The following is a 91,708-nucleotide window of genomic DNA, read 5'->3' as shown; positions in this document are numbered from 1 at the left end:
GCCCACGCCGCCAGCGGACGCAGCGGCGCCTTCGTTCCCGTCAACTGCGCCGCCCTGCCCGAAAGCCTCGTCGAGGCCGAACTGTTCGGCTATGCCGAGGGCTCCTTTACCGGCGCACGGCGCGGCGGCGCCGTTGGCCTCGTCAAGGAGGCCGACGGCGGAACCCTGTTCCTCGACGAAATCGGCGATATGCCCGTCACCCTGCAGGCGGTGCTGCTCCGCCTGCTCGACGACTGGACCGTGCGTCCGATCGGCGGCGCCCGCGCCAAGGTCGACGTCTTTCTCGTCTCCGCCACCAACGCCACCCTCGACAAGGCCATCCTCGAGGGCCGCTTCCGCTCTGACCTGCTCTACCGCCTCAACACCCTCGAGGTCACGCTGCCACGGCTGCAGGATCGCACCGACTTCGACGCCATCGTCCACCATTTGCTCGGCGCCATCGATCCGGACTGCGAAATCACCTCGGCAACCATCGCCAGCCTCGCCACGCGCCCCTGGCCCGGCAACATCCGCGAACTGCGCAACATGCTGGCGCGCTTCACCCTTGCCGCCACCGATGGCTTCATCGACGAGGCTGCGGTCGGCGCCATGATTGGCCCGCCCCCGCACAAGGCCTCCGGTTCACTGCAGGACATCCAGCGCGCCCGCGTCCTCGCCGTCCACTCCGAGACCGCCGGCAACATCAGTGAAACCGCACGACGCCTCGGCATCTCACGAAATACCGTCTATCGGATTCTAGAGCAGTGTCCTGCACGGTTGGAATGAAGGCGCGCACGGACCTAGCCTGTATGCCCGCTCATAAAGATCGGGTTGCATTTTGAGTCCTGCAGCACCCTCCACAGTCGACGGGTTCTTATTCTGCCGCGCGGCTCGCAGCGATGTCACCCTGTTCCTCGGCCTTTGAATGAACCTGGGGTAGCCGATCACCATGCGCCCGACGCGTGGGCTTGCTCAAATAAATGTAGATGACCGGGGTCGTGTATAGCGTCAGGAACTGCGACAGGAGCAGGCCGCCGACGATGGCGATGCCGAGCGGGCGGCGCAATTCCGAGCCCGCGCCCGATCCAAGTGCCAACGGCAAACTGCCGAGCAAGGCCGCCATCGTCGTCATCATGATGGGACGAAACCGCATCAGGCACGCGTCGTAAATGGATTGCTCCGCCGTCAGGTGCCGCTGCCGCTCCCCGACCAGGGCAAAGTCGATCATCATGATTGCGTTCTTTTTCACGATCCCGACCAGGAGAATAACGCCGATCAGCGCAATCAAGGAGAAATCATAGCCGAGAGCGATCAACGCCAGAAAAGCTCCGACCCCTGCCGAGGGCAACGTCGAAAGGATCGTGATCGGATGGATGAAACTTTCGTAGAGCACCCCGAGCACGATGTAGACCGCGACGATCGCCGCTGCGATCAGGTAGGGTTGGGTGGCCAGCGAGGTCTCGAAAACCTTGGCCGATCCCTGGTAGAGCGCCGTAAGGGCGGCAGGCTTCGCGATGGTCTGTTCCGCGTTCAGGATCGCGGTGATGGCCTCGCCCAGCGAGTGTCCCGGTGCGAGGTTGAACGACAACGTCACCGAAGGAAACATATCCTGATGGTTGATCGTAAGCGGAGAGACCGAAATGTCGGATTTCGTCAGCACCGATAACGGCACCATCTGCGCCGTCGCCGACGGCACGTAAAGTTTCTCCAGGGAGGATGCGTCCTCCTGGGCGCTGGGCGTAGCTTCGAGGATCACGCGGTGCTGGTCGAGCTGACCGAAAATGGTCGCCACCTGCCGCTGTCCGAAGGCGTCGTAAAGCGTATCGTCGATCGCCTGCGGTGAAATTCCCAACCGGCCGATGGCGTTCCGATCGATCTTCAGCATCATGCGCGGCGCGGTCGCCTGCAGGTCGCCGGTCACGTCCTGCAGCTCTGGCAGCGAGGAGAGTTTCGCCAGCATGATCGGGGCCCATTTGAACAGCTCGGCGACATCGGGATCCTGCAGCGTGTATTGATATTGGGTCTTGCTGACGCGCGCGCCGATCTGCACGTCCTGGCGAGCTTGGGCGAAGAACGCGATCGCCGGTACCTTGGCGGTGGTTTTGCGCAGCCGGTTGACGACGTCGGTGGCGCTCGCCTTGCGCTGGCTGAGCGGCTTGAGATCGATCATCAGGCGGGCGCTATTCACGGTTGGATTGGCGCCGACCCAGTAGTAGACCGTCTGCACGTCCGGATCGGCCATCACCACCTTGGCCAGCTCATGCACGCGTTTCACCATGGCGACGTAGGAAATGTCCTGGGCGGCTTCGGCGGTTCCCTGGATGGTGCCGTTATCCTGCTGCGGAAAGAAGCCTTTTGGAATGGCGATGTAGAGTAATGCAGTGGCGGCAAGCGTAGCCGCCATCACGGCCATTGTGGTCAGCCGGTGCCGCAGCGTCCAGCTCAGGCTGGCCGCATAGGCGTCCAGCGATCTGGTGAAAGCAGTATTGAGCCAGGTCTCGATCCTTCCGGCAGCCTTCGGGTAACCGTAATTGTCGTCCGGCCGCAGTAGCCAGCCGCACATCATCGGCGTCAGCGTCAGGGCCACAATTCCGGAGATGAAGATGGCGACGCTGACGGTGACGGCGAATTCGCGGAACAATCGCCCGATCAGCCCGCCCATCAACAGCAACGGCAGAAAAACCGCGATCAACGAAAAAGTCATGGACAGGATGGTAAAGCCGATCTCCTGTGCTCCGATCAGCGCGGCCTGCAACGGGCTCTTACCGGCTTCGATATGTCGAATGATGTTCTCCACCATCACTACGGCGTCGTCGATGATGAAGCCGACCGCGATGGTGAGCGCCATCAGCGATACGTTGTCGATGGTATAGCCGAGCAGGTACATCACTGCGCAGGTCGCCAGCAGGGAGACCGGGATGGTAACGCTCGGAATCAGGGTCGCGCGCGCGTTGCGCAAGAACACAAACATCACCAGCACCACCAGGCCGATGCTGATGGCCATGGTAAATTGCACGTCGTTGACCGAAGCTCGGATCGTCTGGGTGCGGTCACCCAGAATTTGCACCACGATCGAAGGCGGCAGGGTGCGCTGCAGGACCGGCAGCGCATCTTTTACCAATTGGACGGTTTGGTTGACGTTGTAGCCGGGCTGCTTGTGCACATCGATGACGATGGCCCGCTTGCCATTCAGCCATGCGGCCTGACGAACGTCTTCGACGCCGTTAACGGCCCTGCCGAGGTCGCTGATCCGGACCGGCGCTCCGTTGCGATAGGCGACGATCACCGAACTGAAAGCCGAGGCGTCGAAAATCTGGTCGGTCGTATCCAGCGTCAACGACTGCCTTTGGCCGTCCAACGTGCCCTTCGGAGCATTGACGGTTGCGGTGCCGATGGCCGCACGGACGTCTTCCAGGCTCAAACCCATGGCCGCGGCTACGCTCGTGTCGATCTGCACGCGCACAGCGGGCTTTTGTTCACCGTGAAAATCGACCAGCCCGACGCCGGTGATGCGCGAAATCCGGGGAGCGAGGTAGTTTTCGACATAGTCGTCGACCTTTGCGATCGGCAGGTCGGGCGACATGATTGCAATCGACATCAGCAGCGCGTCGGCTGGGTTTACTTTTTCATAGGTCGGCGGATTGGGCAGATTCTTCGGCAATTGTCCGCCGGCAGCGTTGATCGCCGACTGCACATCCTGCGTAGCGCCATCGAGGCTGCGGCCGAGGTCGAATTCCACCTGGATCGACGTCTGACCGAGCGAGCTCGCGGAGCTCATCGAGGTTACCCCCGAAATCAGCGACAATTGCCGCTCCAGCGGCGCTGCCACCGATGTGGCCATGGTCTCCGCGTTCGCCCCGGGCAGCCTTGCCGATATCTGGACGGTCGGGATATCGACTTGCGGCACGCCCGCGATTGGCAGCAGGAAGTAGGCAACCAATCCAAGCATGGTCAGGCCGATGACCAGCAGCGTCGTCGCAGTCGGCCGAACGATAAAAGGGGCTGAAACGTTCATGGCGAATTTGCAGGACCAGTCCCGGCGGAGGATGCCGCTTGTGCGGTGACTTCGACTTTGCTTCCGGCCTGAATTCGATATTGACCGTCGGTCACGATGTGCTCGCCTGCTTGCAACCCATCGTCAATGATGGCGATGGTCCTGTTGAGTGCGCCGACCTTAAGCGGCCGCTTCCGCACGGTGCGGTCGTCGCCGACGACGAAAGCGTAAGGTCCATCGGGACCCTGCTGTACCGCGGTCACCGGTACCGCGATCACATTGCGGCGGATCGCAAGCTGGATGCGAAGGTTGACGAACTGTCCAGGCCATAGAGGATCATCGGCGTTGTCGAATTTCGCCTTATAATTGATCGTGCCCGTGGCCGGATTGATCTGATTGTCAATGACGGCGAGCGCGCCGGTAGCAAGAGCCCGTCCGTCGCGATCGAGCGCTGTTACGATGACATTACCATCCTTCAACCCCGCGCGGAGTTGCGGCAGCGTGTCGGCGGGCAGCGCGAAGCTCACGAAGATGGGGTGGATTTGGTTGACGGTGACGATGCCCGTCGTATCGGTTGCCCGCACGATGTTGCCTGCATCGAGCAGGCGCCGTCCGACGCGGCCTTCTATCGGCGAACGGATGCTTGTGTAATTCAACTGCACCCGTGCAGTGTCAATCAGCGCCTGGTCGACCTTAGTGCTTGCTTCGATCTGCGCAACCAAGGCTCGGGTCGTGTCGAGCTGCTGTGTGCTGGCTGCGCCGGTTTTCGCGAGATTGGTGTACCTGGCCAAATCGAGTCGGGCGTTGTCGAGCTGCGCTTGGTCTTTGAGCTTATTGGCTTCGGCCTGTCCCAGCGTCGCTTCGAAAGGAGCACGGTCAATCTCGACCAATACATCCCCGGCGCGGACATCCCCTCCCTCTTCGAATCTGACTTTGACAATCTGGCCGTCGACCCTCGATGTCACAAGGACGCTGTTGAACGCCTGAACCGTCCCCAGACCGCTGAGGTAAATCGGAACATCCGCGCGCCTCGCCTTGTCAGTCACGACAGGAATCGCCTGCGTGTTACCCTGCGCGACCGATTGCGAGATTGACGGACCCGACCAGCGGGTGTCGATCGAAACGGTGGCGACTCCGGCGGCGAGCAGGGCTATGATTAGGATTAAACGGCGCACTTCTGCTCTCGACTACCGATCGCGACGGGTTTTCCAATGGCCGAAGGCGTCAGTCCTCACGAGACCGACCGTTTCGGGGAAGGTAATGTGTCTTCAACGAGATGGAACAGCGCGTTGCGATTGTCTAGCACGCCTCCGTGTGGGTCCTTCCGTATCAGGTAAAGGCTGCATTCATCGTGCTCGAAAGTGCGCAGTCGTCAAATCCTGGGTGATCAGACTTAGGGCTGACTTAGCTTGGGGACCGGAACCTTATCTGGCTGCTATGCGCCGCCAACAGGCGCGCTAGCCGAATTGGGCCCCCACGCCGGCCGTCGACGTCGGTCAAAGCCCGTAACCGAAGGGCTGCTGTGGAAGTGAAGCAGCCTGCAACTGCCTATGCGTGAGATCCACCTGATAGGCGGCGAGTTGGCGGTCATAGTCGAGATGATGCCAACGAAGCATATACCGTGCCGTAACGAATCCGAATCGTGTCATCACCACGTGCGAGAGGGAGCCACTCGTCCGGTCGATGGCGGCACTTTCGATCGATCCGATTCGATCGCCATCCGGGCCCACCACAGCGGTGCCCTCCAGTTGAACGGACGAAAACTCGGATGCTTCGATGGAATTGTTCATGATCGAGTCCACTTCCGGTCATTTGAGGCGCTTCGTGTTTCGCCGGCCCCTCGCCCAGCTCACACAGCTTCGCACAATTGCCTTAGGACCGAGTTAGCCTTTCGTGAAGCTTTGCCGAAGAAACGGCGGTACGAAAAGGCGTCGACGTGCGGTCCCGTGAACGGAAGAGCGCGCGGGACAAAACCAGGAATAGAGGGCGGGGAGCACCAGCAACGTGAGCAAGGTCGCGCTGATCAGACCGCCAATGACGACGGTGGCGAGCGGGCGCTGCACTTCGGCGCCGGAGTTGGTCGAAAGTGCCATTGGTAGGAAGCCGAGGCTGGCCACGGTCGCCGTCATCAGCACCGGGCGCAGCCGCGTCATGGCCGCCTGCCAGGCCGCCGCAGCGGCGGCGAGTCCCTCCTTGCGCCGCTCCTCCATGTAACTGACCATCACGACGCCGTTTAAAATCGCGATTCCGAACAAGGCGATGAAGCCGATCGCGGCCGAGATGCTGAACGGCATGCCGCGCAGCGCGAGCGCGAAGATTCCGCCCACGGCCGCAAACGGCACGTTGAAGAAAATCAGCGTCGCGAGCCGCGCGCTGCCGAACATCAGATAGAGCAGTAGGAAGATGACGGCGAGCGCCACGGGCACGACGGTCGACAACCGCGCCATGCCCTGCTGCAGATCTTGGAAACTGCCACCCCACGAGATCGTATAGCCCGGCGGCAGGCGGACTTGGGCCGCGACCGCCTGTTGCGCGTCGGTCACGAAGCTGGCGAGCGGTCGCGCGCGTACATTGGCCTGCACCTTGATGATGCGCCTGCCTTCCTCGCGCTCGATCTGCGCGGGGCCGGGCTCCCAGCGGATATCGGCCAGATCGCCGAGGGCAGCAGAGACCCCGGCGCCGTTGTTCACGCGCAGCGCCCGGATATGGTCGATGCTGTCGCGGTCCTGCGGAGCGAGCCGGACGCGGATATTGTACCGCTCGTCGCCGTCCTTCATGGTGCCGACGGTGCGTCCGCCCAGCGCTTCGACGAGGTCGAGCACCTGGGTCGCATTGAACCCGCGTCGCGCGATCTCGCCGCGATCCACGATGACGCGGAGATACGGCTGACCAACCGTCTGTTTTGCCTGCACGTCGGCCGCGCCGGGAACGGCCGAGACCACACGCGCCACCTGGTCGGCGAGGTCGCGGAGTGTTGCCGTGTCGGTCCCGTGGATGACGATGGCGAGGTCGGCCATCACACCCTGCAAGAGATCGTCCATGCGCATCTCGATCGGTTGCGCCCAGCTTTGCGTAATGCCGGGCACACTCTGATCCAGTGCCTCCTTGTACGCTTCGATCAGCCCGGCCTCGGTCTGCGCGGTGCGCCATTCCGATTTTGGCCTGAGAATGATGAAGGTGTCGCTTTGCTCGACCCCCATCGGGTCTGTCGGGATCTCCGAACTGCCGCCGAGCGTGGTCACGCTCTGCACCTCGGGGAATATCTTCAGCGTCTTCTCCACCATGGTCTGAGTGGCGACCGCGGATTCGAGCGAGATGCCGGGCAGCTTGGTGGTCGTGACGGTGAGAGCGCCCTCCTCCAAACGCGGCAGGAACTCTGCGCCGAGACGGGAGCCGGTCAAGAGCGCACCGCCCAGCATCACGGTCGCCACCAGAATGGTGATTCCGGGATGGCGCATCGTTTTCGCCAGCACTGGCGCGTAACTGCTCCGAGCCACGCCAATGATGCGGCTGTCCCGCTCGGCGACCGGCCTGCGCAAGAAGAAGGAAGCGAGCACCGGCATCAGCGTGAGCGTCAGCGCCAGCGACGCGGCCAGCGCGAACATCACGGTGAGCGCCATCGGGCGAAACATCTTGCCCTCGACATCCTGCAGGCTGAGGATCGGCAAATAGATCAGAGTGATGATCGCGACCGCAAAGGCGACCGGGCGCGCCACGTCGTGCGCGGCCTCGCGCACCACCTGCTCGGCCGGGAGAGATGGCGCCTCCGCACGACGGCGCACGATGTTTTCGATCATCACCACCGCGCCGTCGACCAGGAGGCCGAAATCGATGGCGCCAAGGCTCATCAGGTTGCCCGACAGCCCAGTGAAGTACATCGCAGTGACGGCGGCCAGCATCGAGAGCGGGATGGCCAGTGCCACAATGAGGGCGGCGCGAAAATTGCCCAGCAACAACAACAGGACCGTGATGACCAGGAGAGCGCCTTCGGCCAGGTTGTGGGCCACCGTCTGCAGGACGCGGTCGATCAGATCGGCGCGATTGTAGTAGGGCACGATGCTGACACCAGGCGGCAAAGTCTTGTTGATCTGTTCAACGGCGGCGCCTAGCCGCTGCGCGACCACGCGCGTGTTCTCGCCCAGCGTCATCAGAGCGACGCCCACCACGGCCTGGCCGTCGCCTTGGCTCGTCACCGCACCGAGCCTCGGCATCGGCGCCTCTACCACCTCGGCGACGTTCTTGACGTACAGCGGCGAACCGCCGGCCGCGGTACGCAGGACGATATTGCCGATGTCGCCGATGGATTCCAGCAGTCCTTCGCCGCGGATGACCGCCTGCTCGCCGTTGTGCGCGATTGTCGCACCGCCGGTAGCGCGGTTGTTCTGCGCCACCGCGTTGTAGACCTCCTCGACGGACATCCCAAAGCGCGTCAACGCGCTCTGCGAGACTCGGACCTCGTAGGTCCTGAGCTCGCCGCCGTTGACGTTGACCTCGGTGATGCCCGGGACCAGCTTGAGCTGTGGTGAGACCTGCCAATCCAGGATCGAGCGCAACTGCATGAGCGAGTGGTTCTTGCCCACGACCTTGAACTGGTAGATCTCGGAGAGCCCGTCGGAGAGTGGCCCGAGCCGCGGTGTCCCGGCTTCTGGCGGCAGCGCAGTCTGGCTCAGCCGCTGCGCAACCAGCGTGCGGTCGGTCAGGATGTCGCCGCCGTCGGCGAATTTCACATAGATGACGGACAGCCCATAGCGCGAGATCGACCGGTAGCTCGTCATGCCCGGGAGGCCCTGCAAGGCCAACTCGATTGGCAAGGTGATCGAACGCTCCACGTCAGGCGGGGCCAAACCCGGTGCCTGGGTCGTCACCAGCACCTGCAGCGGTGAGATGTCCGGGTCGGCATCAAACGGCAGGCGTTGCATGCTCAAGAGGCCAGCAGCGACAAGCCCGGCGATGAGGATGAGGACGAGCATACGGTTGCCGAGGGCGGCATCGACGATCCTGTTGATCACGGTGATGTCTCCCTAGCCCTGGTCCGGAATGGTGGACTGCATCAGAGCCGCCTTGAGCCAATAGCTGCCCTCGCCGACGACTGCGGTGCCAGCCGCAAGCCCGCTCGTGATCTGGGTCTTTCCGTTTGCGACCGGGCCGGTGCGAACCGCACGCCAGGCGAACTGGCGATCACCTGTCGGAATGAACACGACGCTCTGCCCGTTGACTTCCTGCAGGCTTTCGCTCGGCACCAAGACAGCGTTGCCGCCCTGTGGTGAGAGGATGGTGACGGAGGCGAACATATTGACGCGCATCGCGCCGTCCGGGTTGGGGATCTCGCAGCGCACCTTGGCCATCCCCGTCGTCGTCTCGATCTGGTCGGGGATGTAGGTGACACGGCCGGTAAAAACGCGACCTGGAAAGGCACGCACTCTCACCTCGACCGCATCGCCCACCTTGACTGCGCCGAGATCCCTCTCTGCTACGTCGGCCTGGACCCAGACGGTCGAGAGATCCGACACGGTCAATATCGACGCCGCCGGATCGACGATCTCTCCTTTCGCCACAGAGACCGAATCAACCACGCCGGCGAATGGCGCGACGATGGCGCCCCGCGAGCCGAGCGTCGGCTGATCGCTGGAGGGGCTTGCGCCTGTGGCGGCGGGCCGCATCGGTAGCAGCCGTGCCTCTTCCTCCCGGTACCGCTGCAACTCGGCTTGCTTGGTGCGGAGATCGGCTTCCATGGTGGCGACGGTGGCGCGCCGAGCCTCGACCTCGGCCTGCGTCACGAGGTCGTTGCGAATAAGACTTGCCGCGCGGTCGTAAGCAGCACTTGCTGCTCTGAGTTGCGCTTGTGCCTGACTGAGCGCCGCCTCGGCGCTCAGAACCCTGCTATGGGCGGCACTGAGGTCGAAATTGTCGAGGACCGCCAACCGCTGACCTGCTACGACCCGATCGCCGGCGGTTACATCGAGCGCTTCGATCCGGCCGCGCGCCACGGGCCTGATGCGGGCAACATGGAGCTGATCGTAGCCGACGCTACCCGTCGCCGACAAGGCCTGAACCAGCGGACCGGACTTCGCCTCCTCGATCTGCAATTGCAGGTTCGCAAGCTTCGGCTCGGAGAGAGTAATTGTGGCTGGCAGCCCCGGATCAGCGGCAGCTGCCGCCGGGACGCTCACGGGCGCCGCGATCGAGGCGGACGGCAACGAGCGGCCCGCCGCAAATCCCGCGGCCAAGGCGATAGCGACCATCGCGGCGCTGAGGAGCAGTCGATGCTTCGTCACCGCCAATGTCCGACGAAGAGGCAACGGGCCATGACCGGCCTCCGACCCATTGATCGCGAAAGCGTGAGCTGTACTTGATGGGCTTGTATGAATCATTTTCCCGCTCCGACGAAAACCGTTGGTCGGCACCGTTAGCGGGCTTTTCTGACGCGGGCCTGAAGACTATCTCCGTGACGTTCAGGTTGGCTTCAGCTTTCTCCTTCAACACCTTTCGTGAGGATTGTGAGTGGACCCATGCGAGTCTTGCTGATTGAGGACGAGCCGCATCTCGGATCGGCCGTGCAGGAGCATATTCGGGCATCGGGACATGCCGTCGACTGGTTCGAACGGCTGGAGCCGGCGGAGCACGCGGTACGCACGGTCTCCTATGACGCGCTGCTGCTTGATCTGCACCTGCCCGATGGGCGCGGCCTGGATTTCTTGCGCAAACTTCGCCGCCGTGGCGACGCGCTGCCAGTCGTGATCCTTACCGCGCGCGACCTTGTCAGTGACCGGATCGAAGGGTTGAAAGCGGGCGCTGACGATTACATCGTCAAGCCTTTCGACCTCGACGAAGTGAATGCACGCCTGGAGGCCGTCAGCCGCCGATATTTCGGAAAGGCGGTGCCGATCCTTCAGATCGGCCCGGTTGAATTGGAGTGGGAACCCAAAGTCGCGCGACTGGATGGGCGGTCCGTCGAACTCAGCGCGCGGGAATGGGCCGTGGTCGAGGTGTTGGGACGACGGCGACGGTCAATCGTATCGAAAGAGCAGATCGAGGATGCGCTCTATGCCTTTGGCGAGGAGATCGAGAGCAACACCATCGAGGTCTATGTCAGCCGCGTCCGCCGCAAGCTCGGGCGAGATTTCATCCGAACCGTACGCGGTCTCGGCTACCGCCTGGGAGAGTGAAATATGGCGCAAGGAAGCCTTGTTTCGCGCCTGATCTGGCTGTTGGCGTCCTCGATGGCAGCCCTGTGGGTCCTCGGCAGCATTGCCGCAGGCACGCTCACGGTGTTCGAGATCAACGAAAGACTTGACGATGCGATCGAGGAGGTCGCGCAGCGGCTCTTGCCGGCCACCTACGAGGCCGTGCGGCAGCCAGAGGCCATGCAGCGAATGGCGAAGCAATTGGTTGCCACGATGGATCCACGGGCCTTGGCCTATCAGATCGTCGGACCGACCGGCGAAATCGCGATGCGCTCGGAGAATGCGCCTGAGATACCGTTTCCGGTGCCGCGTCAGGCCGGCTTCCACGACACGCCACAGTATCGCGTCTATGCGCAGCCCGCCGCCGCCAATGGCTACTTCATCGAGGTTGCAGAACCCAGGGCACACCGTGCCGAGTCGCTGTGGCGGGCAACTGCGTTGACCGTCGGGCCACTACTGCTGTTCCTGCCGTTGTTGTGGTTCCTGATCCGCTGGGCGGTCTTTCGGAGTATGCGATCGTTGGATCAGCTGCGGGGTGAGATCAGCCGGCGCGACGGCTCAAATCTGTCGCAAATCTCCGACATGGGGCTACCGACAGAGCTCGCGCCGATTCAAGCTGCGGTCAACCGGCTCCTTGAACGGCTAGAGCGCGCCTTGGCGGCTGAACGCCAGTTCGCGGCGAACAGCGCCCACGAGTTGCGGACGCCGATTGCCGCCGTGCTGGCGCAGATGCAGTTGCTGTCGGCCCAACTCGCCGGAACGCCGCACGCCGAACGCTCGGCCCGCATCGTCGTCCAGATCAAAGGGCTCAGCAGCCTTGCCGAGAAGTTGCTGCAACTGTCGCGCAGCGGCGCGGGCGTTGGGATGCAGCGGGAGCGCGTCGACGTCATGACGGTCGTGCAGATCCTGGTCGACGAGTTTCGCCGGCACGAAGACGTCGGAGACAGGCTGGTGGTCATCGCGGAAGGTCCGGACGAGTTCATCATACAGGGTGAATTGGACATCATCGGCATCACGCTTCGCAATCTCATCGAGAATGCGGTGCGCTACGGTGCCCCCGATGAGCCGATCGAGCTCATCGTTGGCCGCGACCGGCAGATACGCCTGCTGAATGGCGGTGCCATGATTCCATCGGAGATCCTCGATACTCTGAAGAAGCCCTTCGTTCGTGGATGCTCGGTCGGCGCCGGAGGCGGTCTTGGGCTCGCTATTGTCGACAGCGTCATGAAGCAGATCGGCGGCAGCCTAACGCTTTTTTCCCCCGTCATGGGGCGCGTCGGTGGCTTCGAAGCTCGCCTCATTTTCCCTGACCCAACGTGAAGTCTCTCCGATGGTCGGGCTGTCCCAAGGTAGCCAGCATGAGCTGCCGATTGGATTTGAGCATCCGCGTCTGGCCGGTATGGAGCGCGTGCGATTTTGCCCAGTTGAGACCGAGGCCAAGGCGAGGTTGCCGTGTTTGGCAACCCATTCCTCCGCCCCGGATCGCCGGTCATATACAAGGCGGGATTGCCGATCGAGGCGCGCCCGACCTACCGACAACGTCTGGAGCCAAACGGGTATCAAGCGAGTGGAGATCGAACAATGGCCAGTTCCGCCGAATCGACCTTTCCAACCCTCCCACGTCTGCTCGTCAATATTTCCCCGCCTGAGATCGCCAAGCGCCGTTCCGCGGCCTGGTCGGGCTTTCGCGGGGAGACGGTCCAGATCATGCAGCACACGCCGTTTGAATATGGATTCCGGGCTCCTTGGCACCTGCTCATTGCGGCAGAAGTCGCCGAGCGTTACGACGGGGAGTCCTTTGTTGAAGGCCTGCCGCGGTCGACCTTGCGCGATTTCACGCACAAGCTGACTTTCGTTCCCGCCGGGCACGACTTCCGCGGATGGCAGAGACCGCGTGCATTGACGCACACAACCTACTTCTACATTGATCCGCACGGACCTCTCGCCGATTCCGCGCTGCGGTTTGAGGAGATCGAATTCAAGCCGCGCCTGTTCTTTTACGATCGGGATCTCTGGCAAACCGCTCTCAAGCTCAAGTCGGTGATCGAGAACGCGGACACGGTGCATCGGCAATATGCCGAAGCGCTCGGCATCGTGCTGACGCATGAGCTCGTTCGCATCAACGGTGACACGGGACTTCACGAGCCGGCCAGTCGTGGCGGCCTTGCTGCCTGGCAACAGAAGCGGGTGGCCGCCTATGTCGAGGAGCATGTCGCCGACGATATTCCGCTCGCGACGCTGGCCGAGCTCGCGCAGCTCAGTCCATATCATTTCTCCCGCTCGTTCAAACGGTCTTTCGGCCTGCCGCCACACCGATATCACGCGACCCGGCGAATCGAACGGGCCAAGCAGCTATTGGCGATTCGCGAACGGTCGGTCACGGCGATTGCGCTTGAGGTCGGCTTCAGCGATACCAGCACATTCACCAGCGCGTTTCACAGGTTGACCGGCGAAACTCCGAGCTATTACCGTCGCCGTCTCGATTAAAGCGGTCGGGGTTGCGGACGCCGCGCGATAGCGCACACCGACTAGGCCGCCCTTTGTGGCGCGCGACGCGGCTCGCGAGCGACATCGTCGAAGGACGTAACGCTCTGCCTGCTGCCGATCGGCAGCAGGCGCGATTTCCTCTGATCTTCGAAACACGCGTCTCGAAACGAGTCTCATTCGGCTGGCGTCCGGGCGGCGCTGGCCGACGGCATCCGTTCGTGGACGAGCCGGGCGAGACCCGTGTGTAGAATTGCAGCGACGATGGCGCCGACGATCGGGGCCGTCAGGTACAGCCAGGCGTCGTTGAAATTGCCGGTCGCGACCATCGGGCCAAGCGCCCGCGCCGGGTTGAAGGCGGCGCCCGTGAGCGCACCACCCATGATGATGTTGAGGGTCAGGGTCATCCCGATCGCCAACGGCGCGAGGATGCCGGCGCGGCCCGCCACCGCGGTGCTGAGCACGACAGTGACCAGGAAAAAGGCGAGGATAGCTTCGATCATGAAGCCGGCCCAAGCCGTGATCGTGAGGGTCGTGGCACCCAAAGCGACATTGTGCGCGAGCGCGGGCGTGCCGAGGCCGGTCTCCGCGCCGCCTAATACGGCCCGCAACAAGAGCGCGCCGATGATACCGCCAATGAGCTGACTGACGATATAACCAGCCGCCTCGCCGACACGCATGGCGCCGGCGGCAAGCACACCCACAGTCACGGAGGGGTTGAAATGGCCGCCCGACACGGAGCCGTAGGCAAAGGCGAAGGCCATGACAGTCAATCCATGAGCAAAGGCAATCGCGGCGAGACCAGGCAGGCCCACACCATCGCCGACCACGGCCCCGGCGCCGGCGCCGATGAATACTAACGCGAAGGTGCCGATGAACTCCGCCAGAAGTTTTGGTGCAATCCGGTTGGACATTGTTGACTCCAGAGTGAGGTTGACCGCCCGGCGAGATCAGGTTTGCGCGGGAACGATCCGTTGCTTTGGGGATGGCCGACGGCACCGTGAGCGCCGCCGGTAGGCGAAGCGAGCGACCCTACTCCGCTGCGATGGTCTGCGGCTTGAAATCGATGCCCATCGCCTTCGCGACGCCGGCGCCGTATTGGGGATCGGCCCTGTAGCAGTGAGCGATCTGCCGCTTGACGATCTCGACCGGAACGCCTTGCATCGCCGCCTTGTAATTTTGAAAGAGTTGCTCCTTCTGGGCGGTCGTCATGAGCCGGAACAGGTCGCCGGGCTGACGATAGTCGTCGTTGCCGTCGCGGTGATTATAGCGGTCGGCATCGCCGAAAATTTTCAGCGGCGGCTCGCGGAAACGCTCGTCCTGCACCGGGCCGTTGAACGAATTTGGCTCGTAATAGGCATCGGGATTCGGATTGCCTGCGAGCCGCATGGTGCCGTCGACATTGTAGGTGTGGACGGGACAGCGTGGCCTGTTGACGGGAAGCTGATCCGCATTGACGCCGACGCGATAGCGGTGTGCGTCGGCATAAGAGAAAATGCGCGCCTGCAGCATCTTGTCTGGCGAGTGGCCGATGCCGGGCACGATATTGGCGGGCGAAAGCGCGGCCTGCTCGACCTCGGCGAAATAATTCTGCGGGTTGCGGTTGAGCTCGAGGATGCCGACTTCGATCAGCGGGTAATCCTTGTGCGGCCAGACTTTGGTAAGGTCGAACGGGTTGTACCAGTGCTTGTCGACATCGTTCTCCGGCATGATCTGGATGGAGAATCTCCACTTCGGGAAATCGCCCATTTCGATCGATTCGAACAGGTCGCGCTGATGGGTCTCCCGATCGTAGGCGACCTTCTCGGCAGCTTCGGCGTTCGTCCAGTTCTTGATGCCCTGCATGGTCTTGAAGTGGAACTTGACCCAGTGGCGTTCGTTCTTGGCATTTATGAACGAGTAGGTATGCGAGCCGAAGCCGTCGATATTGCGATAACTCTGCGGCAAGCCGCGATCCGACATGAGGATGGTCACTTGGTGCAGGCTCTCCGGCGATAGGGACCAGAAATCCCACATCGCGGTGGGCGAGCGCATGTTGGTCCTCGGGTGCCGCTTCTGCGTGTGGATGAAGTCCGGGAACTTCAGCGCGTCGCGCACGAAGAATATCGGCGTATTGTTGCCGACCATGTCCCAATTGCCTTCCTCGGTATAGAAGCGCAGCGCGAAGCCGCGCACGTCACGCTCTGCGTCCGCGGCACCGCGCTCGCCCGCCACCGTCGAGAAGCGCAGGAAGGCTTCGGTTCTCGCGCCCTTCTGCAACACCTTGGCCTTGGTGTATCTCGAGATGTCGTGAGTGATGGTCAGCGCGCCATAGGCAGCCGAGCCCTTGGCGTGCTGGCCGCGTTCGGGAATACGCTCGCGGTTTTGGTGGGCAAGCTTCTCGAACAGGACGAAGTCCTGCATCAGCAACGGGCCGCGTGGCCCCGCCGTTATGCTATTCTGATTGTCGGAAACTGGCATGCCGCTGTCGGTGGTGAGTGTAGGGCGTTTGGCCACGGATTGCTCCTGTATCGCGAGACATTGATATTCCCTGCAGCGCCGCTGTTTGCGGCAACTACTTCTGCATTCGCAACGCCGGTTGCTAACGGAGTTGCGTTTGCGAGAAGCCGGGTGTGATGGAAATGTATGGGTCCGCTTGGCAACGACTTAGGGTCTATTGCTGTAACTGTAGCGGTCTTGCGCCAATCTTCGGAAGCCGGAGGGGGCATCAAAGCCGAAAGGGTGAATCCCAGTCGATCACGTCACAGTGCGCTCGCCAGAGCGCATCTGTTGCTTCAGATTTGATAGCGTAGCACGGCGGTCTATCGCACTTTCGGAAAACCTAATGTGGCGCGGGTCGCGCGCAGAGTTGACGACGAGACTCGCTAAGGTCAGGGGCGATTTTGCAAGACGAGTGTCACCTGCAAGGGACTTCGTGGTTCGGAGCAATGTCTCTGAAAGAATGGCAAAGAGCCCGCCGCCGTTGGGTAGGCCACACTGGCGCCGTTCGATGGTTTTGCATCCAGCCGAATAACGTAACCGTGACGCTGGCTGCCCCCCGAAGACTGGGCGCACACGATCCGTTCAGCTGAACGTCAGGTATTCCTGCCATTTCTGCGGCATCCAAACGTGTCGTAAGAAGAACCCTATGCCTACACGCGCAAGACAATGCCGCTTCACGGCATCGAAGGCTACCTCCTGGACGCCATCCCACTACTCGGCAAATCATCCACGTTGTCAGCCGCGGCAATGGCTCCCAGTTGCATCAAGACTCGGAACGGCGACGTCCTTGCTTGCTGCCGCCGTCGCGTTGGGATGGTCGTTCGGAGCAACTGCCGCACCAGTCGCTCCTCGTGATCCTCCCTGGAGCGCCGAGCGGATAGATCGTCTCCCCCTCGAGGTTCGCAGAGTTGTTGTCGCCAGGTGTGGAAGAGATGCGGAGGCCGGCCACTACTTCGCGACGTACGAGCACGACTCGAATGTCATCCATCTCGACTATTCCTTGCTTTATTGTCCCACCGCACCGAACCGTGAAATGACCCACGCTCTCCGCCAGACGTTCGTCAAACGTCATGGGGGATATACGCCGTCGGAAGTGGAGTTCGATCTCGCCGTCGACGCCAGCCATCTCTCACCGATTTCGCGCTGGAGCGCGAGACACTCCGGCGCTCACGACGGCAGACCGGCCTTTGCCGATCGCCGACACAATTGAAGGAGAATACGCGATGTCAGTGGCAGACAACGCCGACGATTGAGCTTTAACTTGTTCTATCGCGGCTGTGATCCGCAGGAAAGAACCCGCCGCCCAGGGGAGCGGCGGGTCTGCTTCTTGCGTGCCTAGCTTGCGCCTTCCTGCCCTCGGACTCCGTTCGTCGGCTTACATTTGGACGAAGCCTTTACGCGGCGCGCGCTGCGCGGAGAGTACCTAATGTGCCGTTCCAAAGCTCGATCCGGGCCTGGATGCTGTTGCAGGCAGCGCGTAGAGCGCGTTCGTTCTTTTGCGGAGAGTCCGCGACCAGCTTGTCAAGCAGTTCCCTCCCCATTGGGCCATGACTGTCGCCATCGAGCTCGATATGCCGCTCGATGTAGTAGATGAAATGACGCAAGCGAGCCTTGTCGTGCTTCATGCCCGGGAGCGTTTTCTGCAACCTGCCGAACATCTCGGGGATGATGTCCTCGCGGCCATAGAAAAATGCCGCGACGACCTCTTCCGTTGACCCCGACTGGGCCAGTGTCATCGTATGCGCGACAAAGGATCGGACATGAGGTGGCACGCCAGTCCGCACCAACCCGCCTTCGACCGACGTACCGACTCGCACTAGTGAGCGGAATGCTTCGAATTGGCGGGTGCTGGCACCGACGTCCGCCATTGCGCGGAGATAGAGATCGAGGTGACTGACATAGGATCCGTCCGGATCGACATCTGTCTCCTCGCCAATCACGATGTCATTGATCAAGCGCGCAGCCCGTGCATTGTCCGCAGGGAACCACGGCACTCTCGTGCAAGTCAGGTCTTGCTGCAGCCGTTTCAGCAGCGACATGAAATCCCAGACGGCGAAAACATGATCTTCCATGAATCGCCTCAGATCCTCGATGGAAGCGACCTCCGCGTAGATGGGGTGGTCCAGCAACCCTGCGCGAAGGGTGGCTAGGTGGTCACGAACCTGTTTCGACATGCTTGACCTCTTTTGGCATGTTTGACCTAGGCTCTCGGTTGAGGGGTGAGCCCGGCTTAGACGCCCTATTTCCTTTTTTGTGGTCCGAGAAACAAGTGCTTCACGAGTCAGTCGTGCGTGACAGAGATTTCACTATCAGTGGAGCGTGATGCGCATTCGCGATGAGCGAGTTAGCGAGTATTGCCCTTTCGCAGTGGAGAAGACCAGAACCGCTTAGCCGCATCACCGCTTCTCGGGTTCGAAATTGTTATAATCGCCGCTTCTGCTGGGCGACTCCTAATCAAGTTGCATCCGTAACGATGAACTTGCTTGTAAGCGCTGCGCGTGACCGCGCACAACTCCTTCCTGACTTTAAGTTTAACAACGCGTGGGTCGCGCAGAGTTGAGCGACGGGACTCGCTTAGGTCAGTGGCGATCTTGCAAAACGAGTGTCACCTGCAAGGTGTGTCGTGGTTGGGAGCGATATCTCTGACGGAGAATGATGATGATACGCAGTAAGGTGATAGCGCTATTGGCGGTCGCGTCCGTTGGCCTGGCTATGCCGACCATGGCGTTGGCGCGTGGCGGTGGTGGCGGCGGCGGTGGTGGCGGCCACGGAGGTGGCGGCATGGGCGGTGGCCACGGTGGCTTTGGCGGTGGCGGTTTCCACGGTGGTGGCTTTGCCGGCGCCTTCCGCGGTAATGGTTTCCGTGGCGGCGGATTCCATGACCGTGATGGTCGTGGTTTCCGCGATCGCGACTTCGGCCACCGCTCTCGATTCGGCTTCTTCCCTTACGGTTACTATGACGACTACGCTTACGATGACCCGTATGGCTCTTATCCGTATGCCTACAACGATGGGTACTACGACAACGGCAGTTGCTATGTGGTTCAGCGACGCCTCCACACCTCACACGGTTGGCGCCTGCGCCCCGTCCAGGTGTGCGGTTGACGTGTCGCACCTCAATGTTGGTTGCGTCTAACTCTGTCGACTAAGAAACTCGGTATTGATGACAGTGCGATCGTCTGCGGGCTTCAGCGCTCTCACGCTGAAGCCCGCGGTCCTGTACAGATCAATTGTGAATCGGCGCCGAACTTTGACCGAAATGGAGCAGGAGGTTGCGGCGCCGATAGGCATCTGGACCCCAAGCCGATTTGCCGTTGGTTCATAGCTTGAAGATCTTGAGCACAACGGAACCGTCATTCGCAAAGCGAACGTGAGACCGATTCTGAAAGCATTCGCCGGCCTACTTTCCGTGATGGACTCGATGAAGGCCTAGCGACGTTCGCCAGTCGGAGGTCGCAATCGACCACCAAAGCTGGCGCGTGATCGGCATGTCCGGCACCGGCAGCAAGAACGTCGCTCCCGATAAGTCGTTCGTGCCTCAGCATCGCTTCATGAGCAGGGCCGATCTGCAGGCCGGCAAGAAGTACCCGACCAGCCCGAGCGACGAGAGGTGCCACGAGTTCCGCTCAACATTGCATTCGCGACGTCTGAGCTGGCGCCCGCGCTGGGCGTGGCGAGCGCATGCAACGAAGCATCAAGGTCATGCGTTGCCGGGTCAGTTCCGGCACAGATCAACCACAGGATCGCACAGGTGGACGCGGGCAGCAGCGGGCGACCATGAGCCCCCTGCACGATTTCCTTATCGTAAACCGCCACGACCGAGGAGCGCATCAGCTAGGTCGGCATCCTCACGCCCGAAAGAAGCGGCCTCAGCCTCACGAAGATCGCCATCGCCCCAAGAGAGCCCCTTTCCTCCACGCAGCGGCACTCCAGGCAGATCCTGACCTTGCTCGACCCATAATGAGGATTATTTTTGCGCGACGCAGGGGCCTCGAGGCGACATTGCATTCCAACTATTCGTCAAAGTCCCATACCGAAAGGATCTTCGGGACGTGAGGAAGCCTGCTTCCGAGTGAGGTTCACCCGGTAAGCCGCGAGTTGATGGTCGTAGTCGAGGCGATTCCAAGGAAGCAGAAAACGGCCTATAACAAATCTGAACTTCGCGACGCTCATGACCACATGGGAGAGCGCACCACTCATCTGATCGACGGCGGCGCTCTGGATCGATCCGATCTGATCGCCGTCCGGGCCTACGACAGCGGTCCCTTCTAACTGAACAGACGAAGAGCTGGATGATTGGATGGAATTGTTCATGACTGTCTCCACTTCCGATAGGTTAAGGCGCTTCGTATGATCGCCGGCCCTCGCCCAGTTCGGACAGCTTCGTATAGTTGGCTTAGGATCGAGTTAGCCTCTCGTGAAATTTATCTGAATAAACGGCGGCGCGAAGAAGGCATTACCGTGCGGCGTCCGCGATCGAAGGATTCGAATATCCGGTCCATGTCGTGCGGCGCGATGCCGGGGCCAGTATTCGCGATTCCCAAACAGTGCGTCGCGCGGCCATGGCGGTATCTCAGCTCCGGACCGACAGGCCCGCGCACAATGAACGTCGACATTTATGGTTCGTCGCAATGAGCTGCCGCGCGACTTTTGAACGTGCCGAGGTTGCGCCGCTTGCCGGTCTTAGGATTCACTTTGCGCGAGTAGAGCCGGTACTCGCCGGATGCAAGTTTGCGGATCATGAGTGTGCCTCCTGCTTACATGACTTCAACCGCGCTATGTTCGGGCAAGTTCCTTTTCGAGATGCCGACAAGGCTCGCTGACAGTCCGATCCCCTCCCCACGCTCACTGCGCACTTCAGCGACGAAGCCCCCAGAGCACAAGGCCGGTGCTCGCGAGCATCAGCACGCCAACTGATACGAAGCCAGATGTCACGAGCAGTTCTTGCCATGCCGGCGCGGCGTGGTTCGCGGCTGTGATGGGCGACATTGCAGCTGTGCCCAGGACGGCAGCAAGCGTCGTCGTTGCCCAATTGCCGTAGGTTCCTGCCAGCAGGCTTATGAACGCCGCACGTTCCAGCCCGGTCGATAGCCGAACGTGCTCCCAACAACCTCCGAGCGCCAAAAGGAAGATGCCGTTCATGAGGCCCTCGAGGTGAGCCGCAAGTCCCATCCTAATGTTCGAGAAATGTTGTTCGGCAAGACCGGTGAGCAATCCCAGCAGAAACAGAAGCATTCCATGCCATAGCAGGCGGCGTCCAATTGCTTGCACTTTTTGCCCTCCCTCTTTCGGTTCTGGCGTCTCCACCGTCGCGAACTATATGACGGAGTATCGTCCCATCGCGCGCGCCAGTGAAGAAGCCCTTGCTCATCCTTCTATTCCTGCTCTTAGCGCCTATCGTAGCATCGGCGGCGCGTTATCTTTGGCTGGGCGACGGCCGAGGGAACTGGCAGACCGCGGACCGGTCCAGCGCAGGCCTTTTGCCGCCGGCAAGCACTCATCCAGAAGCAATGATCCGGGTCTTTGCTGCGCGAACGGTGCGATGGCGCAGCATTTTCGCCGTCCACACATGGATCGTTGTGAAAGAGAAGGATGCGCCGACCTACACTCGCTACGACTGCACAGCGTGGGGTGATCCCATCCGAAGCAACGGCTTCGCTCCGGACGGCCGCTGGTTTGGCGCCCCGCCCGAGGCAATCGTCGCAGTAGACGGCGAACGGGCCGGGGTACTCATTCCAAGGATCCGCAAGGTCATCGAGAACTACCAATTTCGTGCATACGGCGACTATAGCCCGTGGCCAGGTCCCAACTCGAACACCTTCGTGCGACGCGTCGCCGTTCAACACCCCTCCATTCAACAGACAATTTGCCTCCGGATGTCAGCAGCATCACATGGCGAGGGTCACCGACCAAGGGGGCGGCGCCCCCCCCCGCCGCGAAGGCGTCGATAGGCGAAACGAGGACGACTTCGCGACTGCATCCAGCATCGGCACCGGGCCGGCGGGTGCAAGGACCTTCTTGCGTTAGTATTACTTGGGTCGCTTAACGATGCCGGGCCGCTTCGTGGATCGGCTTCGTGAGACCATTTCCTCGACACCTCGCAGCGTCCGAGCGAATTCGGACCGAATATGTCGAACGTGCGCCGCATCTTTTGGCTCTGAGAGAAAAGCAATCTTCACGAGGAAGCGGTTCAATCGCGATGTGACGAGAAGATTGTCCGAGTGCTGCGAGCGCAAGTTCGTGATCTGTCGTCGCATCTCAACGAGGTCGAGCCGGTCATCGTCGGGCATATTCGCCAAATGAAGCTTGTGTTGGATAAACGAAGCCGCCGCGCCGAATATCTTGGCGCGACGGCTGCGCCATGGTGAACCCGAACGGGGGCAATGTCCGGTGCAAGAGAGGCTAACGCTCTGTAGCTCCGGTGCAACCGAAGACGCGGGTTAAGCTTGATGTCGCCGCGGAAAGTTAAATCTGGAACAAGGGCTGTTGTCGCGCGGCAGCATGCTAGCGCATTTCTAACTGGACCCCACGGCTGATCGTGCTGCCTAGGAAGCCTGCCGAAGATCGTATCGGCGCTTCAACCGATCGCTTGTGACCTTGGCGGCATATTGAATGCGGTCGAGATCGCCTCCGTCGTTCGCTATGACACACAATTTCCAGTTCATGCCCTGTGGTTGATGGGCCTCGTACTCGACTTCTACTGAGATGACATGTTCGGAGCCAGGGAAACTACGAATGTCCTGAAGCGCAATGCGTTCGAGGTCTGCCTTCGAAATTAAAGCTTTTGCCACCTTCATCTCCTGAGTTGGCAAAGGGCCGCCGAACGGCACACCCTAGCCAACCGAACCTGCGTGGCTAAGTTCCTATGGGGGCTGCAATGCCTCAGTCCTTAGGCCGCGTCGCGGAGCGCGCTTACTGTTGACGATCGCCGATGTCGAACGCGCCCAGGCGGTAATCTTCTCCCACCGATTGCTCAGTCGTCGGCCGCGCGATCAAGGTGAACGTCGCGTCGGGGTAGCGCGTCCAAACCTCAATGTCTTCTGGAGTGACGTTGAGATATCCGAAATAGCACTTATATCGACCTGGCCCCGTTGCCCGGCCGACTTGTCCCAGTTGATCTTGTTAACGCGCATCGCTAGCTCCACTCGTTCTCAGCAGCGAACCGGGCAGAGGTTTAAGTTCTTCGAGGCCGGCTTCGATCACCTCCAGTTCATCTTGGATCGCTCTTACAGCGTTTTCGGGGTTGATGCCTGATACGGCTTGCAGCTCAGAGAGCACCTTGCGCCGATGCGCCAGCAAATCCATCAGAGCACCTCGATCTCGCACCCCCACGAAGCCTGTCGCGGCTTCTTCCAAGTGTGTGTGAGGCATCTCTCACAAGATTGCGTCGAGTCTGGCGTAAGATGGGCGTGGAGGTCGTCTTCCGCAAACCACCGTGGAGATCGAAATGGCCAAGAATCCAACGGGCTCAGGTAATGACCGGCTCCCGCATCCGTTCAGCGACTTGCTCGCCGCCGCTGCCGTACCACCGCAAGCCGAGTTCCTCGTGCACAGTGTGAAGGTCGTGTGCGGCAGGCAGACCCAGACGAACTGCTGCTGTACCGCAGGCGCCCGGCCGGGCGTGTACGCGACCGAGGTCAACATTCAAAATATCACCGGTCAACCGGCGCAGGTCGCGAAATTCTTCGTACCTTTGATCAACGCGGGCGCCGTTATTGGGCGCGAGCCCAAATTCGCCGATCCAGCCAAAATCTCTCAGCGCACTGGCGAGCTCATCACGCTTCCACCGCTGGCGGCGACGATGGACGATTGCTGCCACATCGCGGAGTTGCTGCTCGGCGGCCCCCCAAGCGGAGAGTCGGCGCTTACGATCGGCTATCTCACGATCGGGAGCTTCTTCGAATTAGCCGTCTCTGCGGTCTACACAGCGACCCCCCTGAGCGGGGACGGCATTAGCATTGACGTCGAGTACATTCTGCCGCGCCGCCTGGGACGTGGCCCGGGTCAGGGCTGAAAGCCGCCTGACAGAACAAAGTCATTGCGACCCGGAAGGTGTTCGCCCTTGCGCGCACACGGGCGGCCTTCCTTGCCGCGCGGAAAGCCGCCTGCGGCGCAAGCGGGTCCAGAGCCTTGACGGGCTCGGTCGCTGACGCATTTGGCGTCTCCCTAGCAAGCATTCAGCTTCGTTTGAAGAACATCCGAGCTGCTGCGCGAGCAAGAACCAAGAACGGAGATTCGCAAATCAAATGTTATGGAAGAAGTGGGCCGTTGGACGATTTTGGCGCATGCGAAACGTCCGCTACGCGCACGCAAGCACTGCGAGGTCCGCACTAACCTCAGAATCAGACATGGGACCCTCTCTCCGCAAGTCCGAGAAGGTCCAAGATCGAAGTGTAGACTTGCTACCGACGACGACGCGAGGGCTCTGCGTGCCATCCTCTAACGCACGCCACCTCTACGCGCTAGCGCAGCAGATGAGCGAGATCTGCTCCGGGTCATTTGGAGGCAACGGTCTCCTTGAATAGCTCAACCTTGCCGCACGTGTTGTCTGTCACCGCAAACACCTCGTACAAATCGATCTGCGGCTTCATGCCGTAGCGCCGAATGATGCCCTCGAGCCATGGTCCGGTGTAGAACGCCTTGGCGTCATCGACGCGCTCCCACTGATACACGCCGCCTGCCCAGCCGCTTTCGGACCAGACGAAGTGCTTGCTGATCAGCCCCTTCACCTCGCGGAAGTTGGGTGCGATCTTGTGAAAGTGCTCGCGACACGCGGCGTAGTCGATCTGCGGCGGCAGTTTGTATCGTACAACGGCGATAATCATGTGACCTCCTTGTAAGGATGCCCGGCACAACATTGATGGCAATCCCGCGATCAAGCAAACGAAGCGGGAAGCGACCTGGTCAAAGGCGCAAAACTAACCAGTAGCTTCTGTTCTGCTGCGACAAGTCGACTATTCCAGAGCATGCTGGACTCAGCGTTAGAAGTCAGCCTTATCCTGCATGGTCTTTGGATAGGCCTCGCTCAATTCGCGCAACGTAGGCTCCGTGCTGGTGCGTGTGCACGACCGAAATATCGATCATCCACTCGCGCCGATCGCGATCGGCATGCGACAGACGGTGCCGTGAGTAGGTCAATACGATTGACAAGAGCCTCAATTGCCGCGGCTATCTCCCTCCAATTTTTTGCGCTAATGTAAACCTCTTCACACCTGTGTAGCAGACGGGCTCGGATGATGCCCGAAGAGAGGCAAGCTAAGGGCCCGCAAAGCGCCACCCGGTTCTATTCCACTCACACGCGAGTTTGGGAGCGACACATGGAAACGCGCGAAATTGGCAACAGCTTAACGAAAGGTCCGTCCGAAGCGAAGCGGGGCAACTTCTCGCGCCGCTCGGTGCTGACATTGGTTTGTACCCTCGGCGCCGCCGCGCCATTTGGATTCGGAGCGGCTCGCGCGCTGACGGCATCCGGGACTGGATCGCTGTCTTATATTCCTGGCGAGCCTTTTATTTGCCGCACGGCAGCGAACAGTGAAGAGCTGCAGGGCCCACCCCGCCAACTAAAGATCGCCTGGAACGCGAACGCAGCGTGCACGGTCGCTGCGGCAGTCGCAAAGGAACGGGGTATCTTCGCCAAGCACAACCTCGATGTCGATTTCGTCAATTTCGGCGGTACGACCGACCAGTTGTTGGAGGCAATTGCGACGGGCAAAGCGGATGCTGGTTTGGGATTAGCCCTGCGCTGGCTCAAACCGCTGGAGCAAGGTTTCGACGTGCGGATCACCGCCGGTGTGCATGGCGGGTGCATCCGGCTCCTCGGCTCCAAGGCTGCGAATATCGACAGCCTGGAGTCCCTGCGCGGCAAGGCTATCGCGATTAGCGATCAAGCGAGCCCAGCGAAGAACTTCTTTTCGATCTACCTCGCCAAAAAGGGCATCGATCCGGCCCAAGAGGTAGAGTGGCGCCAGTACCCGGCCAATCTGCTCGCGCTTGCCGTCGATAAGGGCGAAGTGCAGGCGCTAGCCGAGATAGATCCACTGCCCTATCTCTGGCTTAAGGAAGGCAAACTTAACGAGATCGCGACGAACTTAACGGGTGAATTCGCCGATCGAACCTGCTGCGTTCTCGCAATACGTGGCAGCCTCACCCGAAGCGAAATGCCGGTGGCAGCCGCTCTGACGCGATCGATACTGGAAGCGGCAGATCGAGTTGCCAGCGATCCCGCCGATGCCGCAGCAATCTATTCGGGCTACGGCGGGAGAGGGTCCCTAGAGGATCTCGCCACTATGTATCGCAGCCATACTCATCACAGACATCCCGTCGGGGCGGAGCTCAAGAAGCAACTTCTACTCTACACCGATGAACTCAGGGCAGTGAACGTCATCAAGCGAAGCACCGACCCGGCCAAGTTCGCCGACCGGATTTATCTTGACGTTCTAAGCTGAGCCGATTGGGAATATCCGCAGTGAGCTCGGTCATCGATGAAGTGCCGAGGCCATCAGAGAAATCGGGTTTCGGCTTTTTTGAAAGTTCGACCACTCGGTCGTTGATCCGCGGACTGTCTGTTGCCGCGGCATGGTCGATGGTTGCCGCGCTCGCTGCGTTCTGGCCGGACAGGCCCGAGACCGATTGGGCTTACACGGGCGGCTTCGCCATTGCCTGCGGCGCATTGGCCCTTGCCCTTGCCTTGGCTGCCTTTGCCGGCGTTCGTTTTGTTGCTTTTCAGCGACTCCACCGGCTTTCTCCGTGGCTGTTCGCGCTCGCGCTGTTTCTGGCTTCTTGGGAGGCTGTCACAGCAAAGCTTGGATTGCTTCCGTTGCCGTTTTTCCCGCCGCCGCAGGCCATTGTCGAAGTTGCAATCGACGATTGGAGACGGCTGGCTGAAGGCATTTTCGCCTCAGCCCGTCTGCTCGCGACCGGCTATTTTCTCGGCGCGGCGGCGGGGTTCGTAACCGGCGTGGCGATCGGCTGGTCGCGGCGCGCCGGTTATTGGATCCACCCAGTTTTGCGGTTCATCGGGCCGTTGCCCGCAACAGCTTGGCTGCCGCTCGCATTTTTCATTTTCCCGTCGAGTTTCAGCGCCAGCATTTTCCTGATTGCGCTCGCAACCGGGTTTCCGGTCACCGTGCTCACCTGGTCGGGCGTGGCCAGCGTGAAGAGCGCCTATTACGATATTGCGCGGACATTGGGAGCAACCCAGCGCTTCCTCGTGCTCAAGGTTGCCATTCCGGCGGCAATGCCACATGTCTTTGTTGGCCTGTTCATGGGTCTCGGCAACTCGTTTGCGGTTCTTGTCGTAGCCGAAATGCTGGGTGTGAAGGCGGGGCTCGGCTGGTATCTGCAATGGGCGCAGGGTTGGGCGGCCTATGCCAATATGTACGCCGCGCTGCTGCTCATGGCGTTCTTGTGCTCCGGTCTGATCACGCTGCTCTTCCGCTTGCGGGACCGCCTGCTATCCTGGCAGAAAGGTCTGGTGCGATGGTAGCGCCGATCGCAAGCGATCACGCGGTCCGTGGATCTACGCTAACGCTCCGCGAAGTGAGCCATCGCTTCGATCTCGAAGGGCAGCCCCTGCCGGTATTGGACCGCATCAGCTTGCAGGTCGGCCGCGGCGAATTTGTTGCTCTCCTGGGACCGAGTGGGTGCGGAAAATCGACCTTACTGCGGCTGGTCGCGGGGCTCGACACTCCAACAGCCGGCGCCCTACTAACGGAGGGAAGGGAGATCGAAGCACCCGATCCGTCGCGCGTCGTCGTTTTTCAAGATCCCACGCTTTATCCATGGCGGACGGTATGGAGCAACGTTGCGCTCGGTCTGGAAGCTCGCGGGTTGCTGCCCACCCATCGCGGACGCGTCGAAGACGCGTTGCGCCTGGTAGGGCTCACGGGCTTCGCCAATGCCTACCCGCACCAGCTTTCCGGCGGCATGGCGCAACGGGCGGCTCTGGCGCGTGCGCTTGTCAACGACCCGAAGCTGCTCATTCTCGACGAACCTTTGGGCCAGCTCGACTCGCTGACTCGCATCGCGATGCAGGCTGAACTTGTATCACTTTGGCAGCGCTCGAACTTTACGGCGCTGCTCGTCACGCACGATGTCGAGGAGGCGCTCTTGCTCGCCGGCCGCGTCATCGTGCTGAGCGACCGACCTGCACGGATCAAGGCCGAAGTCCTCAACAGCCAGCCCTATCCTCGCCACCGGGGCGATCCGCATTTCGTTGAGCTTCGTCGCGAGGTGTTCGCACATCTCGGCCTCGATGAGGCATGGTAGCCGTCAAAAGGAGCTCGCCGTGACGGATCTTCATATACGCATCATAGAGCTGCCGCACGGCGTGCTCGCCGCGATCGCAATGCGATTGCTTTAGCTGCTTGGTAGCCACCTATTTGGGGAGCGCACGGAGACTTCAATGGCCTCGGAATTCAACGTCCACAACGCCGCGGGCTATGAGCAGCTCATGGGCCGCTGGAGCCGAAGACTCGCGCGGCAATTCATCGACTTCACAGAGGTTTCCGACGGCGAAAGGATTCTCGACGTCGGCTGCGGTACCGGGAGCTTGACCTTCGCGCTCGCTGAAGCCGCCGACCTCGCCGAGATTGCCGCGGTCGACTATTACCAGTCTTTGTCGAGGAAGTGATCCGGCGCAACACAAACCGGCGAATAAAAGTCCGACAGGCGGATGCCTGCGCGCTGCCCTTCGAGGGCGGCACGTTCGACCGCGCTTTGGCGCTTCTCGTGCTCCACTTCGTTCCCGAAGCCGGCAAGGCAGTAGCCGAGATGTGCCGCGTCGTTCGGTCGGGCGGTGTGGTCGCGGCAGCGGTGTGGGATCATCTCGGCGGCATGCCCGGCATGCGCATGATGGTCGACACGGTGGCGGCACTTGGTGAAAGCGGGCGCCAGCTGCGCAGTCGCTATTGCTTTCAACCGATGATGCAGCGGGTGAACTGAGACGGACTTTTGCCGAACAGGGTCTCGCGGACATTGCGGAAATGGAACTGATGATCCGCATGGACTACCAAAGCTTTGCGGACTATTGGGCGCCGATTGCCGCTGGCGAAGGGCCGCTCGGCAAGTATGTGGCAGCGCTCGACGCTGCGGAGCGAGCACGCACCGACGCCGCCGTCCGCGATGCCTACGAGGCTGGCCGGCCCGATGGCCCGAGGTCCTTTGCAAACGTCGCGTGGGCCTGCCGTGGCATCGTTCATTAACTCGACGGTCAGAGCCGTCTCTTCCGAGTCCTGAACCCGAAGTTGCGCCGGACATCATTCGGATATGAGACGTTATGGAATTTGGTGACTGATAAGCTTTGCGGCCAAAGCTTATCAGTTCGCGAACTGGCTCCGTTGCGGGTAAACCCCCGTGAGTGATGAGGCTGCGCGATAGCGCTCCCAAGCGCGTACGCCCCAAGCAGACACCGCTCGATTGGGGCACCTTAGCTAGTCAGTAGAACGGGTAAGTTGCTCGATGGAGCGGGTGAAGCGCTCCGACCGAAATTTCTCGTTCTGTTTTTGAAAACAATATCGACCACTTAGTCGTATCTACTAATCTTCTTATTGGACGTTTTGTTGGACGTATTATTGAACTCCTTCGCCGTTCAACTCGCTTCGTAGTGCCACTCAAAGGCCGCTGTGCTGTGGAATTTTAGGCTCGGGTGATCTGCATCACAGGGTCAGCGGGTCCGAGTTGGACCCGCTGCGAGGTGCCGACGGAACACAAAGCGGCGGATCATTTAACCCGCAGTTGCTCCTGATGTGCCTTTACGAGGTCCAGCATACTGTCGAATTTGAAATCGACGTTTGGCATCTGGCCCGGATTCATGGTGGCCCCAAAACCCTGTTGCTCGTGTCGCCGGTAGATCCAGCACGACTTTAACCCGTGACCGTTTGCGGGCTTGTGGTCGTGGAACATGCTTTCAGCGGTGTGCAGGATCTTCTCCTTGCCGATCCCAATCTCTTCCATCTTCTCGATCATGTAGTCGAAATTGCGAGCTGAAGGCTTGTACGACCCGATGTCTTCCGCGGTGTAGATCGCGTCGAACTCCACCTGCAATCGTCGATTGCTCGCCTGGAAGCTCTCGTTGTCGACGTTGGAAAGGATCACGAGCTTGAAATACTTCTTGAGATACTGGAGTGCGCCCGGAGAGTCCTCGAACGCGGGCCAGTTTCCGACGGAACGACCGTACTCGACACAGTCTTCGTGAGTGACGTGGACACCCCACTCTTCGGCCAGACGCTTGTAGACGATCGGAAGCAGATCCCGATATCGCTTCGCCGGCGTGTAGCGTTGTTGGCTGGATTCGTGACGCGCATGCGCCTCAAGAATCTGGTCGCGGGTGAGCGGCCGTTTGGCCCGATCGGAGAGGCTTTTCAGGCCCTCGACCATTCCGGTTTCCCAATCGATAAGGGTGCCGTAGCAGTCGAATGTGAGAGCATCGAAATCCGTGAGCAACATAGCGATTTCTCCTCGTTTGCTGGATCAGCCTATGGACGTTGAATGGCAAGGTCGCCGGCGATTCCGCTGTCCTTTCCGCAGAGACGATCGCTTTTGCACCTTCTATCGGCACAATCTGCTGCAGAGGTTACCGGCCCGCGATAGATCGCTTGATGGATCATCAATGATCTCCTCGAGAGCAGCAGCAGCTCCGCGTTGGAGACGATGAATACAAGGCAACGACGGTGCAAACTGCCGAACGTGCCGATATTTCGGCATTGGCTTTTTCGAAGCCCGGGTCGAACGGCAAGCAATGCCGTGTCGATGCGCGACAATGGTCCCCCAACAGCCCGGAGCAGGATCATGTCGCCGTCGGACCACGTTCAGGCCTTTCGCGATCTCTTGGGCGCCGTCGGCGTCGTCGACGACCCACAGCGGCTTGCGACGTACACCACGGATCAGCGCCAGCTCTTCACCGGATCGACGCTCGCCGTCCTGAAGCCGGTAACGACGAAGCAGGTCTCCGACGTCGTGACACTGGCGGCACGGCTCGGAATCGGGCTCGTCCCCCAAGGAGGCAACACGAGCTATTGCGGCGGCGCGACGCCGGATGCTTCGGGACGCCAGGTTGTCGTAAGTCTGGAACGCATGGACGCGATCCGAGAGGTCGATCCGCTGTCCATGAGTATCTCCGTCGACGCAGGTGCCATCCTGAAGAAGGTACAGGAAGCCGCCGCGAGTGCCGCTCTGCTGCTGCCGCTTAGCCTCGGCGCCGAGGGGAGTTGCCGGATCGGCGGCAACATCGGCACCAACGCGGGCGGGTTGTCCGTCGTCCGGTATGGCATGACACGCGACCTGCTGCTCGGCATCGAGGCCGTTCTGCCGGACGGGACCATCGTCTCCGACATGCGCAAGCTTCGGAAGAACAACACCGGCTATGACGTCAAACAATGCTTCGTGGGAAGCGAGGGAACGCTCGGCATCGTCACCGGTGCCGTGCTGCGCCTTGCTCCTTTGCCAGTGCGGCGTGCGACAGCCTGGCTGAAACTCGCGAAGGTCGCGCCGCTCGCCGAACTGCTCGCGCTGGTGCGTCGCGAATCCGGCGAGTTGCTGACCACGTTCGAATTCATGACTGCGCGATCGATTGCGCTCGCGACCGCCGCGATGGCCAGCCCGCCTTCCGTCGGCCCCGGCTCCGGCGGCGCGATCCTCCTCGAATTCGCCTCCTCCTCCCGGCATCTCGACCTCGATAGCCTCATGGAAACCATCCTTGCGGAAACCGTAGAGTACGAATGGGTCGAGGACGCCTTCCTTGCCCAGAGCGGGGCTCAACGTGCGTCCATGTGGGAGCTGCGCGAGACGATCCCGGAAGGCGAAAAGCGGTGGGGTGGTTCGGTCAAGCACGACATATCCGCGCCTTTGTCCTGCATCCAGCGCTTCCTCGACGTTGCCGGCGTGGAGGTTCGAAAGTTCCACGCCGATCTCGAGCTGTCCGTCTACGGTCATGTGGGCGACGGCAATTTGCACTACAATATCCTCGTTCCGCAGGGGACCAATCGGATAGCGTTCACGCGGCTCGTCGAAGCGAGCCTGTCTCTCCGTCTGTACGACGCGGCGGCGGCTCTCGGGGGCACGTTCAGCGCGGAGCATGGCGTCGGTCGCTTCAAGCGGCATCTTCTGGAAAAGTACGGAGACCCCGGCCGCGTCGCGGCAATGCGGCGCGTCAAGACCGCTTTTGATCCGGCAGGCATCATGAACGCTGGGGCCGTCGTTCGTCCGCTCGATCCGGAGCCGGTCTATTGATCTCACTGCGGCTTCGAGCGACACCTTCGGTCATCCTGTTTCGCTGCGTCTCGTTCAGGCGGCGCGGCTCTTCGAACTCTTTACGATGGGTCTGGCGTCTTCCGGATAGTCGGCCGAAAGAGCGGTCAACTCGGGCAAATCGACGTCACGCGCGATGATCACGATGCCTCGCTTGGTGGAGTGATCCAGCTCCATCCAGCGAGGTTCAGCGAAGGTGGCGCCTACGCCGTCGATCAAGAGGCATCTAGACGCGCCGGCGACAGCGACGAGACCTTTCGTTCGGAGCAATCGATCGCCGCAGAGACCCGCGAGGTCCTCGAGCCAATCCGTCAGATCGCTCCACGCAACGGCGGTTGGCCACTCGGCAAAGAAGACTCCTAGCCGCGAATGATCGGTGGCCGCGATCGCCTCGAATTGACTTAATGGCATCGCGGTTTCGATATACTTCGGATCGAAGACGGCGCGCGCGCGGGCCGTTCTGTCCACCTCGACGATCCGGCTGGCGGCCGGATTGAACTGCTTCGCGACACATCCGGCAGCCGTGACTTGGTCGGTCCCCGCCCGATCCAGTTTCGTGAAGACGATGGATCTGGCGGCCGTCAATTGCGCGGATCTGATCGAAAACGTCACCTCCTCAGCCATCGGAGCCAAGGCGTCCAATGTGGAGACGATGCGAAGCCGGTATTCGGCCCAGTCGTAGCGCATCAGCGAACGTAGGATGGGGCCCGGCATTGCGAGCCCGCTCGTCTCCAGGACGATCCTGTGGAAGCCGCCAGCGCCGGACTGGCGGCGCACGACCAGCAGTTCGTCGATCGCGGAATGCAGGTCATCGCCGAGCGAGCAGCAGACGCAACCGTTGCCCAGCAGCGTCATCGGCAGATCGCGTCGTCCGGACGACACGATGGCGCCGTCGACATTGATTTCGCCGGCCTCGTTCACGATCACGCCTGTATCGGCCGACTCCGGCAGCGAAAGATAGTCGCACAGTAACGTCGTCTTGCCGCTACCGAGGCTGCCGGTCAGCAGGACGAATTCCGGGACTGCTTCCCGAGCTCCGACGATCCCCGTCAAGCCGCCCTCCGTCGTGCCGACACCATTTCCTCGACATCGCCGAGCAATTCGGCCGGATCGAACACGGAGCCTTCCTTGATGACGGTCGAGATGCTGCGGGCCCAAATCACCGAAGCGGTCGGATCGTCGAGGCGCATCGCGCCGGTACCGTAGAGAAGCTTGAAGTCGTTGAGCGGATTTTCGTCGTGGACAAGGATGTCGGCCAGCTTTCCGACCTCCAACGTTCCGACGTCTTCTTCGATGCCGAGAAGCTCCGCCCCCCACGTTGTGGCGGCCCGCAGCACTTCCAGAGGCGTAAAGCCCGCCTCCTGCAGGAGCTCAAGTTCGCGGATGAGGCCGAACCCGTAGGTCTGGAACATGAAGCCGGAATCGGAACCGACGCACACGCGTCCGCCGAGATTCTTGTAGTCGTTGACAAACCTCATCCAGAGCCGGAACGTTTCACGCCACTCGACCTCGTTCGTCGTGGACCAGCGGTACCAATACGCACCGTGCCCTCCTCGCTGCGGCTGAAAGTAGGCCCAGAGAGTCGGGTCGGTGAAGCGATCGTGCCAGTCCGCGCGGCGGGTGCGCATCAGATCGCGGTTGCCGTCGTAGACGTTGAAGGTGGGTACGAAGGTGTGTCCGGCCGCGAGGAACGCGTGTAGCACCTCGTTCCACTTCTGCGACCCCGGCTTGGCCGCCTGGAGAAATGTCTGGCCCGCCGTCGAGAACCGCAGATATTCGTCGTTGTAGTCGTACTCAGGCGGAAACGCCTGAAGTGTCTGCCCCTCCAGCAGCGCTTCCGGAATCCCGTAGGAATGTTCGGTACTCGTCAGGCCCCATTGGGCGGTCCGCAGCGAGTTCATCCGGCCGACCGCCAGCTGCGCGTGATGGCAGCATGTACGCAGTCCAAGGCTTCGACACTGCTCCAGGGCGGCTTTCATCATGGCGGGCGGAGCCCCAAAGAACTTGATCCCGTCGGCGCCGCGCTCCTTGACCGCCTGAAGCCATCCGCGGGCATCTCCCGGGGTATGGATCGTCTTCACATAGTCGTTCGTGCCAGGGAACGGTGCGTAGGCCAGAATGCGGGGTGCATCGATGCGGTGATCCGCAGCCGCTTTCTTCTGCTGCAACGTCCACTGCAATCCGTTGAAGCAGCCCGTCTCTCGCACGGTCGTAACGCCGTGTGCCAGCCACAGCTTGTAGACGTAGTCGGCATTCGGCATGGGCCCGTTCTCAGCGTGGAACGGCGCGCCGATGTGGGCATGACAGTCCACCAGTCCGGGCGTCAGAAACTTTCCGCTGCAATCGATCTCGAAATCGCCAGCAGGCGGACGGCGGTCTGGGTTGATCGGCAGCTTTGGCGTGCCGACCTTCTTCAACACCGTTATCCGGCCGCCCTCGACTACCAGATCGGCGGGGCCCCATGGCGGGGCACCGGTACCGTCGACGATCGAAGCCCCGCGCAGCACTAGTCGCTTGAACGGCCCGCGCCCGCGAGTCCGCGCCGTCGCCGCCTCGACCCGGGGAAGGCCAGCAGCGGCGAACATCCTGGCGAACTCCTCCCCGATGCTCTCCAAGTCAGGTTGCGTCATCAACTATCGCTCGCTTTCCGTAGCAAGATTCCGAAGCGGCGCGCGAGGCGCTCAGACCGGAACGTTCGTTGGTCATCCGGAACGCGCCCTCGGGCCGCAATTGCATGACGAGGATCAAAGTGACGGCGATCGCGAACTCGCGGAGCGATGCGATCTGCACCGCATCGAGCCCCGGGATCGCTGCGGCGATGAAGCGTGACGCCTCCAGCAGCGCAACCAGAGCTATCGAGCCGACCACCGCGCCGGCAAGGCGCGTCTGACCACCGACGGTGACCGTCAAAAAGATGTAGATCGTCAGTTGGACGACGAAGACGTCGGGTGCGATGTAGCTGGTGAAGTGTGCATAGAGCGCGCCAGCGAGCCCGGAGAGTGCCGCACCGATTCCGAACGCCTGCAGCTTCAGCCGGAGCACGGATTTTCCGGCAACAGCCGCGATCTGCTCGTCGTCACGTACTGCGCGCAGCGCTCGTCCAAAGGGGCTCCGAAGAAGGCAACCGAGCAGGAAAGCGACGATACCGACGAGCGTCCAGGTCATAATGAGATAGAAGAAGGGAAAGGATTCTCCGAGATCGCTCTTGAGCGGCGCCACGATCCCCGATATCCCGTCGCTTCCCTTCGTCAACCACTTCTCGTTGGTTTCCGCCAGCCGCAGGATCTCTGCGAACCCAAGGGTCACGATCGCAAGGTAGTCGCCGCGTAGGTTGCGGACGACGAAACACAGAGCCAGGCCTACCGCGGCCGAAACCACAGCGGCTGCGATCCAGTCGATCCAGATAGGAAATGCCGCTCCTGACAGCAGTGCGGAGGTATAGGCGCCGAGGCCTACGAACCCTACGAGGCCGAGATTCACCAGACCACCCTGCCCCCATGCCGTGACCAGGCCGAGGGATAGCAGAGCGTAGAACCCGGCGATCGTGCCGGCGAACACAAGATAGGAAATCATTTTCTTACCCCCGAGGCGCCGGAGAAGATGCCGCTCGGTCTCGCGAGCAAGGTGATCAGAATCGCGACAAAGGCGGTCAGGGACTGGTAGACCGGCGGAAGGACCAGAAGGCCCAACTCGCCGATGACCCCCATCAGAAGGGCACCGGCGACCGCTCCCGGCAGGCTCGTCAAGCCTCCGACGACGCTGCCGGCGAAGATCAAAAGGATCAGCCTGGATCCCGTCGATGGATCCACGCTGGTGTCGATCGCCAGGAGAGCGCCACCGACGCCCGCCAGTCCCATGCCGATGAACGTGGCGAGATTGGCGAGACGGACCGGTTCGATACCCTTGAGCCGCGCGAGATCGACGTTGTCGGCGACGGCGCGCATGGCCTTGCCCAGTTTGGTGAGCGAGAAGAACAACGCGAGAAGAACGGCAAGCCCGATCGCGATCTCGAGGTTGTGCAACTGCTGAAGCCCGATGCGGATGCCGCCGACTTTCATGTCGCGGGCGATCGGCATGTCGAAGCTGTTCAGGCCGCTACCGAAGGAGAAGCGATAGGCGTTCTCGAGCGCCATGTTCAGGGCGATCGAGACGACCGCCACCATCAACGGCGTCCGCGCGCTGGGTTTGCGTCGTATCGGAGCGAGCGCAATGCGGTCCGTCACGACGCCCAGAGCCCCTGCGACGAGGAATGCGATGATCAGGACCGGCACCAGCGATAGTTTAAGGGTCGTATTCGCCAGCCAGCCGGCGTAGCCGCCGGCCGTCAGTTGCGCAGCTACGCTGAAATTGACGAAACCCAGCACGCTGAAGATCAACGTCAGACCGAGCGCCGGCAACGCTATGAGCGCGCCGACGATCAGTCCGTTCACCAAATACTGCAGCAGGTCGGTCAACATGGCGTCCGCTTTCGTTCTCTGCTTCAGCCGACCTTGCGGACCACGAGCTTGCCGCCCTCGACCTGCTCATAACGGAAGAACACCCCCTTCACGTCGCCGTTGTCGGCGAATTCGAGCGGGCCGCTCGGTCCGTCGTAATTCACCTGTCCGCCAACGACGACCGCCTTCAGGGCCTCGGCCGCGTCGTCGAGTCGCTTGCCCTCCCCCTCGGAGATCGCGCGAAGATTGTCGCGGACCGCCGTTCCGTTCGCCTGCCCGGACGTCGCACGAGCAAGCGCCAGCGACGTCAGCACGACGTGATCGTAGACCTGGCAGGAGTAGCTATCGAGCGAAGGCCGCTTCATCTTGCTGATGAGCCGCTTGTAGGCTTCCGAGTTTTCCGCGGCCGACGGAACGAGCGAATAGGCGCCTTCGGAAACCTCGGCGGGAACGGCTTTCGTTAGGGCGTCGTTGATGCCGAAGGAGAAGCCGATCTTCTTGCCCGAATAGCCTGCACGGTACAGGTCCTTCAGCACGACCGAGGTGTCGGGGACGTAGCCGCCGAGTACGATGACATCCGGCGACTCTTTCAGAGCCTGGTCTACTTCCGATCTGTAGCTCGACTTCTTGTCTTCGTAGACAAGCCCGTTGCCGGTACCGCCCGTTGCTTTGAAGATCCCCGAGATGATGTCGATGTACGACTGCGCAAAGGGGGTTTGCGGACCGAGAAAAAACATCTTCTTGGCGCCGAGCTCGACCGCATATTTTCCGACGCTGGTGCCCTGGAGCGTGACGGTGGGCGAAGTCCTGAAGATGTACCCGTCGTGCGGCAGCTTGGTGATGCTGTCCGCTCCCGACGAGGTGAGCAGCACGGTCTTCCCGTCCCAGCACAGCGGCGCGATAGCCGAGGTGACCGCCGACGCGTAAGAACCTCCGATTGCTACAACCTTGTCCACGTCGATCAGCTTGTGCGCAGCACGGACGGCCGCCTCCGGATTGCTCTGATCATCCTCAACGACGATCTGGATCGGACGTCCGCGAACACCACCAACGGCGTTGATCTCGGTCTCGGCGATCTTTGCCGCCTGGGCCATCGTGGCGCCGAACTGGCTCGTCGCTCCCGTGAGCGGAATGATCAGGCCGATCTTGATCGGATCACCCTGCTGCGCCCAGGAGCGTGAAAGGCTCGACGATAGCATGAGCCCGCCAACTCCAAGGCCGGCCTGCAGGAAAGTACGTCGGTCCAAATTCGACATGTTCAACTCCTCACCCTTCGTCAGTGGTCGTGCTTCAATGTCGGTGCGCCCGCAGGAGCGGCCCGCCCGAGGAACAGATGCCTGATCTCGTCGTCCTCGATCACGGAGGCTGCCGCGTCGTCGCGGACTTTCTTGCCGGCGACGAGAACGACGCCGCGCGTGCCGTACGCCAGCGCCAGAAGCGCGTTCTGCTCGACCATGAGGATCGCTAGACCGCTCGCCGCGAGATCGCGGATGAGCACGAAGATCTCCTTCGCCGCCGCGGGCGAGAGGCCCGCCGTGGGCTCGTCCAGCAGCAGGACGCTCGGGTTGGTCATCAGGGCGACGGCCACCGCCAGCACCTGGCGTTGACCGCCCGAAAGATTGCCCGCCTTGTCGCGAAGCCGTCCGCGCAGCATGGGAAAACGGTTCAGTTGCTCCTCGATTCGGCTCTTCAATCCTGAGCGCAGCAGGTAGCCGCCCATCTCGAGGTTTTCCTGGACCGAAAGGCTTCCGAACACGTTCCGCTCCTGCGGCACGAAGCTGATGCCGCGCTCGCAGGCGGCATGCGCGTCGCCGGCGGGAAGAGCGATCCCGTCGATCGAGACGTCGCCGGTCCGCTTCGGCAGAAGGCCGGCGAGCAGCTTCAGGAACGTCGACTTTCCGGCGCCGTTGGGGCCGATGATGACGGCAAGATCCTTGGGCGCCACCGTGATATCCACGCCCTTCACGATGAAATCGGCGGTAGCGTAGCCGCCGCAAATAGCGCTTGCGCTCAGCGTCGTCATTGCAGCTGCACTCCGAGATAGCATTCCTGCACGCGACGATCGGCCGTCACTTCGTCGAAGGCGCCCCTCGTCAAGAACTTTCCTTCAGCCATGACGATGACGTCGTCGCAGAGCCGCTCGATGAGCTCCATCTCATGCTCAATCAGCAGAATGGTGACGCCCGACTCGCCGATTGAGGCAAGCTGCTCGGCGATCTCGCCGACGAGAGTTGGATTAACTCCGGCCATCGGCTCGTCGAGCAGGACCATCTTGGGCTCCGCGAGCAGTACCCGCCCGATTTCCAGCAGCTTCTTCTGGCCTCCGGACAAGGCGGTGACGAGGTTGTCGAGCACATGGTCTAGCCGGAGACGCTTGGCGACCACATAAGAGCGCTCGCGCAACTCTTCTTCCTGCCGGCGGACCGCACCGGGGCTCGCCAGAGCTCGGAACACTCCCTCGCCCACCTGCCGCGGCCCGTACAGCATGAGATGCTCGAACACCGTCATGAGCGGGCACCCGCGCGCGAGTTGAAACGAGCGCACCAGACCGGATCGGGAAACGACTTCGGGACGCGCACGGGCGATATCGGCGCCATCGAAGCGCACGGCGCCCGAGAAGCCGTCGACGAGACCGGAGATGCAATTGAAGATGGTCGTCTTGCCGGCTCCGTTGGGGCCGATCAGACCGGTGATGGTGCCCGCTTCGACGGAGAAGGACGCTCCATCGAGAGCGCGGACACCGCCGAAACTCGCCCTGATATCGTTCACCTCAAGCAACGACCCTGTCGTCGTCATCGGGACACCTCGTGACGTTCCATCGGACGGATGAAGGGTTCGGCCCGCCTTTGCGCCGTACCCGCCGGACTTTCCCGGCATTTCTATTTAACTGTTTCCACCGTCACCTATTGGCATAGGTTAATAACACCTAGACACTTAATGCTATAGGTGTTGAACACTTAAGTGTCCGAGCCGCCGCGGTCGGGGAGAGATCATGAGAAACGCAATTGCTGCAGAGATCGACTACCGTCGCGCCTTCCAGGACGCGCCGGTGGGACAAGCCATCGCGAATAACCGGATGATAAGAGCCTGCAACAAGGCGTTTGCCGATATCTTCCGCGGCAAACCCGGCGAATTCACCGGAACAACATTCGAGCGGCTTTACCCGACACATACCCATTTTGAAAGCGCCGGTCTGCGGGTCGGTGCGATGCTCACGCAGGATCGCGCGTTCTCCGACGACCGCGTCATGCGCCGTCTCGACGGCGAACTGTTCTGGGTTCACGTCCGCGGATTCACCTACACGCCCAAAGACCCGCATCGAAACACGTTGTGGGTGTTCACCGAACTATCCAGCCGACAGGCGAAGAGTGACACGATCCGCGGATCACTGACGCCAAGGGAGCGAGACATTGCAGCCTTGCTGATCGAGGGAAAGACTGGAAAGGAAGCGGCGCTTTCACTCGGCATCAGTCCGAGAACGGTCGACATCTACAAGACACGCCTGCTGCGCAAATACAGCGTGACGAACACGCCCGACCTGGTTCAAAGGCTGCTGACTGGCTAGGCATCCGTAGGCAATCCGCCCGAAGTCGATCCGGCACCGCCTGCTATCGCTTCCGGAATCTCGGCAGACCAGGCAAGCGCCAACAGCGCCGCAAAGGGCCGGACAATCGGCGCGTGCTGCCGATCGAACCAGCCGGCTTCGTGAAGGAGGTTGATGCTGCCCAGCGTTTGCCGGGCATCCGTGACCGGAACGTTCAGCACAGCTCCGCAGCCGAGCGCAAAGATTGCCTGATGATCGGGAAAGCGTTGCTGGACGAGTTCCGGAGTGTTGGACACCACAGGCTTGCCGCCCTCGAGCTCTCAAACAAGTATCACCCGAGATGTCCTTGACGCCTCCGGCAGGATAAGTCTCCGGATCGCTGGAATGCAGCCGGCGAACGTGCGCATGCTCCATCCGCAAAATCGTCAATAGCCGGAAGCCGACGAGTTCGCTGAGTGCGGACTCGACGAGAGCGTACAGCTTTCTAACTTCGCAATCGGACCTCATGTAATCGGCAATGTCCGAAAGAAGCTCGAGTGTTCGTCTAGGCATCAAGTCTCCTAAACAAAGCAGCGCAAGGCCTGGATCGACCCAAGCAGCTTTCGCCTTCCCGATCGTCCGCGAGTTGCTGCCCATCGTCGCCTTGCCCAAATTATGGAGCGGTTAGGCCACCGATGTGAAAGGCCTTGATCTCCAAGTATTCCTCAATCCCGAATTTGGAGCCCTCTCGACCGATGCCCGACTGTTTGATGCCGCCGAAGGGCGCGACCTCTAGCGAGACCGAGCCAGTATTCAGGCCGACCATCCCGAACTCCAACCTCTCCGCCACCCGCCAGGAACGGTTGAGGTCGGACGTATAGAAATATGACGCCAGTCCGTAGGGGGTGGCGTTCGCGATCTGGATCGCCTCGTCTTCGTGCTTGAACCGAAACAGAGGAGCGACAGGCCCAAAGGTTTCTTCGTTCGCCAGTTGCATGTTCACGGACGCGTTTGCAAGGACAGTCGGCTCCACGAACAGATCCTTCGAACCGTTCTTGCCGCCGAGCATGAGCGCAGCGCCGTTCGAAAGCGCGTCGTCGATGTGACGACGGACCTTATCGACGGCGGCACGGTTGATCAGCGGACCGACCGTGACACCCTCGCGCAATCCGCTGCCGACGACGAGCTTCAAGGTCTCCGCCAGAAGGCGGTCAGCGAACCTTTCATAGATTCCGTCCTGCACCAGCACCCGGTTCGCGCAGACGCAGGTCTGGCCGCCGTTGCGGAATTTGCTCGCCATCAATCCCGACACGGCGAGATCGACATCTGCATCATCGAACACGATGAAAGGGGCGTTCCCTCCCAGCTCGAAGCTGACGCGCTTGATCGTGCTCGCCGACTGCTGCATCAGGAGCTGTCCGACGCGGGTGGATCCCGTGAACGAGAGCTTGCGGACGGAGGGGCTCGAAGTGAGCTCGGCGCCGATCGCCTGGGGCAGGCCCGTCACCACCGAGAAGACCCCCTTCGGAATGCCGGCTCGTTCGGCGAGGACGGCCAACGCCAGGGCTGAAAATGGCGTCAATTCCGACGGTTTCGCAATGATCGGGCAACCGGCCGCCAACGCCGGGCCCGCCTTGCGGGTAATCATGGCGTTCGGGAAATTCCACGGCGTTATCGCGGCGGAAACTCCGACCGGCTCCCTTAGAACCAGGATGCGGCGATCTGCGGTGGGTGCCGGGATAGTATCGCCGTAAAGGCGGCGCGCCTCCTCCGAGAACCATTTGATGAAACCAGCCCCATACCGGATCTCGCCGGCGGCCTCAGCCAGCGGTTTGCCCTGCTCTATCGTCATGATCAGCGCGAGGTCGTCGATGTTTTCGAGCATCAACCGACACCACCCCTCGAGCAAGTGCCCCCGCTCGCTGCTGGGAAGGGCGCGCCAGGCGGGCCAGGCTTGCTCGGCCGCCTTGATGGCGCGTCTGGTTTCTTCGGCGCCAAGGGCCGGCACGGCGCCGATCTCGGCACCGGTCGCGGGGTCGGTGACGGGGATCGTGGCGCCCCCGTCGGCATTGACCCATGCGCCGGCGACAAAGGCCTGCTGGCGAAACAGAAGAGGATCTTTCAAACGTTCGCTTAGCGACATGGAGGCCTCCGAAGGTAAGGCCCACAGCATCGCATCCTTGTTCGGCAGGCTCTGCCGATGAAGGCCGCCGAAGGCGCAAAAATTGCCGTCCCGCCCGTTCTTACGGAATGTCCTGCTGCTGCCAGATGTTCTAATTGCACGCCCATCCCGACCGAGGTCCGCGACATGACGCAACTGAAGGCCCAAGCTACCTACGACGACTTCGCTCGTCTCGATATCCGGATCGGCAAGGTCGTCGAGGTTCAACCCTTTCCCCGGACGCGCAACCCTTCCTACAAGGTAGGCGTCGACGTCGGAGCCGATCGAACCATGTGGTCGAGCGCTCAGATCACCAACTACGAACCGGAGGCGCTGGTTGGCTCGCTCGTCGTCTGCGTCTGCAATCTCGGCCCGAAGAACATCGCGGGCTTCACTTCCGAATTGCTCATTCTGGGCGCCAAGAATGCCGACGGGAAGGTGATCGTGCTTGGTCCCCGCAGCGAGGTCGCGGTCGGAGAGCCGATCTTCTAGCTGACGGCACTGCCCTTCACTCTTGGCGCAGCACGGCAGCAAGCCCTGCGGTTTGGAGCTTCGACGACGATAGAGCTTGCGGTCTGCTGCTCGTCTTCGGCAGTTTGATCCGGGCGGCGCTAGTAGGATTTCCGCAAGGCCAGCGCCCGTGGCGAGGCCAATACACCAGCAAGGGATCCAGCCATGTCAGCCGCTGAAACCGCCGCGGAGCTTGCCGCACAGCGCAACGCCAATGTCGCGCGCGGCGTCCTCACCGCCCATCCGATTACCATCGCCCGCGCGGAAGGCGCGCTGGTTTGGGACGTGGAAGGCAAGGAGTATCTCGACTTCGTCGCAGGCATCGGCGTGCTCAACGTCGGACACAACCATCCGCGAGTCGTGGCGGCGGTTGAGAAGCAGCTCAAGAACGTTACCCATATGGCCTTCCAGGTCGCTGCCTACCGGCCGTATCTGGAACTCGCCGAGAAGCTGAACCGCCTGGTCGGTAAGGCTGAGGCCTATAAGAGCATCTTCCTGACTTCGGGCGCCGAAGCGGTCGAGAACGCCGTCAAGATCGCCCGCGCCTACACCAACCGCTCCGCCGTGATCGCGTTCAGGGGCGGCTTTCATGGCCGGACGATGCTCGGCGTGAGCCTCACCGGCATGAGCCAGCCCTATAAGCAGAACTTCGGACCGTTCGCTTCCGAGATCTTCCACACAGCCTTCCCGGACTCCTATCGCGACATGACGACCGAGCGCGCGCTCGAAGCGCTCGACGAGGTGTTCGCAACCGAGATCGCTCCGGATCGTGTCGCCGCGATCATTATTGAGCCCGTGCAGGGAGATGGAGGCTTCCTGCCCGCCCCGGCTCCATTCCTCAATGCGCTGCGCGAGATCACCAAGCGCCACGGCATCGTGCTCATCGCTGACGAGATCCAGACCGGCTTCGGACGGACCGGAAAACTTTTCGGCTTCGAGCACTCCGGGATCCAACCCGATCTGGTGACCGTCGCCAAAAGCCTCGCCGGTGGATTTCCCTTGTCGGGCGTAGTCGGGCGGGCCGAGATCATGGACGCTCCCCTCCCCGGCGGCCTCGGCGGCACCTACGGCGGCAACGCCATCGGATGCGCGGCGGCGTTGGCGGTCTTGGAGGCCTTCGAACATGAAAAGCTGCTCGATCGTGCGGAACGTCTCGGCCAGAGACTGGAAGCAGGCCTTCGAGAGCTCGCTCGGAAGCACTCAATCATCGGCGACGTGCGAGGGCTGGGCTTCATGCAGGCCATCGAACTGGTCACGGACCGCAAGACCAAGAGGCCGGATCCGGATCGCGCGCAGCGCATCATTGACCAGGCCCGTCAGCGCGGACTTCTTCTGATCAAGTGTGGTGTCCACCGCAACGTCATCCGCTTTCTGGCGCCCCTGGTTGTCTCGGACGAGAACCTGGACAAGGCTCTTGTTATCATCGACGCGGCGCTGTCGGCCGAGAGCGTGAACGCGGTCGCCTAGGCCGTGCCCATAGGGGCGCTAGGCCGGACACTTAAGTGTCCGGCCATCTCGCAACGGACGCTGTAGCGCTTATAATGTCGCCGTTCGAGCGCCGCCATCCGGTGCGGCCCGGACCGCCAGCCAGTCGAGCAAAACGTCGCGGCGCGACACGGACCTGCCCGCCTGCTCTACGGGCTTGTCACGCCACCTGTCTAATGCTGGCGAACCGTAGCAGCGGAGAAAATCCCACCGGCAGCATGGAGACGATGCTTTGAACGGCGTCCCGAAGCTCGATCGGATTGACTTGAACATCCTCGTCCAGTTGCAGAAGGACGGGAGGATGACCAACGCCAATCTGGCTGAGGCAGTTGGCCTTTCGGCGAGCCCATGTCTGCAGCGCGTCAAGCGGCTCGAATCGGCCGGGTACATCACTGGCTACGGCTCGCAAATTAACCTTGCGAAGCTAACCGAGAGCATAAGCGTCTTCACCGAAATCACGTTGGTCGACCACCGCAAGGAGGACTTCGTGAAGTTCGAGGCCAGCATGCGCAAGGTAGATGAGCTGATGGAATGTCACCTTGTCAGCGGCGGCTATGACTATTTGCTGCGTTTCGTGTGCCGCAACATCAGCCACTACCAGGAGCGAATGGAAAACCTGCTCGAACGCAACATCGGGATCGAAAAGTATTTCAGTTATATCGTGCTGAAATCTCCGATCGTGAAGCACGCTCTGCCTTTGAAAGCTCTGCTGGATTTCCCGCAACATGCCAGAGCCAATTGTACCCATCCCGACGACCAGTGAGATTGCAACAAGCGCTTAGCCGCAAGAGCGGTCGTTCCATAACCGCTCATTCGGCGAATCTCTACAGAAGCGCCCAACACTCGATGCTGGCTATTATTGCCAGGGGTGTTGTTCGGCGTTGTCTTTGCCGGTTACCAGCTCTCGCCAAAAGGCCGCAGTTCGACATTGAACGACCACGCGTTGCGATGCTGGTGTGCGACATGCCAGATCTCGTCGGCGATCGCCGCGGGCTTGATGAAGAAGTCGTCCGGCCGGTCGGGCCAGCGCTTCCTCGTCCATTCCAGGTCGATCACGGCGTCGACGACGACGTAGGCGACGTGGACGCCTTTCGGGCCCAGATCGCGCGCGATCGCCTCGGCGAGAATCCGCTGTGCTGCCTTGGTCGGCGCGAAACCGGCGAAACCTGGCTTGCCCCGCAATGCCGAGGTATTGCCGGTGGCAACGATCGCGCCCTTGCCGGAGTCGACCATCGCCGGAGCAAACCGCCTCGCGAGATACAACAACCCCATCGTGTTGACCTGAAAATTGCGACTGAGAATTTGCGGATCAATCTCGAGGAACGTGCCGAACGCTCCGCCGACCGCGTTATGGATGATGACGTCGGGATTGCCGAGGTTACTCTCTACGGCAGACGCCACAGTTTCAACTTGCGTAGGGTCTGACACGTCACATCGATATCCCTTGGCGTTTGGCAGTTCCTTCTCAAGCGCAGCAAGACGCGCCTCGCTCCTGGCGAGCAGGGCGACGCGATAGCCGCCCTCGGTAAATCTCCTGGCGAGAGCCGAACCCGTGCCGGGTCCGACGCCGGAAATAAGGCAGACAGGCGCGGTCATGCGATCAATCCTCCCCGCTCGAGCTGGCGGCCTCAGTCGGCCGCTTTTGACAACAGCTTTTCAACATACGGCTTGAGGTCCGACCTGAAATTCGTGTGGTCGACCAGCCGATCAAAGTGGGCGAACACGCGCGAGTACTCGCCCCGGATTCCGGCGTGCAGAATCCTGTCCAGCCCGCGCGCGCTCAACTGCTCGGCCCGTGCGTGCTCGTTCATGAACAGCGCAAGCTCGGCTGCAAAGCAGATGTCGGCCAGCGTGATGCAGTCTCCCACCAGCGTATCGCGCCGTGGCGACAGCGCCTGCTCGAGCCCCGAAGCATAGATCGCGAATGCCTCCTTCGCGCGCGCGTGAATGGTCGCATCGATGGTGCCAGCCGACAGCGCAAGGAGATAGATCTGCGAATCCCGCGCGAAGACCAGGCTGACATCCAGAAAGCTGTCGATCCTGGATGCTTCATAGGCATCACGCCCGTAAAGCGGAAACCTCGTCTCGCCCAGCCGCGCTACCGCGCGCATGATGCTGTTCGACTCGAATATTCCGGTCCTCCCGTCAGGCCCGAACGCGGCGGGCACGTTGCCGAACGGCTGTGCTTCCAGGAAAGCGTCAGTCTTGAAGAGTTGCGCGCCGATCAACCCGACCCGCCCAGTTCGTGCAAAGGACGAAAGGGATACCCGTTCGCCCTGCTCGAGGGGACGCGCGTCATAGTCCCACAGCCACTCCCGCAACTCCTTGCCGGACGCGCCCCTGACCTCGACGTCCACGCCGCAGAACCGGGCGGCGATGGTCGCCTTCCAGACGCGCGGGTTGGGCAGGTACGAGAATATGCGCAAGTCAGCCATCATGGTTTGCTCCCGGTGAATCTTTGTACCCACAGGACAACGCTGAGACTGCGAGCATCAGAGCCGGATGCCCTACTCCGAGCTTGCGTCGAGAATTTCACCGAACTGTTCCCAGCGTGTGCCGGTCCATCGTTGGAGCTGCAACTGCGTCCATATCATGTTATTGCTTTCGCTGGTGTTGATCCGGATGCCGGGCAGCGCGGTCGGCAGCGCAATGTCCTTCAGCGATTTCGCCTGCTTGATGACGTTGTCGCGCGAAAGATCGTCGCCGCATTGCTTGAGAATCTGCTCCAGTACCAAGCCCTGCTGGTACCCCGTCAGATAGCTGGTGTTGGTGATATCGGAGCCGGCCAGGTATCGATCGAAGAAGGCGCGATAACCTTTGATCGCCTCGTCGTCGGTCCATTTCTGGTCATTCGGATCCTTGTTTGGGGTTCCGACGATGACACCGATGGAGTTTTCCAGACCCGCCGGTCTCAACGTGCCAGCCACCGAGGACGAAGGGAAGTTGATCAGGATCGTCGCCTTCCATCCAGTCTCGGCTGCGCGACGGATCGCCTGAGCTGCAAACTTCGGCGTGCCCGCAACAAACAGCGCTTGCGCGCCCGAGCTCTTCAGCGAGACCACTTGCGAGTCTACGGTCGGTTCCGTCACCTCGTAACTGGCGGTGACCACGCGCTTGTCGAAATCGGCGCCCAGGACCGCCTTGAAAGCGTTGACGTAGTCGCGGCCGAGATCATCATTTTGGTAGAGGATTGCGTATTTCGCCGCGGGCAGCGCACGCATCAGATATTTTGCGTAGATCTTGCCTTCGGTGTCATAGCTGACGAGGCCGGTGGTCGTCAGCGGATAGTCCTTGACGCTGGTGAACTTGCTCGCTCCCGTGACGATCGCGATCGTCGGCACACGTTTTGCGGCAAGATATTTTGCCACGGCGGAATTACCCGCCGTGCCGAGCTGGCTGAACATGAAGGCGACCTCGTCGCTCTCCACCAGCTTTCGCACATGCTCGAACGCCTTGGGCGGGCTGTACACATCGTCCATCATGACATAATCGATCTTGCGCCCGTGGATACCGCCGCGGTCGTTGATCGATTGCACATAGGCCTGCACGCCCTGCCCGACCTGGCCGATCGAAGAAGCTGGTCCGCTCAGCGGGAAAATGCCACCGATCTTGATCTTTGTCGCTGTGACACCCGGCGCGTCAGCCGCCCAGCAGGGCGTGGACATCGCAATCACGAGTGCGCAGGCCAATCGTCTGCTCCAGGACATCGCGTGTTCCTCCATTGTTGTTTCGCGCGCGCCCTGCATGCAGCAGGCGCGACGGAGATTGAGTGGCCGCTTCAGGCGGCCAGCTTGAGTATCTTGACGATGTCGCCGGGTTCCCGGATCGGCTGGGGATTCGCCCGCGTGAAGATCGACAGCATGGCGTTCTTGCCGATCAGCTCAAAACGGTCCTCGGCCACACCGACGTCGGCAAGCCGTCGCGGCAGGCCGAGCTCCGCGATGAAAGCTGCAAAAGCCTCGCCGGCATCGCGCCCCGGAGCACCGAGTGCGGTCGCGACCGATCCTTGAGCGATCTGCGTGGCCGGTAGATTAAATCGCAGCACGCTCGGCATCATCACCGCCGTGCAGAAATAATGCGGTACGTCACAGGTCCCGCCGAGGACATGGCCGATGGCATGGCTCGCGCCCATCGGCACGCGCGCCTGCAACCCGAAGGCCGACATCCAGGAGCCCAATTGGCAGCTCAGCCGTGCTGCTTCGTCGTTCGGGTTGTCCTTGGTGCGCAGGAGCCCATCGTGCAGATAACGCAGCCCCTGCTGGCACACGGCATCGACGAGCACATTAGGACGGCTCGAGCAGATCGCCTCGATGCCGTGATCCATCGCCCGCGTGCCTGACCCCAGCCAGAGCTTCTCGGGCGTGTATTTCGTGATCGCAGGGTCGAGAATGATGCTGCGCGGCATCATCATCGGATGGTTGAAGATCTGCTTCAGCTTGCGGCTGGTATCGGTGACCAGCGCGCCGGAATTGTATTCGCCGCCCGAGAGCGTGCTGGGGATCGCGATCATCCGCACCTTCGGCGCGCGAAATGCCCCGAAGCGGCGGTCCGGTGTGGTCTCGAATCCGTCGAGCCCCATCGGTTCGAAGATCTCGTGCTCCATGCACATCAGCACGATCTTGGCCGCATCGACCACCGAACCGCCGCCGATCGCGACGACCAGATCGGCTTGAGCATCCTTGGCCTGCCGCGCAATCTGCGTCACCACGTCCCGGGTGGTGTGCTGCGGCACGCCATCGAAGGTCGCGGCATGGCGCGCACCGAGCGCCGCCCGGATCTTCTCGATCTCGTCGGTGGTGGTGTTGAGCGTGCGGCTTGCGATCAAATAGACGCGCTTGACGCCCAGCCGTTCGGCCTCCTCCCGCAGCGCCTCCGCCGCCGGCTTGCCGTAAATCACGGATTCCATGGTGGGGTATTGATGGCTACCGGCGACTGGCATGCTCTTCCTCCCTGGCGTTGTTTTTTCTCCGGGTGCTGCGGCGTCAGCCTCGTGGCGCCGTCAGCTATCCCGGTCTTGACGTGCTCGCATGTCGCGCCGCGTCAGGCGACCGCGCGGGTCCGTGCAGGCTCGATCGTCCCGTCAAGGAATCCAGTCAGCCGCTGGCGGATGATCGCCTCGGCCTCGGCCATGATGCGGTCGATTAGCTCCTTCACCGTCGGGATATCGTGGATCAGCCCGACCACCATGCCGCAGCTCCAGGCTCCGGCATCCATCTCGCCGTCGATCATCACCTTCGGATAGACGCCCGCGACCTGCTCGTGGATGTCGTCGATCTTCAACGTGGCGCCCTTCTCGCGCTCGATCTCGAGCAGTTCGTCGACGCCCTTGTTCTTCAGCACCCGCTCGGTGTTGCGCAACCCGCGCATCACGAGGCGCGTATCGAGCTCGGTGGCGTCAAGCAGCGCCTGCTTCACATTGGGATGGACCGGCGCCTCTTTGGTGGCGATGAAGCGCGTACCCATGTTCATGCCGGCGGCGCCCATCGACAGCGCCGCGACCAGGCTGCGCGCATCGGCCATGCCGCCGGAGGCCACGAACGGAATCTTGAGCTCGTCGGCCGCGCGCGGCAGCAGGATCATGTTAGGGATGTCGTCCTCGCCGGGATGGCCGCCGCACTCAAAACCGTCGACGCTGACCGCGTCGCAGCCGATCTTCTCGGCCTTTAGCGAATGCCGCACCGAGGTGCATTTGTGGATCACCTTGATGCCGGCGGCCTTCAGCGCCGGCATGTACTGCTCCGGGCTGCGGCCGGCGGTCTCCACCGCCTTGACGCCACCTTCCCGGATCGCCGCGATATATTCCGGATAAGGCGGCGCGGTGAAGCTCGGCAGGAAGGTGAGATTGACGCCGATCGGCTTGTCGGTCATGTCGCGGCAGCGCGCGATTTCCTTTGCCAATAGCTCAGGCGTCCGCTGCGTCAGGCCGGTGATGATGCCGAGGCCTCCGGCGTTGGACACCGCGGCTGCCATCTCGGCAAAGCCGACATAGTGCATGCCGCCCTGGATGATCGGATGCCGGATGCCGAACAGTTCAGTGATCGCTGTCTTCACGATGATCTCCCGCTTTCCCGATCAATGGATGATTTCAAACAGGCCGGCTGCGCCCATGCCGCCGCCGATACACATGGTCACGACGCCGTACTTCGCCTTGCGCCGCCGACCCTCGATCAGGAGGTGGCCCGTCAGCCGCGACCCGGTCATGCCGTAGGGATGGCCGATCGCGATCGAGCCGCCGTTGACGTTCAGCTTGTCGGGATCGATGCCGAGCTTGTCGCGGCAATAGATCACCTGCACCGCATAGGCTTCGTTGAGCTCCCAGAGATCGATGTCGTCGACCTTCAGATTGTGACGCTTGAGCAGCCGCGGAATCGCGGCGACCGGGCCGACGCCCATCTCGTCGGGCTCGACGCCGGCGGCGACGAAGCCGCGGAAGATGCCGAGCGGCTTCAGTCCCTTTTGCGCGGCGATCCTGTCGCTCATGACCACGCAGGCCGAGGCGCCATCCGAGAGCTGGCTGGCATTGCCGGCGCTGATGGTCTTGCCCTCGAACACCGGCTTGATCTTGGCGAGGCCTTCCGCCGTGGTATCCGGCCGCGGACCCTCGTCCCTGGCCAGCGTCACCTGCTGATAGCTGACCTCCTTGGTGTCCTTGTCGACCACCGCCATCTTCGTCGTGATCGGCACGATCTCGTCGCTGAAGCGGCCGCCCTGCAACGCGGCGCCGACCCGGCGCTGGCATTCGAGGCTGTATTCGTCCTGCCTGTCGCGGCCGATCTTGTAGCGCTCGGCAACGACCTCGGCCGTCTCGAGCATCGACATGTACATCTCAGGCTTCATCGCAATGAGATCCTGGTCGACCGCGTGGAACTTGTTCATGTGATCGTTCTGCACCAGGCTGATCGACTCGATGCCGCCACCGATCGCGATCTCGACGCCGTCCAGCATCACCGAGCGCGCGGCCACCGCGATCGCCTGCAGGCCGGAGGCACATTGGCGGTCGATCGTCGTGCCGGCAACGGTCACCGGAAGCCAGGCGCGGATCGCGCCTTTGCGCGCAACGTTCATCACCATGGTGCCCTGCTGCATCGCGCAGCCCATGACCACATCTTCGACCTCGCCGGGCGCGATGCCGGCGCGCTTTACCGCCTCGGCCATGACATGGCCGGCGAGCGTCGGTCCGTCGGTGTTGTTGAGCGCGCCGCGATAGGCCTTGCCGACGCCGGTGCGCGCGGTGGAGACGATGACTGCTTCGGGTGACGACATGCTTGCCTCTCTGTCTCAGGCGGCCGCGTCGAGCTGCGCGTAACGCAACACGTGGTAGGCGGGATCGCCGAACTGGATGTTGATGGAAGAGATCCGCTTGAAGTAATGACCGACATTGAGCTCGTCGGTCATGCCCATGCCGCCGTGCAACTGCACGGCCTGATCGGCCACGAATTTTGCGGCATAGCCGATCTTGGACTTGGCGCCCGAGGCGAGCCGCGAGACGCCGGCCTCATCCCTGCCAAGGCTGAGGCTGAAATGCTGCATCAGGGACAGCGCCTCCTGATGCGCGATGAACATGTCGACCATCCGGTGTTGCAGGACCTGGAAGCTGCCGATCGTGACACCGAACTGCTTTCGCGTCTTGGAATACTCCAGCGTCGCCGCGTTCAGCTCACCGATCGCACCGACCGCCTCGGCACAGAGCGCGCCGATCGCGCGGTCGCGGCAGGCCTCCAGCGCGGCGACACCCTCGCCCTCCTTGCCCAGCAACTCCCCACGCACGCCCCGAAGGCTAACCTCGGCTGCCTTGCGGCCATCGATGGTCCTGAAACTCTGCAGATCGAGGTTGGCGGCGCGGCGATCGACCACGAACAGGCTGACGCCCACGCGATCATGACGATGGCCCGAGGTGCGGGCGGAGACGATGAGATAATCCGCCCAGGGTGCGGCCAGCACCGCGGTCTTCTCGCCGGTGAGAACATAGTCGTTGCCGTCCCGGCGCGCCGTCGTGGTCACGGTGGCGAGATCGAAGCGCGAGCCCTTCTCGGTCCAGGCCAGTGCCCAGAGCTTCGCTCCCGCAATAATGTCGGCGATGTAGGCCTGCTTCTGCGTGTCGGAACCCGCCTGCTCGATCAAGCCGCCGGCCACCACGACCGTCTCGACAAAGGGCTCGACGACGAGATGGCGGCCGAACTCCTGCATGATGATCATGGTCGACAACCGCCCGCCCCCGAGCCCGCCGACATCTTCCGAGAACGGCGCAGCGAGCAGGCCGAGTTCGGCGAATTCGGCCCATTGCTTTCGGCTGAACCCTTCCTCGCTCGCGACGATCTTGCGGCGCGCATCGAAATCATACTTGTCGCGCAACAGGCGCTGGACGCTGGACCGCAACAATTCCTGCTCTTCCGTGAACTGGATATCCATCCGATCCTCTTGTGGCGCTATTGCTAGAGACCGAGCACTGCTTTGGCGATGATGTTGCGCTGGATCTCGTTCGATCCGCCGTAGATGGAGAGCTTGCGCGCGTTGAGATATTTCTCCGCCGCGGTGTGGCCGTAGTCCGGACCCGGCATGAAATGGTTGGCGCTGACCGGATGCTCGCGGATCGCCAGGCCGTAATTGCCGATCGCGCGATGCGTCAATTCGGTGATGTTCTGGAATATCTCGGTGCCGCGGATCTTGAACAGCGAAGCCGCCGGCCCCGGATCGATGCCGCGCGCCATCTGCGCCACGACGCGAAGCTCGGTCGCTTCCAGCGCCAACACGTCGAGCTCGACGCGGGCGATGTCCCTGATGAATTCCAGATGTGCCGGATCGTCCTCCGGAATCTCGGCCTTCACGATTGTCTTCAACCGCTCGATGTAGCGCGTCGAGCGGCCGATCCCGGCCATGCTGGTGCGCTCATTGCCGAGCAGGAATTTTGCGTAGGTCCAGCCCTTGTTCTCCTCGCCGATCAGGTTCTCGACGGGGACGCGGACGTTCTCCAGGAAGACGTCGTTGACCTCGTGCGAGCCGTCGATGGTGATGATCGGACGCACGGTGACGCCCGGCGACTTCATGTCGATCAGCAGGAACGAGATGCCGGATTGCGGCTTGGCCGTCGGATCGGTCCGCACCAGGCAGAAGATCCAGTCGGCGTGCTGGGCCAGCGTGGTCCAGGTCTTGTGGCCGTTCACGATGTAGTGGTCGCCGTCGCGCACCGCCTTGGTGCGAACGGTGGCGAGATCCGAGCCCGAGCCCGGCTCGGAATAGCCCTGGCACCACCAGTCCTCGCCCGACAAGATGCGCGGCAGGAACTTCTTTTTCTGCCCCTCATTGCCGAATGTGTAGATCACCGGGCCGACCATGGTGACGCTGAACGCCAGAGGCGGCAGCGTGCCGGCACGGCTGGTCTCCTGCTCGAACAGGAAACGGCGGGTGATCGACCAGCCGGGCCCGCCATGTTCCTTGGGCCAGAGCGGCGCGATCCAGCCCTTCTTGTGCAGGATGCGATGCCACAGCAGCATCTGCTCCTTGGAGAGGTCGGTCTCCGGATTGGGAACGCGCATCTCGGCCGGATAGTTGTCGGCGATGAAGGCCCGGACTTCGTCGCGAAACGCCGCGTCTTCAGGGGATAGCGCGAGCTCCATGGGATGCGCTCCCTACCACTTCTCGCCGAAGGGACGGATCTCGAGCTCGAACGTCCAGGCGCTCTTGGGCTGCTGGTAGAGCTGCCAATAGGACGCGGCCACCGACGCGGGCGGCATCAACAGGTCCGGATTGTCGAGCGCATCGGGGCCGAGCGCTTCGAGCCGGCGCTGCCGCACCCATTCGGTATCGACGCCGGAGTCGATGATGAGGTGCGCGACATGGATGTTCTTCGGTCCGAGTTCGCGCGCCATCGCCTGCGCGACGGCCCGCAGGCCGAACTTGGCGCTGGCGAAGGCGGCATAGCCGGAACCGCCGCGCAAGGACGCGGTCGCGCCGGTGAAAAAGATGTTGCCGCCTCCGCGCGGCAGCATCAGCCGCGCCGCCTCGCGCCCGGCGAGGAATCCGGAGTAGCAGGCCATCTCCCAGACCTTGCGGAACACGCGCTCGGTGGTTTCCAGGATCGGGAAGTTGACGTTGGCTCCGATGTTGAAGATGCAGACCTCGAGCGGCGCGTGCTTGTCGGCGTCATTGAGGAAGGAGATGATCTCCTCCTCCTTGCGCGCATCGAGCGAGCGCGCGTGGATCTCGCCGCCGGCGGCCTCGATGTCCGCAACCAGGGGCGCCAGCTTGTCGCCGTTGCGCCGACCAGCGAAGACCGTGAAGCCTTCCGAGGCGAACTTCTTGGCAATCTCGCCGCCGATGAAGTCGCCGGCGCCGATCACCGCAACCGTCCTGTTTCTCTTCTGCAAGGGACTTCTCCAGCCTTGTGAGTTATTGAGGCGATCTCGCCTGCTTCAGTTGCGCAGCGATTCCACCAGCTTGTGCTTCAGGAGCTTGCCAGTCGAAGTGGCCGGCAGCGCTTCCATGAGGATGATCTCTGACGGCCGCTTGTAGGAGGTGAGCTCCGGCGCGACATGCGCCATCACGTCCTGCGCGGTGGCCGAGGAGCCTTTGAGAAGCTGGACGAAGGCCACGATCTCTTCGTTGCCCACGACCGGCCGCCCGACCACGGCGCATTGCACCACGTCGGGATGGGTGCTGAGCACCGCCTCGATCTCGGCCGGATAGACGTTGAAGCCAGAACGGATGATCATCTCCTTGGTGCGGCCGACGATGAACATCGCATCGCCCTCGAAGCGCGCGAGGTCGCCCGTGTTGAACCACCCGTCCGGGTCGATCGCTTTCGCCGTGAGGTCGGGCGCGCGGTAATAGCCGCGCATCACGTTCGGTCCGCGGACATGCAGCTCGCCGATCTCGCCGTTCGTCACGATAGCGCCGTCCCGCGCCACGATCCTGGCTTCGATACCCGGCACGAGGACGCCAACCGAATTGTCGCTACGCGGCGCCTCGGGCCGCACACCGGAAATGCCGGGCGAGCATTCGGTGATGCCAAAGGCGTTGCCGAGCGGAAGACCGAGCTCCTTCTCGACCCTCGCCTTGAGTTCGAGGTCCAGCGGTGCACCAGCGACGCTCATCAGACGCAGCGCCCCGCGCTCCAGCCTCTGTAAGCCCGCCATCTGCTTGTATTCCAGCAGCCGCTGGTAGGTGGCGGGCACGCCGTTCAGAAGCGTGATGCCTTCCTCGGCCAGCGCCTTGGCCAGTGTAGCGGGATTGTATTTCGTGACCAGCCGGGTCACGCCTCCAACCATCAGCGTCATCGTCAACAGCGATATGCCAACAATGTGCGAGATCGGGAGCACGCAATACTGCACGTCGTCGGCCGTCATGCTGCGCAAGTTCGCTGTGGTCCTTGCCGAGAACAGCAGGTTCCGATGCGTGAGCATGACACCCTTCGGCGTTCCGGTCGTACCGGACGTGTAGATGAGGACCGCCACTTGCCGCGCGCCGTCGGCCTCGACCGGCTCGGCCTGCGTCTCCCGGTTCAGGGCAGACACGCCGATGCCGCGTAGCGGTCCGACATCCTGCACCGCAGCGTCGTAACGCGTCGCGTGCGCGGCCGCCTCTTCGGAGACCTCTGCCGTGAAGAACATGCGCCGGGCGCCACTATGATCCCTGATCTGATCGAGCTCACGCGGCGACAGCCGCGGGTTGGCGACAATCGCCCAGGCATCGAGGCGGCTTGCAGCGAACAGGAGGCAGGCGAGCGCGATCGAGTTCTCGCTGACGATCATCATGCGATCGCCAGCGCGGATACCGAGCGCGCGGAGCGCGTCCGCCGTGGCACCAACCGCCCGGTCGAGTTCGCGATAGGTCAGGCTGGCATTGTCTTCGATCAGAGCCGTTCGGTCAGGTGTGGCGTCAACATAGTGGTCGACCACCTCATGGAGGCGATGCGGCAATGCGTTCGTGATTTCGGCCGCAGCCTGCTGCCAGTTCGACAATGACACCTCCCGTTGAAAGGCCCCTTTGCGGGCTCGGTTCGTTCTGGATGCCTCCCGCGCGGTCAGGCGCTCTTACGCTGCTGCGCGGTCGATTGCGCGAGGATTTCGTCCTCGACATCGCGCAGACTGTCCTTGCCGAAGTAGATCTCGCTGCCGACGAAGAACGTCGGAGAGCCGAACGTACCGCGCGCCACGGCAGTGCTTGTATTCTCGATCAGCTTCTTCTTGACGTCGTCCTGCTGGGCGCGGGCGGTGATGCGGTCGATGTCCAACCCGGATGACAGGAACGCTTCGCGGTAGACCCGCGGATCGTCCATCTTCTTTGGCTCGACCCACATGTGGTGATACGCAGCGCGGAAGTAAGGCTCGAACACTCCCTCGAACTCCGCCGCAACAACACCGCGCATCAGCGCAAGCGTGTTGACCGGGAAGAACTGGTTCATCCTGAACTTCGTGATGCTGTGACGGCGCAGGAAACGCTCGGTCTCGAGCGCATTGTATTCCGGCTTGTTCTTGATGCCGCGCAGCGACTCCGCGGGCGACATGTTGCCGGTCGCCTTGTAGACGCCGCCGAGCAGCACCGGCACGTAGTCGAACTTGACCCCCATTCGCTGCTCGATGGCGGGCAGCGCAAGCTCGGCGAGGTAGGCGTTGGGACTGCCGAAATCGAAGTGAAATTCGACCTTGAGCGGAGCTGCCATGGAACGCCCTTCCCTTCGATGGCGGCAATCGTTCGCCACCTGATTGATCGTGGCGCGAGTCCTAAAGTTCTATTTTAGAACTGTCAATATGATCATCGTCATTCAATGCTGCTGTTTTTGCGCAAAATGAGGCATCCTATTGAAATGTAGTGAGTTCTGATTTAGAATTTATTTTCTTAGATGCCGCAGATCGACTGGAGACGTTGATGAAATGGGATGCTCTCGAGGAGGAGCCGTGCTCGCTCGCCCGCACCGTGGCGGTCATCGGCGACCGCTGGAGCCTGCTCATCCTGCGTGAATGTTTTCTTCGGATCCGCAGATTCGACGAGTTCCAGTCGTCGCTTGGCGTGACCCGGCACCTCTTGGCCGACCGGCTGAAGAAGCTCGTCCGCTTTGGCGTCCTTCGCAAAATTCCCTATCAGGACGCGCCCAAGCGCTACGAGTATATCCTGACGCAGAAGGGTCTCGACCTCTATCCGATCATCATGTCGATCGTGCACTGGGGCAATATCCACATGGTCGATTCGCGCGGACGGCCGTTGCTGCACGAACACAAGAACTGCCACAAGATGTTCGACCCCGTCATGGTCTGCTCCGAATGCGGTGAGCCTCTGACCGCGAAGGAGGTCCATGTTCATCCGGGCCCCGGCGCGCGAAAATCCTCACCTGCGCGTGCGAAGGCCGTCGAGAACGAGGCGAAACGATAGCCGACCGAACCATGCATCAGCGGCGTGATAGATTTCGATGTAGCGGCTGCTCTTCAGCATGAGCGGGGCAGTGCCACTATTTTCCGTTAGAGCGTGATGTTTTTATGCGGCAACATACCCTGAGTTTTTTAGATAGTTGGCGCACTCGTGCTTGGAGAAGAAGTCGAGGAGTTAGCCGACCTTACGCCAGGTTGCCTCGACATCGCATGTCTGCGTGGCTCGCATCAGGTGTTTGACCTTGGCGAAGACCTGTTCGATCGGGTTGAGGTCGGGACTGTAGGGCGGCAGAAAGAGCAGATGCGCTCCTCTGGCGCGGATGGCCACAGTCCAGACCGATCAGCAGGCGTTAGCTATGAGCATCCTGCTGTCGTTCTTTATCAACGGCGTCAATGACCTCAGAGGGCCCTTGTGGCTGGCGTCGTACGTGCGTTGGTGGGGTCCCGAGAAGCGGAAAGCCTGCCTGCGTCCCCGACAGGTTCGAATCCCGGAGGCGCAACCATCGACATTGATCGCGCACAAGTCGCGCTTTCCCCCAAACTTTCGCCTGAGCTTAAGGGCGAATCCTTGCCCGCTGACGAAGCGCTACCATTGAGCGAAACGGATCGCAGACGATTGAAGGAAGACGACCAAAATCGTAGAAGTTTGGTAGCGGGAGACCGCTACCGCCTTTCCCCACACGACGCAAATCTGCGATATTCCCTCCGATCGTCCGCCCAAATTCAAAAGCTTGTCGAACGGTATGTTCAAATCGGGGGCCGATACCGACATTCAGTTCAGGTGGCGGTCTAACCGAGGTTTTTCGTCTCTTTTCGCGTCCGACAAATAGCGACTTGGGCTTGCGCGCCAGGTTCTTCATCGAAAATCCGCCCCCGACCCCACGTTGTGAAGCTACGGTTTGCGTGGAGACCAGGGGTAATCGTAAAAAAGTCGTGGCTGCCGAAATCGGCGTCAATAGGCAGCCGTTGAATACGACTTGGTTAGCGAAAAAATGAACTGTATTTCAACATCTTAAAGGCGCGGTGAAGTCCGCGGTAAAGCACTCCATTGGTAATGGAGGGTCGACAGTTCAATTCTGTCTGGCAGCACCAGCTCTTCTCGAAATGTCATCGAGACATTGAAAATATTATGTTTTCGCACAAGTCCCGGATGCACAGGAACACTGGATCTAGGGTCCAGAGAATGACGTTGCCAACGAGAAGGAGGGGCTCCGACAACTGTAACTAACGACCAGCACCGTGCGTATTCCTCGGATACCGGAGTTAGGAGCGCCCTCGCTGAGTTCAGCTATGGGGCGAGAAACGGAAGTCGGCGTTTGCCCGAGTTTCAGATGCGGGCCAACTGACACGCCCTTAAAGTTACCCGGCTCAGCCTATGAGCCTGTCAAAGCCAAACACCAAAGACGAATACGGTAACGACGATAAGGGCGGCCGAATACCAGGTGCGGTTCATGCAGGAATAAACCGCACGCGCCCGGATGATTCTGTCGGGGACTAGCTCTCCGCCCGGTCTGGTGGTGTGGACCGAAGTCGGACGGAGAGTTGTGCGCCGGGCCCCGTCGCGTGACGAAGCTAGGAACGTGCCGTGAAGGCCTTATGACTGGCACTCAGTGCAGGTTGACGTTATCCAGAGGAGGCCGAAGCTCTGCCGCGCGCTGGTCGTGGTCCTTCTTCCGGAGCTCGCCTTCCTTGCGTTCGAACTCGATCATTTCCTGCGTGGCGGTTTCCAAAGAATCGATTGCGCCTGTCCGCATATGGTTGCGTGCTATCCGCCATGCTCAACTCCCCATACCGCGGCTCCGGCCGGCCAAGAGCCAAAGCCGATCCGCCATGTCATCTACGTCCTGCGACACTCCACCGCGCGGGTCGTCAGTCTCCAATCAGCTTCTCTTACTAGCATTTGGGAAAACAAAGAAAGCGGACGTGCTGGGCTCTTGCGCGGCCGGTCTCACCCCTGCCCAGGGGGCGTGCCGACGGCGGCAACGCAGGCGGAAGACAGCGTTTTGTTCAGCGAGCTAGGATATCTCTTACAGCGGGTTTCGCACCGCACGCGCGAATACGGTCTCGTCCACTAGGCGCCAATAGGCGTCGATGGTGTCCCTGTCTTGCGCGCGTCGCCCGCTCGTCACATGCATCTCAGGGCCGAAGCCTGACAGCGTGGCAGTAAGACTGACCATCATGTAGTGGAAAAGGATGGGATCGACTAGGGGCAGCAGCCCTTGTTCTTGAGCCGCGACGATCTGGGGGATCAGTCTCGCCAGCAGCGGCGTCAGAACGGTATCGGCAACCCATTTCAGGCGCGGATTGTCGGTAAACGATTCTTGCCGCATGAAACGGTGAAACTCGGGAAAAGCTACCGTGTAGCGGTAGAGAATGGCGTACTCCTCGCGCAATCGGGCGAGCGGCGGCAGGTCGGCTGTCTCCGGCGCCGAAACATCCCACCCTCCCCTGATCTGCGCGAACGCATGCTCGGCCGCTGCGCGCCAGAGAATGTCCTTGCTGCGATAATGGTAGGTGATGAGCGGATGTTGCAGGCCGAGCCGGTCGGCAATCGCACGAATGCTTGCGCCCTCGAATCCCCGCGCGGCAAACTCCGCGATGGCCGCGTCCAGAATCAGCGCCCGCGTCTCGAGCGCGCGTTGCTGTTCGGCCCGTTTGCGCGGACGCCTCGCCTGCGTGTCGCTTGCCAATTTTCTTGCCGGTTCTCTTACCCGTTTCGCGCTCTTGCCCATGTTCGTTGGCTAACACGATTGGACCAGAGCCGCCAAGCGGCGGCGATGCACTTGCGTATTCTCAGCCGGTGCTCGCCTTGCCGCGGGCAAACTCCTCGATCATGGCCTCCCGCATCGCGAACTTCTGGACCTTGCCGGTTACGGTCGAGGGGAAGCTCTCGACAAAGCGGATGTAGCGGGGAATCTTGAAGTGCGAGATCCGGTCCTGACAGAACCTGCGCACCGCCTCCTCATCAACCCTGGCGCCGGCCTTTGCAACGATCCAGGCGCAGAGCTCTTCGCCGTATTTCGTATCAGGCACGCCGAACACCTGAACGTCCCTGATATCAGGGTGCTGATACAGATGCTCCTCGACTTCCCGGGGATAGATGTTCTCGCCGCCGCGGATGACCATGTCCTTGATCCGTCCGACGATGCGGCAATAGCCGTCGTCATCGATGATCGCGAGGTCGCCGGTGTGCATCCAGCCGGCGGCATCGATCGCCTCCCTGGTTCGGGCTTCGTCGTTCCAATAGCCGAGCATCACCGAATATCCCCTGGTGCAGAGCTCGCCGGCTTCGCCGCGTGGCACCACCCGGCCCTGGCGGTCGACGATCTTCACTTCGAGGTGCGGCTGGATCCGGCCGACCGTCGAGACGCGGAGTTCAAGGGGGTCGTCGCGGCCGCTCTGGAAGCTCACGGGACTGGTTTCGGTCATGCCATAGGCGATGGTGATTTCGCTCATATGCATGGTCGAGGCGACTTCCTTCATGACCTCGATGGGACACGGAGCCCCAGCCATGATGCCGCGCCGAAGCGAGCTCAGGTCAAACCGGGCGAACTCGGGATGATTCAACTGGGCGATGAACATCGTGGGCACGCCGTAGAGCACGTCGCAGCGCTCCGCCTCAACGGTCTCAAGGGTCCTTAGCGGATCGAAAGTCTCCGATGGGTAGACCATCGTCGCCGCGTGGGTGACGCAGCCGAGGTTACCCATCACCATTCCGAAACAATGATAGAGCGGGACCGGGATGCACACACGCGAACCAGGCTCGATCCCGGTCGCCTCGCCAACAAAGAAGCCATTGTTGATCAGATTGTGATGCGAGAGCGTTGCTCCCTTCGGCAAGCCGGTGGTGCCGCTGGTAAACTGGATGTTCACCGCGTCGTCCATCTGAACCGTGGCCGCAACGGAATCGAGCCGGCTGTTGCCAACCTGCTTGCCACGATCCGATACCCAGTCGAACGTGAGGCAGCCGTCATGCTTGCCTGCGATCGAGATGACGTATCGCAGATCCGGCAGACGCGCGCTCTTCAGCTCACCACCGCCATGTCCCAGCTCGGGGACAAGCTCGCGAATCATGGCGATGTAGTCGCTCGTCTTGAAGCGCGCAGCCGTAATCAACGCGCAACATCCCACGGCCCGCAGGACGTGCTCCAACTCGCTCAGACGATAGGCGGGATTGATGTTGACGAGAATCAAGCCGGCTTTTGCGGTCGCAAACTGTGCGATCGTCCACTCCGCGCAGTTCGGCGCCCAGATGCCGATCCGGTCTCCCGGCTCCAGGCCGAGGGCGAGCAGGCCCGATGCAAACGCATCGGATCGCGACTTGAGCTCCGCATAGGTCCAGCGAATCTTCTGGTGGGCGACAACCAGCGCTTCGCGCGAGCCATCAGTCGCGCTCACCTCATCCAGAAGCGCACCGATGGTCTTCCCAATCAGGGGCTGGCCGCTATTCCCGTGGACGTAGCTTCCATGTGGCACGAATTCCTCCCGGTCATGCAAGCTGTTTGATGATTGCCCGCGCGCGACGACAACCGCCGCGGGCCCCTCATTTTCCTTCGAAGACGAGCGTCGGCGGCTCGATGTCCTTGTCGAAGGCCGCTGCCGTATTGGCAAACCCGCGCTGCGCATCGGCGCCGGCGTAGAGCTCCATCGCAACATCGAGCATCACGAGGTCCGCGGCAGCGACGCCGCCGCTCGACCACGCCTTGAGCAGCGTGCGGGTTGCGGCATACGATCGGGTCGGTCCCGTCGCGAGCTGCGTTGTCAGTGCGGCAACTGTGGCCGAGAGCTCGCCCTCGGGCACCACATGGGTCGCGATGCCGAGCTGGCCTGCGTCTCGTCCAGACATCGGCTCGCCGAGCATGGCAAGCCGCGAAGCGCGCGCCCGGCCGGCGCGCTCTGCGATCCGCTGGAGCGCGCCCGCGATCGGCAGCATAGCCGTGGTGACCTCGACACAGCGCAATGTGGCATTCTCCGCCGCAACGAGAAAATCGCAAGCCAGCGCCAGCTCGAAGCCGCCGCCGAACGCAATGCCCTGCACCACTGCGATCGTCGGTATCTTCAGCATTTCAATGGCGCGATAAGACGCGTTGACCTCGGCCACGAACGTCCTGAACCAGTTGACGTCCTTGCCCGGCCACTCGCGGACCTCGCCGCCGAAGCTGAAATGCGGCCCCTCCGCACGAACCACAAGCACGCGGATGTCGCTGGTGCTGGCCTGGTGCACCGCAACCCGCAAGGCCTCCGTGAAGCGCAGGTCGAGGCGGTTGAATGGCGGATTGGCCAGCACGATGCTGCCGACGGCGCCATCCTGTTCAAATCGGATCGTCATGGTCAGGCTTCCTCCTCTGTGCCGACGGTCAGGTCGGGCGGTGATTGCCGGCTTCGGGAATGATCGGCAGCAGCAGGTGCGATGGCCGCTCGGCGTCGCGGTAGACCCGGTGGGTCACGGTCCTGCTGCTACAGACGTGGTAGGGGATGTATTCGACATTGGTCATAGCGCCGGTCCCGGTCGGAACGTCCATGGACGTGATGTCGAGACAGATCCGGTGTCCGGCCTTGAACTGGTTCGCGGTCGCCAGGATCTGGATCTGGTACTCGATGACTTCGCCGGGTTGCACGGCTGAGACCGAGTCCCGGGTGAGCTTGTGGAACGGCTCCCAGGGTTTTGAGCGCTTCTGGTCGAGCGCCCGGTAGGAGGCCTTCAGCCAACCTCGCGTCAGCTCCCGCTCCGGCAAGGTGGCGGGGACATCGCGTTCACCCTCGCGCGCCGTACGAACCGAGACGTCGGGCCCGACGTCCTTGAGCGCGACGATCCAGTTGGTGTCGTCCTGATCGATCGCGGCATGGAGGGTGAGCGTAATCGGCCCTGCGACCGTGACATCATGCGGCAACGGCTCGGTCATGTAGCGCAGCCGCTCGACCTTCGTTGTCCGCGTCAACGGCATCTGGGTGAAGACATCCGGCTCGCGCGCGGCTGCGCCAACCTCCGCCGCCGGCCGCGGCGGCTCCGTCGTCAATCCCTCCCAATGCGAGAGATAGAACTTCGTCCACTGCGTTTCCGGCAACGGCCATTCCGTCCCGGTGCGCCATTCGTTGGCGCCCATCAGCCAATACCGCACCGGCGGTTCGTTCATGATGCCGGTGTCATGGCCCTTCAGCCAATGGTCGTACCAGCGGATGATCTCGTCGTGATATTGATGGAACGGCCGCTCCAGATGCGCAGGACCAGTGAAGAGCAGCTTCTTCGGCGAATCGACGTTCTGGAAGTAATGCTGTGCGCCCAGCCAATGGAGCTTGTAGGTGTAGGCATAAGCTCCTGATCCCGTATAAAACGGGATCTTGATTTTCCTGAAGATCTGTTCCGCGCGCTCGACGGTGCCGTCGGGCTCCCAGGGATGCGTCATCATGAGATACATGATGAAGGTGCGCTGCCCCTTCTGGGTGAGGATGTTGAAGAGATTGATGTACTGCTTGAAGTCCGGATTCCGCATCGCCTGGCGCCAGAGCTCTTCCTCTGCGGCGGGCAGCTCGGTGGGCCGATCACGCTGCTCGTGAACCGTGCTGAAAACGTCGAGCAGATACGGAAAGCTGTGCAGCACGCCCCCAGGATTGAAGTCGCGGAAGCCGAACATGCCGCCATAGGCGCTGCACGCATCGTAAGGGAAGATCGCCTTCAGCGCCGGATGTCCTTGCGCGGCCGCGCGCCATTGCTCGCCGGCAAAGCCGGAGATGCCGACCATTCCAACCTTGCCGTTCGACCATGGTTGCTGCGTGATCCATTCGATCAGGTCGTAATGGTCGGTATCCTCGTGGCCGTAATGGCCTTCGGATTTGGCCGATCCTCTCGGCTGAGCGATGACGTGAACATAGCCGTTGGCGATGAAACGCCGTGTGTCGCCCGCCTCGATCGGTCCGAACCACAACGGCGCGTGCGCCGGCTGCCGCGGCAGGATGTCGGCAATGTCGGGGCCCTGGATGTCCTTGTTGTGCAGCGCTGACGCATACAGCACCGGGTAGGCGCCTGCCGCATCCGGACGGTAAACGTCCACAGCCAGGCGCGTGCCGTCCCGCATGGCAACGCTGATGTCCCGTTCCTCGATCATCGCTTCAGCTCCCGCTTTCGTGACGCTTGTGGCCAACGTTCAGCAATCGTCGGAGACGGGCGAATACGGCACTGCCTCCGACCGAACGGAGCATGCCATTTACCTTTACGATCGTAAAGTATAATAATTCGAACCATCGCGTCTGTTCTTGCAACGGTGCGTTCCTCTGGCAGGACAATGGGCGCGTCAGTGAAGAGTGCCGCACTGGTAGGGCATGTGTTCGACGCCCGGCCGGCGATACGGTGAAGCCACTCGGCGGGCCGCTGCCGTGTTTTCAACAGCCGCATCTGGCGGCCACACAGAACACGGCCAGCGCAAGCGAGACCAGCCGGCCCGGTAGCCAGCGATCAGCAGCGGGCCACCGCCGAATTCCAGGATGACCGCCATTATGATCGCGAGCGGCAGCGGTGATCATCATGCCGCCGCGATCAGGAAGTCGAAGCTGTCAGTCGCAAGGCAAAGCTCGACCTCGATCGCAACTGAGCTGGTGTCTCTGCGCTCTACCGTTAGGAGCCAGCTGCTGCCACTCTGTTGCTCCTGATGGAGGATGAGGATTGCGATCAACTCCGCCGGCGGCATCAGCGGCCCCTTTTCCGCGGCAGCTTCAGACCGACGAACGGGATGCACTGGCTGACGCCGATCCATTCAGCTACAAGGCGGTGCTACTACCCGACGCGGATCGCCGCATCGATGCCTTTGTGGCTCAAGTCGATCCGCCGATTGGTGACGACACATTGCAGCCACGATTGACTCGATCGGTGGTTGCTCAAGCAATTCAGTTGGGCTCTCTCGTTACCTCTGTAATCAAGCGGCCAGCGCGGTCTGCTTTGGGAAATTTACGGCTTTCGCACCGCGGCGCTCCGCCCTTTCGACGTGGCAGCAGCCAGATCCGGAAAATCTTCAAAAGATCGCTGTCGCGTTTTTGTTCGGAATGACTGATCCCGATACCGGCGCTCATCACCTGGACATCGCCAGCCACGGTCCGGATCTGAGAATTTTCCCTCGCTTTCCCCGGCTAAGCGTACCTCAGGCGTTGCCCGATACCAAGAAGCTCTCCCTTCTTCAGCATCGCATGCCCGAGCGCGATATCGCTCAGAGAGAGGCCGCGGTGCCAAAGCAAGATGGTCTCGTTTTCGCTTTCCCGACCAGGCTTCAGCCCGGCGACAATCTGGCCGAGTTCGGCGTAGAGTGATTCTTCGGACAGCTTTCCGGCCTCAACATGCGCCCGAAGGCTTCCAAACTTTCCGGACTTGCACTGGCCCCAATCGTCAACCACGAGCTTGCTCATGTGCCTTCGCGCACCCGAGCACATCAATGCGCACCGCGACGACATCACAACCGCGCAATTTGCTGTCGATGGCGAGATTGAACAGCGCGAGATCGCGGGTGCCCTTCGAGCTGCAGCTTTGTGCGGACCGACCAGACGTGGCTTGCTCGCGGTGGCGGCTTCGCACGGATCAGCTTGCCTTTGTTCCATGGCTGACGACGCGGCGGAATGCATAATGGGATTGCTCCACTCTCATTCATGATCAGGCTCCTTTGTCAGGGAGATCGATCAGAATGGCTCGCGGCTGGAGCTAAGACTGATCGCGCGACAGCTTTGAGGCAACACCTGTCGTAATATGGTTAGCGGCGACATCGAGGCGAACCGCCTTTGAGACCCATGTCGGAAGTCCTGCCTTTTGACGCACGGTTGCGGTTCTTCGCGAAAGACCGCTTCAAATGGCAAGGTCAGCGGCGCGGAAGCTCAAAATCGCCGCCTACTATGCGAACGAAACCCGGACCCCGTATTGCCGATCGCGCAACCGTGATCTCGATTCGGACTTATACTGATGCGCTCCGGAATATTGGGCATCGAACGCAAGTCTGGCTATTGGATAGCGCGCGTATGGTCGGCCACAGAGGTAGAGGAAGCATGTCTAGATTCAAGTTTCATCACGCAGTCGCAATCCTGTCGATGATGATCACGAATCAGGCGCGGGCGAATGGCATCGAGAGCCGTGAGGTAGCAGCCCCGCCTTGGAGCGGCGTACGCATGGCCGACCACGGCCCGAGCCTGTGCGGCGAACCCGCATGGGTCTACAGCACCGCTGGCGGCCACAGGAAGAATGCGTTGTCGCCTGAGATCGATGCGCCGCATCAGAACGGCGCAAATAAAAGGCACGATGATTGGCCGGCCAATATGATCCTGGGCTAACACGATCACGCTGTACGCAGGCAATGGCCGACCGGGTGAGCTAACTGCGCGTGGCGCTCACGACCTAGCGCCAAAAGAGAAGCGTGATTCCGTTCATTATGGAGGTACATCATGCATTCTTTCTTCACCGAATGGGAGCCCACTTCGATAGCGCCATCTGACCGAGATCTCGAAATCTGCGTGTTGGACTATGATGGTATCGTCCATACGTTCCCACTTGCGTGTCACAAGGACGGACCCAATTGGGTCGACGCTCGGGGTAACAGGCACGTCGATATCCAGCCGACCCATTGGCGCAACTGGGGTGAATTCCGCTGGTCGATGCGCTGAGCGGCCGCGAAAGCTTGGGGACGAGACCTGCGAGTGCAGAGCAATCTGCTGGCGCGGACAGCAAAGGCTGATCCAATCCCTTTTTCCGGAGCAAACCGCGAAAGGCGATACAGCGACAATTGATGTCCGACTCTGGCCCCCAAGCGGACACGTACGGGTTTACGTTCGCGCCCTTCCAGAACGTGGTACGGTGCTGCGTCCCAACCGGGGGACGGCGTTAGATGATAGATTCCAGTATTTTCCGCGACCAGATGACGATCCGACGGCTCCGCCTCGCAGCAGGTCTCGTCATGCTCTCCTATCTCACGCTGCACCTTGGCATGCACGCGCTCGGCAATGTCTCGTTCGAGGCAATGGAATGGAGTACGCGAATTCATGATTTCGTCTGGCACAGTGTGCCGGGAACCATCGTTCTCTACGGCGCGTTCGCAATCCATTTTTCTCTCGCGCTCTATGCCCTTTATGCGCGCCGGAGCTTCCGCATAAGTGCCGGCGAAGTGGTACGGCTTGTTCTGGGCTTCTCCATTCTACCCCTCTTGTTGCACCATTTTGCGGCCGGGCGGTACGTATATTCAGCGTTCGATGTGACGCGCCGCTACGACGTAGTGCTCACCGTCTATTTTTCCTTTGTTCCGTTCTGGGGTTGGCGGCAAGTCACCGTGCTCCTGGTCACTTGGACGCATGGTTGCCTCGGCGTGCATTACTGGCTGCGTGCGCGATCCAACTATCACAAGTTTGCTCCGATATTGCTTGCATCCGCCACGCTCCTGCCAGTGCTCGCTTTGCTCGGGATTTGGCAGGGCACGCGCCAAGTACTCGCACAGTGGCAACTGCACCCCGAATGGCTTCAGATGGCCGTGCGCGACGGTCATGTGCACGATCCAAGCGTGGTCGGGCCGAGTTGGACTCTCGAGGTCCAGCTTTACTCGACTTATGTTGTGCTCCTGGCGCTCGTCTTCGTCGCGCGGGCGGTGCGCTGGCTGGTTGAACGCCGCCGTGGCCTGATTAACATCGCGTATCCCGGCGGCCGTGTCGCTCGCGTGCCAGTGGGCTATACCGTGCTCGAAGCCAGCCGCCGTGCCAGCATTCCGCACGCCGCAATTTGCGGCGGACGAGGTCGCTGCACGACGTGCCGCATCCGCGTGCTGCGTGGGGTCGATACGTTGCCGCCGCCTAGCGCTTCCGAGCAGGCGTTGTTGGATCGCTTACACGCTGGTCCGAGTGTACGTCTGGCATGTCAACTGCGTCCCCGCAGTGATACCGCGGTGCTTCCGCTGCTGCCGCCAGACATTGGCGCGAGCGAGACGCGTCGACGTGACTATTTCAAGGCTTCGGACATTGAACGTTTCGTCGCGATCATGTTTGTTGACATCCGCAGGTCAACGGCCTTGGTCGAGAAGCGGCTCCCTTACGACGTGGTGTTCCTGCTGAACAATTTCTTCGATGCCGTGGCAGGCGCGGTCGTCGATACCGGCGGCATGCCCAACCAATTCGTCGGCGACGGCATGATGGCGATCTTCGGCATACACGCCGGGCCACGCGAGGCTTGCTCCCAAGCGTTAGTTGCGGCGCAACTTATTCATAGCCGTCTCGCCGACATGAATCGAACATTGGCTGACGAGTTGCCGGAGCCAATTGCAATCGGCGTCGGGCTCCACGCCGGCAACGTGATCCTGGGCGAGCTTGGCTACCGGGATCGCTTCCTCCTGACAGCAATCGGCGATCCGGTACATGTCGCGGCGCGCCTGCAGGAGCTGACCAAAGACTATGACTGTCAACTCGTTGTGTCCGACATCGTCGCCGCCACTGCCGGCGTCGAAATGAGCAGGTTTCCTGTGCGCGAGGTAAACGTGCGCGGCCGCGCGGAACCGCTGGCCGTTCGAATCGTCGGCGCCATGAATGAACTGGTCGCATGAAATTGCCGTCTGGAAATCAGCCAATCTTGTTGCAATGCGATGGTCCGCATTGTCGCCTAGGGCACTGCCGGTAGCGCCGTCGGCATGTCCGCCTTTGCCCCCTTTCTGCGAAGTGGTGACCGACACCGAAGACGTCCGGTTATCGGGGTAGACCGGAAGTGACCGGTCGAGCTTCAAATTCTTAGGCGCGACGCTCATTCTTTCCGCGTTCCTTGCTACGCCGGCCTCGGCATGGGAGGCGATCTCGGGGCCCGCCGCGGCCGTAGCCGCGGACCCGACCTTCTCCATCTATTTGAACAATGGCCGCGGATGTTCGCGCACGACGGCCTCGCAGATACCGCTCGGCGACGCGTCGGGAATGCATATGTCGGTAAGGCCGCATCGCGGGAATCACACCGCTGGCGTCAAGCGCTACTGAACTCCGACTTCGGATCACCAGCCTTCCCTGATTGAGAGCCAAGGCACGCCGTGCATAGACCAACGCCTCGTCGCGATTTCCGACGAATGCGAGAAGTGGCATCGGTCAAAATTGAAACGGGCTGACCGAAATGGACACCTTGCCGTCCGCAGTTTGTTCTACCTTAAAGCCTACCTCTTTTTGCGCTGTCACATCCTCAACGGTCGCATACAACAGGCCAGTACAAGTAACTGCTCGCTTGGCTGTACTTCTTGAATTTGTGCGTATTGTATCATCCAACCTATATGTCGCACCTTGTCTCGCCTTTTCCCAAATGGCTGATTTTTCAGCCTCTGTGTTGGTATTACTTACCATCGCCGCAACCGTGCTCGAATTCTTGACAGCGTAGTTGACAAGCGCGTTGTTGCTGTCTTCCGAAACGATCTTAACCACCGTACCGCGCGCATCCAAAGAAGCACACTCGGGCGTCGCCCCGCCACAACCGCTCAGCAAAACTAGAACAGGGAGACACCCTAAAACCGACCGTCCTTCCCGAAAATGCTTCATCGGAATCGTCACGATCATCTTTCCTATTCCGACAAAGAGACTTTCTTTCGTTACTGGAGCAGCGTTACTGCTGGAGTCCGCCCTAGGTCAAACGACTTTGCTGATGGATTCACGGCAGGCTACTACCGGAACGCTCTCAGCTTGTCTTCGGATTCCGCCGCGAGTACTTGTTTGGCGTGATTGTATCCCGCCGCGACAACCTCGTCATATCGCTTCCATTGCAGCAGTCCGACCTGTTCGATGCGCGGCTGAAACAAAAGATCGACGAATTTTCGCATCGCCTTCTGCTTCGAGACCGAACTGATGAAGGACGAGTTCAGCATTGTTTCAGGCACCGTCGGCAAGCGGTAGCGCCGCATGTTCCACGACCGGAGCTTGTCACGAAGATGCGCGATGGTGCCCGGTATCTGATCGATATCGAACACCCGGCCATCCTCGATCAAGAGGTCGACACCGATGATCTGCCGGGCGCCGAGCCGCGCCATCACGTCGACGGGGAAATTATTGAACATGCCACCGTCGAACATCAGGTGTCCGCCGATAAACACTGGCGGCAGCGCACCGGGAACGGCATAGCTCGCGATCACATTTCGCGCGAGATTTCCTTTGTCGAGAACGACCTCACTGTTGGTGGAAAAATCGGAGGCAATGACGAAGAACGTCTTCCAGGTGTCCTCCGCGTCGATACTGGCACCAGTTGCGTTCTCGATGGCCTGGGCCATCGCCTCGTGGGTGCGCTTGCCCTTGATCAGCGATACCAGTGGAATGAAATTATAGTCGCCGGTGATGTTGCCTTTTGGATGAAGCAGAAAAGCCTTGTGGACGGCGGTAGAGATCCGCTCCGCCGGCAGATCGAGCGCGAGGCAGGTCCCCATGATGGCGCCGATCGATGTGCCCCCGACAAAATCGGCTTCGATGCCCGCCTCCTCCAATGCCTTCATGACGCCGACATGGGCGAATCCGCGCGCTCCACCTCCCGCTAGTACAAGGCCGACGCCGTTGCCCGATACAATCCGCGCCAACCGGCGCATGTCGCGCGCGAGTTCCGGCCTGATGTGGAAGTGCCTCGAGATGCGTCTGTCTTTCAGCCATAGCGCGGTGCCCGTCGGGCTTTTGGTCTCGAGGCCATGCAGAAGGACGAGTGTCCGCCGCGCGAGCGAGACCGGCGTCTCGCCCGCGAGACAGCGGCTCTCCACGCTTGAAGGGCCCGGGTCCTGGCGGCCATCCCCGACCAGCAAGATTTCGTCGCAGTTCAGCAGACAGAACTGCGTCCAGGCGGACTCGCATGGGTCGGCGACGAGATAAACCGCCTTGCTCGCTGCCTCGATCTCGTCGATGTGTTGAGCGATCGCGTCATGATTTTGGCGGACTGCGTGTGCGGCATCTACGCCGAACTGCCGGCGGATGTCATCGCTACCCACGATCCTCGTGGCTGCGCTGTCCCGCCCCGCGTCTCGTAAGCGCTCCGCGAAAGCCGCGGCGTCGACGCCAGGCGAGACGGCAAGAATGGAGATATTGACAGGAACGGTCGGGGCCTGACGCTCTCGTTCCGACCGTCGAAACCGATCGATGACTATTCTCGTCATCTGCAGCGCTACCTGCGGGGATTTGGCGAGCGCCCGTTCGACGATCTGCCGCGTCACTTTGACGACCGATGAATCGCGCAAGGCGACGATGGAAGCCGAGCGTGGTTCGCCGGTGAACAGGGCAAGCTCACCAACGGTTTCGCCGCGGCCGATTTCGCCGAGTCTTTTGCTTTCGCCGTTGGCTTCCGCCAGCGCCAGCAATCGGCCCGACAGCACGAAATAGACGTCGTCACTGTGCTCGCCCTGGCGGAACAGGACGCCGCCCGACGGGAGGTCGATGAATTCGGCTGCGGCCTTGATGCTTGCGATCAGCTCGACGTCGTCCGAGGCGAAGTGGCCCTTCAAAATGGTCTGCAGCAGATCGTGTCTGTGTCGATCGTCCCCGTTCGGTTTCGACATGGACGTGCATCCCATCGGTGGACCACAAAGGTCTGCCAAATCGTTTTACGGTTCGCAATCCCCTCTCAATCTAGACCCGCAGCTGAAGCGTCCCATGCGGCCTGGCGGACCGGGTCGTATCGATCGATCGTCGCGATTGCGGCGGCGCAAACCCAATTCTGCTGCAACGCGGTCATGCCCTCCCGATGCCGGCCGGGCAGCGCGCCCGCCTACCAATTTGCTCTTCAGATGCAAAACTCGAAAACGGCAAGGGTCGGCGAAGCCGCCGAAGAAAGTGCGCCGGGACGGTTGCAGGAATTTGTGTGGGGCGACGATTTGCGCGGAAGCTGACGCCACGGGCAACAGCAGTGCCGCCTCGATGTGACGGCGCAGATGCGCCGGCGCCGTCCATTTAAGGTCGGCACCCGCCATCGCCTCACGCATAGCGCCGAGCGTCTTGAGGTTTTCCGTACAGCCGAAGCAAGTCGCGACGTGCGTTTCGGCGTCGCTGGTATGCCCAGCATCGAGCTCACCGTCGATGAGCGCGTGAACTAGGACTTCGCATTTGGTGCAGTTCATGACAGTCTTCCTAGCCCCGCACCGATCGCCCATCGCTACGCCATGGCGCTAGCCGCTAGTTGGCTGCACCAAGATCGTGCCGTCATATGCGGATGAACGTAGCAGAAGTATTTGTAGGTGCCGGGCGTGGTGAACGTGAACGCGAATTTGTCGCCGGTGTCCAAGGCCTTCGACCTTCGAAAGGCATTATTGTCCGAGGCAATGCCGTGCGGGATATCGTCCTTGTTGGTCCAAGTCACGGTAGTGCCGACCTTCACAGTCAACGTTTGCGGCGTGAAGGTGAAATTGTCGATCGATACGGCGCTCGCCGCCGCATCTTGCGTCCAGCCAGGCAGCACGACCACGGCAGGCATGACGGCTGTCACCGCACCGAGCGCAGCCGCGACGAGTGCGCTGCGCATTGTGTTCGAGATAACCATGGTAATCTCCTTTGCACGTCTCCTCCTGAAGCAGCCCACACCTGGCCGCGGGGCCTTTTCCCGGCTTCAACGAAGTGACTTGGCGAGGACGTCCTTTATTCCGCCCAAGATGCCGAAATCCGTCGCAACGGGACAGGCTTGTCGGCGATAGCAGGATGAGGACGTAGAACTGGAACGGTGATGCGCGATCTGATCAACGACTCTTTGCAGGAATAAAAAGATTCGCGGATGAATCTTTCGAGACAAGAGGGTCCGATATTTCGGCGATCAGCCGAGATGGATGCACAACAAGCAGATGCGGCGCTTGCAGGAGCGACGGATGCGCAAAGCTCTACGCGGCGTGCCGGGTGAACGGGAGGCTGTATGACGAGACGGCACGTGCGTGGAAACCGTACCACGCTAGGCGAAGCTCGAGCGCCGATTGGGATGCGGGAGTCGCGACCCATCGGGCCCAACCAATAATAGATTGTTCGGAGTTTTGAGCCATGCTCCTCCACCGTCCGAATCCGCTTGACGCGCCACTCTATCGCCGCCGTGTGGCAGAAGTCTCTGAAATCCATCGGATTGTGAAGGCCCTGGTTGAGGTCCGGATAGCCTGGAAGCTGACGCAGAACGATGTGTCCAGCCGCATGGGCATTCGGCGCGATCACTTCGCCCGCCTTGAGACCGGCGTACAGCCGCCCGTGCTGGCCACGCTGGAGAAATGGGCTGACGCGCTCGGCTATAGACTCGGTTTAAGGCCGAAGAACGGGGAATAATGATGCGCTCCTAGCTGTACGCTGACGCCCTCGCGCCACGACTATTTCCCAGCGTCTTAACTCGTGACATGCCCCCAGTAGATGCGTGGGGTATGTTGTATTCGCCAACAACAGCTTTGCTTCCGTTGTGAAGCTCGTCTGCGAAAACCCTTATTGGAGAAGCTGGGCCAGCAGCGCCGCCCAATAGGATTTCTGGGCGTGATCGAACAGGCCGAGGTGCTCGGCGACCGCCTCGGCTGCCAGACTGGTCAGGTCGGCTCGCGGCAAGCGCACGAACGCTTCGGCATCGCCGCCGGACACAGCGATCTTCAGACCCTGCTTCCGCGCCAAATGCATCATGGCGGCATTCTCAACCAAGCAGTTCATGAACAGTATGCGCACACCCCAGTTGCGGGCGCGCGCCGAGCAACGTGCGAGCAGAGAGGCGGCAAGGCCGAAACGGCAGGCTGGCCTTCAGCCCAGCAGGTTGGCAACGTCGCCGGGGCGCCGACCATGTGGCGACATCCTTGTATCGCTCGCGATCGGCACGTTCATTCAAGCATTCTTCGCACGGCCCTGGGTTGGGGCGACCCGGTCGGCCACGCGAGACCCTCCTGCTTCTAACCTCATAGCATTCGTCTCGGCGGTCGGAATCAAGGAAGTCGCTGCGAATGGATCTCTGCCCAGATGCCGGCGTCGCTCAAAGCACAACTAGATTAGAGACGCGACAGCGAATGTCGCCAGAAAGCTCGCGGCCGCCACCAGAAGACAAAAGATCAGGCCAAAAAGTCCGGCAAGGCTCCGGTCCAATTCGATGCGGCCGTTTCTAATCCGGTAGTAACTCAGAAACTCTTGCTGAGAGGTCCGCAGCGGATTAGCCGTCAAGGGCTGAACAACAACCTTGTCACCGGTAATGAGTTGGAGAACAACGTGCGCGACGCCGCATCCGATGAGATCGAGCAACATCCAAAAGATGAGTTCAAAGACGAATGCAGTCATACAGTTCACATTGTCGACCGCTAACAAGGACGGTTGTCAGTAGATGAGGGAGGAGCGGAAGTTTGCCGCTGCGCCATCCGACGCTTTTGACCCAACCGAGACATTGGCACGGGACTTCTGTCCTGCATTGTCGTTAGGACCACGGCGGCTCTTCGCTCGCCCCGGCTGCCTCATGGTGGATCGTGAAGCCCGCCGAACGCAAGCCGGTCAGCAACACAGTTCTTACAGAGGCAGGATCGAAGCCAATATCCTTGGCGTTTGGTGGATGTGCCTCGCTGCCCTTCAATCGGAGCGCCAAGTGCAATTGCTCGCAAAGGTGCTGAACCAGGAGATTGACCTGATCGTCAGTCATGATGTTCTTTTCCTGTCCCGCGATGATGAACCTTGACACGACGCATGCAGACATACGGAGTATCGGGATTTTACAGTTTCCCTCCCGGGGCTGGTAAGCCGCCGCCCGCGCTCATTTGAGCGGGCGGCGTTTTTGCTTCATAGACCCGCGCGCCCTACACGCAGCGACCCCGCCTCGCGAAGTCGCGTGGTAGGGCCGCCTGCCGTCCGGACTTGGGCTGGATCAGTCCAGTCGGCCAGCTCAGTTTATTCTCCGTCAAAGTGAAAAGGTGACTGCGCAAAAGGAGCACTCCGTTGGGTGTCCTAATTCGACAGATCGACTGTCCTATTAGGACGGTCAAGGTCGGGGAGCGTCGGGACCACCGCGCACGGCCAGCGTCCGTGTGCAAGTGCGATACAATAACCAATTGCGCTTTCGGTTTCACAGACGTAATTTTTATCCATCGGAACAGCCGATAGATATCATCGAAATAAATCGGGTTTTGCAAAGGACGTCCGGCTTCTAGGTTCGTGTTGCTTTCAACCACAACCCAAGGAGCCAACATGAGTGTTACATCCATCCAGACCGCCCGTCCCTCCCGCCGCATCGGCGCATGGTCGCTGCAAGGCGTGCTGGCTGCGGCATTCCTCGCCGCAGGCGTAGCCAAGCTGACCGGCGTGCCTTTCATGGTCGACCTGTTCGCGCAGATCGGAGTCGGACAATGGTTCCGCTTCGTGACCGGCGCCGTGGAAGTGGCGGGCGCCGTGGCCCTGCTCGTTCCCGGCCTGGCTTCGGTCGCCGGCCTGTTGCTCGGCACCACCATGATCGGCGCAACGACGGCCCATCTGTTCGTGCTGCACACCAGCCCTGTCCCGGCGATCGTCCTGGGCCTACTCAATGCGGCCGTCGTCTATCTGCGGCGGGATGAACTGACCGACCTGATTGAGCGCGTGAAGGGCTGACCCCGTCCCGCGACACAAGATCCAGGAGAACGAAGATGACGACCGATGCAGTGTTCACGCGCCCGACGCACTCAGAACCGATCTCACGACGGATTGCCCTTCGTACGCGTGGACACTCGCACGACCGCGTCACCCGGCTGGTAAGTCCGGGCGACATCGGCGAGCGGATCAAACCGTTCGTGTTTCTTGACTACTTCGACGCCGATCCGGCGTCGGCTCCGAAATTCGGCTTTCACCCCCATTCGGGAATTGCGACCCTGACCCTTATCCTGTCGGGCCAGGCTTCCTACAAGGAGACCACCGGGCGCGGAGGCGTCATCGACACCGGCGGCGTCGAGTGGATGCGCGCCAGCAGCGGCGTCTGGCACACCGGCGGAATGTTCGGCAGCGAGCGGATCAAGGGCTTTCAGCTTTGGGTCGCCATGCCGCCCGAACTGGAGCTTGCCGAACCCGAAAGCCAGTATCTCAGCGCCTCCGATTTTCATTCTGCCGGACCCGCGCGGGTCATCGTGGGCGAACACGATGGCGTAAGGAGCATCGTCGGATCGCCCCGCGGCGTGACCTATCTCGACGTGCATCTGAGGGCCGGCGAGCGCTGGACCTTTCGCCCGGCCAAGGGCCACGACGTCACTTGGCTCGCATCGCACAAAGGGACCCTGGCTACACCGGAACGGATATCGACGGGCGAACTCGCCGTGTTCGAGGAGAGCGACCGGCCGATCGAGTTCGAGGCGCTCACGGACGCCGGCTTCGTGCTGGGCTCTGCAGTCAAGCATCCCTACGATCTGGTGACCGGGCACTACTCGGTGCACACCAACGTGGATTCCTTGCGGATCGGTGAGAAGAACATCGCCGATCTCGGCCGCCGCCTCCACAACCAGGGTGTCCTGGGACGGGTGGGACGCTGAAGCGGCTGCTCAATCAGGACGAAGGAGAGGACCGATGTTCGGAACAGATTCATCTCAGCTTCTACGACGTGTGGCGGGAGTTACCCCGGAACGCCGGGACCGTTCTGATCGACGCTCGCCGCTGCGAGGGGAGCACTTCCCGGTCCATGCAAATGGCCGCGAAATCGTCGCACAGGACGGCGCCATCATCGCGGTTGCCGGCGACGCCGCGATGAGCGAGGAGATCGTGCGACGCCTGAACAGAACCGACTGGAACGACCAGGAAGACCAGTGGGCGCTCTGATCGCTTTCGAAAGGTAGATCCAATGCTTGACGCCGTCTCGCTCGATCAACTGCGCACGTTCATCGCCGCGGTAGACGAAGGAAGTTTTTCGGCCGCCTCCCGCAAGCTGCTGCGGGCCCAGTCCGTGGTGAGCGATACGATCGGCAATCTCGAGGATCAGATCGGCGTACAGTTGTTCGACCGGTCCGGTCGCTATCCCAAGCTCACGCCGGAGGGATCGGCGCTGCTGGGCGATGCTCGCAACATCATCACGAACGTCGACTTGCTGAAAGCCCGCGCCAAGGGCATGTCGGCCGGCCTGGAGCCGGAGCTGTCGGTCGTGATCGACGTGTTCTATCCGATCGATGCGGTCACGCAGGTCGCCACCGAGTTCCGCCAGAAATATCCGGGCGTTGCGCTTCGGATCTATGTCGAAGCACTCGGAGGTGCCATCAAACCCGTGCTCGAGGGACAGTGCAGCATCGGCGTGGTGGGGTCGCTCCCCGTCATTCCGGATACGCTGACGTTCGAAAGACTGCCGAGCATCACGTTTCTCATGGTCGCCGCGCGGGATCATGCCCTGACGTCATACCGGGGCAAGATTCCCAAGGACATCCTCGGAAAGCACACGCAGATCGTCCTCACCGACCGATCGGAACTGTCTTCCGGACGCGAGTTCGGCGTCATGTCGTCGGCGACGTGGCGGCTGGCCGATCTCTTCGCCAAGCATCACTTCCTGCTCAAGGGTCTCGGCTGGGGCGGGATGCCCTTGCATGTGGTGCGCAAGGACATCGAAGAGGGCCGCCTCTCGGTGCTGCCGATCGAGGATGTCCCTCCGGAAGGCCTAATGCTGTCGATGTCGGCGGTCTGGCAGACCAAATCTCCGCCCGGCCCCGCCGGCCGATGGTTCGTCGATCGCCTCAAGCAAATTCCCGTGACGGCGGGAAGGCTGCCGGCGCGCGTCCGGCAGAAGGCAAAGCCGCCTGCGAAAAGGAAGGCCCGTTCCCATGGGTGAGCTCATAGGTGGAGTTTGGCAACGCAGCGGAGTAGGCGCGGTCCTGTCGGATGGCGTCCTCAAGCGGCCTCCGTCGATATTCCGCAACTGGATAGGTCCGGATGACCGCGGCGACCATGGAGCGCGCGCGTTCGGCGCGGAGGCCGACCGCTACCATCTGTACGTCTCGCTCGCATGTCCCTGGGCCCATCGCACGATCATCATGCGGAACCTGAAAGGCCTGGCGGGCCTCGTCGGCATGTCGGTGGTGCACTGGCACATGGGCGACGAAGGCTGGACATTCGAGCCCGGCCCGAACGTGATCCCGGACACCGTCAACGGCGCAACCAGGCTCTATCAGATCTATCAGTTGGCCGATCCACAGTGCACGTCGCGCGTCACGGTGCCGGTGCTGTGGGACAAGAAGAAGCGCACCATCGTCTCCAACGAGTCCGCGGACATCATTCGGATGTTCAATTCGGCGTTCGATGGAATTGGCGCCAAGGCAGGCGATTACTATCCTGAACGACAGCGTGCTGAGATCGACGAGATCAATTCGCGCGTCTATGCCGATTTCAACAACGGAGTGTACGCAGCGGGGTTTGCCGGCTCGCAGGCGGCCTACGAAGCGGCGGTCGATAGGGTCTTCGATATGCTCGAATGGCTGGAGAAACGCCTCTTGAATCGGCGCTTTCTGCTGGGCGACAATTTGACGGAAGCGGACATCCGTCTCTTCACCACCCTCATCCGCTTCGACTCGGTCTACTTCGGGCACTTCAAATGCAATCGCCGGCAGATCGTCGGTTATCCATCCCTGTGGCGGTACACCAGGGAGCTCTACCGGTATCCCGACATCCGGCCGACGGTGAATTTCCAGCACATCAAGGCGCACTATTACGGAAGCCATCGATGGATCAATCCGTCCGGCATCGTCCCGGTGGGACCGGATCTCGACTTCGGCGAGCCCGCGGATTCCAAACCGTCCTACGGAGAACGCTGATGCACAATGTCGTCGCCAACGGCGCCAAGATTCCCGCAATCGGATTTGGCACCTACGGGACCGCGCGCGAGGAAATGCTGCGGACGCTTCCGGCAGCGTTGAAGGCCGGCTTCCGCCATATCGATACGGCGCAGATCTATCACAACGAGATAGATGTCGGCGAATGCGTCGCATCTTCGGGCGTTCCGCGCTCCGAGATCTTCCTCACCACCAAGGTTTGGGTCGCCAACTATCCGGAAGGTCGCTTCGCTTCGTCCGTCGATCAAAGCCTCCGGAATCTGCGAACCGACTACATCGATCTGCTCCTGCTGCATTGGCCTCACGAAGGGGTGCCCCTTGCGGATCAGATCGGACTGCTCAACGAGACCGTGAAATCGGGCAAGGTCCGTCACATCGGGGTCAGCAACTTTAATCGGCGGTTGCTCGATCAGGCGATCGGCCTTTCCGCGGCTCCGCTGGTCACCAATCAATTCGAATATCATCCGTACCTCAACCAGTCGCTGATTGCAGGTGCGACGCGCCACGCAGGGCTTGCGGTGACCGCCTACTGCGCGATGGCCGTCGGCCGGGTGCTAGGCGATCCGACACTTGCGGAAATCGCGGCAACCCACGGACGGAGCATTCCGCAGGTAGTGCTTCGATGGTTGATACAGCAAGACGGCGTCGTCGCCTTGTCGCGGACCACCAACCCCAATCGCCTAGCCGAGAACCTGACCGTTTTCGACTTCGAACTGGGCGATGATGAAATGGCCGCCATTCAGACGCTCGCAGAGCCGAACGGCCGCATTGTCAGCCCGCCGGGACTGGCCCCAGCGTGGGATCCTTAAGGAGCACCGCGGCCGATACTCGGACGCCGGCATCGACCGAGACCGCCCAAGGATGCAGGCGCTGGGGGAATGGGCTTCGGCCCACCTCCCGGCGATCGAGAAAGCACGCACCAGGACCTGCGTGATACTTGCGTCATGCTGCTCGATCGAGCTGGCTGCGACTTGCTGACGATCTGCGACATCACTGGACATTCATACCGAAGCGCACAGACCATCGTGAAGCACTACCGCGCCCGCAATGCGGCTCGTGCCGATTCCGGCATCGACAGGCTTGAATTGCAGGTTCGAAAGGAAGGGATGAAGGGCTGAACGGACAGCGGCAGAGTTTCGTTAATCCGGTGGAGGCGGTGTAGCGCGCAATCACCCCCCAACGATTTGCGCCTTCCTAAGGCGGGGCGTACGCTCCATCTCTCGCCGCCATCCGCAAACAAGGACCGTCTGAGCTCGGTGCGATGAATAATTCCCCAAACATCCGAGACGTCGCACGGTGTGCGACGTCCGACCCCAAAAGCGTCGCACGACACTCGGTTTGTTCTTTCGAAGGAATGAAAAAAGCCCTTGCGGGCCAATCTCTTAATGATGGTGGGCGCACCAGGGCTCGAACCTGGGACCCGCTGATTAAGAGTCTCATCTTTCAGAAGCAATTACAGATACTTAGATGTAAAAAACCGCTGCAATAGCGCTATCGAAATCAATAGGTTACAGACGAAATGTAAATTGCTCGGCCGCGCCTTCAACACCCGCGCCCCCTGCGTCCCGAACGTAAGTAGCAATCGAAAAATCCAGCAAAAACAATCAAGTTCGTTCATGATTGACCACCTTTATCGCCGTCTGTTCACGGCGTTTCGGTGGCCAATCGGTGGTCAGCCTCCGGCACGATTCGGCGGTTATCCGACGCTGCGGTGACCACCTATCTCTGCCGACCTCCGAAAGTGTGACCGGAACCGGGCGGCGGTGTCGCCGCGCAACGCGCTCCGGTGTCGAGTCTGAGCCACCCCCACCCAGCGTAACCCGCTCTCGAAATTTCACCCGTCGCTTCAGATAGTTCTCCGGCTGCAGCGCACCTCGCACCCGCAGCCGCCGTCTACTGTGCATGGGGTTGTTTTCGACTTTTGTCGTTCGGCCGCGGATTGCGCATTCGCCGGAGCGCCGAATCGCATCGCGACCGCAGCCGCGAAGCCTGCAGATCCGCGCCGGGTCCATTGAACGCCGCCGCGCTTCGCCGCGACCAAGAGGCGCATCCTGCGGTCGAAACCTCTGTTGGAGGAGCCCATGGCACCGTCCTACAAACCTGTCCCGCTCGTCGGCGCGGCATTCAGCTCAAATTCCAGGACCGGCGGCAGCGTTCCGGCCGCGTTCGACACCTTCCTCTACCAGCCGACTGGCGGCTTCAAACACGTCAAGCTCACGATCAAGCTCAAGATCAGCCTCAAACAGGCGAGGGGATTTCTGCCGGTCCGGCTGGACGCCGACAACAAGCCGTTCCTCACGACGCCGTGGACCGACGCCCAGTGGTCTGCGTTCGTCAACAGCGCGTCGGCGCAGGCCAACCTATGGAATAACAGGTTCTGGCTCGTTCCGCCGCCCGCCTTTTCGGGGCTCGACGAGGTCTACCAAAAGGATCCGTTCTTCAACAAGTTTCCGAACAAGATCTTTCGGCCGAACCTGCTGTGTGCACTAGAGGTCGACTTCTCGCCCGCAAGCGGTGCCCACAGGACCATCGAGGTCACCAACCTCAACGCCGCCTTTATCACCGCAACCGGCAGGGTGCCCGATCCCGGGGTATTTCGCTCCCACGCGTTTCTTTACGACTCGTTCGACGCGACCCCATGGGCGTTCCCTCTCGGCCACGCCCCCGGCATGCCGGCAAGCCACCCCGTGATTGCTCACGAGATCGGCCATGCCATCGGGCTCGACCACATCGGTGTGCTGACGAAGGCGCCGATCTGCCAGCTCGCGGCGAATCTCAACACGGCAAATGTCGACCGCTATCTGCCCGCGGGAAGCCCGCTCGCGGGCGGCACGAACGCGCTGGTCTGCTATGGCTCAACGAACGCGGCACTCGCGGGCAACATCATGGGCGCCGGCCAGGCATTCTCGAGCGAGAACGCGAGGCCCTGGCTGTGGGCCCTGTACACGCTGCTGGACAAGCTGCTCGACAAGCCCGAGCCGATCACAGAAAAGGCCAAGTGGCGGGTGGTCATGACAGATCCAGGGCCCGGCCGCTGGATCGATAACGGCTTGGACATCATCACGTCGGATCCCGGCCCCGTGCGAGTCACCGCCAATGATGACTCGCTGATCAGGATCAGCGGCGACGTCTTGTTCGATACCGACAAATCGAACATCAAGCCGGAGGCCAACGCGGCGCTTGAGAAGGCCGCAGCGGACATCAAGGCGAGAATCGGCCCGCGCTTGAGATATGTCCTCATCAACGGGCACACCGACGCGACAGGCTCGGCAGACTACAACCAGCGCCTGTCGGAAGCGCGCGCCAAGGCGGCCGCCGATTGGTTCGTCACGCGCAAATATCTCGAGCGCGCCAAGATCCGGACGCAGGGTTTCGGCAAGACCCAGCCCCTTTCGCCGAACACGGATGAGCCGGGCCGAGCCAAGAACCGGCGGGTCGAGCTTCACATCGTGAACAGCTGACGCGCTGATGCGCGGACTGTTAATCCTAGATCGGAGTTCGAAATCGTGGAGAGGAGTCCCTCCCTCTCCTCGGTGGAGAACAGAACCCTAACTCAAAACCGGGGGCATTTCAGGGGAGCAGGTCAGCCGCAACGGCAGCAAGGATGATAGCAAATCCGATCTTGCCCATTACGCGCCTCGCGACTTAGTCCTGTTCCTCGGGAAGAACCATGTTTAGGTAGAGGACAATTCCTGCCCAGATCATCGCAGTCGCAACGGGGGGCACAAAATACGCATGCCACGAGATGAGACATCGCCGCTCCAAAAATGAATTCGGGATCCAGACCGCTGCGCAAAAATGTTGTCAGACGAAAAGCGTCGACGCTCGCAGAAGTTTGTTCCTGAAGGGAAAGGCCGCAGGGTGGTTCCAGCCCCCACTGCGGCCATCCCGGACAACTGAAAATTGATGAGTACTTAAATCTCGCCGGTGTTCTCACAGTAGAACACCCCTTTCCGAAAATGGAGTCGGTATAACTACCGGAATCCGTTTTCCTACGTATTGTGGCCAAATAGCCAGCATGGCACGGCTCGCTCTTCCAGCCCCCAAAGCTCCCGGCTGCCGGTCCAATTGCGGATCAGAGCGCTGGGAGTGCTAGGCCCGCCAAGTGACCGGCGGGCCTTTTGCTGTCACCGCCTCAGCCGCCGGCGGTGCGTCATCAGCCGCTGGCGGTCTCGCTTCCGGTGCTGTCTGCGCCGGCGCTTCATGCCGGGCCCCGCAGCTCGCTATTCCCGCGCGCGTCGTACTCCTTTTCTAGCGCTACCAGCATCTCGGCCGAATGAAACACGGCGAACCGTAAATGGTCGTTTTCGATGCTCGCGTTCAACATCAACTCGGCGGCTATGCCGGTCCTCCTCACGCAATCCCGAAGGTTGGTTTCCAGATCTCGGAAGGTCTGCGCGTGACGCTCGTCGATGTTGACCTCGGAGCGGTCGGGCACCAGCTCGATCACGTTGCTCATGCTGATCCCACGCTTGTCGGCCAGGACCGGCGTCACGGTGCTTGAGAGCAAGAACAGCTGGTCGCTGATTGCCAGCGAGGGCAAGCCGCTCCGATACGTCGCCGCACGGGATTTGGCGCCCGTGCCGTGAGAGTCGGCCGCTGGGTGGAAAAGCTGCCCGCTGGACTGACTTTCGATAATCGGAGTTATTGGAAGTCAGGCCCAAAAGTTCGTAATCGCAAAACGTCAGAGCTCCAGCTTCGTAGCTAACGACCGTAGCTATTTTCGCGCCGTTGCATTGATCCCTCAAGAAGTGGTGCCTTCACAGGATCTTGCGGCCAACGGTAAGGAGGAGTGGATAGATGTCTTGTTCGAAAGGGCCGCGCTTCCGTATGTGAAAACAAGCGGCGTGTCCCGCGACAGCACGCGGCCCGATCTTCCGTGATAAGCAACCGACCCTCATCATCAATAGGAGCAACTAACTTGAAGAAAGCTAAGGTGGCCAAACGGACGGGTAAGCGCCGCGAATGGACGAAAGCCGATCTTAAAGAGCTGAAGGCTCATTCAAAGGCAAGAACGCCAGTAGTCAAAATAGCAAAGCTTACGAGGCGCTCGGTTGGGGCCCTTCGCCAGAAAGCGTTGCACGTTGGGATAGGGCTGGGCCACCGCCGATAACTGATGGTGCAACTGCGCGGCATGACGACGAGAGCGTGCCGCACAGCGATTTCTGAGTTTGAGAAATGACCCAGTCGCGAGCTACCCGGACCCCGACTGATAAGCTTTTGCTCGAAACCTTATCAGTTTAAGATCTGACTCCGCTCCGTACAATTTCCTATCAGGACTCCTTACAAAGGTTCGGCGCGCTTCCCGTTTTCCGATCTGGATTTTTCATTTTCCGATTTGCAATTTTCCTGGCCCGATCTCGGCCTCGGCAATGTGCAGCACGAGCTGAATCTGATTTCTTCGAATGCCTCTCCGACGCAGGCTTTCTCCAATTTCGATCCCAATCAGCCGATCATCGGCTTTTCGCCGCCTCCGGTATTCGTTCCTGGCCTCGCACAAGATCTTGACGACGCCCGAGGAGGTCGAGACCTGGATGACCGCACCGTCAGACGAAACCCTCATACTGCAGCGGCCTCTGCCCGACGGCGCGCTCCGAATCGTCGCCCGTGGAGTGAAGGAAGACGCTCCCGGGTCTACGATCTGACGAGGCTATCTCGCGAGGGGATCTTCCGGCCTCGCTTCGGGATTCATCCCGCGTGCGGATGCTCCAGAAAGAATCGCAGCATTTCCTTCGTGGCATCCGGCCCGTCTCCGTCCGTATAGGATCCGGCGGGGCTCCCTCCAGACCATGCATGGCTGGCGCCGTGGATGTTCCAGTGCTCCAGAATCTCGCGCTGGCCGTCGACGTGGGTCGTTCGGGTATATCCATGCCCTCCCGGAATTTGCCCGCGATGCACTTTCTTCTGCGTCTTGGTCGCTCCGATCGCCTGTTCGACGACCTGGGCGGCATTGTCGGGATGCACGGTGGTGTCGCGATCGCCGTGAAAAACGATGGTCGGCATCATCGGACCGGTCGCCGCAGGACAAGCGCCTTTGCCTCCTTGCCGCATGGCGGTGAACGCCGAGGGCATATCGGTGGCGGCTCCGTAAGGAAGCCCGGAATGGATCCCGACCGCAGCGTATAGATCGCTATAGGTGGCTCCCATGATTGCTGCAGCGGCGCCCCCGGCAGAGAGGCCGGCGACGAAGACGCGCCTTGGATCGATCGAGTAGTCACACATGACTTGGCGAGTGATCCCCGCGATCAGCGAGGGCTCGCCTTCGTCGCGACGCTGGTCGGCTGCGCGAAACCAGTTCCAGCACTTTGACGGATTAGCGCCGCCGGGCTGTGCCGGATAGACCACCAGGCAGTTCTGTTCTTCCGCGATGAAGTTCATTCTGGTGCCGGCCGCAAAATCGTCCGGCGACTGCGTGCAGCCATGCAGCATGACGACCAGCGGGTGCGACTGACCTCGTTGGTAGCCGCTCGGGATGAACAGCTTGTAGGTCCGGCTTCCGGCCTCATTGATGTAGGTGCCGTCGATGAACTTCGTTCCTTCCGGCACGATGTCGGCGATCGAAGCAGGCCCGTGCTTGACGCCCCGCAGGCCCAGCCAGGTGCCATCCTTGGCACGATCGAACAGCAGCCGGTGCTGACGTGCAGTGGTACCCGGAGCTTTGAGATCTGCCCTGCCGACGCGGTTAGATTTGAGGTCGATGTTGGGCGGAACGCCGCCCGGAAGATCGATGAGCTGCGGGACGTGCGATGCAGCAGAGGGCGCATACTCGCCTTTGAACATGCGCTGCAGAAGCGCCGTGGCTTCGACCAGTTGCCCCGCTCGGGTCAAGCGCGTTGCTTCGCGCAGCGTGTCCTGATTCAACACCGTGTTCACCTTGTTCTGTCGGCGAGAGCGGCCTTGACCGCGGGGGTTGCATGGAGGGCTCCGAGTACGGAAACCGAGCCGATGGTCGCGCGGGCGAGATCGGCCGTGACATCCGGCGCGATGTTGCAAAGGCCAAGCACATTGATGTGCAGCATCTCGCCGGCTTGCCGCGCCGCCTCGAGATCCGCGCGCGTGTAATTCCGGAGACCGAGATCCAGGCCTTTACGGGCGGTAGATTGCTTGACGACGTCGGCGTGACGCTCGAGCTGATTACGGATCGCCGTCCGGATGAAATCCGTGCGGTTCGAATAGAACCCGTCCTTCACCATCAGATCGACATGGCCCAAGTCGACGAAGCCGAGATTGATAGTGATCTTTTCGGTTTCCGGAGGCTTCGGCCTCAGCTCTTGAACATTCGAGGGCATTCTTCTCGCCATCCCTTCACCATCTAATTGGATGGTATATGGATGGCATCTCGCTCTTTGCAAGAGGGGCGCGTGATGGAACTCTTGGAGAAAGTGCCCGTCTTGTCCGCTTCGGCGAAGACCTTCTCGACGACGATCGAGACGGTCGAGCAGAAAGGAGGGTAAATGCGTCCGGCCTTGGCGGGTTGCCCTGGTTTCGGCATGGGAGGCCGACAAACCTCCTTCCGCTTGATACCTTTCAACGGGGTCTGCCGTAGCAGCCTCTCGGAAGTGCTTTCCCGATACTCCGAATCCGCAAAGAACATTGGCTTGACGAGGCTAACCGCCGATGAAGAGCTGATTTGCAGGTGCTTGTGCACGGGCGGTTGGAACAGGTGGACAATCTCTTCGCCATGCCGATCGCGAATCCTTGCCCCGTGCTAACCGCTTGGAACGAACAGGTGGACGGAAGGATTCGTCCTGGCGGGAGTGATCTCAATGCTGATGACGAAGGAAAGACGGCGAGCAATAGGGCCGTGCTGGACTACGTGTTGTTGCCGACCGATGGCAAGGTAAAGCGAACCATTCGGTTCTCGGAGGCAGCGCGCGAGCGCCGTGCAATCACTTGCTTCAAAACGGCTGATGCTCTCGTTCGTGCGATCACCCGGAGACTAACCAGGACAAGCCGTGCTTCCCAACCCATGCCAGCGCGGTTGAGCAAGCGACCGAAAGTAAGCCCGCCCAGAACCAAGAGCGGCCACGCGCGGCACTAATCGAACGCAGGTAGAGGAACGCGCCAAGCAGCGTCCCATAATTTCTCCGGAACTCCCCATTGAGCTTCGCAATTTTGGACAGCTCGGAAGACGCTTGGGCTTCATCCGCCATGTGCTGGTTCCTCTCAACACGGTTAGAGCCAGCACCTTATGAACCACTGTTTTGCCCGACGGAGCAAGTCAAATTCGGAATATCGACATTTCCATTCTGGGCCTAACCGTCACGCCACGTCCACAATATCGCGACCTAGACGCGCGCAAATCTGAACTGTTGGGTGCCGCGCTCCGCGCCGTCCGCGTGCCCGTGACGAGCGGTGACCTTTGTCCAGAGAGTGAAGCGTAAGCTGTTTCCACCGCGCCATGCCGGAGCGCCGCTCCGGCGATTGACGGTATCATCAAAGAGGCGAACGAAACGGCCGGTGAAATTGAAGATAAGGCTGTGCTCGATGCCGCCATCGTGGCGAATTCCCAAGCAGTCGAGCATTATGAGATGTGTCGCTACGGCACATTGATCGCCTGGGCCGAAGAGCTTGGTCACGAGGATATAGTGCGCTTTCTCACGACGAATCTGAGCGAGGAGAAGGCGGCAAACACCAAGCTAAACACGATTGCGCTGCGCAAGGGCGTTAACAAAAAGGCTTCGACCGCGGCATAATTTCCGGGAACACTCGAGCGCCTGAAAGATTAGTGCCATCAGTGGTGCCGACATCGCTTCCCCCGGTGATGTTGGCTTTGAAGAACCCCGCGCCCCCGGCCGGGGTTTTTCTCTGTCGCGCTTTGTCCAGCCCGATGGCCCGCCGATCGTCGTTTTAGATTGAGAGCGCTTCTTCACCACACCCTTGCGAGCATTGTCACCGGTCGGCTTGTCGACTGCCATTGAGCCGCCTGCTCTACCTGGTGACAGATGATTTGGGGGTGCTGGACGCGCTTGGCGCGAAGCCGACATGGAGATTGCGGACCTTGAGACGGTCATCCAGGACCTGAAGGGCTGGAGAGTATCGCCGTCCGATCCGGGTCATCGCTTCCAACACCGCAGAGCATTGGCCGTAAATGTCTGCGCATATCGCCAGCGAGATCCAGCACCGCTGCAATCTGCAACTCACCGATGTCCCCTCGCATTTGCAGGAGCTCGTCGACCGCTACGCCGCGCGGGGTTTGCTGAAGTACAGCCTGCGCTTGCTCTAGCGGCAAGCGATCAAGGCGTAATGTCATCGGCGTCAAGGCACCCCTCCCCGGATTCATCGAGGCTGCCCTGGCATCATCGATCGACCGCGTGCCTCCGGCGAACGCTTGATGCCGAGACACCGCAATTAGGCCGAAGCCCAACGGAGCGGTCGGACTTGGCCTTCTAAAAAATCTTCACCCCCACTTGAAACCAAAACTGACTTTGCTAATTTTTATGTCGCCATCGGACGATGATGATGGTGAATGTAATCGTCGCCTACTCATCGGTCAGAGATGGTCCGACAAAGCCGCTGATTGAGAGTCAGCCGCGGATCGATTAAAATCAATGACTTGCCGGTCCCACGACTGCGCTTAACCGGCTGAAAATGGGGATTCGTCGCATGGCCACATCAGTCAGTACATGCCTCCCTAAAAGCGCGATTGCCCCCAGCCCGTTTCCCGTCGAATGCGGCTGCCCGCTTATCCGATTTAGACAGCCACGACGCTGCGAGGATCAATTGCATCGTGGAGCTTCGGACGCGGCTTAACCGCCAAATCTCTTGACCAGCTTTGACCCCTTGGCCGTGCCGATCTGCTGGCTGGTCAAATCGCTGCCCGCACTCAATCCAGGCACCATGAGGTTCTTGACGCGCTGCGCCGCCTGCTTCTCGTTGGAATAGTCGATCTCGACATGATCGAGCTCCATCAGATGCCCAATCTCGTGTGCCCAGGCGCGTCCACTGGCGTGGTCATTGCCATACCACTGGACGAAGCTCGTCGGCTCGGGAACGCCGTTCGGAAACGAGCCCCCGCCGGCGTTCAGATTTGGAATAGAATTGACGAGGTAGATGTGGACCGCATTGTCGGGGTCATGCCGGGACGCCAGAACACCCAGCAGGACCTCGTCACTGCTGCGCCGGCTCTTTGCCATGTCGAGCGGCCTTTCCATCACGCAATCACTGATCACAAATGCGATCTTGGCCTTCGACCAGATCGTATTGACGACATCAAGCGCCTTCTTGGCCGTGTCGCAATCCCATTGCGCAGGCTCGAGAACGCCTCTATCGGCGAACGGCGTGATATAAAGTCTCAGCGGAACGGACATGCGAGGCTGCCAAATATTTCAGGGCAGGAAGAACGGCATAAAGCCGGGGCCGCCACCTCCGCCGCTACCACCCGAGTTGGCCTCCGCCTTCGGCGGCCGCGAGGGCCTTGCCGGAGCCTCTTCACGTTCTCTGCTCCTGCGCTCGACCCTTGCGGATGGCGCCTGACGGGCCTTCTGCTTCTCGCACTCATCGTCGTTGTTCAGGAAGTAACCCGCAGCGCAGGTGATCCTGACGCATTGGTCTCCGTCGCGCTTCTGGCCGGATCCGCAAACCAACGGGCAAACCCGCGCCGATTTAAGCTTGATTGCGTCGAGCGCCTCAGTGCTGGCGGCCTTGGCGTCGAGCGTGGTGCCGGCGTTCTTGTTGAACAATTCAAGCGAACGCCGTGAGGCGGGATCCCAGTCGCCATCGGCCGGTCCGCTGAAGCAGCCAACCCGGCGCAACTCGGCCTGCACCGATTTTGCAAGCTCGGCCTTCGACGGTGGAGTGGGCGGCGGTGTCGGCGCGGACGGCTGTGGAGCCGGCAGCGCGGCCACTTTTGCATCCGGATTCGGCTTGGCCTCTTGCGACGAGTCGGACGCAGCCGGCGCACCAATTCTCGCGGCGACGGCAATTTCAGCAGCCTGACGCCGCTGCTCGGCTTGCGCTGCCAATTGTTGAGCGGTCTCTTTGGCCTTCTCCGCCTCGATACGGGCGTCCTGCGCCGCCTTCAGGTCAGAGGCCGCTTTGGCCAGTTGTGTCTGTTGGGCACCCTGACTAACAAGCCGCGCCTGTTCCTGCTCGGCCTGGCGCGCCTTTTCGGCAGCGGCGACGCGCTTGTCTTCCGCATCGATCTTGGCGAGCTGCAGCTTGGCCAGATTTGCGTAATAGCCGTCCGGATACTGGGCGAGGAAGTAGTTCAACGCATCCTTATTGCCGATCTGCAGTGCAAGTTCATAGTCGTGCCGAATTTCGGCACGTGCCGAGAGCACTGACGTTGCGGGCAGCGGCGGCGGGGCCGGTTGAGGCGCTGCGGCGACCGCTTCCTTGGCCGGTCCTGGTACGAGCGGCACATCGTCACCGCCAAGCGTACCGTACACATACGGCTCCTGCTTGTTGCCGGTGGCTTTCATCACGTCGTCGCGGACAAAGCCGAATACCCTGCGCAGATCCATGCCCGGACTGCCGATATATTTCACCAGCGCGGAGGCATAGGGACTGTTCTTGCTGCCGCCGTCCGACGCCGTCGAACCCGCCTTGGCGGCGAAGGCAACGAGTGTATTCGATGTCGGCGGCTCGATTCTGGCCAGGCCCCGGCTCACAGCCCGCGAGCCGACCGTCCGCTTCATCTTGTCGGCGAAAGGATTGTTGCGGCAAGCGTCGAGGATCACGAGCCGCAGCTGCCGTGCAGGCTCGATTGCCAGCAGCACCCGCTCGAGCGAAAAGGCTTCGTCGTACACATCCGTATCGCGCTCGAGCGTCGCATCCGTCGGGATCAGGTAGTTCGTACCCTCGAGTTCAATGCCGTGACCGGCGTAGTAGACAAGGGCAACATCCGAGTCGCGCGCGACGTCGGCAAAATCGCGCAGGGCCCGCCGCATTTCGGTCGCCTGGAGATCCGTGCGGATCTGCACGACGTCGAAGCCCGCTTTTTTCAGCGTCTCCTCGACGATCGCAGCGTCATTGGCAGGATTGGCAAGCGGTGCGGCGTTTTTGTAGGCGGAGTTACCGATAATGAGCGCAACACGGTTCGCCGCCCAGGCCGGCTGACTGACGAGCAGCACAGCGAGAAAAAACAGGATTCGGCGCAATGTCACAGATCCGTGCAAATGCATCGTAGTACAACTGTTTTTAATGGGTCTTCTTCTATCACACTACTTTGGCAGAATGTG

The 91,708-nt window shown here is 61.2% G+C and carries 82 protein-coding genes and 7 pseudogenes; 31 read left to right on the top strand and 58 right to left on the bottom strand.

The window, feature by feature from the left end:
* Nucleotides 1–765, top strand: a 765-nt coding sequence (locus tag FXB40_RS02390; protein ID WP_148770615.1) for a sigma 54-interacting transcriptional regulator, incomplete at its 5' end; no start/stop codon positions are given.
* 88 nt (nt 766–853) lie between these two features.
* Here the strand turns inward: FXB40_RS02390 and FXB40_RS02385 are convergent.
* From FXB40_RS02385 to FXB40_RS02365, 5 genes are all read right to left on the bottom strand, one after another.
* Nucleotides 854–3,994, bottom strand: a complete 3,141-nt coding sequence (locus FXB40_RS02385; RefSeq protein ID WP_148770614.1) for an efflux RND transporter permease subunit — start codon at nt 3,992–3,994, stop codon at nt 854–856.
* Nucleotides 3,991–5,148 carry an efflux RND transporter periplasmic adaptor subunit gene (locus FXB40_RS02380; RefSeq protein WP_148770613.1) on the bottom strand — a complete coding sequence of 386 codons (1,158 nt, stop codon included), beginning with the start codon at nt 5,146–5,148 and terminating at the stop codon, nt 3,991–3,993. Before FXB40_RS02380 ends, FXB40_RS02385 begins: the two co-directional genes overlap by 4 nt.
* A 321-nt stretch (nt 5,149–5,469) precedes the next feature.
* Nucleotides 5,470–5,763, bottom strand: a complete 294-nt coding sequence (locus FXB40_RS02375) for a PRC-barrel domain-containing protein (protein ID WP_148770612.1) — start codon at nt 5,761–5,763, stop codon at nt 5,470–5,472.
* 93 nt (nt 5,764–5,856) lie between these two features.
* A complete protein-coding gene (locus FXB40_RS02370) occupies nt 5,857–8,982 on the bottom strand; it encodes an efflux RND transporter permease subunit (RefSeq protein ID WP_148770611.1) in 3,126 nt (1,041 codons plus the stop codon).
* Nucleotides 8,983–8,994: 12 nt separating this feature from the next.
* Nucleotides 8,995–10,248 (bottom strand): efflux RND transporter periplasmic adaptor subunit, encoded by a 1,254-nt coding sequence (locus tag FXB40_RS02365; protein ID WP_210352118.1) that lies wholly within the window; start codon nt 10,246–10,248, stop codon nt 8,995–8,997.
* 234 nt (nt 10,249–10,482) lie between these two features.
* Here FXB40_RS02365 and FXB40_RS02360 point away from each other — a divergent pair, with 234 nt between their 5' ends.
* The 3 genes from FXB40_RS02360 to FXB40_RS02350 all read left to right on the top strand — a co-directional run bounded on the left by FXB40_RS02360 (nt 10,483) and on the right by FXB40_RS02350 (nt 13,644).
* On the top strand, nt 10,483–11,139 hold the full coding sequence (locus tag FXB40_RS02360; RefSeq protein ID WP_148770609.1) for a response regulator transcription factor: 657 nt from the start codon (nt 10,483–10,485) through the stop codon (nt 11,137–11,139).
* 3 nt (nt 11,140–11,142) lie between these two features.
* On the top strand, nt 11,143–12,477 hold the full coding sequence (locus FXB40_RS02355) for a sensor histidine kinase (RefSeq protein ID WP_148770608.1): 1,335 nt from the start codon (nt 11,143–11,145) through the stop codon (nt 12,475–12,477).
* A 186-nt stretch (nt 12,478–12,663) separates the two neighbouring features.
* Nucleotides 12,664–13,644, top strand: a complete 981-nt coding sequence (locus tag FXB40_RS02350) for an AraC family transcriptional regulator (RefSeq protein WP_148770607.1) — start codon at nt 12,664–12,666, stop codon at nt 13,642–13,644.
* Nucleotides 13,645–13,817: 173 nt separating this feature from the next.
* Here the strand turns inward: FXB40_RS02350 and FXB40_RS02345 are convergent, their stop codons facing one another.
* The 7 genes from FXB40_RS02345 to FXB40_RS02315 form a co-directional block, all read right to left on the bottom strand.
* Nucleotides 13,818–14,555: an MIP/aquaporin family protein gene (locus tag FXB40_RS02345; RefSeq protein ID WP_148770606.1), complete on the bottom strand. Its 738-nt coding sequence runs from the start codon at nt 14,553–14,555 to the stop codon at nt 13,818–13,820.
* Between the two features lie 118 nt (nt 14,556–14,673).
* Nucleotides 14,674–16,137: a catalase gene (locus FXB40_RS02340; RefSeq protein ID WP_246207294.1), complete on the bottom strand. Its 1,464-nt coding sequence runs from the start codon at nt 16,135–16,137 to the stop codon at nt 14,674–14,676.
* A 1,379-nt stretch (nt 16,138–17,516) separates the two neighbouring features.
* Nucleotides 17,517–18,296, bottom strand: a complete 780-nt coding sequence (locus FXB40_RS02335) for a DUF3050 domain-containing protein (RefSeq protein ID WP_148770605.1) — start codon at nt 18,294–18,296, stop codon at nt 17,517–17,519.
* Between the two features lie 508 nt (nt 18,297–18,804).
* Nucleotides 18,805–19,044 (bottom strand): hypothetical protein, encoded by a 240-nt coding sequence (locus FXB40_RS50080; RefSeq protein ID WP_187436605.1) that lies wholly within the window; start codon nt 19,042–19,044, stop codon nt 18,805–18,807.
* 1,098 nt (nt 19,045–20,142) lie between these two features.
* Nucleotides 20,143–20,436, bottom strand: a complete 294-nt coding sequence (locus FXB40_RS02325) for a PRC-barrel domain-containing protein (protein WP_148770604.1) — start codon at nt 20,434–20,436, stop codon at nt 20,143–20,145.
* Nucleotides 20,437–20,738: 302 nt separating this feature from the next.
* Complete coding sequence (locus tag FXB40_RS49805; RefSeq protein ID WP_148770603.1) at nt 20,739–20,864, bottom strand: hypothetical protein; 126 nt, start codon at nt 20,862–20,864, stop codon at nt 20,739–20,741.
* Between the two features lie 115 nt (nt 20,865–20,979).
* Nucleotides 20,980–21,393, bottom strand: a complete 414-nt coding sequence (locus tag FXB40_RS02315) for a styrene oxide isomerase (RefSeq protein WP_148770622.1) — start codon at nt 21,391–21,393, stop codon at nt 20,980–20,982.
* A gap of 92 nt (nt 21,394–21,485) precedes the next feature.
* Between FXB40_RS02315 and FXB40_RS02310 the strand changes: the two are divergent.
* Both FXB40_RS02310 and FXB40_RS47580 read left to right on the top strand, forming a co-directional pair.
* Nucleotides 21,486–21,989, top strand: a pseudogene (locus FXB40_RS02310) (DUF3750 domain-containing protein); the annotation flags it as partial.
* 354 nt (nt 21,990–22,343) lie between these two features.
* Nucleotides 22,344–22,490, top strand: coding sequence for a hypothetical protein (locus FXB40_RS47580; protein WP_187436604.1), 147 nt, complete (start codon nt 22,344–22,346; stop codon nt 22,488–22,490).
* A gap of 177 nt (nt 22,491–22,667) precedes the next feature.
* Here FXB40_RS47580 and FXB40_RS02300 read toward each other — a convergent pair whose 3' ends face one another.
* Nucleotides 22,668–22,913, bottom strand: coding sequence for a hypothetical protein (locus tag FXB40_RS02300; protein ID WP_148770600.1), 246 nt, complete (start codon nt 22,911–22,913; stop codon nt 22,668–22,670).
* Nucleotides 22,914–23,244: 331 nt separating this feature from the next.
* A complete protein-coding gene (locus tag FXB40_RS02290; RefSeq protein WP_246207287.1) occupies nt 23,245–23,427 on the bottom strand; it encodes a hypothetical protein in 183 nt (60 codons plus the stop codon).
* 142 nt (nt 23,428–23,569) lie between these two features.
* Between FXB40_RS02290 and FXB40_RS02285 the strand changes: the two genes are divergently transcribed.
* Nucleotides 23,570–24,136, top strand: a complete 567-nt coding sequence (locus tag FXB40_RS02285) for a hypothetical protein (protein WP_148770599.1) — start codon at nt 23,570–23,572, stop codon at nt 24,134–24,136.
* Nucleotides 24,137–24,617: 481 nt separating this feature from the next.
* On the opposite strand, the gene FXB40_RS02280 is transcribed toward FXB40_RS02285, so the two are convergent.
* On the bottom strand, nt 24,618–24,947 hold the full coding sequence (locus FXB40_RS02280; protein WP_148770598.1) for a YdhR family protein: 330 nt from the start codon (nt 24,945–24,947) through the stop codon (nt 24,618–24,620).
* 492 nt (nt 24,948–25,439) lie between these two features.
* Between FXB40_RS02280 and FXB40_RS02275 the strand changes: the two genes are divergently transcribed.
* The 4 genes and pseudogenes from FXB40_RS02275 (at nt 25,440) to FXB40_RS02260 (ending at nt 29,324) form a co-directional block, all read left to right on the top strand.
* Nucleotides 25,440–26,567: an ABC transporter substrate-binding protein gene (locus tag FXB40_RS02275; protein WP_148770597.1), complete on the top strand. Its 1,128-nt coding sequence runs from the start codon at nt 25,440–25,442 to the stop codon at nt 26,565–26,567.
* A 101-nt stretch (nt 26,568–26,668) separates the two neighbouring features.
* Nucleotides 26,669–27,607 carry an ABC transporter permease gene (locus FXB40_RS02270; RefSeq protein ID WP_246207299.1) on the top strand — a complete coding sequence of 313 codons (939 nt, stop codon included), beginning with the start codon at nt 26,669–26,671 and terminating at the stop codon, nt 27,605–27,607.
* Nucleotides 27,601–28,389: an ABC transporter ATP-binding protein gene (locus FXB40_RS02265; RefSeq protein ID WP_148770596.1), complete on the top strand. Its 789-nt coding sequence runs from the start codon at nt 27,601–27,603 to the stop codon at nt 28,387–28,389. Before FXB40_RS02270 ends, FXB40_RS02265 begins: the two co-directional genes overlap by 7 nt.
* 136 nt (nt 28,390–28,525) lie before the next feature.
* Nucleotides 28,526–29,324, top strand: a pseudogene (locus FXB40_RS02260) (class I SAM-dependent methyltransferase).
* A 517-nt stretch (nt 29,325–29,841) separates the two neighbouring features.
* On the opposite strand, the gene FXB40_RS02255 reads toward FXB40_RS02260, so the two are convergent.
* Together FXB40_RS02255 and FXB40_RS47575 are read right to left on the bottom strand one after the other, a co-directional pair.
* Nucleotides 29,842–30,567 (bottom strand): haloacid dehalogenase type II, encoded by a 726-nt coding sequence (locus FXB40_RS02255; protein ID WP_148770595.1) that lies wholly within the window; start codon nt 30,565–30,567, stop codon nt 29,842–29,844.
* 29 nt (nt 30,568–30,596) lie between these two features.
* Nucleotides 30,597–30,881 carry a hypothetical protein gene (locus FXB40_RS47575; protein ID WP_187436603.1) on the bottom strand — a complete coding sequence of 95 codons (285 nt, stop codon included), beginning with the start codon at nt 30,879–30,881 and terminating at the stop codon, nt 30,597–30,599.
* Nucleotides 30,882–30,909: 28 nt separating this feature from the next.
* On the opposite strand from FXB40_RS47575, the gene FXB40_RS02250 reads away from it, so the two are divergent.
* The gene (locus FXB40_RS02250) at nt 30,910–32,349 is read left to right on the top strand and encodes an FAD-binding oxidoreductase (RefSeq protein ID WP_148770594.1); all 1,440 of its coding nucleotides are present in this window, start codon (nt 30,910–30,912) and stop codon (nt 32,347–32,349) included.
* Nucleotides 32,350–32,403: 54 nt separating this feature from the next.
* On the opposite strand, the gene FXB40_RS02245 is transcribed toward FXB40_RS02250, so the two are convergent.
* The 7 genes from FXB40_RS02245 to FXB40_RS02215 are packed head-to-tail and all read right to left on the bottom strand — an operon-like array spanning nt 32,404 to nt 39,599.
* On the bottom strand, nt 32,404–33,420 hold the full coding sequence (locus FXB40_RS02245; protein ID WP_187436602.1) for a CobW family GTP-binding protein: 1,017 nt from the start codon (nt 33,418–33,420) through the stop codon (nt 32,404–32,406).
* Entirely contained in the window at nt 33,417–34,997 is a 1,581-nt protein-coding gene (locus FXB40_RS02240) for an amidohydrolase family protein (protein WP_148770592.1), read from the bottom strand. The genes FXB40_RS02245 and FXB40_RS02240 overlap by 4 nt, the downstream gene beginning before the upstream one ends.
* A complete protein-coding gene (locus tag FXB40_RS02235) occupies nt 34,984–35,925 on the bottom strand; it encodes a branched-chain amino acid ABC transporter permease (RefSeq protein WP_246207285.1) in 942 nt (313 codons plus the stop codon). Before FXB40_RS02235 ends, FXB40_RS02240 begins: the two co-directional genes overlap by 14 nt.
* Before the next feature lie 11 nt (nt 35,926–35,936).
* A complete protein-coding gene (locus FXB40_RS02230) occupies nt 35,937–36,824 on the bottom strand; it encodes a branched-chain amino acid ABC transporter permease (protein ID WP_148770590.1) in 888 nt (295 codons plus the stop codon).
* Between the two features lie 23 nt (nt 36,825–36,847).
* Nucleotides 36,848–38,059, bottom strand: coding sequence for an ABC transporter substrate-binding protein (locus tag FXB40_RS02225; RefSeq protein ID WP_148770589.1), 1,212 nt, complete (start codon nt 38,057–38,059; stop codon nt 36,848–36,850).
* A 20-nt stretch (nt 38,060–38,079) separates the two neighbouring features.
* Nucleotides 38,080–38,826, bottom strand: a complete 747-nt coding sequence (locus FXB40_RS02220) for an ABC transporter ATP-binding protein (RefSeq protein WP_148770588.1) — start codon at nt 38,824–38,826, stop codon at nt 38,080–38,082.
* Complete coding sequence (locus FXB40_RS02215) at nt 38,823–39,599, bottom strand: ABC transporter ATP-binding protein (protein ID WP_148770587.1); 777 nt, start codon at nt 39,597–39,599, stop codon at nt 38,823–38,825. Before FXB40_RS02215 ends, FXB40_RS02220 begins: the two co-directional genes overlap by 4 nt.
* A 196-nt stretch (nt 39,600–39,795) precedes the next feature.
* Between FXB40_RS02215 and FXB40_RS02210 the strand changes: the two genes are divergently transcribed.
* Nucleotides 39,796–40,368, top strand: a complete 573-nt coding sequence (locus FXB40_RS02210; RefSeq protein ID WP_148770586.1) for a PAS and helix-turn-helix domain-containing protein — start codon at nt 39,796–39,798, stop codon at nt 40,366–40,368.
* On the opposite strand, the gene FXB40_RS02205 is transcribed toward FXB40_RS02210, so the two are convergent.
* Together FXB40_RS02205 and FXB40_RS02200 are read right to left on the bottom strand one after the other, a co-directional pair.
* The gene (locus FXB40_RS02205) at nt 40,365–40,643 is read right to left on the bottom strand and encodes a hypothetical protein (RefSeq protein WP_148770585.1); all 279 of its coding nucleotides are present in this window, start codon (nt 40,641–40,643) and stop codon (nt 40,365–40,367) included. The genes FXB40_RS02210 and FXB40_RS02205 overlap by 4 nt on opposite strands.
* A gap of 356 nt (nt 40,644–40,999) precedes the next feature.
* Complete coding sequence (locus FXB40_RS02200) at nt 41,000–42,469, bottom strand: NAD-dependent succinate-semialdehyde dehydrogenase (RefSeq protein WP_148770584.1); 1,470 nt, start codon at nt 42,467–42,469, stop codon at nt 41,000–41,002.
* 57 nt (nt 42,470–42,526) lie between these two features.
* On the opposite strand from FXB40_RS02200, the gene FXB40_RS02195 reads away from it, so the two are divergent.
* The 3 genes from FXB40_RS02195 (at nt 42,527) to FXB40_RS02185 (ending at nt 45,245) form a co-directional block, all read left to right on the top strand.
* Nucleotides 42,527–42,979 (top strand): tRNA-binding protein, encoded by a 453-nt coding sequence (locus FXB40_RS02195; RefSeq protein ID WP_246207284.1) that lies wholly within the window; start codon nt 42,527–42,529, stop codon nt 42,977–42,979.
* A gap of 183 nt (nt 42,980–43,162) precedes the next feature.
* Nucleotides 43,163–44,464, top strand: coding sequence for a 4-aminobutyrate--2-oxoglutarate transaminase (gene gabT, locus FXB40_RS02190; RefSeq protein WP_148770583.1), 1,302 nt, complete (start codon nt 43,163–43,165; stop codon nt 44,462–44,464).
* A 250-nt stretch (nt 44,465–44,714) separates the two neighbouring features.
* Nucleotides 44,715–45,245 (top strand): Lrp/AsnC family transcriptional regulator, encoded by a 531-nt coding sequence (locus FXB40_RS02185; RefSeq protein ID WP_148770582.1) that lies wholly within the window; start codon nt 44,715–44,717, stop codon nt 45,243–45,245.
* 131 nt (nt 45,246–45,376) lie between these two features.
* Here FXB40_RS02185 and FXB40_RS02180 read toward each other — a convergent pair whose 3' ends face one another.
* From FXB40_RS02180 to FXB40_RS02130, 11 genes are all read right to left on the bottom strand, one after another.
* Nucleotides 45,377–46,078, bottom strand: coding sequence for an SDR family NAD(P)-dependent oxidoreductase (locus FXB40_RS02180; RefSeq protein ID WP_148770581.1), 702 nt, complete (start codon nt 46,076–46,078; stop codon nt 45,377–45,379).
* A 32-nt stretch (nt 46,079–46,110) separates the two neighbouring features.
* Nucleotides 46,111–46,839, bottom strand: a complete 729-nt coding sequence (locus FXB40_RS02175; RefSeq protein ID WP_246207281.1) for a glutathione S-transferase family protein — start codon at nt 46,837–46,839, stop codon at nt 46,111–46,113.
* 150 nt (nt 46,840–46,989) lie between these two features.
* Complete coding sequence (locus FXB40_RS02170) at nt 46,990–48,189, bottom strand: ABC transporter substrate-binding protein (protein ID WP_148770580.1); 1,200 nt, start codon at nt 48,187–48,189, stop codon at nt 46,990–46,992.
* A 71-nt stretch (nt 48,190–48,260) separates the two neighbouring features.
* Entirely contained in the window at nt 48,261–49,421 is a 1,161-nt protein-coding gene (locus FXB40_RS02165; RefSeq protein ID WP_148770579.1) for an iron-containing alcohol dehydrogenase, read from the bottom strand.
* A 101-nt stretch (nt 49,422–49,522) separates the two neighbouring features.
* Entirely contained in the window at nt 49,523–50,533 is a 1,011-nt protein-coding gene (locus FXB40_RS02160) for an NAD(P)H-dependent flavin oxidoreductase (RefSeq protein ID WP_148770578.1), read from the bottom strand.
* A 21-nt stretch (nt 50,534–50,554) separates the two neighbouring features.
* Nucleotides 50,555–51,745 (bottom strand): acetyl-CoA C-acyltransferase, encoded by a 1,191-nt coding sequence (locus FXB40_RS02155; RefSeq protein ID WP_148770577.1) that lies wholly within the window; start codon nt 51,743–51,745, stop codon nt 50,555–50,557.
* A 15-nt stretch (nt 51,746–51,760) separates the two neighbouring features.
* On the bottom strand, nt 51,761–52,891 hold the full coding sequence (locus tag FXB40_RS02150; protein ID WP_148770576.1) for an acyl-CoA dehydrogenase family protein: 1,131 nt from the start codon (nt 52,889–52,891) through the stop codon (nt 51,761–51,763).
* A 23-nt stretch (nt 52,892–52,914) separates the two neighbouring features.
* On the bottom strand, nt 52,915–54,096 hold the full coding sequence (locus FXB40_RS02145) for an acyl-CoA dehydrogenase family protein (protein ID WP_148770575.1): 1,182 nt from the start codon (nt 54,094–54,096) through the stop codon (nt 52,915–52,917).
* A 12-nt stretch (nt 54,097–54,108) separates the two neighbouring features.
* Nucleotides 54,109–54,846: an SDR family oxidoreductase gene (locus tag FXB40_RS02140; RefSeq protein WP_148770574.1), complete on the bottom strand. Its 738-nt coding sequence runs from the start codon at nt 54,844–54,846 to the stop codon at nt 54,109–54,111.
* Between the two features lie 45 nt (nt 54,847–54,891).
* Nucleotides 54,892–56,439, bottom strand: coding sequence for a class I adenylate-forming enzyme family protein (locus FXB40_RS02135; protein WP_246207280.1), 1,548 nt, complete (start codon nt 56,437–56,439; stop codon nt 54,892–54,894).
* Between the two features lie 62 nt (nt 56,440–56,501).
* On the bottom strand, nt 56,502–57,140 hold the full coding sequence (locus tag FXB40_RS02130; protein WP_148770572.1) for a 2-hydroxychromene-2-carboxylate isomerase: 639 nt from the start codon (nt 57,138–57,140) through the stop codon (nt 56,502–56,504).
* A gap of 206 nt (nt 57,141–57,346) precedes the next feature.
* Between FXB40_RS02130 and FXB40_RS02125 the strand changes: the two genes are divergently transcribed.
* Nucleotides 57,347–57,847, top strand: a complete 501-nt coding sequence (locus FXB40_RS02125) for a winged helix-turn-helix transcriptional regulator (protein WP_148770571.1) — start codon at nt 57,347–57,349, stop codon at nt 57,845–57,847.
* A gap of 102 nt (nt 57,848–57,949) precedes the next feature.
* On the opposite strand, the pseudogene FXB40_RS48925 reads toward FXB40_RS02125, so the two are convergent.
* The 9 genes and pseudogenes from FXB40_RS48925 to FXB40_RS48920 all read right to left on the bottom strand — a co-directional run.
* Nucleotides 57,950–58,168: pseudogene (locus tag FXB40_RS48925) on the bottom strand (transposase); the annotation flags it as partial.
* A gap of 229 nt (nt 58,169–58,397) precedes the next feature.
* A complete protein-coding gene (locus FXB40_RS02115) occupies nt 58,398–58,703 on the bottom strand; it encodes a hypothetical protein (RefSeq protein WP_148770570.1) in 306 nt (101 codons plus the stop codon).
* Between the two features lie 1,167 nt (nt 58,704–59,870).
* On the bottom strand, nt 59,871–60,533 hold the full coding sequence (locus FXB40_RS02110) for a TetR/AcrR family transcriptional regulator (RefSeq protein ID WP_210352116.1): 663 nt from the start codon (nt 60,531–60,533) through the stop codon (nt 59,871–59,873).
* A 103-nt stretch (nt 60,534–60,636) separates the two neighbouring features.
* Entirely contained in the window at nt 60,637–62,319 is a 1,683-nt protein-coding gene (locus FXB40_RS02105; RefSeq protein ID WP_246207278.1) for an AMP-binding protein, read from the bottom strand.
* Between the two features lie 67 nt (nt 62,320–62,386).
* A complete protein-coding gene (locus FXB40_RS02100) occupies nt 62,387–63,172 on the bottom strand; it encodes an enoyl-CoA hydratase/isomerase family protein (RefSeq protein ID WP_148770567.1) in 786 nt (261 codons plus the stop codon).
* Between the two features lie 28 nt (nt 63,173–63,200).
* A complete protein-coding gene (locus FXB40_RS02095) occupies nt 63,201–64,946 on the bottom strand; it encodes a CocE/NonD family hydrolase (protein ID WP_148770566.1) in 1,746 nt (581 codons plus the stop codon).
* Between the two features lie 775 nt (nt 64,947–65,721).
* Nucleotides 65,722–65,925: a pirin family protein gene (locus FXB40_RS50290; RefSeq protein WP_210352115.1), complete on the bottom strand. Its 204-nt coding sequence runs from the start codon at nt 65,923–65,925 to the stop codon at nt 65,722–65,724.
* A 36-nt stretch (nt 65,926–65,961) separates the two neighbouring features.
* Nucleotides 65,962–66,234: pseudogene (locus tag FXB40_RS02085) on the bottom strand (ornithine cyclodeaminase family protein); the annotation flags it as partial.
* Nucleotides 66,235–66,256: 22 nt separating this feature from the next.
* A pseudogene (locus tag FXB40_RS48920) lies at nt 66,257–66,473 on the bottom strand (tyrosine-type recombinase/integrase); the annotation flags it as partial.
* 388 nt (nt 66,474–66,861) lie between these two features.
* Here FXB40_RS48920 and FXB40_RS02075 point away from each other — a divergent pair.
* Together FXB40_RS02075 and FXB40_RS02065 are read left to right on the top strand one after the other, a co-directional pair.
* Entirely contained in the window at nt 66,862–67,143 is a 282-nt protein-coding gene (locus tag FXB40_RS02075; protein WP_148770565.1) for a hypothetical protein, read from the top strand.
* Between the two features lie 551 nt (nt 67,144–67,694).
* On the top strand, nt 67,695–69,389 hold the full coding sequence (locus FXB40_RS02065; protein ID WP_148770563.1) for an adenylate/guanylate cyclase domain-containing protein: 1,695 nt from the start codon (nt 67,695–67,697) through the stop codon (nt 69,387–69,389).
* 523 nt (nt 69,390–69,912) lie between these two features.
* Here the strand turns inward: FXB40_RS02065 and FXB40_RS02060 are convergent.
* The 4 genes from FXB40_RS02060 to FXB40_RS02045 form a co-directional block, all read right to left on the bottom strand.
* A complete protein-coding gene (locus tag FXB40_RS02060; RefSeq protein WP_148770562.1) occupies nt 69,913–70,371 on the bottom strand; it encodes a hypothetical protein in 459 nt (152 codons plus the stop codon).
* Between the two features lie 104 nt (nt 70,372–70,475).
* Complete coding sequence (locus tag FXB40_RS02055; RefSeq protein ID WP_148770561.1) at nt 70,476–72,338, bottom strand: patatin-like phospholipase family protein; 1,863 nt, start codon at nt 72,336–72,338, stop codon at nt 70,476–70,478.
* Nucleotides 72,339–72,383: 45 nt separating this feature from the next.
* Nucleotides 72,384–72,896, bottom strand: a complete 513-nt coding sequence (locus tag FXB40_RS02050) for an anti-sigma factor family protein (RefSeq protein ID WP_187436600.1) — start codon at nt 72,894–72,896, stop codon at nt 72,384–72,386.
* 35 nt (nt 72,897–72,931) lie between these two features.
* The gene (locus FXB40_RS02045) at nt 72,932–73,249 is read right to left on the bottom strand and encodes a cupredoxin domain-containing protein (protein WP_246207296.1); all 318 of its coding nucleotides are present in this window, start codon (nt 73,247–73,249) and stop codon (nt 72,932–72,934) included.
* A gap of 551 nt (nt 73,250–73,800) precedes the next feature.
* Between FXB40_RS02045 and FXB40_RS02040 the strand changes: the two genes are divergently transcribed.
* Nucleotides 73,801–74,073 carry a helix-turn-helix domain-containing protein gene (locus tag FXB40_RS02040; protein WP_148770559.1) on the top strand — a complete coding sequence of 91 codons (273 nt, stop codon included), beginning with the start codon at nt 73,801–73,803 and terminating at the stop codon, nt 74,071–74,073.
* Nucleotides 74,074–74,223: 150 nt separating this feature from the next.
* On the opposite strand, the gene FXB40_RS02035 is transcribed toward FXB40_RS02040, so the two are convergent.
* From FXB40_RS02035 to FXB40_RS02025, 3 genes are all read right to left on the bottom strand, one after another.
* Entirely contained in the window at nt 74,224–74,439 is a 216-nt protein-coding gene (locus FXB40_RS02035; RefSeq protein ID WP_246207277.1) for a hypothetical protein, read from the bottom strand.
* 324 nt (nt 74,440–74,763) lie between these two features.
* A complete protein-coding gene (locus FXB40_RS02030) occupies nt 74,764–75,051 on the bottom strand; it encodes a hypothetical protein (RefSeq protein ID WP_148770558.1) in 288 nt (95 codons plus the stop codon).
* A 133-nt stretch (nt 75,052–75,184) separates the two neighbouring features.
* Nucleotides 75,185–75,403: a hypothetical protein gene (locus FXB40_RS02025; RefSeq protein WP_148770557.1), complete on the bottom strand. Its 219-nt coding sequence runs from the start codon at nt 75,401–75,403 to the stop codon at nt 75,185–75,187.
* Between the two features lie 542 nt (nt 75,404–75,945).
* Between FXB40_RS02025 and FXB40_RS02020 the strand changes: the two genes are divergently transcribed.
* The 8 genes from FXB40_RS02020 to FXB40_RS01985 all read left to right on the top strand — a co-directional run bounded on the left by FXB40_RS02020 (nt 75,946) and on the right by FXB40_RS01985 (nt 82,987).
* The gene (locus tag FXB40_RS02020; RefSeq protein WP_148770556.1) at nt 75,946–76,344 is read left to right on the top strand and encodes a DoxX family protein; all 399 of its coding nucleotides are present in this window, start codon (nt 75,946–75,948) and stop codon (nt 76,342–76,344) included.
* A gap of 35 nt (nt 76,345–76,379) precedes the next feature.
* The gene (locus FXB40_RS02015) at nt 76,380–77,252 is read left to right on the top strand and encodes a pirin family protein (protein ID WP_148770555.1); all 873 of its coding nucleotides are present in this window, start codon (nt 76,380–76,382) and stop codon (nt 77,250–77,252) included.
* Between the two features lie 34 nt (nt 77,253–77,286).
* Nucleotides 77,287–77,535, top strand: coding sequence for a hypothetical protein (locus FXB40_RS02010; RefSeq protein WP_148770554.1), 249 nt, complete (start codon nt 77,287–77,289; stop codon nt 77,533–77,535).
* Nucleotides 77,536–77,557: 22 nt separating this feature from the next.
* Nucleotides 77,558–78,529 carry a LysR family transcriptional regulator gene (locus FXB40_RS02005; protein ID WP_148770553.1) on the top strand — a complete coding sequence of 324 codons (972 nt, stop codon included), beginning with the start codon at nt 77,558–77,560 and terminating at the stop codon, nt 78,527–78,529.
* Nucleotides 78,522–79,508, top strand: coding sequence for a glutathione S-transferase family protein (locus tag FXB40_RS02000; RefSeq protein WP_148770552.1), 987 nt, complete (start codon nt 78,522–78,524; stop codon nt 79,506–79,508). Before FXB40_RS02005 ends, FXB40_RS02000 begins: the two co-directional genes overlap by 8 nt.
* Nucleotides 79,508–80,335 carry an aldo/keto reductase gene (locus FXB40_RS01995; protein ID WP_148770551.1) on the top strand — a complete coding sequence of 276 codons (828 nt, stop codon included), beginning with the start codon at nt 79,508–79,510 and terminating at the stop codon, nt 80,333–80,335. The genes FXB40_RS02000 and FXB40_RS01995 overlap by 1 nt, the downstream gene beginning before the upstream one ends.
* 69 nt (nt 80,336–80,404) lie before the next feature.
* Nucleotides 80,405–80,644: a hypothetical protein gene (locus FXB40_RS01990; RefSeq protein ID WP_148770550.1), complete on the top strand. Its 240-nt coding sequence runs from the start codon at nt 80,405–80,407 to the stop codon at nt 80,642–80,644.
* Nucleotides 80,645–81,607: 963 nt separating this feature from the next.
* Nucleotides 81,608–82,987 (top strand): OmpA family protein, encoded by a 1,380-nt coding sequence (locus tag FXB40_RS01985; protein WP_148770549.1) that lies wholly within the window; start codon nt 81,608–81,610, stop codon nt 82,985–82,987.
* 740 nt (nt 82,988–83,727) lie between these two features.
* Here FXB40_RS01985 and FXB40_RS01980 read toward each other — a convergent pair.
* Nucleotides 83,728–84,069 carry a hypothetical protein gene (locus tag FXB40_RS01980; RefSeq protein ID WP_148770548.1) on the bottom strand — a complete coding sequence of 114 codons (342 nt, stop codon included), beginning with the start codon at nt 84,067–84,069 and terminating at the stop codon, nt 83,728–83,730.
* Nucleotides 84,070–85,027: 958 nt separating this feature from the next.
* On the opposite strand from FXB40_RS01980, the pseudogene FXB40_RS48915 reads away from it, so the two are divergent.
* Nucleotides 85,028–85,171, top strand: a pseudogene (locus FXB40_RS48915) (SOS response-associated peptidase); the annotation flags it as partial.
* A gap of 43 nt (nt 85,172–85,214) precedes the next feature.
* Here FXB40_RS48915 and FXB40_RS01965 read toward each other — a convergent pair.
* Nucleotides 85,215–86,390, bottom strand: a complete 1,176-nt coding sequence (locus tag FXB40_RS01965; protein ID WP_148770546.1) for an extracellular catalytic domain type 1 short-chain-length polyhydroxyalkanoate depolymerase — start codon at nt 86,388–86,390, stop codon at nt 85,215–85,217.
* Nucleotides 86,391–86,395: 5 nt separating this feature from the next.
* Entirely contained in the window at nt 86,396–86,815 is a 420-nt protein-coding gene (locus FXB40_RS01960; protein WP_148770545.1) for a CopG family transcriptional regulator, read from the bottom strand.
* Between the two features lie 1,125 nt (nt 86,816–87,940).
* Between FXB40_RS01960 and FXB40_RS01950 the strand changes: the two are divergent.
* Nucleotides 87,941–88,222 (top strand): annotated as a pseudogene (locus FXB40_RS01950) (YciE/YciF ferroxidase family protein); the annotation flags it as partial.
* A gap of 395 nt (nt 88,223–88,617) precedes the next feature.
* Nucleotides 88,618–88,752: a hypothetical protein gene (locus FXB40_RS49800; RefSeq protein WP_283812865.1), complete on the top strand. Its 135-nt coding sequence runs from the start codon at nt 88,618–88,620 to the stop codon at nt 88,750–88,752.
* A gap of 523 nt (nt 88,753–89,275) precedes the next feature.
* Here the strand turns inward: FXB40_RS49800 and FXB40_RS01935 are convergent.
* Nucleotides 89,276–89,836, bottom strand: a complete 561-nt coding sequence (locus tag FXB40_RS01935; protein WP_148770541.1) for a hypothetical protein — start codon at nt 89,834–89,836, stop codon at nt 89,276–89,278.
* A gap of 18 nt (nt 89,837–89,854) precedes the next feature.
* Nucleotides 89,855–91,651, bottom strand: a complete 1,797-nt coding sequence (locus FXB40_RS01930; RefSeq protein WP_148770540.1) for a caspase family protein — start codon at nt 91,649–91,651, stop codon at nt 89,855–89,857.
* Between the last annotated feature and the right edge of the window lie 57 nt (nt 91,652–91,708).

The sequence above is a fragment of the Bradyrhizobium rifense genome (assembly GCF_008123425.1).
Classification (GTDB): Bacteria; Pseudomonadota; Alphaproteobacteria; order Rhizobiales; family Xanthobacteraceae; genus Bradyrhizobium; species Bradyrhizobium rifense.
Note: the sequence above shows the minus strand (reverse complement) of the source record. Positions and strands in the feature narration are given on the sequence as shown.

What these genes read in the sequence shown, in the direction of transcription:
- FXB40_RS02345 (WP_148770606.1), bottom strand. Translation starts at nt 14,555, where the DNA reads ATGTCCAACCGGATTGCACCAAAACTTCTGGCGGAGTTCATCGGCACC.
- FXB40_RS01985 (WP_148770549.1), top strand. Translation starts at nt 81,608, where the DNA reads ATGGCACCGTCCTACAAACCTGTCCCGCTCGTCGGCGCGGCATTCAGC.
- FXB40_RS02055 (WP_148770561.1), bottom strand. Translation starts at nt 72,338, where the DNA reads ATGTCGAAACCGAACGGGGACGATCGACACAGACACGATCTGCTGCAG.
- FXB40_RS02200 (WP_148770584.1), bottom strand. Translation starts at nt 42,469, where the DNA reads ATGTCGCTAAGCGAACGTTTGAAAGATCCTCTTCTGTTTCGCCAGCAG.
- FXB40_RS01930 (WP_148770540.1), bottom strand. Translation starts at nt 91,651, where the DNA reads ATGCATTTGCACGGATCTGTGACATTGCGCCGAATCCTGTTTTTTCTC.
- FXB40_RS02155 (WP_148770577.1), bottom strand. Translation starts at nt 51,745, where the DNA reads ATGTCGTCACCCGAAGCAGTCATCGTCTCCACCGCGCGCACCGGCGTC.
- FXB40_RS02255 (WP_148770595.1), bottom strand. Translation starts at nt 30,567, where the DNA reads ATGTTGCTCACGGATTTCGATGCTCTCACATTCGACTGCTACGGCACC.
- FXB40_RS49800 (WP_283812865.1), top strand. Translation starts at nt 88,618, where the DNA reads ATGTCTGCGCATATCGCCAGCGAGATCCAGCACCGCTGCAATCTGCAA.
- FXB40_RS02100 (WP_148770567.1), bottom strand. Translation starts at nt 63,172, where the DNA reads ATGACGATCCGATTTGAACAGGATGGCGCCGTCGGCAGCATCGTGCTG.
- FXB40_RS02075 (WP_148770565.1), top strand. Translation starts at nt 66,862, where the DNA reads ATGTCTAGATTCAAGTTTCATCACGCAGTCGCAATCCTGTCGATGATG.
- FXB40_RS02220 (WP_148770588.1), bottom strand. Translation starts at nt 38,826, where the DNA reads ATGACGACGCTGAGCGCAAGCGCTATTTGCGGCGGCTACGCTACCGCC.
- FXB40_RS02115 (WP_148770570.1), bottom strand. Translation starts at nt 58,703, where the DNA reads ATGAAGAACCTGGCGCGCAAGCCCAAGTCGCTATTTGTCGGACGCGAA.
- FXB40_RS01995 (WP_148770551.1), top strand. Translation starts at nt 79,508, where the DNA reads ATGCACAATGTCGTCGCCAACGGCGCCAAGATTCCCGCAATCGGATTT.
- FXB40_RS02335 (WP_148770605.1), bottom strand. Translation starts at nt 18,296, where the DNA reads ATGTCGAAACAGGTTCGTGACCACCTAGCCACCCTTCGCGCAGGGTTG.
- FXB40_RS02325 (WP_148770604.1), bottom strand. Translation starts at nt 20,436, where the DNA reads ATGAACAATTCCATCCAATCATCCAGCTCTTCGTCTGTTCAGTTAGAA.
- FXB40_RS02215 (WP_148770587.1), bottom strand. Translation starts at nt 39,599, where the DNA reads ATGACGACGACAGGGTCGTTGCTTGAGGTGAACGATATCAGGGCGAGT.
- FXB40_RS02145 (WP_148770575.1), bottom strand. Translation starts at nt 54,096, where the DNA reads ATGGAGCTCGCGCTATCCCCTGAAGACGCGGCGTTTCGCGACGAAGTC.
- FXB40_RS02170 (WP_148770580.1), bottom strand. Translation starts at nt 48,189, where the DNA reads ATGTCCTGGAGCAGACGATTGGCCTGCGCACTCGTGATTGCGATGTCC.
- FXB40_RS02240 (WP_148770592.1), bottom strand. Translation starts at nt 34,997, where the DNA reads ATGACGCAACCTGACTTGGAGAGCATCGGGGAGGAGTTCGCCAGGATG.
- FXB40_RS02375 (WP_148770612.1), bottom strand. Translation starts at nt 5,763, where the DNA reads ATGAACAATTCCATCGAAGCATCCGAGTTTTCGTCCGTTCAACTGGAG.
- FXB40_RS02265 (WP_148770596.1), top strand. Translation starts at nt 27,601, where the DNA reads ATGGTAGCGCCGATCGCAAGCGATCACGCGGTCCGTGGATCTACGCTA.
- FXB40_RS02000 (WP_148770552.1), top strand. Translation starts at nt 78,522, where the DNA reads ATGGGTGAGCTCATAGGTGGAGTTTGGCAACGCAGCGGAGTAGGCGCG.
- FXB40_RS02225 (WP_148770589.1), bottom strand. Translation starts at nt 38,059, where the DNA reads ATGTCGAATTTGGACCGACGTACTTTCCTGCAGGCCGGCCTTGGAGTT.
- FXB40_RS02045 (WP_246207296.1), bottom strand. Translation starts at nt 73,249, where the DNA reads ATGCCTGCCGTGGTCGTGCTGCCTGGCTGGACGCAAGATGCGGCGGCG.
- FXB40_RS02290 (WP_246207287.1), bottom strand. Translation starts at nt 23,427, where the DNA reads ATGGATTTGCTGGCGCATCGGCGCAAGGTGCTCTCTGAGCTGCAAGCC.
- FXB40_RS02010 (WP_148770554.1), top strand. Translation starts at nt 77,287, where the DNA reads ATGTTCGGAACAGATTCATCTCAGCTTCTACGACGTGTGGCGGGAGTT.
- FXB40_RS02020 (WP_148770556.1), top strand. Translation starts at nt 75,946, where the DNA reads ATGAGTGTTACATCCATCCAGACCGCCCGTCCCTCCCGCCGCATCGGC.
- FXB40_RS02150 (WP_148770576.1), bottom strand. Translation starts at nt 52,891, where the DNA reads ATGGATATCCAGTTCACGGAAGAGCAGGAATTGTTGCGGTCCAGCGTC.
- FXB40_RS02210 (WP_148770586.1), top strand. Translation starts at nt 39,796, where the DNA reads ATGAGAAACGCAATTGCTGCAGAGATCGACTACCGTCGCGCCTTCCAG.
- FXB40_RS02130 (WP_148770572.1), bottom strand. Translation starts at nt 57,140, where the DNA reads ATGGCAGCTCCGCTCAAGGTCGAATTTCACTTCGATTTCGGCAGTCCC.
- FXB40_RS02050 (WP_187436600.1), bottom strand. Translation starts at nt 72,896, where the DNA reads ATGAACTGCACCAAATGCGAAGTCCTAGTTCACGCGCTCATCGACGGT.
- FXB40_RS02005 (WP_148770553.1), top strand. Translation starts at nt 77,558, where the DNA reads ATGCTTGACGCCGTCTCGCTCGATCAACTGCGCACGTTCATCGCCGCG.
- FXB40_RS02195 (WP_246207284.1), top strand. Translation starts at nt 42,527, where the DNA reads ATGAAGGCCGCCGAAGGCGCAAAAATTGCCGTCCCGCCCGTTCTTACG.
- FXB40_RS02250 (WP_148770594.1), top strand. Translation starts at nt 30,910, where the DNA reads ATGTCGCCGTCGGACCACGTTCAGGCCTTTCGCGATCTCTTGGGCGCC.
- FXB40_RS01960 (WP_148770545.1), bottom strand. Translation starts at nt 86,815, where the DNA reads ATGCCCTCGAATGTTCAAGAGCTGAGGCCGAAGCCTCCGGAAACCGAA.
- FXB40_RS02355 (WP_148770608.1), top strand. Translation starts at nt 11,143, where the DNA reads ATGGCGCAAGGAAGCCTTGTTTCGCGCCTGATCTGGCTGTTGGCGTCC.
- FXB40_RS01935 (WP_148770541.1), bottom strand. Translation starts at nt 89,836, where the DNA reads ATGTCCGTTCCGCTGAGACTTTATATCACGCCGTTCGCCGATAGAGGC.
- FXB40_RS49805 (WP_148770603.1), bottom strand. Translation starts at nt 20,864, where the DNA reads ATGATCCGCAAACTTGCATCCGGCGAGTACCGGCTCTACTCGCGCAAA.
- FXB40_RS02275 (WP_148770597.1), top strand. Translation starts at nt 25,440, where the DNA reads ATGGAAACGCGCGAAATTGGCAACAGCTTAACGAAAGGTCCGTCCGAA.
- FXB40_RS02360 (WP_148770609.1), top strand. Translation starts at nt 10,483, where the DNA reads ATGCGAGTCTTGCTGATTGAGGACGAGCCGCATCTCGGATCGGCCGTG.
- FXB40_RS02230 (WP_148770590.1), bottom strand. Translation starts at nt 36,824, where the DNA reads ATGTTGACCGACCTGCTGCAGTATTTGGTGAACGGACTGATCGTCGGC.
- FXB40_RS02015 (WP_148770555.1), top strand. Translation starts at nt 76,380, where the DNA reads ATGACGACCGATGCAGTGTTCACGCGCCCGACGCACTCAGAACCGATC.
- FXB40_RS02280 (WP_148770598.1), bottom strand. Translation starts at nt 24,947, where the DNA reads ATGATTATCGCCGTTGTACGATACAAACTGCCGCCGCAGATCGACTAC.
- gabT (WP_148770583.1), top strand. Translation starts at nt 43,163, where the DNA reads ATGTCAGCCGCTGAAACCGCCGCGGAGCTTGCCGCACAGCGCAACGCC.
- FXB40_RS02035 (WP_246207277.1), bottom strand. Translation starts at nt 74,439, where the DNA reads ATGAACTGCTTGGTTGAGAATGCCGCCATGATGCATTTGGCGCGGAAG.
- FXB40_RS02065 (WP_148770563.1), top strand. Translation starts at nt 67,695, where the DNA reads ATGATAGATTCCAGTATTTTCCGCGACCAGATGACGATCCGACGGCTC.
- FXB40_RS02385 (WP_148770614.1), bottom strand. Translation starts at nt 3,994, where the DNA reads ATGAACGTTTCAGCCCCTTTTATCGTTCGGCCGACTGCGACGACGCTG.
- FXB40_RS02180 (WP_148770581.1), bottom strand. Translation starts at nt 46,078, where the DNA reads ATGACCGCGCCTGTCTGCCTTATTTCCGGCGTCGGACCCGGCACGGGT.
- FXB40_RS02165 (WP_148770579.1), bottom strand. Translation starts at nt 49,421, where the DNA reads ATGCCAGTCGCCGGTAGCCATCAATACCCCACCATGGAATCCGTGATT.
- FXB40_RS02060 (WP_148770562.1), bottom strand. Translation starts at nt 70,371, where the DNA reads ATGATCGTGACGATTCCGATGAAGCATTTTCGGGAAGGACGGTCGGTT.
- FXB40_RS02285 (WP_148770599.1), top strand. Translation starts at nt 23,570, where the DNA reads ATGGCCAAGAATCCAACGGGCTCAGGTAATGACCGGCTCCCGCATCCG.
- FXB40_RS01990 (WP_148770550.1), top strand. Translation starts at nt 80,405, where the DNA reads ATGGGCTTCGGCCCACCTCCCGGCGATCGAGAAAGCACGCACCAGGAC.
- FXB40_RS02030 (WP_148770558.1), bottom strand. Translation starts at nt 75,051, where the DNA reads ATGACTGCATTCGTCTTTGAACTCATCTTTTGGATGTTGCTCGATCTC.
- FXB40_RS02125 (WP_148770571.1), top strand. Translation starts at nt 57,347, where the DNA reads ATGAAATGGGATGCTCTCGAGGAGGAGCCGTGCTCGCTCGCCCGCACC.
- FXB40_RS02040 (WP_148770559.1), top strand. Translation starts at nt 73,801, where the DNA reads ATGCTCCTCCACCGTCCGAATCCGCTTGACGCGCCACTCTATCGCCGC.
- FXB40_RS02095 (WP_148770566.1), bottom strand. Translation starts at nt 64,946, where the DNA reads ATGATCGAGGAACGGGACATCAGCGTTGCCATGCGGGACGGCACGCGC.
- FXB40_RS02025 (WP_148770557.1), bottom strand. Translation starts at nt 75,403, where the DNA reads ATGACTGACGATCAGGTCAATCTCCTGGTTCAGCACCTTTGCGAGCAA.